General features: G+C 70.1%; 104 protein-coding genes and 4 tRNA genes (2 of these 108 only partly in view). 71 read left to right on the top strand and 37 right to left on the bottom strand.

The window, feature by feature from the left end; all coding sequences use genetic code 11:
* A protein-coding gene (locus tag FVQ89_RS01080; protein WP_147900089.1) for a YajQ family cyclic di-GMP-binding protein crosses the window boundary here: on the bottom strand, nt 1–155 show its 5' end (the start). 334 nt of this gene lie to the left of the window's left edge; only the first 155 of its 489 coding nucleotides appear in the window; its start codon is at nt 153–155; its stop codon lies off the left edge, out of view.
* A 22-nt stretch (nt 156–177) separates the two neighbouring features.
* Here FVQ89_RS01080 and FVQ89_RS01075 point away from each other — a divergent pair, with 22 nt between their 5' ends.
* Entirely contained in the window at nt 178–963 is a 786-nt protein-coding gene (locus FVQ89_RS01075) for a lytic transglycosylase domain-containing protein (protein ID WP_147900088.1), read from the top strand.
* Here the strand turns inward: FVQ89_RS01075 and FVQ89_RS01070 are convergent.
* The gene (locus tag FVQ89_RS01070) at nt 960–1,973 is read right to left on the bottom strand and encodes a LacI family DNA-binding transcriptional regulator (protein ID WP_147900087.1); all 1,014 of its coding nucleotides are present in this window, start codon (nt 1,971–1,973) and stop codon (nt 960–962) included. The genes FVQ89_RS01075 and FVQ89_RS01070 overlap by 4 nt on opposite strands.
* Nucleotides 1,974–2,114: 141 nt before the next feature.
* Between FVQ89_RS01070 and FVQ89_RS01065 the strand changes: the two genes are divergently transcribed.
* Both FVQ89_RS01065 and FVQ89_RS01060 read left to right on the top strand, forming a co-directional pair.
* A tRNA-Tyr gene (locus FVQ89_RS01065) sits at nt 2,115–2,196 on the top strand.
* Nucleotides 2,197–2,358: 162 nt separating this feature from the next.
* The gene (locus FVQ89_RS01060) at nt 2,359–2,976 is read left to right on the top strand and encodes a nucleotidyltransferase domain-containing protein (RefSeq protein WP_147900086.1); all 618 of its coding nucleotides are present in this window, start codon (nt 2,359–2,361) and stop codon (nt 2,974–2,976) included.
* Between the two features lie 43 nt (nt 2,977–3,019).
* On the opposite strand, the gene FVQ89_RS01055 is transcribed toward FVQ89_RS01060, so the two are convergent.
* From FVQ89_RS01055 to FVQ89_RS01040, 4 genes are read right to left on the bottom strand one after another with little or no spacing between them, the layout of a single operon-like run.
* On the bottom strand, nt 3,020–3,745 hold the full coding sequence (locus tag FVQ89_RS01055; protein ID WP_147900085.1) for a sulfate/molybdate ABC transporter ATP-binding protein: 726 nt from the start codon (nt 3,743–3,745) through the stop codon (nt 3,020–3,022).
* A complete protein-coding gene (locus FVQ89_RS01050; protein WP_147900084.1) occupies nt 3,742–4,560 on the bottom strand; it encodes an ABC transporter permease in 819 nt (272 codons plus the stop codon). The genes FVQ89_RS01055 and FVQ89_RS01050 overlap by 4 nt, the downstream gene beginning before the upstream one ends.
* Nucleotides 4,538–5,305, bottom strand: a complete 768-nt coding sequence (modA, locus tag FVQ89_RS01045) for a molybdate ABC transporter substrate-binding protein (RefSeq protein WP_255513331.1) — start codon at nt 5,303–5,305, stop codon at nt 4,538–4,540. The genes FVQ89_RS01050 and modA overlap by 23 nt, the downstream gene beginning before the upstream one ends.
* Nucleotides 5,302–5,715, bottom strand: coding sequence for a molybdopterin-binding protein (locus FVQ89_RS01040; protein ID WP_147900083.1), 414 nt, complete (start codon nt 5,713–5,715; stop codon nt 5,302–5,304). The genes modA and FVQ89_RS01040 overlap by 4 nt, the downstream gene beginning before the upstream one ends.
* A 73-nt stretch (nt 5,716–5,788) precedes the next feature.
* On the opposite strand from FVQ89_RS01040, the gene FVQ89_RS01035 reads away from it, so the two are divergent.
* From FVQ89_RS01035 to FVQ89_RS01020, 4 genes are read left to right on the top strand one after another with little or no spacing between them, the layout of a single operon-like run.
* Nucleotides 5,789–6,901 carry a ThiF family adenylyltransferase gene (locus FVQ89_RS01035; RefSeq protein WP_147900082.1) on the top strand — a complete coding sequence of 371 codons (1,113 nt, stop codon included), beginning with the start codon at nt 5,789–5,791 and terminating at the stop codon, nt 6,899–6,901.
* 5 nt (nt 6,902–6,906) lie between these two features.
* Nucleotides 6,907–8,091, top strand: a complete 1,185-nt coding sequence (gene glp / locus FVQ89_RS01030) for a gephyrin-like molybdotransferase Glp (RefSeq protein ID WP_147900081.1) — start codon at nt 6,907–6,909, stop codon at nt 8,089–8,091.
* Entirely contained in the window at nt 8,088–9,086 is a 999-nt protein-coding gene (gene moaCB, locus FVQ89_RS01025; RefSeq protein WP_147900080.1) for a bifunctional molybdenum cofactor biosynthesis protein MoaC/MoaB, read from the top strand. Before glp ends, moaCB begins: the two co-directional genes overlap by 4 nt.
* Nucleotides 9,079–9,498 carry a molybdenum cofactor biosynthesis protein MoaE gene (locus FVQ89_RS01020; RefSeq protein ID WP_147900079.1) on the top strand — a complete coding sequence of 140 codons (420 nt, stop codon included), beginning with the start codon at nt 9,079–9,081 and terminating at the stop codon, nt 9,496–9,498. The genes moaCB and FVQ89_RS01020 overlap by 8 nt, the downstream gene beginning before the upstream one ends.
* A 12-nt stretch (nt 9,499–9,510) precedes the next feature.
* Here the strand turns inward: FVQ89_RS01020 and FVQ89_RS01015 are convergent, their stop codons facing one another.
* A complete protein-coding gene (locus tag FVQ89_RS01015; protein WP_147900078.1) occupies nt 9,511–9,756 on the bottom strand; it encodes a MoaD/ThiS family protein in 246 nt (81 codons plus the stop codon).
* A complete protein-coding gene (gene moaA, locus FVQ89_RS01010; RefSeq protein WP_147900077.1) occupies nt 9,749–10,813 on the bottom strand; it encodes a GTP 3',8-cyclase MoaA in 1,065 nt (354 codons plus the stop codon). The genes FVQ89_RS01015 and moaA overlap by 8 nt, the downstream gene beginning before the upstream one ends.
* A gap of 71 nt (nt 10,814–10,884) precedes the next feature.
* Here moaA and FVQ89_RS01005 point away from each other — a divergent pair, with 71 nt between their 5' ends.
* Genes FVQ89_RS01005 through FVQ89_RS00995 form a run of 3 tightly spaced genes read left to right on the top strand, consistent with a single transcriptional unit; the run spans nt 10,885 to nt 12,475 of the window.
* Nucleotides 10,885–11,475: a molybdopterin-dependent oxidoreductase gene (locus FVQ89_RS01005; RefSeq protein ID WP_147900076.1), complete on the top strand. Its 591-nt coding sequence runs from the start codon at nt 10,885–10,887 to the stop codon at nt 11,473–11,475.
* A complete protein-coding gene (locus tag FVQ89_RS01000; protein WP_255513330.1) occupies nt 11,472–12,206 on the top strand; it encodes an FAD-binding oxidoreductase in 735 nt (244 codons plus the stop codon). Before FVQ89_RS01005 ends, FVQ89_RS01000 begins: the two co-directional genes overlap by 4 nt.
* Before the next feature lie 2 nt (nt 12,207–12,208).
* Nucleotides 12,209–12,475 carry a DUF6510 family protein gene (locus FVQ89_RS00995; RefSeq protein ID WP_255513499.1) on the top strand — a complete coding sequence of 89 codons (267 nt, stop codon included), beginning with the start codon at nt 12,209–12,211 and terminating at the stop codon, nt 12,473–12,475.
* Between the two features lie 34 nt (nt 12,476–12,509).
* Here FVQ89_RS00995 and FVQ89_RS00990 read toward each other — a convergent pair whose 3' ends face one another.
* The 4 genes from FVQ89_RS00990 to FVQ89_RS00975 form a co-directional block, all read right to left on the bottom strand.
* A complete protein-coding gene (locus FVQ89_RS00990; protein ID WP_147900074.1) occupies nt 12,510–18,482 on the bottom strand; it encodes a metallophosphoesterase in 5,973 nt (1,990 codons plus the stop codon).
* Nucleotides 18,483–18,635: 153 nt separating this feature from the next.
* Nucleotides 18,636–20,390: a beta-galactosidase family protein gene (locus tag FVQ89_RS00985; RefSeq protein WP_147900073.1), complete on the bottom strand. Its 1,755-nt coding sequence runs from the start codon at nt 20,388–20,390 to the stop codon at nt 18,636–18,638.
* Nucleotides 20,387–22,099: an amylo-alpha-1,6-glucosidase gene (locus FVQ89_RS00980; RefSeq protein ID WP_147900072.1), complete on the bottom strand. Its 1,713-nt coding sequence runs from the start codon at nt 22,097–22,099 to the stop codon at nt 20,387–20,389. Before FVQ89_RS00980 ends, FVQ89_RS00985 begins: the two co-directional genes overlap by 4 nt.
* Nucleotides 22,096–23,940, bottom strand: coding sequence for a hypothetical protein (locus FVQ89_RS00975; RefSeq protein ID WP_147900071.1), 1,845 nt, complete (start codon nt 23,938–23,940; stop codon nt 22,096–22,098). Before FVQ89_RS00975 ends, FVQ89_RS00980 begins: the two co-directional genes overlap by 4 nt.
* Nucleotides 23,941–24,140: 200 nt before the next feature.
* Here FVQ89_RS00975 and FVQ89_RS00970 point away from each other — a divergent pair, with 200 nt between their 5' ends.
* From FVQ89_RS00970 to FVQ89_RS00925, 10 genes are all read left to right on the top strand, one after another.
* Nucleotides 24,141–25,478: an ABC transporter substrate-binding protein gene (locus tag FVQ89_RS00970; protein ID WP_147900070.1), complete on the top strand. Its 1,338-nt coding sequence runs from the start codon at nt 24,141–24,143 to the stop codon at nt 25,476–25,478.
* Between the two features lie 65 nt (nt 25,479–25,543).
* Nucleotides 25,544–26,449 carry a carbohydrate ABC transporter permease gene (locus tag FVQ89_RS00965; protein WP_147900069.1) on the top strand — a complete coding sequence of 302 codons (906 nt, stop codon included), beginning with the start codon at nt 25,544–25,546 and terminating at the stop codon, nt 26,447–26,449.
* Entirely contained in the window at nt 26,446–27,327 is an 882-nt protein-coding gene (locus tag FVQ89_RS00960; RefSeq protein ID WP_147900068.1) for a carbohydrate ABC transporter permease, read from the top strand. The genes FVQ89_RS00965 and FVQ89_RS00960 overlap by 4 nt, the downstream gene beginning before the upstream one ends.
* A gap of 32 nt (nt 27,328–27,359) precedes the next feature.
* Nucleotides 27,360–28,409, top strand: a complete 1,050-nt coding sequence (locus FVQ89_RS00955; protein WP_147900067.1) for a LacI family DNA-binding transcriptional regulator — start codon at nt 27,360–27,362, stop codon at nt 28,407–28,409.
* Nucleotides 28,410–28,412: 3 nt separating this feature from the next.
* Nucleotides 28,413–29,264, top strand: a complete 852-nt coding sequence (locus FVQ89_RS00950) for a PHP domain-containing protein (RefSeq protein ID WP_147900066.1) — start codon at nt 28,413–28,415, stop codon at nt 29,262–29,264.
* A gap of 37 nt (nt 29,265–29,301) precedes the next feature.
* Nucleotides 29,302–31,032, top strand: a complete 1,731-nt coding sequence (locus FVQ89_RS00945) for a histidine kinase (RefSeq protein WP_147900065.1) — start codon at nt 29,302–29,304, stop codon at nt 31,030–31,032.
* A complete protein-coding gene (locus tag FVQ89_RS00940; protein WP_147900064.1) occupies nt 31,029–31,685 on the top strand; it encodes a DNA-binding response regulator in 657 nt (218 codons plus the stop codon). The genes FVQ89_RS00945 and FVQ89_RS00940 overlap by 4 nt, the downstream gene beginning before the upstream one ends.
* A gap of 131 nt (nt 31,686–31,816) precedes the next feature.
* Nucleotides 31,817–33,490, top strand: coding sequence for a right-handed parallel beta-helix repeat-containing protein (locus tag FVQ89_RS00935; protein WP_147900063.1), 1,674 nt, complete (start codon nt 31,817–31,819; stop codon nt 33,488–33,490).
* A gap of 39 nt (nt 33,491–33,529) precedes the next feature.
* A complete protein-coding gene (locus tag FVQ89_RS00930) occupies nt 33,530–34,327 on the top strand; it encodes an inositol monophosphatase family protein (protein WP_147900062.1) in 798 nt (265 codons plus the stop codon).
* A gap of 166 nt (nt 34,328–34,493) precedes the next feature.
* Complete coding sequence (locus FVQ89_RS00925) at nt 34,494–35,441, top strand: M23 family metallopeptidase (RefSeq protein ID WP_187264844.1); 948 nt, start codon at nt 34,494–34,496, stop codon at nt 35,439–35,441.
* Between the two features lie 28 nt (nt 35,442–35,469).
* Here FVQ89_RS00925 and FVQ89_RS00920 read toward each other — a convergent pair whose 3' ends face one another.
* Complete coding sequence (locus FVQ89_RS00920; protein WP_147900060.1) at nt 35,470–37,131, bottom strand: glycoside hydrolase family 13 protein; 1,662 nt, start codon at nt 37,129–37,131, stop codon at nt 35,470–35,472.
* Between the two features lie 116 nt (nt 37,132–37,247).
* Between FVQ89_RS00920 and FVQ89_RS00915 the strand changes: the two genes are divergently transcribed.
* Nucleotides 37,248–39,101, top strand: coding sequence for a glycoside hydrolase family 13 protein (locus FVQ89_RS00915; RefSeq protein ID WP_147900059.1), 1,854 nt, complete (start codon nt 37,248–37,250; stop codon nt 39,099–39,101).
* 44 nt (nt 39,102–39,145) lie between these two features.
* On the opposite strand, the gene FVQ89_RS00910 is transcribed toward FVQ89_RS00915, so the two are convergent.
* Both FVQ89_RS00910 and FVQ89_RS00905 read right to left on the bottom strand, forming a co-directional pair.
* The gene (locus tag FVQ89_RS00910) at nt 39,146–40,273 is read right to left on the bottom strand and encodes a Gfo/Idh/MocA family protein (RefSeq protein WP_147900058.1); all 1,128 of its coding nucleotides are present in this window, start codon (nt 40,271–40,273) and stop codon (nt 39,146–39,148) included.
* Complete coding sequence (locus tag FVQ89_RS00905; protein ID WP_147900057.1) at nt 40,270–41,094, bottom strand: sugar phosphate isomerase/epimerase; 825 nt, start codon at nt 41,092–41,094, stop codon at nt 40,270–40,272. Before FVQ89_RS00905 ends, FVQ89_RS00910 begins: the two co-directional genes overlap by 4 nt.
* A 116-nt stretch (nt 41,095–41,210) precedes the next feature.
* Between FVQ89_RS00905 and FVQ89_RS00900 the strand changes: the two genes are divergently transcribed.
* Entirely contained in the window at nt 41,211–41,810 is a 600-nt protein-coding gene (locus tag FVQ89_RS00900) for a TetR/AcrR family transcriptional regulator (protein WP_147900056.1), read from the top strand.
* 21 nt (nt 41,811–41,831) lie between these two features.
* On the opposite strand, the gene FVQ89_RS00895 is transcribed toward FVQ89_RS00900, so the two are convergent.
* A complete protein-coding gene (locus FVQ89_RS00895) occupies nt 41,832–43,103 on the bottom strand; it encodes an MFS transporter (protein WP_222706019.1) in 1,272 nt (423 codons plus the stop codon).
* A 210-nt stretch (nt 43,104–43,313) separates the two neighbouring features.
* Here FVQ89_RS00895 and FVQ89_RS00890 point away from each other — a divergent pair.
* The 11 genes from FVQ89_RS00890 to FVQ89_RS00845 all read left to right on the top strand — a co-directional run bounded on the left by FVQ89_RS00890 (nt 43,314) and on the right by FVQ89_RS00845 (nt 53,517).
* Nucleotides 43,314–43,385 (top strand) — tRNA-Thr (locus tag FVQ89_RS00890).
* A gap of 44 nt (nt 43,386–43,429) precedes the next feature.
* Nucleotides 43,430–43,503: transfer RNA gene (locus tag FVQ89_RS00885), tRNA-Met, on the top strand.
* Nucleotides 43,504–44,266: 763 nt separating this feature from the next.
* Nucleotides 44,267–46,810 carry a LuxR family transcriptional regulator gene (locus FVQ89_RS00880; protein ID WP_147900055.1) on the top strand — a complete coding sequence of 848 codons (2,544 nt, stop codon included), beginning with the start codon at nt 44,267–44,269 and terminating at the stop codon, nt 46,808–46,810.
* 186 nt (nt 46,811–46,996) lie between these two features.
* The gene (locus tag FVQ89_RS00875) at nt 46,997–47,677 is read left to right on the top strand and encodes a hypothetical protein (protein ID WP_147900054.1); all 681 of its coding nucleotides are present in this window, start codon (nt 46,997–46,999) and stop codon (nt 47,675–47,677) included.
* Between the two features lie 269 nt (nt 47,678–47,946).
* Entirely contained in the window at nt 47,947–49,599 is a 1,653-nt protein-coding gene (locus FVQ89_RS00870) for a hypothetical protein (protein WP_147900053.1), read from the top strand.
* Between the two features lie 24 nt (nt 49,600–49,623).
* Entirely contained in the window at nt 49,624–50,202 is a 579-nt protein-coding gene (locus FVQ89_RS00865; protein ID WP_147900052.1) for a hypothetical protein, read from the top strand.
* Entirely contained in the window at nt 50,199–50,882 is a 684-nt protein-coding gene (locus FVQ89_RS00860; RefSeq protein WP_147900051.1) for a hypothetical protein, read from the top strand. Before FVQ89_RS00865 ends, FVQ89_RS00860 begins: the two co-directional genes overlap by 4 nt.
* Nucleotides 50,879–51,484, top strand: coding sequence for a hypothetical protein (locus tag FVQ89_RS00855; RefSeq protein ID WP_147900050.1), 606 nt, complete (start codon nt 50,879–50,881; stop codon nt 51,482–51,484). The genes FVQ89_RS00860 and FVQ89_RS00855 overlap by 4 nt, the downstream gene beginning before the upstream one ends.
* Entirely contained in the window at nt 51,481–52,152 is a 672-nt protein-coding gene (locus tag FVQ89_RS14340; protein WP_187264843.1) for a hypothetical protein, read from the top strand. Before FVQ89_RS00855 ends, FVQ89_RS14340 begins: the two co-directional genes overlap by 4 nt.
* Before the next feature lie 8 nt (nt 52,153–52,160).
* The gene (locus tag FVQ89_RS00850; protein ID WP_187264842.1) at nt 52,161–52,787 is read left to right on the top strand and encodes a signal peptidase I; all 627 of its coding nucleotides are present in this window, start codon (nt 52,161–52,163) and stop codon (nt 52,785–52,787) included.
* A gap of 316 nt (nt 52,788–53,103) precedes the next feature.
* Nucleotides 53,104–53,517, top strand: coding sequence for a hypothetical protein (locus FVQ89_RS00845; protein WP_147900048.1), 414 nt, complete (start codon nt 53,104–53,106; stop codon nt 53,515–53,517).
* A 16-nt stretch (nt 53,518–53,533) separates the two neighbouring features.
* Here the strand turns inward: FVQ89_RS00845 and FVQ89_RS00840 are convergent, their stop codons facing one another.
* Nucleotides 53,534–54,157 (bottom strand): DUF2510 domain-containing protein, encoded by a 624-nt coding sequence (locus FVQ89_RS00840; protein WP_187264841.1) that lies wholly within the window; start codon nt 54,155–54,157, stop codon nt 53,534–53,536.
* A 398-nt stretch (nt 54,158–54,555) separates the two neighbouring features.
* On the opposite strand from FVQ89_RS00840, the gene FVQ89_RS00830 reads away from it, so the two are divergent.
* The 4 genes from FVQ89_RS00830 to FVQ89_RS00815 are packed head-to-tail and all read left to right on the top strand — an operon-like array spanning nt 54,556 to nt 57,396.
* Complete coding sequence (locus FVQ89_RS00830) at nt 54,556–55,002, top strand: MaoC family dehydratase N-terminal domain-containing protein (RefSeq protein ID WP_147900046.1); 447 nt, start codon at nt 54,556–54,558, stop codon at nt 55,000–55,002.
* A complete protein-coding gene (locus FVQ89_RS00825; protein ID WP_147901423.1) occupies nt 54,999–55,421 on the top strand; it encodes a MaoC/PaaZ C-terminal domain-containing protein in 423 nt (140 codons plus the stop codon). The genes FVQ89_RS00830 and FVQ89_RS00825 overlap by 4 nt, the downstream gene beginning before the upstream one ends.
* The gene (locus FVQ89_RS00820; RefSeq protein WP_147901422.1) at nt 55,418–56,512 is read left to right on the top strand and encodes a UDP-N-acetylmuramate dehydrogenase; all 1,095 of its coding nucleotides are present in this window, start codon (nt 55,418–55,420) and stop codon (nt 56,510–56,512) included. Before FVQ89_RS00825 ends, FVQ89_RS00820 begins: the two co-directional genes overlap by 4 nt.
* Nucleotides 56,509–57,396 carry a ribokinase gene (locus FVQ89_RS00815; RefSeq protein ID WP_147900045.1) on the top strand — a complete coding sequence of 296 codons (888 nt, stop codon included), beginning with the start codon at nt 56,509–56,511 and terminating at the stop codon, nt 57,394–57,396. Before FVQ89_RS00820 ends, FVQ89_RS00815 begins: the two co-directional genes overlap by 4 nt.
* 18 nt (nt 57,397–57,414) lie before the next feature.
* Here FVQ89_RS00815 and FVQ89_RS00810 read toward each other — a convergent pair whose 3' ends face one another.
* The 6 genes from FVQ89_RS00810 to FVQ89_RS00785 form a co-directional block, all read right to left on the bottom strand.
* Nucleotides 57,415–58,038, bottom strand: coding sequence for a response regulator transcription factor (locus tag FVQ89_RS00810; RefSeq protein WP_147900044.1), 624 nt, complete (start codon nt 58,036–58,038; stop codon nt 57,415–57,417).
* The gene (locus FVQ89_RS00805; RefSeq protein ID WP_147900043.1) at nt 58,035–59,177 is read right to left on the bottom strand and encodes a sensor histidine kinase; all 1,143 of its coding nucleotides are present in this window, start codon (nt 59,175–59,177) and stop codon (nt 58,035–58,037) included. The genes FVQ89_RS00810 and FVQ89_RS00805 overlap by 4 nt, the downstream gene beginning before the upstream one ends.
* Nucleotides 59,178–60,014, bottom strand: coding sequence for an ABC transporter permease (locus FVQ89_RS00800; RefSeq protein ID WP_147900042.1), 837 nt, complete (start codon nt 60,012–60,014; stop codon nt 59,178–59,180). It abuts the gene before it with no gap.
* Nucleotides 60,011–60,883: an ABC transporter ATP-binding protein gene (locus FVQ89_RS00795; RefSeq protein WP_147900041.1), complete on the bottom strand. Its 873-nt coding sequence runs from the start codon at nt 60,881–60,883 to the stop codon at nt 60,011–60,013. Before FVQ89_RS00795 ends, FVQ89_RS00800 begins: the two co-directional genes overlap by 4 nt.
* An 81-nt stretch (nt 60,884–60,964) precedes the next feature.
* On the bottom strand, nt 60,965–61,351 hold the full coding sequence (locus FVQ89_RS00790) for a hypothetical protein (protein ID WP_147900040.1): 387 nt from the start codon (nt 61,349–61,351) through the stop codon (nt 60,965–60,967).
* Nucleotides 61,348–63,048, bottom strand: a complete 1,701-nt coding sequence (locus FVQ89_RS00785; RefSeq protein ID WP_147900039.1) for a PspC domain-containing protein — start codon at nt 63,046–63,048, stop codon at nt 61,348–61,350. The genes FVQ89_RS00790 and FVQ89_RS00785 overlap by 4 nt, the downstream gene beginning before the upstream one ends.
* A 114-nt stretch (nt 63,049–63,162) precedes the next feature.
* Between FVQ89_RS00785 and FVQ89_RS00780 the strand changes: the two genes are divergently transcribed.
* Complete coding sequence (locus tag FVQ89_RS00780; RefSeq protein WP_147900038.1) at nt 63,163–64,386, top strand: sensor histidine kinase; 1,224 nt, start codon at nt 63,163–63,165, stop codon at nt 64,384–64,386.
* A complete protein-coding gene (locus FVQ89_RS00775; protein WP_147900037.1) occupies nt 64,383–65,036 on the top strand; it encodes a response regulator transcription factor in 654 nt (217 codons plus the stop codon). Before FVQ89_RS00780 ends, FVQ89_RS00775 begins: the two co-directional genes overlap by 4 nt.
* An 81-nt stretch (nt 65,037–65,117) precedes the next feature.
* Here FVQ89_RS00775 and FVQ89_RS00770 read toward each other — a convergent pair whose 3' ends face one another.
* Nucleotides 65,118–66,026 (bottom strand): endonuclease domain-containing protein, encoded by a 909-nt coding sequence (locus tag FVQ89_RS00770; protein ID WP_147900036.1) that lies wholly within the window; start codon nt 66,024–66,026, stop codon nt 65,118–65,120.
* 156 nt (nt 66,027–66,182) lie between these two features.
* A complete protein-coding gene (locus FVQ89_RS00765) occupies nt 66,183–66,830 on the bottom strand; it encodes a LysE/ArgO family amino acid transporter (protein WP_255513327.1) in 648 nt (215 codons plus the stop codon).
* Nucleotides 66,831–66,901: 71 nt separating this feature from the next.
* Here FVQ89_RS00765 and FVQ89_RS00760 point away from each other — a divergent pair, with 71 nt between their 5' ends.
* From FVQ89_RS00760 to nusG, 4 genes are all read left to right on the top strand, one after another.
* Nucleotides 66,902–67,798, top strand: a complete 897-nt coding sequence (locus FVQ89_RS00760; protein ID WP_147900035.1) for a LysR family transcriptional regulator ArgP — start codon at nt 66,902–66,904, stop codon at nt 67,796–67,798.
* A 98-nt stretch (nt 67,799–67,896) separates the two neighbouring features.
* Nucleotides 67,897–67,969: transfer RNA gene (locus FVQ89_RS00755), tRNA-Trp, on the top strand.
* Nucleotides 67,970–68,018: 49 nt separating this feature from the next.
* Nucleotides 68,019–68,297, top strand: coding sequence for a preprotein translocase subunit SecE (gene secE, locus FVQ89_RS00750; RefSeq protein WP_147900034.1), 279 nt, complete (start codon nt 68,019–68,021; stop codon nt 68,295–68,297).
* A gap of 34 nt (nt 68,298–68,331) precedes the next feature.
* A complete protein-coding gene (gene nusG / locus FVQ89_RS00745; RefSeq protein ID WP_147900033.1) occupies nt 68,332–69,273 on the top strand; it encodes a transcription termination/antitermination protein NusG in 942 nt (313 codons plus the stop codon).
* A gap of 85 nt (nt 69,274–69,358) precedes the next feature.
* Here nusG and FVQ89_RS00740 read toward each other — a convergent pair whose 3' ends face one another.
* Nucleotides 69,359–69,991, bottom strand: coding sequence for a LysE family translocator (locus FVQ89_RS00740; protein ID WP_147900032.1), 633 nt, complete (start codon nt 69,989–69,991; stop codon nt 69,359–69,361).
* Nucleotides 69,992–70,070: 79 nt separating this feature from the next.
* Between FVQ89_RS00740 and FVQ89_RS00735 the strand changes: the two genes are divergently transcribed.
* The 5 genes from FVQ89_RS00735 to FVQ89_RS00715 all read left to right on the top strand — a co-directional run bounded on the left by FVQ89_RS00735 (nt 70,071) and on the right by FVQ89_RS00715 (nt 73,180).
* On the top strand, nt 70,071–70,334 hold the full coding sequence (locus FVQ89_RS00735) for a hypothetical protein (protein ID WP_147900031.1): 264 nt from the start codon (nt 70,071–70,073) through the stop codon (nt 70,332–70,334).
* Nucleotides 70,331–70,714: a PIN domain-containing protein gene (locus FVQ89_RS00730; protein WP_147900030.1), complete on the top strand. Its 384-nt coding sequence runs from the start codon at nt 70,331–70,333 to the stop codon at nt 70,712–70,714. The genes FVQ89_RS00735 and FVQ89_RS00730 overlap by 4 nt, the downstream gene beginning before the upstream one ends.
* A 174-nt stretch (nt 70,715–70,888) precedes the next feature.
* Nucleotides 70,889–71,320 carry a 50S ribosomal protein L11 gene (gene rplK, locus FVQ89_RS00725; protein ID WP_147900029.1) on the top strand — a complete coding sequence of 144 codons (432 nt, stop codon included), beginning with the start codon at nt 70,889–70,891 and terminating at the stop codon, nt 71,318–71,320.
* Nucleotides 71,321–71,322: 2 nt separating this feature from the next.
* Complete coding sequence (gene rplA, locus FVQ89_RS00720; protein WP_147900028.1) at nt 71,323–72,012, top strand: 50S ribosomal protein L1; 690 nt, start codon at nt 71,323–71,325, stop codon at nt 72,010–72,012.
* A 157-nt stretch (nt 72,013–72,169) separates the two neighbouring features.
* Nucleotides 72,170–73,180 (top strand): sugar phosphate isomerase/epimerase, encoded by a 1,011-nt coding sequence (locus FVQ89_RS00715; RefSeq protein ID WP_147900027.1) that lies wholly within the window; start codon nt 72,170–72,172, stop codon nt 73,178–73,180.
* Between the two features lie 18 nt (nt 73,181–73,198).
* On the opposite strand, the gene FVQ89_RS00710 is transcribed toward FVQ89_RS00715, so the two are convergent.
* Entirely contained in the window at nt 73,199–74,638 is a 1,440-nt protein-coding gene (locus FVQ89_RS00710) for an FAD-binding oxidoreductase (protein ID WP_147900026.1), read from the bottom strand.
* A 47-nt stretch (nt 74,639–74,685) separates the two neighbouring features.
* Between FVQ89_RS00710 and FVQ89_RS00705 the strand changes: the two genes are divergently transcribed.
* Nucleotides 74,686–75,213 carry an N-acetyltransferase gene (locus tag FVQ89_RS00705; RefSeq protein ID WP_147900025.1) on the top strand — a complete coding sequence of 176 codons (528 nt, stop codon included), beginning with the start codon at nt 74,686–74,688 and terminating at the stop codon, nt 75,211–75,213.
* A 25-nt stretch (nt 75,214–75,238) separates the two neighbouring features.
* On the opposite strand, the gene FVQ89_RS00700 is transcribed toward FVQ89_RS00705, so the two are convergent.
* Entirely contained in the window at nt 75,239–76,204 is a 966-nt protein-coding gene (locus FVQ89_RS00700; protein WP_370454437.1) for an NADP-dependent oxidoreductase, read from the bottom strand.
* Nucleotides 76,205–76,294: 90 nt separating this feature from the next.
* Between FVQ89_RS00700 and FVQ89_RS00695 the strand changes: the two genes are divergently transcribed.
* Nucleotides 76,295–76,981 (top strand): Pr6Pr family membrane protein, encoded by a 687-nt coding sequence (locus FVQ89_RS00695; protein WP_147900024.1) that lies wholly within the window; start codon nt 76,295–76,297, stop codon nt 76,979–76,981.
* Here FVQ89_RS00695 and FVQ89_RS00690 read toward each other — a convergent pair.
* Nucleotides 76,978–77,526, bottom strand: a complete 549-nt coding sequence (locus tag FVQ89_RS00690; protein ID WP_255513497.1) for a YqaJ viral recombinase family protein — start codon at nt 77,524–77,526, stop codon at nt 76,978–76,980. The two genes, FVQ89_RS00695 and FVQ89_RS00690, sit on opposite strands and share 4 nt — an antisense overlap.
* 177 nt (nt 77,527–77,703) lie before the next feature.
* Here FVQ89_RS00690 and FVQ89_RS00685 point away from each other — a divergent pair, with 177 nt between their 5' ends.
* The 9 genes from FVQ89_RS00685 (at nt 77,704) to FVQ89_RS00645 (ending at nt 87,407) form a co-directional block, all read left to right on the top strand.
* Nucleotides 77,704–78,438, top strand: a complete 735-nt coding sequence (locus FVQ89_RS00685) for a response regulator transcription factor (RefSeq protein ID WP_147900022.1) — start codon at nt 77,704–77,706, stop codon at nt 78,436–78,438.
* Nucleotides 78,435–79,898 carry a cell wall metabolism sensor histidine kinase WalK gene (locus FVQ89_RS00680; RefSeq protein ID WP_147900021.1) on the top strand — a complete coding sequence of 488 codons (1,464 nt, stop codon included), beginning with the start codon at nt 78,435–78,437 and terminating at the stop codon, nt 79,896–79,898. The genes FVQ89_RS00685 and FVQ89_RS00680 overlap by 4 nt, the downstream gene beginning before the upstream one ends.
* Nucleotides 79,899–79,903: 5 nt before the next feature.
* On the top strand, nt 79,904–80,626 hold the full coding sequence (locus FVQ89_RS00675) for a hypothetical protein (RefSeq protein ID WP_147900020.1): 723 nt from the start codon (nt 79,904–79,906) through the stop codon (nt 80,624–80,626).
* A 217-nt stretch (nt 80,627–80,843) separates the two neighbouring features.
* Nucleotides 80,844–81,359, top strand: a complete 516-nt coding sequence (rplJ, locus tag FVQ89_RS00670; RefSeq protein WP_147900019.1) for a 50S ribosomal protein L10 — start codon at nt 80,844–80,846, stop codon at nt 81,357–81,359.
* Nucleotides 81,360–81,441: 82 nt separating this feature from the next.
* Nucleotides 81,442–81,834, top strand: coding sequence for a 50S ribosomal protein L7/L12 (rplL, locus tag FVQ89_RS00665; protein ID WP_147900018.1), 393 nt, complete (start codon nt 81,442–81,444; stop codon nt 81,832–81,834).
* Nucleotides 81,835–82,086: 252 nt separating this feature from the next.
* Nucleotides 82,087–83,442, top strand: a complete 1,356-nt coding sequence (locus FVQ89_RS00660; RefSeq protein WP_147900017.1) for an ABC transporter substrate-binding protein — start codon at nt 82,087–82,089, stop codon at nt 83,440–83,442.
* Between the two features lie 118 nt (nt 83,443–83,560).
* Nucleotides 83,561–84,529 (top strand): carbohydrate ABC transporter permease, encoded by a 969-nt coding sequence (locus FVQ89_RS00655; protein ID WP_147900016.1) that lies wholly within the window; start codon nt 83,561–83,563, stop codon nt 84,527–84,529.
* On the top strand, nt 84,526–85,512 hold the full coding sequence (locus FVQ89_RS00650; RefSeq protein ID WP_147900015.1) for a carbohydrate ABC transporter permease: 987 nt from the start codon (nt 84,526–84,528) through the stop codon (nt 85,510–85,512). Before FVQ89_RS00655 ends, FVQ89_RS00650 begins: the two co-directional genes overlap by 4 nt.
* A 47-nt stretch (nt 85,513–85,559) precedes the next feature.
* Entirely contained in the window at nt 85,560–87,407 is a 1,848-nt protein-coding gene (locus FVQ89_RS00645; protein ID WP_147901419.1) for an ABC transporter ATP-binding protein, read from the top strand.
* Between the two features lie 28 nt (nt 87,408–87,435).
* On the opposite strand, the gene FVQ89_RS00640 is transcribed toward FVQ89_RS00645, so the two are convergent.
* Complete coding sequence (locus tag FVQ89_RS00640; RefSeq protein WP_147900014.1) at nt 87,436–88,002, bottom strand: manganese efflux pump MntP family protein; 567 nt, start codon at nt 88,000–88,002, stop codon at nt 87,436–87,438.
* Nucleotides 88,003–88,273: 271 nt separating this feature from the next.
* On the opposite strand from FVQ89_RS00640, the gene FVQ89_RS00635 reads away from it, so the two are divergent.
* From FVQ89_RS00635 to FVQ89_RS00615, 5 genes are all read left to right on the top strand, one after another.
* Entirely contained in the window at nt 88,274–89,635 is a 1,362-nt protein-coding gene (locus FVQ89_RS00635) for a cystathionine beta-synthase (protein ID WP_147900013.1), read from the top strand.
* A 47-nt stretch (nt 89,636–89,682) separates the two neighbouring features.
* Nucleotides 89,683–90,864: a cystathionine gamma-synthase gene (locus FVQ89_RS00630; RefSeq protein WP_147900012.1), complete on the top strand. Its 1,182-nt coding sequence runs from the start codon at nt 89,683–89,685 to the stop codon at nt 90,862–90,864.
* Nucleotides 90,865–90,969: 105 nt separating this feature from the next.
* Nucleotides 90,970–92,262, top strand: a complete 1,293-nt coding sequence (locus FVQ89_RS00625; RefSeq protein WP_147900011.1) for an amino acid permease — start codon at nt 90,970–90,972, stop codon at nt 92,260–92,262.
* Nucleotides 92,249–92,932, top strand: coding sequence for a cyclase family protein (locus tag FVQ89_RS00620; RefSeq protein WP_147900010.1), 684 nt, complete (start codon nt 92,249–92,251; stop codon nt 92,930–92,932). Before FVQ89_RS00625 ends, FVQ89_RS00620 begins: the two co-directional genes overlap by 14 nt.
* Before the next feature lie 20 nt (nt 92,933–92,952).
* On the top strand, nt 92,953–94,161 hold the full coding sequence (locus tag FVQ89_RS00615; RefSeq protein ID WP_187264840.1) for a substrate-binding domain-containing protein: 1,209 nt from the start codon (nt 92,953–92,955) through the stop codon (nt 94,159–94,161).
* Nucleotides 94,162–94,176: 15 nt separating this feature from the next.
* On the opposite strand, the gene xylB is transcribed toward FVQ89_RS00615, so the two are convergent.
* Nucleotides 94,177–95,595 (bottom strand): xylulokinase, encoded by a 1,419-nt coding sequence (gene xylB / locus FVQ89_RS00610; RefSeq protein WP_147900008.1) that lies wholly within the window; start codon nt 95,593–95,595, stop codon nt 94,177–94,179.
* Between the two features lie 101 nt (nt 95,596–95,696).
* On the bottom strand, nt 95,697–96,890 hold the full coding sequence (gene xylA, locus FVQ89_RS00605) for a xylose isomerase (protein ID WP_147900007.1): 1,194 nt from the start codon (nt 96,888–96,890) through the stop codon (nt 95,697–95,699).
* A 135-nt stretch (nt 96,891–97,025) separates the two neighbouring features.
* On the opposite strand from xylA, the gene FVQ89_RS00600 reads away from it, so the two are divergent.
* Nucleotides 97,026–98,042 (top strand): LacI family DNA-binding transcriptional regulator, encoded by a 1,017-nt coding sequence (locus FVQ89_RS00600; protein ID WP_147900006.1) that lies wholly within the window; start codon nt 97,026–97,028, stop codon nt 98,040–98,042.
* 25 nt (nt 98,043–98,067) lie between these two features.
* Here the strand turns inward: FVQ89_RS00600 and FVQ89_RS00595 are convergent, their stop codons facing one another.
* From FVQ89_RS00595 to FVQ89_RS00580, 4 genes are read right to left on the bottom strand one after another with little or no spacing between them, the layout of a single operon-like run.
* Nucleotides 98,068–100,440 (bottom strand): glycoside hydrolase family 3 N-terminal domain-containing protein, encoded by a 2,373-nt coding sequence (locus FVQ89_RS00595; RefSeq protein ID WP_147900005.1) that lies wholly within the window; start codon nt 100,438–100,440, stop codon nt 98,068–98,070.
* Nucleotides 100,441–100,442: 2 nt separating this feature from the next.
* Nucleotides 100,443–101,294 carry a carbohydrate ABC transporter permease gene (locus tag FVQ89_RS00590; protein ID WP_147900004.1) on the bottom strand — a complete coding sequence of 284 codons (852 nt, stop codon included), beginning with the start codon at nt 101,292–101,294 and terminating at the stop codon, nt 100,443–100,445.
* A 1-nt stretch (nt 101,295) separates the two neighbouring features.
* Nucleotides 101,296–102,270: a carbohydrate ABC transporter permease gene (locus FVQ89_RS00585; RefSeq protein ID WP_147900003.1), complete on the bottom strand. Its 975-nt coding sequence runs from the start codon at nt 102,268–102,270 to the stop codon at nt 101,296–101,298.
* 2 nt (nt 102,271–102,272) lie between these two features.
* Nucleotides 102,273–103,586, bottom strand: a complete 1,314-nt coding sequence (locus FVQ89_RS00580; RefSeq protein ID WP_147900002.1) for an extracellular solute-binding protein — start codon at nt 103,584–103,586, stop codon at nt 102,273–102,275.
* Between the two features lie 145 nt (nt 103,587–103,731).
* Between FVQ89_RS00580 and FVQ89_RS00575 the strand changes: the two genes are divergently transcribed.
* Nucleotides 103,732–104,907: an ROK family transcriptional regulator gene (locus tag FVQ89_RS00575; protein WP_255513319.1), complete on the top strand. Its 1,176-nt coding sequence runs from the start codon at nt 103,732–103,734 to the stop codon at nt 104,905–104,907.
* Between the two features lie 25 nt (nt 104,908–104,932).
* On the opposite strand, the gene FVQ89_RS00570 is transcribed toward FVQ89_RS00575, so the two are convergent.
* Nucleotides 104,933–105,916 carry an acetylxylan esterase gene (locus FVQ89_RS00570; RefSeq protein WP_370454436.1) on the bottom strand — a complete coding sequence of 328 codons (984 nt, stop codon included), beginning with the start codon at nt 105,914–105,916 and terminating at the stop codon, nt 104,933–104,935.
* 267 nt (nt 105,917–106,183) lie between these two features.
* Between FVQ89_RS00570 and FVQ89_RS00565 the strand changes: the two genes are divergently transcribed.
* From FVQ89_RS00565 to FVQ89_RS00545, 5 genes are all read left to right on the top strand, one after another.
* The gene (locus FVQ89_RS00565; protein ID WP_147900001.1) at nt 106,184–107,623 is read left to right on the top strand and encodes a GH1 family beta-glucosidase; all 1,440 of its coding nucleotides are present in this window, start codon (nt 106,184–106,186) and stop codon (nt 107,621–107,623) included.
* Nucleotides 107,624–107,716: 93 nt separating this feature from the next.
* Nucleotides 107,717–108,946: a multidrug effflux MFS transporter gene (locus tag FVQ89_RS00560; protein WP_147900000.1), complete on the top strand. Its 1,230-nt coding sequence runs from the start codon at nt 107,717–107,719 to the stop codon at nt 108,944–108,946.
* Nucleotides 108,947–108,997: 51 nt separating this feature from the next.
* Entirely contained in the window at nt 108,998–109,621 is a 624-nt protein-coding gene (locus FVQ89_RS00555) for a phosphatase PAP2 family protein (RefSeq protein ID WP_147899999.1), read from the top strand.
* A gap of 94 nt (nt 109,622–109,715) precedes the next feature.
* Complete coding sequence (locus FVQ89_RS00550) at nt 109,716–110,990, top strand: saccharopine dehydrogenase family protein (RefSeq protein WP_147899998.1); 1,275 nt, start codon at nt 109,716–109,718, stop codon at nt 110,988–110,990.
* 7 nt (nt 110,991–110,997) lie between these two features.
* Nucleotides 110,998–111,552: the 5' portion of a GNAT family N-acetyltransferase gene (locus FVQ89_RS00545; RefSeq protein ID WP_222706018.1), read on the top strand. 42 nt of this gene lie beyond the right edge of the window; the window shows 555 of its 597 coding nt (coding positions 1–555); it begins with the start codon at nt 110,998–111,000; the stop codon falls past the right edge of the window.

Genomic DNA, 111,552 nt, shown 5'->3' with positions numbered 1-111,552 from the left:
GCCTTCATGAGGATCTTCTCGCCCGAGAACTCGATCGACGCGCCCACGTTCTTGAAGTCGTAGCGCTGCGCGATCTCCTTCTGGGCCTGGCTGAGGGCGTTCTGCACCTCCATCGTGTCGACCTTGCTGACGATGTCGAAAGAGGAATCTGCCATGTGGCCATGGTAGGTCTGACTGATGCGTGCCGTCCTGCGTCCTCTCGCGATCGTCGCCGCTGTGGTGGCGGGGCTCGCGGTCGTCGTGGTCGCGATCGCGGTCTTCCTTGCGCCGCGCGCGGGAGGGGGTGGCATCTTCTCCGAACCGGAGCCGCTGCCCAGCTGGGCGCCGCCGGCCGAGCCGCCGGTTGCGGCGGATCCGCGATCCGGTCCCGGGATCACAGGGCTCGCGGATGCCGAGTGGGTGGCCGAGGTGGCGGCGGTGACGGGCATCCCCGAGGTCGCGCTCGCCGCGTACGCGGGGGCCGCGATCGCGAAGGCCCGCGAGATGCCCGAGTGCGGGCTCGGGTGGGAGACCCTCGCCGGTATCGGTGCGACCGAATCCGACCACGGGCGGCATGACGGCTCGAGTCTCGACGAGGGCGGCACGGCCGTCCCGCCGATCTTCGGCGTCGCGCTCGACGGCGAGGGCGTAGCGCTCGTGCCCGACAGCGACGACGGCGAGATCGACGGCGACCCGGACGCGGATCGCGCCGTGGGTCCCATGCAGCTAATCCCGGAGGCGTGGCGCAACTGGCACGTCGATGGTGGCGGGGACGGCGTGGAGGATCCGCAGAACGTGTTCGACGCGGCGCTCTCAGCCGCGAACTATCTCTGCCGGGCGAGCACCGCGTTCGACACGGAGGACGGCTGGCGCGCGGGCATCCGCTCGTACAACGCGCCGGAGGTGTACCTCGGCACGGTCGCGCAGTACGCGATCCGCTACACGGAGGACGCCGCGGAAGCGTTGGCGTCGCCGTCGAGCTAACCGCGGGGCGCCGCGGTGCTCGATCGCACCACGAGCTCGTGCGGCAGCTCGGTGTTGAGGCTGCGGGACGTGCGCGGGTCGGGGTGCAACTCGTCCATGAGCACCTGCACCGCCATCCGCCCCTGGAGCGCCGGGAACTGCGCGATCGTCGTGAGGCCGAAGAACCCGGCCAGCTCGTGGTCGTCGATGCCGATCACCGAGACGTCGCCGGGCACGTCGAGTCCCAGGTCGCGCGCGGCGAGGATCGCGCCGATCGCCATCTCGTCGGATGCCGCGAAGATCGCCGTCGGTCGCGCGGTGGGGTCGGCGAGCAGCTGGGTCGCGGCGCGGTGTCCGCCGGGGATCGTGAAGTCGGCGGCGTGGAACCGGCTCTCCGCCGGGTCGAGGCCGGCGGCGCGCATCGCGGTCTCGTATCCGTGGCGGCGATGGGTGGGCAGGTGGAAGTCCATCTCGAGGGCGTCACCGCCGATGTGGGCGATGGCGGTGTGCCCGAGAGAGAGCAGGTGCTCGGTGGCGATGCGGCCGAGTTGCTCATCGTCGAGGCTGAGGGTGCGCACGCCGGCGAGCGGGCCGCCGACCCCGACGATGGGCTTGTCGAGGGCGATGAGCCGCTCCACCTCGGCGGGCGTGAGCTCGAGCGAGATCGCGATGACCGCATCGACCCGCTTGCGCAGCAGGAAGTGCTCGAACACGAGCCGACGTTCGTCGGCGCTGCCGCCGAGGTTGTACAGGGTGAGGTCGTAGCCCTGCTCGAGGAGCGCCGATTCCGCCCCCTCGATCACGGCGCTGTAGAACCAGCGATTGAGGAACGGGATCACGACGCCGACGTTGCGGGTGCGGCCGGTGGCGAGGCCGGATGCGCTCGATGAGACGACGTATCCGAGCTGCGTCGCGGCTGCCTGGACTCGCTCCCGGGTGGCCGCCGAGACGGCGCCTCGGCCGGACAGTGCCCGAGAGACGGTCGCCGCGGAAACACCCGCGAGCCGTGCCACCTCGTGGATGCCGGCCACGCGTCCTCCTGCGCTGGATGTTGCCCGCAGTCTACCGAGCGTGCTTCCGCGCGGAGCGGGCTGTGGTCTCGGGGACGCTCCGGACCTTGTATTCTTGTGTGGCGCATCCGGTCGGTGACTACACCGGCCGGGCGCGCACATGGCGAGTTACCCAAGCGGCCAAAGGGATCTGACTGTAAATCAGCCGGCGTAGCCTTCGGGGGTTCGAATCCCTCACTCGCCACACGCGGAAGCCCCCGGAATCGGACTGATTCACGGGGGCTTCGTCGTTTCGTGGGGCGCGGAGGTCTACGCCTCGACGAGCTCTGCGGCCGATCCCGTGGGATCGAATACCACGAATGTATCAATATTGACGCAACCGTCTCAAATTTGAGACAATACCGCCATGCTCCTCACCGCACCGGGCGCCGACCTCCTAGGGTCAACTGAGGCCGCGATCCTGCGCACACTGGCACGCCTCGCCGACCCGACCAGCGGGAGGCAGATTGCCAAGCTGTCTGGCGGCGCGAGCCCCTCGTCGACCCACCGGTACCTCCGTCGGCTCGGAGAGATCGGCCTCGTGACGGCGACCGAGACCTCACATGCCACGTTGTTCGGGCTGAACCGTCGCCACGTCTACTGGGGGCCCCTCGAAAGTCTGCTGGCCTCACGCGTCGCCTTCGAGAAGGAGATCGTCGACGTCGCTCGGGACGAGTTCGACGAATCTGTGCGGGTCGCGGTGTTCGGCTCGGTCGCGACATCGACCGCGGGCCCCGACAGCGACCTTGACGTGCTTCTGGTTCTTGATGACTCCGTTCGCATCGACGATCGGCTGCGCGGCGCGTCAGCCATCGCGGACCGGATCGAGGAGATCACGGGCAACGAGGGGCAAGTGATTGACGTCACCGAAACCGAGCTTCGTGATCTCGCCGCTCGCGGGTCGGCGTTGGTGCAGGAGTGGGAGGAGCACGCACGCCCCATCGATGGTCTCGGGCCGATTCCGGTGCTCCGGTCGCTGCCATGAATCCCAGGGACGCATCGCTCGCTGAGATGTCGATCGGAGAGGCCTACGCTCCTGCCCCCACGAGCCGCGCGACGTACGGCGTCGCCGGCGCGGCGCGGAGTTCGGCGAGCGTCGCCGCCTGCGTGACCCGTCCGCCTTCGAGCACGAGCGCGCGACCCGCGAGTGCCTCGGCGTCGGCGAGGTCGTGCGTCACCAGGACCGTCGGGCCGTCGAATCCCCGCAGGTGCTCGGCGAGCTCCGCGCGGGCGTCGGCGCGGGCCTCCACGTCGAGCGCCGACATCGGCTCGTCGAGCAGGAGCGCATCCGGCTCGGATGCGAGCGCACGCGCGAGCGCCACTCGCTGCGCCTGACCACCGGAGAGCTCCCGGGGACGGGCGTCCGCCAGCGCCTCGAGCGAGAAGCGCTCGATCCATTCCTGGGCGCGCATGCGCCCCCGCCGCCGGCTGCGCGAGCCGACCCAGGCCGCGAACGCCACATTGTCGCGCACCGAGAGGTGCGGGAACAGCTGCAGATCCTGGAACACCACACCCACCCGCCTCCGCGCCGGGTCGACATGTACTCGGGCCGCCGTATCGTCCAGCACCCGGCCTCCGAGCACCACGCGCCCGGGGGTGGGGGCGAGCAGACCCGAGAGCACGGCGATCGCGGTCGACTTCCCGGCCCCGTTCGGCCCCAGGAGGGCGACGGTCTCACCGCGCGCCACCTCAACGGCGAGCTCCAGTCGGAAGCCGGGCCGCTCGAGCGTCAGCCTCGCCTCGAGCCCGTTCATCGCGTGATCCCCGGCGCCCAGCGATCGCGCAGCACCAGCAGCACCAGCACGGAAACCGCGAGGAGCACGACGGCGAGGGCCATCGCATCCCCCGGCTCCGATTGCAAGGCCAGATAGCTCGCGATCGGCAGCGTGCGGGTGACGCCCGGCAGCGAGCCGGCGAAGGTGATCGTCGCGCCGAACTCGCCGAGCGCGCGAGTGAAGCAGAGGATCGCGCCCGCCGCGATCGCCGGGCCCACCGTCGGCACGGTCACGAGCGCGAAGGTCTGCATCCGGCTCGCTCCGAGCGTCGCCGCCGCCTGCTCGATGCGCCGATCGAGTCCGCGCAGCGCGCCCTCCACCGCGAACACGAGGAACGGCAGAGCCACGAAGGTCTGGGCGATGACGACCGCGGGGGTCGTGAACGGGAGGCCGACGCCGAGCGCCGCCAGTGCGGGCCCCAGCACGCCGCTCCGCCCGAAGAGCATGAGCAGGGCGATCCCGCCGATGACCGGTGGCAGCACGAGCGGGACGGTCACGGCCGTGCGCAGCAGGCGGCGCGGCAGGGTGCGCCAGGTGTCGGCGTGCGCGAGCACGACCGCGAGCGGCACGCCCAGCACCACGCACACGAGAGTCGAGATCGAGGCGGTGAGGAACGACAGTCCGAGGGCCTCGAGCACGGGGCCGCTCGCGAGGAGCCCCGGCAGCTCGGGCCACGGCACACGCACGAGGAGCGCAACAAGCGGCAGCACGAGCACGCCGACGCCGATCGCGGCGACCGCCACGAGCAGCGCGCTGGGACGCGGCCGCCGGTCAGGGCTCGCCGAAGCCAGCATCCGCCAGCACCTCCCGCCCCATTTCACCCGTCACGAACGCGATCCAAGCCGCCGCGCCGCGCGGGTTCGGGCCGCCGTCGACGGCGGTGATGAGGTAGCGGTTCCGCACCTCGTCCGCCCCGTCGATCGCGAGCTCCTCTACCTCGCCACCGGCGGCGCGACCGTCGGTCACGTAGACGAGTCCCGCATCCGCCTCATCGAGCGTCACCTTGGTGAGCACGGCCTTCACGTCCTGTTCGAGCGTGTCGGGCGCCGCCGCCACCCCCGCGAGGTCGAGCAACCTGACCGCCGCCGCCCCGCACGGCACCGCCGGATCGCACAGCGCCACCACGAGTTCGTCGCGCGCGAGATCGTCGATCCCGTTCACATCCCCCGGGTTGCCCACCGGCACCACGAGCTCGAGCGTGTTGCTCGCGAACGGAGTGGGATCGGCGGCGAGCCCCGCCTCGTCGACCGTCGACATGGTCGCCTCATCGGCGGATGCGAACACATCCGCGGGCGCACCCGCGACGATCTGCTGGGCGAGCCCCGAGCTGCCCCCATACGAGAGCATGATGTGCGACCCCGGATGGCTGCGCTCGAACTCCGCGGCGAGCGCGTCGAAGCTCTCGGTCAGGGACGCCGCGGCGAGCACCGTGATCGTGCCGAGCCCCTCCTGATCCGCATCCGGAGTCGCTCCGCCGCATGCGCTCAGGAGCGCGCTCGCCCCGATCGCCATCGCGGCGACGCGCAGCAACCGCTTCACGCTCCGCCGCCCGGCAGCTGCACGCTCACGCTCGTGGCCTTCACGACCGCGGAGGCGAGCATGCCCGGCTCGAGAGCCAGCTCGTCGGCCGCCTCCCGGGTCATGAGCGACACCACCCGGAACGGCCCCGCCTGGATGTCGACCTGCGCCATGACGCCGTCGCGCTGCACGCGCGTGATGAGCCCGGTGAAGCGGTTGCGCGACGACATCGCCGTGCCCGGGAACTCCGCACCCCGTCGCGCCTCCGCGGCCAGCTCCTCCGCGAGCTGGGCCAGCTCTATGCCGTCGATCGTCTGCCGACCCCCGGGAGGCGTCGTGATCGAGAGCCGCCCGGCCTCTGCCCACCGCCGCACCGTGTCGTCGCTCACCCCGAGAAGGCTCGCCGCCTCACGCACGCTGAACCCGCTCATCGCCGCATCCGCGTTCTCATGGCGCGATGCTAGCCGCATCTGCGGCCTTCTCGACAGGTGGAACAATCTGAGAATGGATCTGGCGACCTCGCCCCGCTACGCCCGCCAGCGCATCCTGCCCGGCTTCGGCACCGAGGGCCAACGGCGTCTCGCGGATGCCCGGGTGGTCGTGATCGGCGCGGGCGGGCTCGGCAGCGCCGTGCTGCCCGCGCTCGCAGCTGCCGGTGTCGGCACCCTCGTCGTGGTCGACCCCGACGTCGTCGACGAGACGAACCTGCACCGCCAGACCCTGCACGGTCCGGGCGACGTCGGTCGCGCGAAGGTCGAGTCCGCTGCCGAGCGTCTCGCCGAGATCGCGCCCGAGCTACGCGTCGTGCAGGTGGCACTGGTGTTCGACGCGCGATCAGCAGCGGAGATCGTGGCGGGTGCCGACGTGCTCGTGGATGCCTCCGACAACGCCGCCGCCCGCTTCGCCGCCGACGACGCGGCCACCGCCGCGGGCATCCCCCTCGTGTGGGGATCCGCGCTGCGCTTCTCGGGCCAGGCGGGGGTCGTGTGGGGCGCGCACGGCGTGGACTACCGCGACCTCTTCCCCGAGCCGACGGACGATCCGGACACCTGCGAGGTTGCGGGCGTGCTGCCCACGGTGTGCACCACCATCGGCGGTCTCATGGCCACCGAGGTGCTGAAGCTCCTGACCGGCGTCGGCACACCGCTCGTCGGATCGGTGATCGATGTCGATGCGCTGACCGGCGCGATGCGACGGCTCGACTTCGCCCGTGATCCGGATCGTGACACGAGCGGGCCGCCGACGCGCCCTGCCGCCCCGCAAGCTGCCCCGCAGGCCGCGACGCCCGCGCCAGACGCGGATGCGGGCATCGAGCCGGACGAGCTCGCCGCAGTGCTGCGATCCGACACCCCGCCCCTCCTGCTCGACGTGCGCGAACCGTGGGAGGTCGAGGCGGCAGCGCTGCCCGGCGCCACGGTGATCCCCCTCGGCGAGCTGCCGGCTCGGATCGCCGAACTCGACCCCGGGCTCCCCACGGTCGTGTACTGCCACCACGGGGTGCGCTCGGCTCGTGCGCTCGACCTGTTGCGGCAGGCGGGCTTCGCCGACGCGCGGCACCTGCGCGGGGGGATCGACTCCTGGAGCCGGGCGGTCGACCCGTCCGTGCCGCGATACTGAACTCCATGCAGCGGATCCCCGTCGAGGACTACGCGGCGCGGATCGCGGCGCTCGTGGAGCCGGTGCTGCGGCGCCCCAGCGAGACGGTCGCGCTCGATCACGCGCTCGACCGGGTTCTCGCAGCGGATGTGCGCACTCCGATCGATCTGCCGCCCTTCCGCAACTCGCAGATGGACGGCTACGCCGTCCGCGCCGCCGACCTCGCCGATGCGCCCGCGGAGCTCGCGGTCGCGGGCGCGGTACCTGCCGGAGTCGCCGCGCCGTCGCTGCCCGCCGGGGTCGCGATGAAGGTGATGACCGGTGCCCCGCTGCCCGACGGGGCCGACGCCGTCGTGCCGGTGGAGGCCGTGGAGCAGACGGACGGGCGCGTGCGGTTCGCTGCCTCCGTGCCGCTCGGGGCATATGTGCGGGAGGCGGGCAGCGACTTGCCGAGCGGTGGCCTGCTGCTCAGCGCGGGCGTCCTTCTCCAGGCGCGGCATCTCGGCGCGCTCGCGGCGGCCGGGGTGCGCGACGTGCCTGTGCGCGAACGCATCCGTGTGGCCGTCATCAGCACGGGACGCGAGCTCGTCGAGCCGGGGGAGTCGCTCGCCGACGGCCAGATCCCCGACGCGAACGGTGTCGCGCTCGCCGCGGCTGTGCGTGCGGACGGCGCACAGCTCGTGGCGGTCGAGCGGGTCGGCGATGACCCCCGCGCCCTGCAGGATGCGGTCGCGCGAGTCCGCGAGGCGGGCGCCGAGCTCGTGGTCACGAGTGGTGGCATCTCGATGGGTGACTACGAGCCGGTGCGTGCGCTGCTGGAGACCGTGGGCGGCACGGTCGGCACCGTCGAGATGCAGCCGGGCGGTCCGCAAGCGCACGGCGCGGTCGACGGGATGCCCGTGGTCGCCTTCCCCGGCAACCCCGTGAGCGCCCAGATCAGCTTCGCGCTCTTCCTCTCCCCGGCGCTGCGAGAGGCGGCGGCGCTTCCGCCGCGGGTCCGCGACACGGCACGACTGTCGGCGCCGATCTCGGTGCCCCCGGGTCGGCGCCGGTTCCTCCGCGCCCGCCGCACCGACGAGGGAGTCGAGCCGGTCGGCGGGGTCGGCTCGCACCTCGCGGCCGCGCTGGCGGCGGCCGACGTGCTCCTCGACATCCCCGCGACGGTCGGCGACCTGCCCGCGGGTGCGCGGGTGGATACCGTGGCCCTATGAGCGAGCTCACCCACCTCGACGACGACGGTCGCGCCCGCATGATCGACGTGGGGGCGAAGGCCGTCACGCGTCGCGTCGCCCGCGCCGCCGGCGAGATCGTCACCACACCCGAGGTGATCGGACTCATCCGCGGCGACGGACTGCCGAAGGCCGACGTTCTCGTCACCGCTCGGCTCGCGGGCATCGCCGGCGCGAAGCGCACGAGCGAACTCATCCCGCTCGCCCACCTGCTGCCGCTCGACCAGGTCACGGTCGACTTCGAGCTCGCCGATGATCGGGTGCTCATCGAGGCGTCGGCGACGGTGACCGCGCGCACGGGAGTCGAGATGGAGGCGCTGACGGCGGTCGCGATCGCCGGTCTCACGCTCCACGACATGATCAAGGCCGTCGATCCGGCGGCGGTGCTCGGCTGGATCCGGTTGCTCGAGAAGTCGGGCGGTCGGCACGGTCACTGGGAGCGGGAGGGTGGCTCGACGTCCCCGCATGCGGATGCACACGCCCACCCCCACGCCGCCGACGCACCTCCCCGCTCGGCCGCCGTGATCGTCGCATCCACCTCCGCTGCCGCCGGGACGCGCGCCGACACCACGGGCCCCGCGCTCGTCACATGGCTCGGCGGCCTCGGCTACCGCGTCGACGCGCCGCTCGTCGTGGCCGACGCCGAGATCGAGGGCGCATTGCGTACGGCCCTCGCCGACGCTCCCGACCTCGTGGTCACGACCGGCGGTACGGGCGTGCACCCCGACGACCGAACCCCCGAGGCGACCCGCGCCGTACTCGACCGCGAGCTGCCGGGCATCGCCGAGGCGATCCGTGCGGCGGGCCGGGCGACCGCTCCGGGCGCAGCTCTCAGCCGGGCGCTCGCGGGCATCGCGGGGAGCAGCATCGTCGTGAACCTGCCCGGATCACCCGGCGCCGTGCGTGATGGCATCGCCGCGCTGGAGCCGCTGCTCGCGCATCTGCACCACCAGCTCGCCGGAGGCGGCCATGACTGAGTCGCGTGTGTTCGCCCGGGTCAGCGACGATCCGCCGGATCGCGCGGCACTCGAGGCGTTCGTCACGACGGATGCCGATGGCGCGGTGGTCGTGTTCGAGGGTGTCGTGCGCAATCACGACCACGGCGCATCCGTGCGCGGTCTCGACTACCGTGCGCATCCGGATGCCGAGCGCTTCCTCGCCCAGACGTGCGCGGAGGTCTCGGCCGACACCGGCCTGCGGGTGGCCGCCTGGCATCGTGTCGGCGAGCTCGCCGTGGGCGATGTCGCCCTCGTCGCCGTCGTCGCCGCGCCCCACCGCGCCGAGGCCTTCGCGGCCTGCGGACGGCTCGTCGACCGCATCAAGGAGTCGACGCCGATCTGGAAGCGCCAGCACCTGGCCGAGGGCACGAGCGAATGGCTGGGCCTGTAGCGGCCCCGGCTGCTACCCGCCGGTGAACGGCGGCAGCACGTCGAGTCGCGCGCCGAGCGGCCGGCCGGTGTCGCGCACGACGATGCCGTCCGACAGCAGCGACCCTTTCTCGATGATGCGCGCCATCGCGGGGCCGTAGCGCTCGGCGACGAGCGTCGCGAGCGCGCCGACCGTTGCGGCATCCGTCTCCACCCGTTCGGTGTCGCGTCCGGCGGCCTCGGCCGCGGCGGCGAAGTAGCGCAGCTCGACCTCAGCCACCGATCGCCCCCATCGAGCGCTCCGGTCGCACGAACGAGGCGTCGTCGATGCCGTGCCCCGCGCGCTTGCCCCACATGGCAGCGCGCCACCGGTCGGCGATCTCGTGGTCGTCGGCACCTCCGCGCAGCATCCCGCGCAGGTCGGTCTCGTCGTCGCCGAACAGGCACGAGCGCACGGTCCCCTCCGCCGTGATGCGGGTGCGGTCGCACGCCTCGCAGAAGTCGCGCGTCACCGACGCGATCACCCCGACCGTCGCGGGCCCGCCATCCACGAGCCACTCCTCGGCGGGCGCGGACGGATCCTCGCGGCCGATCGGCTCGAGACGGAAGCGCTCCGAGAGCCGCAGCAGCAGCTCGTCGGCGGTGACCATGGTCGTCCGCGCCCATTCGCCATCGGCATCCAGTGGCATCTGCTCGATGAAGCGCAGCCGAAGCCCGCGCGCCACGGCGAACGCGAGCAGCTCGGATGCGTCGTCGAGGGTCTCGCGCATGAGCACGGCGTTAAGCTTCACCGGCCCGAGACCGGCGTCGAGCGCCGCATCGATCCCCGCGATGACGGCGGGCAGCCGATCGCGTCGGGTGAGGCTCGTGAAGTGGGCACGGTCGACGGTGTCGAGCGACACGTTCACCCGGCCGAGTCCGGCATCCCGGAGGGCGGTGGCGCGGCGGTCGAGGCCGATGCCGTTGGTCGTCATCGCGAGCGGGACCTCGGGAGCTGCCGCACGTGAGCGTGCCACGATCTCGACGAGATCACCCCGGGTGAGTGGCTCGCCCCCTGTGAAGCGCACCTCGCGGATGCCGAGCATCCGGGCCCCGATGCCCACGAGTCGCGCGATCTCGCCGGCGCCAAGCAGCTCGGGTCGGGGGATGACCGGCAGCCCCTCGGCAGGCATGCAGTAGGTGCAGCGCAGCGAGCAGCGCTCCGTGATCGACACCCTGAGGTCGCGCGCCACGCGGCCGAAGCGATCGATCAGCTCGTCGGTGCGGGGACGACCCTCGACGGACGGCGACGCAGCGGATCGGCGCATCTCCGGGAGCCCGAGCGCCACGCGCGTCATGCTCGCCAGCCTAGGGCGTGACAGCGGGGCGTCGCCGTCGATATCGTGAGCTTCGACGAGAGGGTGATGCCATGTCGTTCATCACGCGAGGATTCACCGGCCGTGGTCGCGAGCGGGACCCGCGGCTCCCTCCCGGGCAGACTCTCGTCGAGGACTGGCCGGTGCTCTCGGCGGGTCCGACGCCCGACATCGACACGGCGGACTGGGAGTTCGTGGTGGTCACCGAGAACGGGCGGCACACCTGGACGTGGGACGAGATGCAGGCGCTCGGCGTTGAGGACGTCACCGTCGACATCCACTGCGTCACGCACTGGTCGAAGCTCGAGATGCCCTGGCGGGGCGTGCCGCTCGACAAGGTGTTCGAGAACGTCGAGACGACCCACGACTACGTGATGGCGCATAGCTACGGCGGCTACACGACGAACGTTCCGCTCGACGAGCTGCTCGACGGGCAGGCGTGGATCGCGATCGAGGCGGACGGCGAGCCGCTGAGCCCCGAGCACGGCGGCCCCGCCCGGCTGCTCGTGCCGCATCTGTACTTCTGGAAGAGCGCCAAGTGGATCCGCGGCCTCGTCACGATGCCGAGCGACGACCCCGGATTCTGGGAGCAGAACGGCTACCACCTGCACGGCGACCCGTGGCAGGAGGAGCGCTACTGGTGACCCGACGCCCCACCGGATGGCATGCGGCGAAGGTGACGGCGTTGCACCCCGAGACGGCGTCGGCGCGGCGCATCGAGCTGGAGGTGCCGACCTGGCCGGGCAATGATCCGGGGGCCCACCTCGACATCCGCCTCACCGCCCCCGATGGCTACCAGGCGAGTCGTTCGTACTCGATCGCGTCGTCGGGCGAAGGGACCCGCGTCGTCCTCGCGGTCGACGAGGTGCCGAATGGCGAGGTCTCGCCCTTCCTCGTCGAGGATCTGCTCGTCGACGACATGCTCGAGGTGCACGGACCTCTCGGCTCGTACTTCATCTGGTCGCCCGACTCCGAGGAGCGGCCCGTGCAGCTGATCGCCGGTGGATCGGGGGTCGTGCCGCTCTTCGCGATGGCCGAGGCCCACGCTCTCGCGGGTGACGCCTCCGGGTTCCGGATGCTGTACTCCGTGCGCACTCCGGCCGACCGCTTCTTCGCATCCGACCTCGAGGGGTTCGCCGCGCACGGCAGCTTGCAGCTCGACTACGTCTACACCCGGCAGACGCCTGCGGGGTGGGCCGTGCCGCCCGGGCGCATCACCCGCGAGGTGCTCGAGGCGGCGGCGTGGCCCGCGGAGGTCCGGCCCATCGTCTACGTGTGCGGGCCGACGCCGTTCGTCGAGACCGTCGCCGGCTGGCTGACGGAGCTCGGGCACGACCCGCGTGCCGTTCTCACCGAGAGGTTCGGAGGGGGGTGACCATGCACCTCGACGGAAACGCTGTCGCCGGCGCCCTCGCGGATGCCTTCGGTCGCGACGTCACCTCGGCCGAGGCGTCGTGCGGAAGTTGCGGGGCGCGTCAGGCCGTGGCATCGGCGTCGGCCTACGTCTCGGCGATGGGCTGGGTGCTGCGATGCGTGCACTGCGACGCGGTGCTGGCGGTGCTCATCGAGACCGAGGGTCACGTGCGCATGTCGATGGCGGGGGTCTCGTCGCTCGACATGCCGGTCGCCGGCGGCGGAGCGTAGGCGGCCGGCCCGCTCGGGGCCGACCGCCAGGCGCTCAGCCCTCCTGCGTGCCGCGGCGGCGACGTGCGACGGCGATGCCGCCCACGATCAGCAGCAGGATCGCCACCACGGCGAGCCCGGTGACCTCCGCGCCGGTCGCGGCGATGACCCCGCCGGTGCCGTCTCCGCCGGTGCCGGTGCCCTCCCCGTCGTCGCCCGGGTCGGCCGGTGCGGCCGCGACCTGGAACGCGGCCCAGGTGGCGACCTGACCGTCGTCGTCGTACCCGACGAGGTGGTGCTCGCCTGCGGGGAGAGCCGTCGGGAAGACGAGGGAGATCGCGCCGCCGGGTGCGGACGCCTTCGCTCCGATCACCTGGGGTGCCGAGTAGACCACCCAGTTCAGCTCCACACCGGCGAGGTCCTCCGGCACGGTGGCGCTGATCGAGCGGTGGTCGCCGCCGACGCCACGGATGTCGAGCGTCTCGGTCTCCGGGTCGAGGACGTCCTCGAGTGACACGGGCACGACCGTGACGACGCGTTCGGCGTGCGCCTCGTTCCCGGCCTCGTCGGTCACCGAGTAGCGCAGCACGTGGCGCCCGACAGTGCCGAGCTCGTCGGCGCCGGTCACCTGGATCTTCGAGGTGACGTCGCCGTCGACCGCATCGCGTGCCGAGACCCCGGCGAGTGCGTCGAACGCGGAGCCGACGAAGATCACGGACGCGTCGGGCACCGTCAGCACGGGAGCTGCCGTGTCGGGGTCCTCGGGCTCCTCCGGCTCCTCGGCCTCACCGGTGGTGAAGTCCCACAGCTCGGAGGTCGTGGTGAACCCGTCCGAGTCGGTCGCGCTGACGTACCAACTGGACCGCACCTCCGGGGTGAGCTCTCCGGCCGGTGCCGACACGCGCGTGCCGGATTGCACGTCGTCGAACGACGCGATGACCTCGCCTCCGCGGGCGGACACCCCGACGTAGTCGGTCGACACCCAGCGCTCGGGTGCTTCCAGCGTCATCGGGAGCGTGAAGTTCTCGATCGCGTCGTCCTTCCAGTAGCTACCGGACCGCGTCGGCGAGAACGTGCGGTTGCTGAACGTCTGGTGCTCCGCGTCGAACGTGATGGTGCGCATCCAGCCGTCACCACCGTTCGGAGCCGACTGGTAGTCGGCCATCACCTCGATCACCTGACGGCCGTTGACCTGCTTGACGTTCAGCTCGACATCGACGTGGCCGCTCAGCACGGCATCGACGTTCGGGTTGGGTGCCACGATCCGGTCGAAGATCACCGGTCCGGGGTAGGTGTAGCCGCCGCCGTCCGCGAGGTACTGGTGCGTGACCACGATGACGTTGTCGTCCGGGTGCGAGCGGATGACGTCGTTCGCCCAGTCGATGTCCGCCTCGTCGAGCAGCCAGTCGAGGTACACGACGAGGTAGTCGGCTGCGGGGGTCGAGAGGACGTCGAAGTGCTGCACGTTGTCGTCGTATCCGCCGCCATACCAGGGCTTGTCGGCGTAGCGGTCCTCACCGAAGAAGCTCTTGTAGTTCGCGTATCCGCCGTCGGCGTCCACGTCGTGGTTGCCGGGGAGGATTCCGTAGGGGAATCCGGCGTCATCCCACAGCTTCTGCTGGGCGGAGGCGAACTCCCATTCCGACAGCAGGCGGTTGTTGACGATGTCGCCGGTGTGCACGCCGTATCCGATGCCGTCGGACTCGCGGTGATCGAGCACCCACTTCACCTGCTTCTCGTAGGTGGGCGAGCCGTCCTGGGCGTAGAACTGCGTGTCGCTGATCCACGCCCAGACCGCGGCGTCGTCGTCCTCGGCGATGACCGTGGCGGCCACGTCCTGCACGAGGAGCTGTGCGGTGCCGTCGCGCACGGCGTCGGCGATCGACACGTCGCCCGAGAGCGTCAGATCCGCGCCCGTGCCGGAGTCGACCAGCTGCCACGACTGCGTCCGGTGGTTCCACACCGAGAGGGCGGCGCGCTCGGTCGCGGGGACCGATCCCGACCACTCCGCGGTGAAGACCTCCGTGTCGAGGTCATCCGGCACCGCGATCTCGTACTGCTGGAACGGGTACGCCGCGTCTCCGGTGGTCGTCACCTCGTCGCCGTCCCGCACTGCGAGCGAGGCGGTGTCGTCCGCGTCCAGTTCGGATCCCGCGGAGAGGGAAGGCACCGCCGTGAGCGAAGAGCCCTGCGTGGCCCCGATGGCGCCGGAGGCGAAGTCGCCCCGGTAGCCCCAGCGCATCGATACGTCGAGCGAGTCGGAGCTCGGGTCGGCGACCGTGGCGCTCAGCACCGTGTCGGCGGGGCTCTGGTCGAGCGCGCCCGCCACAGGCGAGGGGCCCGTCGGCAGGAGTGGGTAGTTGCCCGTCGTGGTGAACGTCACCGTGCGTGTGGAGGCGTTCCCGAGCGAGTCGACCGCGGTGGCGGTGAAGGTGTGGGCGCCGTCACGCAGGTCATCGGCGGTCACGCGCTGCCCGTTCTCGACCGGCTCGCCGTCGATCGCGAAGGAGGTCTCGGCCACGTCGTGCGAGTCGGAGGCCGTGGCGTCGACCACGAACGACGACTTCGCGTAGTCCGCGCCCTCGAGCGGTGCGCCGAGCTGAATCGCCGGCCCGGAGTTGTCGAGGGTGACCGTCGCCGAATCCGTGCTGTATCCGTCGTCGCGCGACGCGACCACCGTGTGCAGGCCGTCGTCGAGCACGGTCGTGTCCCAGTCGTGCTGGTACACGTACTCCCACTCCTCCGGGATCGTGAAGGTGAAGTCGCGGTACTTGGTCGTGTTCGAGTAGCTGAGGCTCTCGGTGGCCGAATGGGCGGTATCCGTGAGCGCGCGACCGCCACCGAACTCGAGTCGCGAGTTGCGCGTCGAGAACACGTCGACAGGCGATCCGTCGACGCTGAGGTTCGCGCCGGCGCGGATGCGGATCACGTTGGTGCCCGACTGGAGCTCGTCCCAGGGGATCGTCACCCGCACCGTCTTCCATCCGTGGGCGGCCTCGGGAACCCCGAGCACGCGGTAGAGCCGACCGTTGACCCAGATGCTGTTCATCATCGCGTCGGGCTGGAATCCGTCGCCCTCGAAGGTGAAGACCGGGTCGACCACACGGTGTCGCCGCTCGAGGGTCAGCTCCTGACCGTCGACGGTGAGGCTCGGGGCCACGTCGGTGGTGACAGTGAGCTGCCGCACCCCGTTGACGAGGCTGCCGTCCGCGAGGTCGAGCTGCACGGGCTCGTGGTTGTCGACGAACACCGAGATGCTGGTGCTGCGCGACCCGTCGGCCGAGGTGGCGGTCAGCTCGTGCGTGCCGTACTCGGCCGTCGTGGTGTCCCAGGTGAAGGTCGAGCTGCCCGACTTCAGGTTCTCGGAGGGGATCTCCACGTCCCACGTCCAGCTGCGCACGTTCGTGCCGTTGTCGCCGATGTTGGCGATCGCCGTCGGCGACATGCGCGGATCCGTTCCGGTGGTGCCGTCGAAGTACTCCAGGCGGAGGTTCCGGATGTTGAAGTCGTCGTTGCGTCCGTCGGTCGCGGGGTCGTTCATCATGTCGGTACTGCCGGTGTAGAACTGGATCTTGTTCGCTCCGGGGTGGAGCGCGGCCGCGGGTACGAGGAACCGTCCCGTGGCGTAGTTGTTGTACGCCGTCGCGGGGACGATCTTCCAGTTGTCGTTGATCACGATCGTGTTCTTGGTGGTCGCCAGGTAGCCGTGCGCTTCGAAGGCGATGTAGGTGCGGGCGGTCGGTGCGACCTCCTGCTCCTCGCCGTCGACCGAGATGGTGACGGGCTGGTCCGCGCGTGCGTCGGTAGCGGTGATCGTGCGGGTGCCGGAGAGCGTGCTGCCGTTCGGGATCGAGAACGTGATCCCCGAGTCCTCCGGCTCCTCCGGCGCGGTCCCGGGGTCGGCCGGGATGGCCACGCCGTCCTCGGTTACGAACTTCCAGCCGCTGTCGTACTTCGTGATCGTGAAGGCGTCGAGGGTTCCGCCGACCGCGACGTCGGTCGTCGACTGGTCGTCCTTCGCCGCCACGATCGACTCGTAGCGCAGCGTGTTGCCGTCGACGGTGATGCCCTGGAAGGTCGAGGTGTGCGCTGCGGCGGTCACCTGGGTCGCGCCGTTCTGCGTCCACACGTTGTCGTCGGCGGGCTGGACCTCGTAGTACTTCGGCCCGGACATCGAGACGGCGTAGACGGGTCCGGTGGTCACGCCGGGGGTGGACGTCGCGTCGGAGTCGACGAACCCGCGGGCGTAGCTATGGTCGTGGCCCATGAGCACGAGGTCGATGTCGCGGCTCTGGAAGACCGGGAGCCACGCCGCACGGAGGTCGGCCTCGTCGCGGCCCACGGCGGTGGAGAACACCGGCTGGTGGAACACGGCGACCGCCCAGCGGTTCGGGTTCGTCTCGAGGATGTGGTCGAGCCACTCGGCCTGCATCTGCATCCACAGCTGCTTCGGGTCGGGGCAGTCGGTCGAGCACGGCGGGAGGTCGTCGGGCGTGTAGAGGTCGGCGGCTTCGTTGCGCGAGGCGTTGAGCGCGATGAATCGCACACCCTGGTAGTCGGTGTAGTACACCGTCTCGCGCAGCGACTCCGCGATCTGCTCCTCGTAGGCCGCCTTCTGGATCTCCGCCTCGCTCGCGGCCTCGGCGTCATCCGGGGTGGGCCCGTTCAGCGGGTACTCGAAGTTCGACTTCCACTTCGTGAGGAAGGTGTCGCCGACGTACTCGTGGTTGCCCGGCGCGGCGATGACGTTGCCGGTCTGGGTGCGGCCGTCCATCGCGTCGAACCACTCGGTCCACTCGCTGTCGTTGCGGGATGCGTCGATGAGGTCGCCCGCGTTGACGGTGCCGATCGCGTCGGGGTACTTCGCGTAGGCGGCGTCGACCACCGGCGCCCACTTCTCGGTCAGCTCGTTCTGCGCGTCGCCGAAGTAGATGAACGTGAACGGGTCGTCGGCGTCGCCCGCGGTGCGGAACTCGTAGGTGCTGCTCTGGCCGTCATCGGAGCCCACGTAGTACTCGTAGCGTGTGTCGGGCGTGAGGTCGGTCACGGTCGCGGAGTGCGTGCGGGTCGCGACGCCTCCGCTCGAGATCGGCGCGTTGGCGTAGGCGTCGACGACGCGCCAGTCGCCCTCCGATCCGGCCTCGCGGATGTGCACCTCGCCCGCAGTCGTCGCGGATCCGGTGCGCCAGGTGATCGACTGCGCCGTGGACGCGTCGGCCGCGGGGGTCAGCACGACCCGCTCGGGGGCCGGTGCCCATGACCCAACGCGAACGGTGGTGCTCACGGAACGGGTGCCGTCGGCCGAGGTCGCGGTGATGACGTGCTCGCCGGCATCCGCCTGGTCGGTGTTCCAGGAGTAGCTCGACTTCGCGACCACCCGGCTCTCGGGGATCTGGAACGTCCAGGTGTTGCTGAGCTTGGCGACCGAGCTGCTGTCGCCCATGTCCACGGCGACGTTGGTGCCGTAGGCCGGGTCGGTGATCGTGGTCCCGTCGGGGAACTTCACTCCCACGTTCCTCACGCGGAAGTCGTCGTTGGCGCCCGCGGCCGGGTCGTGGACCATCGTCGTGCTGCCGGTGCGCAGCTCGATCGTGTTGGTGCCCGCGACGAGTGCGCCCGCCGGGATGGACCAGGTCGCCGACGCCCAATCCCAGTAGCGGGTGAGCGGCGTGATGGTCTTCGAGCCGTTGATCACCCAGGTGTTGAGTGTGTTCGACTCCCACCCGTGCGCCTGGAAGACGAGGTTCGCGATCGGCGCGGCGACCGCGTCGCGCTCGACTCCGTCGATGCTGATCGTGAGCGGCGCACCCGAGCGGGAGTCGGTGGCCGTCAGGTCGACGGTGCCCACCAGGAGCTGGCCGTTGTCGACGGAGAGCGTGATTCCCGCGTCGGTGGTGGCGGCGAGCGCAGGCGGAGCCGAGACGCCCGCCACGAGGAGGAGGGCGAGCCCCGCGGCGGCCGCAGCCCGGGGACGGCGCCCGATGAAGGAGGGCAGCAGTGAACGTAGGCGCGCAGGGGCGGAAGGCATGGGGGTTCCTCGCAGGCAGGGGTGGTCGTGCCGTCGCGAGCGAATCTCAACGTCGGCCGACTGAGGCAAGCCGCCGCCGGTGACCCGTTGGGGGTGATCGTCTGGACGCCCCCGGACGCCCCGGTTAACTGTCGGTGCGCAGCGCGGGAACGCTCAGGTTTCGAGGGGGCCGAGGTCGGCGTCGGCCACGAAGCGCACGACGGGGACGGGGGCGCCGTCCAGCTCGAGGATGGTCAGCTCGTTCGTGCCTGCGTGCAGCACGGGCCCGGGCACGTAGAGCGTCCGCTGCGGAGGGCGCGACCAGTACCGGCCGAGGCAGAAGCCGTTCACCCAGGCGATGCCCTTGCCCCATCCGGTCGTGTCGAGGAAGCGGTCGGAGATCGCGTCCACCTCGAAGCGCGCATGGGCGAGAGTCAGACCTGCGATCGCGCCCCCCGCGGCCGCCGTGCCTTGCGCCGCGGAGCGGGCCACCCTGCCCAGGTCGGTCTCCGAGAGCGCCCGGGTCGACCAGCCTTCCACGGCGACGCCGTCGATGCGCACGCCTCCGATGAGGCCCTTGTCCTCGCCGATCCGGGGACCGTAGTTGACGCGGCCCATGCTCTCCACCACGAGAACGAGCTCGCGCTCGACGGGTGGCAGGGCCCACGTCGTCTGCGCCCACTCGCGTGAGAGCACGCCGACGCACTGCCCGTCGACGATGATCTGCACTCGATCGCGCACCTCGCCCACGGTGAGGATGCCCCCCTCGGGCAGGGTCAGTCGCGTCGAGTGCACGAGGATCGCGGCGTCGTGACGCAGCTCGCCGAAGCTCGGCAGGGCGCGCGTCGCGTACGCGGGCTGCGCATCCACTGCATCGAGGAACCGCAGGCGCCCGGTGAGCGGCACCTCGTCCACGGGCGCCGGATCGGCGTCCTCCGGCACCTCGTCGGGTACCTCGCCGTGCTTCGCGAGCACGGCCCGATACGCCCAGTACTTCTCCGTCGGCCGTCCCGCCTCGTCCAGGGGCGCGTCGTAGTCGTAGCTCGTGACGATCGGCTTGAAGACCCCGCGGTCGTTCGCTCCGCTCGTGAGGCCGAAGTTCGTGCCGCCGTGGAACATGTAGAGGTTCACGGACGCTCCGAGCGAGAGCAGCTCGTCGAGGTCGGCGGCCGAATCGGCGGCCGAGGTCGTGTGGTGGTAGTCGCCCCACGAGTCGAACCAGCCGTCCCAGTACTCGGACGACATAAGGGGTCCGGTGGTCTGGTGCGCCCGAAGGGTCGCCATCCGTTCCCGCGAGCGCGAGCCGAACGAGGCGGTCATGTGCAGCTCGGGGATCGACCCTTTCGCCAGGTCGCGGGGCTGGTCGACGGTCGTGAGGGGCACCTCGATGCCACCCGCCCGCATCCGGTCCATCAGGAACCGCAGGTAGTCGCCGTCGTCGCCGTAGGCGCCGTACTCGTTCTCGACCTGCATGAGGATTACCGGGCCACCCTGGTCGATCTGCAGCGGTCGCACGATCTCGTCGACCCGGTCGAGGTAGGTACCGACCGCATCGAGGTAGCGCTGCTCGCCACGCCGCACTCCGACCCCCGGATCGGTGAACAGCCAGGTCGGGAGTCCGCCGTTGTCGAACTCGGCGCAGATGTACGGACCCGGTCGCACGATGGCGTACATGCCTTCATCCGCGACCGTCCGCAGGAAGCGGGCGAGGTCGAGGCGGCCGGAGGTGTCCCAGCTGCCGGGTTCGGGGGAGTGCAGGTTCCACGCCACGTAGGTCTCGATCGTGTTGAGCCCCATGAGGCGCGCCTTGCGGATGCGGTCGGCCCAGTGATCCGGATGCACGCGGAAGTAGTGGATCGCGCCCGACAGCACGCGGAACGGCTCGCCATCGAGCAGGAAGTCGTGCTCGCCGATCTCGAAGTGGCTCATGCGACGCCGGTCCCCTGCACGGCGCGGGCGGCGGTGCTCGCCGTGTGCGGGTCGAGCAGCGCGAGATACACCGACGCGGTCCAGGTCATGCTCAGATCGCGGAGCCCTTCGCCGGTCACCGCGTCGAAATTCTCGGCCATCCCGCTCATCGCGCAGGTGTCGAGGAAGCGCTCGCCGAGTTCGGCTGCGAGCTCGGTTCGGCCGCCGCGGCGCAGCCCGTCGATGAGCAGCATCATGGTCGGCGCCCATACCGGCCCGCGCCAGTACCCGTCCGCCTCGTAGTACGGACTCGTCGTGGGCTCGGTCGCGATGCCCCGCTCGGTGAGGTAGTCGCCCGTCAGCAGCCGGTCGACCATGCTCGCGAACACCTCGGAGGGGAGGCGGTCGCCGAGCGTCAGCGGCATGAGGGTCAGCAGGCTGTCGGAGGCGATGTCGTCTCCCGTTCGGGTGCTCCGCGCCACGAATCGGTCGCCGCGCCAGAACGTGCGGATGAGCAGCTCGATCGTGTCGTCGGCGCGTCCCCTCCAGTGCTGCGCCCCCGCGGGGAGGCCGAGCCGCTCAGCCATCCGCGCGAGGGCATCCATCTGCGTTGCGAGGAAGGCGAGCAGGTCGGGGCTCTGCACGGGCACGCCGGTCGCGAACACCGTCGAGTTGTCCCACCCGGAGTCGTTGCCGTGGTTGTACGACGGGATCCCGTCGCCTCGGTAGTCGCGTGCCGCGAACCACCAGTCCGTCCAGCGCGAGATCGCCGGGTAGAGCTCGCTCAGCGCCTCGTCGCTCAGGCCGTCGCGGTCCATGAGATACGCCACGGCCCAGCCGTGCACCGGCGGCTTCACGAAGTTCGGCTGCGCGCCCGCGTCGTTCACGAAGTCCGGGATGCCTCCGCTCGGGTCCTGGTGGTCGAAGAGCGTGAGCAGCTGATCGGCGGCGGCCGCCGGGTCGTGCCACAGCGCGATCGCGTTGAAGCAGTGGTCCCACGCCCACACGTTGTTCATGTGGTTCTTCGACATGAGCATCGTCTCGCGGCGGAGCGCCCCGCCTGCGGGCACGAGCGCCGCCCAGGCGACGTAGGCGGCGAGGCGGGCTCCCGGCTCGCGCGCATCGTCGACACGCTCGGGCACGTGGACGGCGGCCCAGGCCGCGAACTCGGCGTCGCTCTCGCGGGCGAACACGTCGACGTTCGCCTCCTCGACGGGGGGTGGGGTGGTCGTGTACTCGTCGATCGTCAGGGCGACCGGAGAGGCCGACGCGTCGACGATCAGGCGCGCGGAGCTGTCCTTGAGCCCGTCCCACCCGGCCTCGAGCCGGACCGCGCCGGGCGCCCCGCTCGCGACGATGCGGTAGTTGCGTCGTGCTCCGCTCGCGACGAAGACCCACGAACCGGGGCGCTCCTCGAGCACGACGTCGTACTGCGACGACACCTGGAACTCGAGCGTCGCCTCGCCACCGCTCACCCGGATAGCGGCGCGTCCCTGGCCGGCGAGCGCCAGTTCGAGGCGCGCGCCGTCCGCGCCGAGCGTCAGCCGCCCGGGGGTCGACGCGATCGTCGGGGTGGCTGTGCCGCCGACCGTGAGCTGCACGAGTTCGCGTCGGGCGGCGTCGCCGTGGACGGTGCGCAGGTAGGCGCCGTCACCGAGACGCGAGACCGCGAGGTACGAGCCGCGACGGCTGAACGGGGTGCGCCGCAGGTCGATGTCGAGGGCGGTCATGCGGCGCCCTCGACGGCGAGGGTGATGCTCTCGCCGGCGGCGAGCCGCACGATGCCATCCGTGGCGCCGTCGACGACGCGCGCGCCGGGGGCGAGGCTCGAAACGTCCAGGCGGAAGGAGCGCGCCGTGTCGGCTAGGTTCTCGAGGGTGAACGACCCCGGCGCCGAGGTGTAGCGCAGCTGGTATGCCTGCTGCTCGAGCAGGACCGTACCGTGCTCGGCGAGCCGCGGGGCGACGAGCAGGTCGGCGTCGAGGCTCGCGCGCACCCCGAGGTACTCGGCCATCAGCACCCAGGTGAAGACGCACGGGTACTCGTAGTAGTGGGCGGCTCCGTGCCAGTTCGGGCCGTCTGTGTAGTACACGTGGTGCATGTCGTAGCGCTCGCCCATGACGTAGTCGTCGGTGGCGCCCTCGGCGGCCACGCGCTGCAGCTGATCGTCGAGCATCCGGCCGTCTCCGCGCGACGACCAGAAGGCCGCGTCCCAGCACCAGTAGCGTCCCGCGGCGCACAGGTCGTACGGGCCGCCGTCGCCGATCTCCGCGTCGGTGTAGTCGGCGATGCGCGCCGAGAGGAACGTCGGGAAGCGCTGGAACTCCGGCAGCTCGCGCTGCACGAGACGCTCGACGGCGTCGCGCTGGTCGTCGGTGGCTGCCCCCACGAGCACGGGGAGGATGTTGGCGAGCAGGTGGATGTGGTCGTGCACACGGCCCGAGCGGTCCACCCAGTCGACGTAGCGCTGCGCGTCGGGGTCCCACCATCCGTGCGGCAGGGGCTCCGCGAGGGACGCCGACATCTGCGCGGCGAGCGCCCGATAGCGCGCGGCGGTCTGGTCGCGGCCGATGAGCCGCTCGAGCTCGGCGAGGAGCTCGAAGGAGCGGATCGCGAGGGCCTGCGCCATCGTCTCGCGGCCGTCCTTGATCACCTGGTCCTCGTAGTAGACGTCGCCCCAGAGGCGCCCGTGGCCGTCGATGTGCAGCTCGATACCCGACGCGGCGCCCTCGATGTCGTCGATGTTGTCGCGCAACCAACCGAGGTCCCTCGTGCCGGCGACGTACAGCCAGATCGACTCGAGCACCTCGATGTTGCCGGTGACGAGGAACATGACGGCGTTCTCGGTGCCGTCGGCGCTGTTGCGGCGCACGTGGTACTCGCGGTCCCCGTCGGGCTGCACGGCGCACGGGTCACGCCAGAGCTGGGCGGGGTCTTCGCGCATCATGCGCAGCTGCAGTTCGATCATGCGTCGCACGACATCGCGATCGACGGCGGAGCCGGCGGCGAGGCGCCCCTTGATCTGGAACTCGTGATCCACGTCCGGGTAGGTGCCTTGGTACTTGTCGGCGAGGGTGCTGACGACGTAGCCCGACGAGTCGGCATAGTCGGCGGCAGTGGTCCGCTCGACGATCGAGGGCACCATCGTGTCCCAGTAGAAACCGGCGAGCGCGTCGGCGAGCGCGCCGCCCCCCGGGATGTCGAAGGCGAAGCGACCGCCGTCGAGGTCGGCGTGGGGGCGCCTCGCGTGCGCGGTGATCCGCGCCTCGGCGGAGGCGATGACCGTCCACCCCGCCGCCTCGACGCGCGCCGTGAGCACCCCATCGGTCTCGATGAGCCATGCCTGGTCGTCGGCTCCCGTGGGGAGGACCCAGCAGCGATCGGATCCGGTGAGGTCCGTGTGGGTCGGGTCGCTCGGCAGCACGAACCACTCGGCGGACCCGTCGAGCATCACGACGCGCCCCTCCGGGAACCGCAGCTCGAGTGGCTCGGTCCCACGCGCGCGTGCGTTCCATGCACCCTCCGCCGTGGGGCTCAGCTGCGCGGTGGTCTGGGGTGGCTGTGCCGACATGCGGGCGCTACTTCCTTGTACCTCGGGAACGGCTCTGCGTCCGTTCTCTCATGAATCACGTGGCGATCGGTGCTTGTCATCGCTCCGACCCCTCGGTTACAGTATGCAAACTTGCAATGACATTTTGCAAGCAAAGAGTAACCTGTATTCTGGGTCGGCCGACGGTCGGATCCGGAGAGATCAGAGAGGATCTGGGAACGATGACGTACCCTCACACAGCACGCAGCCGCGCGCGCCGGATCGGCGCGGTCGTCGCCGGCGCAGCGGTCTTCGCGGGAGCACTGACAGCCTGCAGCCCCGAATCATCCGACGACGGGCCCGTGACCATCACCGTCTGGACCTGGGACCAGCCCGGGCAGGGCCTCGAGGCCGCCATCCCGGCCTTCGAGGATGCCCACCCCGACATCACCGTCAAGGTCGAGAACGTCGGCAACCCGGCGATCTGGGACAAGATCACCACCGGCATGGCCGCCGGTGGCTCGGGTCTCGCCGACATCATGAACATCGGCGTCGACTACATGGGCAACTACATCGAGACCTTCCCCGACGGTTTCGCGAACCTCAGCGAGATGGGCGCGGACGACCTCGAGTCCGACTTCCCCGCCACCCTGTGGGGCAGTGCGCAGGACACCTCGGGCAACGTCTACGGCATCCCCTACGAGGTGAACACGAACGTGGTCTTCTACCGTGAGGACCTCTTCGAGGAGGCCGGCATCGACATGGACTCGATCGCCACCTGGGACCAGCTGCTCGATGCGGGCGTCACCCTCAAGGAGAAGACGGGCAGCTACCTGTTCGCCATGGACAAGGCCGCGTCGGAGTCCGACTCCGCGAACCTGTGGCAGATCCTCGCGCGCCTGCAGGGCACCTTCTTCTTCAACAAGGACGGCGACATCGCCCTGAGCGACACCGGCAGCGTCGCGGCTCTCGACTTCCTGAAGCGGGCCAACGACGCCGGCATCGTCGCCGACATCCCCGGAGGCTGGGACAACCTCATGACGCAGGTGAAGGGCGAGGCGAACGTCGCCCTGCTCGCATCCGCGTCGTGGATGGCGGGGGTCTTCCCCGACAACGCGCCCGACCTCGCGGGCAAGTGGGCCGTGCGTCGTCCGCCGGCCATGGTCGAGGGTGGCTACACCGCGGCCTCGGCAGGTGGCACGTTCCTCTCGATCGCCGAGTCGAGCGCGCACAAGGACGCCGCGTGGGAGTTCGTGAAGTTCTCGATGGCGACCCTCGAAGGTCAGGAGCTCGTCTACGAGGGTGCGGGTCTCTTCCCGAGCTACAGCCCGATGTGGAGCACCGACGCGTTCACCGCACCGAACGACTACTTCGACGGTGAGCTCGTGAACCAGCTGTTCGTCGAGGCGCTCAGCGAGGACACCCCGCCGGACTACTACACCTCCGACTACGCGAAGGCGCTCAAGGCGTACACCGACGCGCAGACCCAGGTGCTGCTGAGCGGCGCCGACCCGCAGGAGGCGCTCGACGCGGCAGCCGACCTGCTCGCGCAGCAGACCGGCCGCGACATCGCGAGCTGATCGCAACGACACGGATGCGGGCGCAGCGACGACTGCGCCCGCATCCGGGCGATGACGAGGAGATCATGAGCACCACCATCCGGCCCGCGGCCGTGCCCCGGCGACGACGCAGGATCTCGCGCTGGGCGACGCCGTTCGCGTTCCTCGCGCCCGTCCTGCTGCTGTTCCTGTCGTTCAAGGCGTACCCGGTCCTCTACGCGCTCTACCTGAGCTTCACCACCAATGAGGCGGGCCAGCAGCTCTTCGTGGGGTTCGACAACTACATCCGCCTCGCATCCGATCCGCTGTTCCGGATCGCCCTCGGCAACACCGTGCTGATCCTCGTGGTGCAGGTGCCGATCATGCTCGTCACCGCCGTGTTCCTTGCGGTCGCGTTCAACTCGCGGCTCCTGCGGGGACGCACCGTCTTCCGGGTCGCGTACTTCATCCCCATCGTCATGGGGCTCGTGGCGTACGGCATCCTCTTCTCCGCCCTGTTGAAGTACGACGACGGCCTCGTGAACTTCGCGCTCTCGAGCATCGGCCTGCCGAAGGTGCCGTGGCTCGCCGACCCGTTCTGGGCGAAGATGGCGATCGTGCTCGCGCTCAGCTGGCACTACGTCGGCAACAACGCGGTCATCTACCTTGCGCAGCTGCAGGCGATCCCGACGGAGCTCTACGAGGCGGCCGCGGTCGACGGCGCGAGCCGCTGGCAGCAGTTCCGCAACGTGACCCTCCCGGGCCTGCGTCCCGCGCTCGTGCTCACCATCGTGCTCTCGACGATCGGCACGCTCCAGCTGTTCGACGAGCCGTACGTGCTCACGAACGGCGGGCCCAACAACGCGACGCTGACGATCGGCATGTACCTGTACCAGAACGCCTTCCAGTACTTCGACTTCGGATACGCCTCGGCGATCGGCTACGCGCTGACCCTCATCGTCGCGCTCGTCTCCGTGATCCAGATGCTCATCCTGAGGAGGCGCGCATCATGACCGCGCAGCTGACGACCCCCCGCCGCGCGTCGGCCCGGCGCACCTCGCAGCACCGTCGTCGTGAGGCGACCCGCAGCGGGTTCCTCACCGTCTTCGTCGCGCTCGGCGCGCTCGTAATGATCGTCCCGTTCCTCTGGCTGATCGTGGCGACCACGTATCCGACGAGCGAGATCTTCACGGTGCCCCCGCACGTGTGGTTCGGCGACTACTTCTGGCAGAACCTGACGACCCTGTTCCAGAGCCGGGGATTCGGCGATGCGCTGCGCAACTCGCTCGTCGTCGCGACCGTCACGACGGTGATCGCGGTGTTCATCTGCTCGGCGGCCGGCTACGCGTTCGCCAAGTTCACCTTCCCCGGACGGAACGTGATCTTCGTCGTCATCATCGCCTCGCTCGCCCTGCCGTCGCAGGTCACGCTGGTGCCGCTCTTCCAGATGATGGTCGAGCTCGGCTGGCTCAACACCTACCCGTCCCTGATCCTGCCGAACCTGGCGGTGCCGTTCGGCATCTTCCTCATGCGGCAGTCGATGTCGTCGGTTCCCGACGAGCTCATCCAGGCGGCGCGCGTCGACGGCGCGGGAGAGTTCCGCACGTTCCTGCAGATCGTGCTGCCGACCGTGCGCCCGGCTCTCGCCGCGTGCTCGATCTTCCTGTTCCTCGGGCAATGGAACGACTTCGTCTATCCGCTCGTCGTGCTCCGCACCCAGGATGCATACACCGTGCCCGTCGCGCTCGCATCGCTGCAGGGGGTCAGCTCCACCGACTACGGCGCGCTCCTCACCGGCACGCTCGTCTCGATCACGCCGGTGCTCATCCTGTTCCTCTTCCTGCAGCGGCACTTCGTCGCAGGTCTGCTGGCCGGGTCGGTCAAGCAGTAGAGCGGGTAGGGTCTGCTTCGGAGAGACGCACGATGACGCAAGATCAGCCCGGCGATGAGGTGAAGCGCCGCACGCGCGCGCCTCAGGGATCGTCGAGCCTCGCGGAGATCGCGGAGATCGCGGAGGTCAGCGAGGCGACCGTGAGTCGCGTGCTCAACCGCAAGTACGGAGTCTCGGCGGCGACCCGGCAGGCGGTCGAGGACGCCCTGCGCAAGGTCGGTTACGAGCGGCCGATGAGCAACGAACTCGTCGTGCTGCTCACTCCCAACCTCACGAACCCGATCTTCGCGCGCCAGGCCGAGCGGATCGAGAATGTGCTGAGCCCGTACGGGCTGAAGACGATCATCTGCCCCGTCTACCCCGGAACGGTGCAGGAGCGCGACTACGTGACAGCGCTCATGGACTCGGGGGTCGCCGCGATCGTGTTCCTCTCCTCGAGCAACACGATCCGGAACGCCGACCACCGGGTCGTGCAGCTCATCGCCTCGCGCGGCATCCCCTACGTGAGCATCAACGGAGGGTTCCCCGACGCGGAGTCGCCGGTGGTGTCGACGGATGACTGGCGGGCGGCCGAGCTGGCGGTCGCGCACCTCTACGACCTCGGTCACCGCCGCATCGGACTGCTCGCCGGCCCCGTCGGGAACATCCCCGCCGACCGGCGTGTGGAGGGCTTCGTGGAGGCGCTCGAGGCGCGCGGTGTGGATGCCGAAGACCTCGTGGTGAGGAATCACTTCAACATCGAGGGCGGCCAGCAGGCGGCCGCGACGCTGCTCGCATCCGGCGTGACGGCGATGGTGGCCTCCAGCGACGAGATGGCTCTCGGGGCGTACCGGGCGGTCGAGCGGGCGGGCCTGACCGTTCCCGGTCACGTGTCGATCATCGGCTACGACGACTCACCGCTGCTCGACTACACGGCGCCGCCCCTAACCACCGTGCGCCAGCCGGTCGAGCGCATCGCCGAGCACGTCGGACGCCTGACCACCTCTCTCATCGCCAAGCGTGAAGTGGCCGATGCTGAGATCCTCGTCGAGCCCGAGATTCGCCTCCGCGGGTCCACCGCTCCCGTGCGCCCCTCCACCTGATCGATGAGCCGTCTTCCCGCCGACTCCCACGTGCACAGCGAGTGGTCGTGGGATGCCGGTTCGTTGCCGGACGCGGCGGGCACGATGGTGCGCACCTGCGAGCAGGCGATGCGCATCGGGCTCCCGGCGCTCGTGTTCACCGAGCATCTGGATCTCGAGGACACCTGGCGAGTGGACGACGGCGATCTGGGACCGTACGCGCAGAAGCACGTCGACCAGGACGGCTTCGTGCGGGTTCCGCCGTTCGACGTCGCGGGGTACCTCGACGCGATCGAGAGGTGCCGGAGCGCGTTCCCCGAGCTGCGAATCCTCACCGGGGTCGAGTACGGGCAACCGCACCTCTGGGATGAGCAGGCCGCGGAGCTGCTGTCGAGCGGCGTCATCGACCGCGTGAACGGCTCGCTGCACATGCTGCCCTTCGGCGACACGCGCACCGAGCCCACGACGCTCTACCGGCACCGCCAGGCGGACGAGGTGATGTGGGCGTATCTGGAGGAGATCCCGCGGATGGTCGCGGGATCCGACTCGTTCGCCGTCTTCACCCATATCGACTACGCCGTGCGATCGTGGCCCGCGGAACGGGTCGGCCCGTTCGATCCGCGCCGATTCGAGGAGGGCTTCCGCGGGGCGATGCGTGCGCTCGCGGCGTCCGGCCGTGCGCTCGAGATGAACACGCGGAGGCTGTGGCCCTGGATCCCGTCGTGGTGGGCCGAAGAGGGTGGCCGCGCGGTGACGTTCGGCAGCGACGCCCACCAACCGGAGCGGCTGGCGGCGAACTTCCCGGAGGCTGTGGCGATGGTGGAGTCGTTCGGCTTCGCCGAAGGCTCGCGTCCCGAGGACCCGTGGACGCGGTGAGCACTGACGCTGCGGCATAGGTCGGTACGCTCACAGGGTGACGTCGGCCCTCCCCTCTTGGCGCGCCATCTCAGCCGAGGCGATGGTGCCGGTCCTCATGGGTGCCGCGATCATCCTCTTCGGAATCGTCGAACTGGCGGAGGGAGCCGTGCGCACACCGGAGACGCATCCGGCTCTCGTGGCGGCCACACCGATCGCGGCGGCGGTCTCTGCGATCGCGGGCGTGGTCGCAGCTGTACGTCGACCTGCGAACCGCATGGGGTTCCTCCTGCTCGGGGGCGGATTCGCCCTCCTGCTGTCCGGCCTCGATCTCTTCAGCGCCCCCCTCCTGGTCGCGATCGGCGCACTCGGGGGCGCACTCGTTCTACCGGTGGTGATCCACGCGCTGCACGCGTTCCCCACCGGGTCCCTTCGTGGCGCGTGCAGCCCGATCACCGTCACCTGTGCGTGGATCACGGGCACGGTCCTGCAGGTACCGGTCTTCATCTTCGGCGCCTCCTCGCCGCTCGCGACGAGCCCCGATCCGGTCGCCTTCGCCGTCGCGACGACGGTGCAACAGCTTGCCTGGGTCGGTGTGATCGTCGCGACCGCCGTGCTGCTCTTCAACCGACTGCGCCTCGCCTCGGCGGTGCGCCGACGCGTCCTCGCTCCGCTCTATGTCTACGGAGTGGCGGCACTCGGCCTCGCGCTTCTCGTGGGTGTGATTCCGGATGCCGACCCGGTGTACGTGGAGGTCGTGCAGCTCATCCTCATCGCCGGGGTGCCGATCGAGTTCCTCGTCGCGCTCGCCCGTGGCGGATTCGAGAGCACGGGGCGGCTGGAAGCTCTGAGCTACCGGGTTGCGGCCTCGGACGATGCCCGACGTGACCTCGGAAGCGCGCTGCGTGCCGTGCTCGGGGACCCCAGCGCCGAGATCGTCTACTGGTCGGACGCTGCAGGCGGATATGTCGATGCATCCGGTGCGGCGCTGGTCGACGACCCGCGTCTGGCGCTCGCAGGTGCGGAGGTCGACGGCAGGCGGGTCGGGGCCGTACGGTACGACACGCGCATCGTGGGCGAGCACGAGCTGGCCATGTCGGCGGCGGGTGTGCTCGGGTTCGCCATCGAACGGGAGAGGTTGGCGGCCGATCTGCGTGCCAGTCGCGACGGCTTGCGCGCGTCACGGCGGCGCCTCGTCGGTGCGGCGGAGGACGAACGCCGTCGGATCGCCGCCGACCTGCACGACGGCCTCCAGTCCCGGCTCGTCATGATCGCGCTTGCCGCGAGCGAGGCGGAACGGACCGGGGATGCCGCCGCACTGCGGGGGCTCCGCAGCGGAGTCGACCAGGCGATCGCGGATCTTCGCGCGTTCGTGCACGCGGTGATGCCGGCCGCGCTCACCGAGCGCGGGGTGTCGAGCGCCATCCGCGAGCTCGTCGACGAGATCGCGATGCCGGTCGAGCTGGAACTCGAGCTCGGACCCGGCCGGCTCGCCCCCGAGGTCGAGTCGGCCGCCTACATGGTCGTCGCCGAGGGCATCAGCAACGTCATCAAGCATGCGGCCGCCTCGCGCATCCGGATCAGCGCGGAGGATCGTGGCGACGGCATCCGCGTCTGCGTCGATGACGACGGACTCGGTGGCGCCGCACTCGTCGTCGGCTCCGGGCTCGGACGCTTGCGCGACCGGGTCGAAGCGGTCGGGGGTCGGCTCGAGGTCGAGCCTCGAACGGGCGGGGGCACACGTCTCGTCGCCGACCTGCCGCGCGACGCGGGCGACGAACTCGGATGACGCGCGTCGTCATCGCCGAAGACGAGACCCTGCTGCTCGAGGGGTTGCAGCTCATCGTCGCGCGCGCGGGGTTCGAGGTGGTGGCCGCGGTCGCCGACGCCGACGCCCTCATCGACGCCACCCGAGCGAATGAGGTCGACCTCGTCATCACCGACATCCGCATGCCGCCGACGAAGACCGACGACGGCCTCCGCGCCCTCCGCCGGGTCCTCGCCGATCGTCCGGGAACCGCTGCCGTGGTGCTGTCTCAGCATGTCGCGCGGGAGTACGCGCTTGAACTGATGGGCCTTGCGGATGCCGGGGTGGGCTACCTCCTCAAGCACCGGATCGCCGACGTCGACGAGTTCATCGCGGCGCTGGAGCGCGTGGTCGCGGGGGAGACGGTCATGGACCACGACCTGGTCCAGTCCGTGATGAGCTCGGGTCGAGCCGTGCGTCGCCTGGAGGTGCTCACCGAGCGGCAGCACGAGGTGCTCGCGCTCATGGCCGAAGGGCGCAGCAACGTCGCGATCGCCGAGCTGCTGCACATCACCGAGAAGGCCGTCGTGCGTCACGTCTCGAACCTCTACGACGCGCTGGATCTCGCGGTCGCCGCCGACAGCCACCGGCGCGTTCAGGCCGTGATCGAGTTCCTCGGCGCTCCCGCCGGGTAGTCCCACCGCGCGCACATCGGACGGTCCGAGAGGGGACCCAGGTCCATTGCCCGCCGCCCGTCGAACGGATTGCCTGGGATGGGCGCGTCTTGTCTCGGCGCGCCGCGATTCGATTCTGAGGAGACCTCCCGGTGGCCCCTTCCCGTTCCCGACACTTCGCGCTGTCCGCGCTCTCTGCACTGGCCCTCGCGGCGCCTCTCGCGCTGATCGCAGGTGCGCCCGCATCGGCTGCAGGCCCGACGCTCGTCGTCAACGCCTCGACCACCTCGGCCGTCCCGCAGCCCGGTGAGCTCGGGTGGGCCATCGAGCAGGCGAACGCAGTGACCGGGGCTGCCACGATTGACATTCAGGTGGACGACATCCTCCTCGGTGCCGACCTTCCCACGATCACCGACGGCGTCGAGATCCGCGGCAACGGGGTCACGATCGACGGAGACGGATGGTTCCGCACCGGGTTCTTCTTCCAAGACGCGGGCGGTGCGCTGCGCGACGCCACCCTCACCGGGATCAGCGGGTCGCCGCTCGCGGTGTCACTCGCCGCCGGACAGTCCTTCGCGCTCGAGAACGTCGATGCCGCCACCCCCAGCGCTCCCGCGGTGTCGCTCTACGTCGTACCCGGGTCGGAGGTGCTGGTCGACGGCGGACGGTTCCACGACTCGAGCGTGGGCATTTCGGTCAGTGGTGACGGAGGGTCTGTCGAGATCGAGGACGCATCGATCTCTGACTCGACCTCAGCCGGGCTCTCCATCGACAACACCTTCGGTGCGCTCTCGGTCGTCGTGAGAGACACCACGATCGAGGGTTCGGGTGCCCACGCAGTGTCTGGCTCGCTGTACGACACGTCATCGCTTGAGCTCGTGGATTCGCGGGTATCGGATGCCGACGGATGGGGACTGCGCCTCGATGCCTTCTCCGGCAGCACCGTCTCGGTGATTCGGACAACGCTCGCGGATAACTCGTACGGGGGCATCAGCGGCTTCGGCAACGCCTTCGAGCTCGTCGACTCGGCGATCTCCGGGGGCACCATCGCGGGGATCGAGATGGATTCCGTCGCGCTCACCCTCACGCGGAGTACCGTGTCGGGGATCGAAGGCCCCGGCGTGCAGACGCAGGTCGCGGAGCGACTCGAGGTCGTGAACTCGACCCTCTCGGGCAACAGCGGCAGCGGCATCAATGCGTTCGTCGGCACCACCGCCCGGGTGTCGGTGGAGCACTCGACGGTCACGGCGAACGATGGGGTGGGGATCCTCGTCGACGGAGACGCTGGTGGCGACGACGAGCTGCGGATCTCGCACAGCATCGTGGCGGGCAACGCACTCGGCGGCGGCGGCGCAGCCGATATCTACGTGTCGGACACCGACACAGCGGTCGCCTGGAGTGTGATCGGCAGCTCCCGCATCATCGGTGCCGCGATCGACGGCGATCCGGCGTCGTGGGGAGTTGCCGACCCGGGTCTCGAGCCGCTCGCCGACAACGGCGGGCCGACGCTCACGCACGCTCTGGCAGACGGGTCTCCCGCGATCGACGCCGGCGACCCCGCGATCGTGTCCGCTCCGAGCACCGACCAGCGCGGTGGGCTCTACCTCCGGGTCTACGACGGCGTGATCGATATCGGAGCGGTCGAGATGCAACCGACTCCCGTCACGCCTGCGGAACCGGCGGACCCCTCCGACGGCGGCGACGCTGCGCCCGCCGAGCTGGCGGACACCGGCGCCGACCCCGTGCTCGTCGCGGGCGTCATCACGGCGCTGCTCCTCGTGGGTGCGGTGCTGGTGAGCGTTCGCCGCCGCCCGCGCCGATCGTAGAGCCGCCGCCGCTCATCCGGCCGTGGGAGGCTGGAGGGTATGAGCCGCGAACTCCTCACCCTCGCCCGTGCGATCGCCGTCGAGGCGGGGGAGCTCGCGGCGGCGCGACGCCGCGAGGGGGTCGAGGTCGCGGCGACGAAGTCGAGCATCGTCGACGTGGTCACGGCCGCCGACCGCGAGGTGGAGGAACTGGTGCGTGCGCGCATCGCGGGAGCACGCCCGAACGACGCGATCCTCGGCGAAGAGGGCGGCTCCACCGGCGGATCGAGCGGCATCACCTGGGTGGTCGATCCGATCGACGGCACCGTCAACTACCTCTACGGCATCCCGCACTACGCCGTGAGCGTCGCCGTCGTGGAGGGAGATCCCGATCCGCTCAGCTGGACCGCGCTCGCGGGCGCGGTCTTCAACCCGGCGACCGGCGAGCTCTTCACCGCCTCCCGGGGCGGCGGCGCGTTCCTGGTCGATCGGCCGCTGCGGGTCGCGGATCCGGTGCCGCTGGAGCAGGCGCTCGTCGCCACCGGCTTCGCCTACGACTCGGCCATGCGGGCCCGCCAGGGTGCCGTGGTCGCGGGTCTCGTCCCGCGGGTGCGCGACATCCGCCGTGCGGGCACAGCCTCGCTCGACATCGCCTCCGTCGCCGCGGGGCGCCTGAACGCCTACTACGAGCGCACGCTCAACCCGTGGGATCACGGCGCGGGCGCCCTGATCGCCGAGGAGGCGGGAGCCGTGGTGAAGGGCCTCGGTGTCGACCGCCCGAGCCGCGAGTTCTTCCTCGCGGGGCACCCGGATGTGGTCGGCCCGCTCGAGGAGCTTCTGGTCGAGCTGGGGGCGTGACCCATCGTGGGGTGTGGTCGCCCCCCTCACGGTTCGATACGATTGGATGGAATCCGCGTCCATCCGGCGTGCTGCCGGAACCGATCCGCCCGTCGTGGGGTCGTCAGGAGGAGCCAGTGAGCGATCTCTCACACGCTGCCTCCCTGCCCACCCGGCATCCGGACTCGTGAGCGCGAGCGACCTCGATTCGCTTCCCCCGGCGACCACTCGACGCGAGCTCCGTGAACGTGAGCGCGCCGCCGCGGCGCAGGCGCAGGCACAGGCACAGGCACACCCGGCTCCGCCGAGCGCGCCGCCGCTCGTGCCCCCGTTGCCGGCCGAGCTCCCACCGACTCCCGCCGCGCTCGCTCCTCCGGTGAGCGAACCCCGGCCCCGAAGCCGCGCCGCGCAGCACCGGCGGCGACCCCTCGGGGCGCGCCTGCTCTCGGCGGGGGCGCTGTTCGTCGTCGGCGCCTTCCTCGTGGGTGTGTCGCTCCCCGCGAACGTGCTCGCGGATTCCGTCGTAGCGGCGGCCGCCGATGCGCCGCTCGCAGCGAAGACGACGGTGCCGGGCCAGGAGGTCGAGGTGGCGGAGGACGTCCTCACCGACGCGTCCGAGGTCACGCGCGACAGCTTCGACGTGAAGTCGTGGGCTCAGCAGCTGCAGGAGGAGTACGGCAGCCAGGGCAACTACCTCTACAGCGTCACGAACGGAGGATCGGTTCGTTGGCCGTTCCCCTACTTCGTGCCGATCTCGTCAGGATTCGGCTATCGTCCCGCGCCGTGCAGCGGATGCTCCACGGAGCACAACGCGATCGACCTGACGCCAGGAGCGGGGGCGCCGATCTTCGCCATCGCCTCCGGTGTCGTGATCCGCCGTGAGCCGCACGGTGGCAGCTGGGGCAACAACCTCACCATCGAGCACCAGATCGACGGCCACGTCGTGACGTCGAGCTACGCGCACATGCAGTGGGACTCGTCGCCGATCGAGCTGGGCCAGAAGGTCGAGGTCGGTGACTTCCTTGGGCTCGTCGGGGCGACCGGCCAGGCCACCGGCGCGCACCTTCACCTCGAGATCAAGGTCGACGGCGAGTACGTTGACCCCTACATCTGGCTCAAGGCGCACGCCGGCTGAGTCGCCCGTGCGGCGCTCAGGCCCGGGTTCAGGCGTCCAGCAGCCAGACCGTCGTGTCGGCAGGCAGCTCGCCCTCCGACACGGGTCCACTCGCGACGATGACGCGCCCAACAGGCATCGGCACCGGGGCGGACCCGGTGTTGGCCACCACGGTCACCTCGCCGTTGCGGAAAGCGAGCACCGCCTCGTCGGATGACGGCAGCCAGCTGAGTTCGCCGTCGCCGAGGGCGTGCTCGCGGCGGGCGGTGAGGGCGCTGCGGTAGAGCTCGAGGGTCGAGCCCGGAACACCGGCCTGTGCGTCGCGGGCGTAGTCGGCCCAGCCGTCGGGCTGCGGTAGCCAGCTGCTTCCCGTGGGGCTGAAGCCCGTCGCCGGTGCGCTCGCCTCCCACGGGATCGGCACGCGGCACCCGTCGCGTCCGTACATCTTCCCCGCCGTCCGGAAGAAGCTCGGGTCCTGCCGAGCAGAGTCGGGCAGATCGATGACCTCCGGCAGGCCGAGCTCCTCGCCCTGGTACAGGTACGAGGATCCGGGCAGGGCGAGCATGAACGAGGTCGCGGCGCGCGCCCGTCGCAGACCGAGCACTGCGTCCGGGTGCAGCGTCGACGCGGGCCCGAGGCCCTGCCCCTGGGGCGGCGGCGGGGTGAGGGCGAGGCGGGTCGCGTGCCGGATCACATCGTGGTTCGACAGCACCCAGGTGCTCGGCGCACCGACCGATCCGAACGCGGCGAGCGACTCGTCGACCACGCTGCGCAGCCGGTCGGCCGCCCACGGGGTCTCGAGGTAGCTGAAGTTGAAAGTCTGGTGCATCTCGTCGGGGCGCACCCACTTCGCGAGCTTCGTGAGCGGCTCCACCCACGCCTCACCGGCGAGGATGCGGTCGGGTCCGTACGCGGCGAGCACCTCGTGCCAGTCGCGGTAGATCGGATGCACGCCCTCTTGGGCCCAGTACGGCACGTCGGCTTCGTCGCCGCCCATGCTGCCGCTGTCCTCCGGCGGCGTGTAGTCGGGCAGGCCGGCCGCCTTCGCGAGCCCGTGGGCCACGTCGACGCGGAATCCGTCCACTCCGCGGTCGAGCCAGAACCGCAGGACCCCGCGGAAGAGTTCCTGCACCTCGTTGTTGGTCCAGTCGAAGTCGGGCTGGGAGCTGTCGAAGATATGGAGGTACCACTGGCCGGGCGTACCGTCGGCCTCGGTGACGCGGGTCCAGGCGCGTCCGCCGAAGACCGACTCCCAGTTGTTCGGCGGCAGCTCGCCGTTCTCGCCCAGGCCGTCGCGGAAGATGTAGCGGGCGCGCTGGGTGGAGCCGGGAGGGGCCGCGAGGGCTGCCCGGAACCAGGCGTGCGCGATCGAGGAGTGGTTGGGTACGAGGTCGACGATGACCCGCATCCCGAGATCGTGCGCATTCGCGAGCATCGCGTCGAAGTCCGCGAGTGTGCCGAACAGCGGGTCGACGTCGCAGTAGTCGGCCACGTCGTACCCGGCGTCCGCCTGCGGCGAGGTGAAGAAGGGCGAGAGCCACACGGCGTCGACGCCGAGTTCGGCGAGAGCGGGGAGGCGTCGCGTGATCCCAGGCAGGTCGCCGACCCCGTCGCCGCTCGCGTCAGCGAAGGAGCGCGGGTAGATCTGGTAGATGACGGCAGAGCGCCACCAGTCGTCGCGTGCCATCGCGCCTCGGGTCGTGGTGTTCATGGTGCTCCATCCTGCGATCGGGGGCGGTCCCCCCTTCGTAAGCGTTTGCATGGTCGGATGTCAATTCGCGTCCGCCGTGTCATCGGGCGGAAACGGGCGAGCGCTAGGGTGCCCGCATGACGCGCGCTCCGGGTCCCTCGTCTCCGGCAGGCCTGCCGCACCACGACGGCTCGCCCCTCTACGTCTCCACCGAGGAGCCCGTCCTGGGCGAACCGGTGCGGGTGCGCCTGCGGGTGCCGCGCGGCTTCGCGGAGCTGCGGGTGGTGCGGGTGCGCTCCAACCCGGACCGCGAGCCGCGCTACTCCGACGCCCGGGTCGTGCACTCGACCGACGCGGACGTGTGGTGGGAGGCGGAGGTCGTGGTCGAGAACCCGGTGCACGGGTACCGCTGGCTCATGGAGGATGTCGACGCGAACACGTGGTGGCTCACCTCCAAGGGGCTGTCGACGATCGAGACGCGTGACATCGACGACTTCCGGCTGGTGACTTTCCCGCCTCCGCCGGCCTGGGCGCGCGAGATGGTGATGTACCAGGTGTTCCCCGATCGCTTCGCGCGGTCGGCGGCGGCTGACGACCGTGAGCCGCCGGAGTGGGCGGAGCCGGCCGTGTGGGGCGACCCGGTAATCCACCAGGGCCCGGGAACGGGAACCCAGTTCTACGGCGGCGACCTCGATGGGGTGCGCGAGCATCTCGATCACCTCGTCGATCTGGGCGTCAACCTGCTGTACCTCACGCCCGTCTTCCCGGCGCGGTCGAACCACCGCTATGACGCGCTGTCGTTCGACCACGTCGATCCGCTCCTGGGCGGTGACGAGGCTCTCGTGCGCCTCGTCGAGGCGGCGCATGAGCGCGGTATCCGGGTGATCGGCGACCTCACCACGAACCATTCGGGCGACGCCCACGAGTGGTTTCGTGCCGCGTTCGGCAACCCGGAGGCCGAGGAGAGCGGCTTCTACCTCTGGCTGGACGAGGGGCAGTCGGAGTACGTGTCGTGGCTCGGCTTCTCGAGCCTGCCGAAGTTCAACTGGAACTCCTCCGAGCTTCGGGCGCGCTTCATCGAGGGTGAGCGCTCGGTCGTGGCCCGGTATCTGCAGCCGCCGTTCTCGTTCGACGGGTGGCGCATCGACGTGGCCAACATGACGGGGCGCTTCCGGGACGAGGATCTGAACGAGGCGGTGCGCACCACGATCCGCCGCACGATGATCGAGGTCAATGCCGACACTCTGCTCGTCGGCGAGTCGACGAACGATGCCTCGGGAGGCGACTTCACGGGCGATGCCTGGCACGGCGCGATGACCTACGCCAACTTCACCCGCCCGCTGTGGAACTGGCTCTCGGTACCCGGCTCGCCGGCCGGTGGCGGGCTCGGCATGACGCTCGCCCGCACGACCGACTATTCCGGGTTGGACTTCTACGCGGCGCATCGTGAGTTCGCGGCGGCCTTCCCGTGGCGCACCCGGCTGCACACGATGAACGCGCTCGACACCCACGACACTCCGCGGTTCCTCACCTCGGCACGACCGGGCGTGCTGCCGGTCGCGGCGGGTCTCGCGCTCACCTTGCCCGGGATCCCCGTGATCTGGGCGGGGGATGAGTTCGGTCTCACGGCGGCGGACGGCGAGGAGGCGCGCACGCCGATCCCGTGGGATCGGGTGGACGACTCAGCGGAGACGATCGACCTGTTCCGGCGGCTCGTCGCGCTGCGTCGCGCGCATCCCGCGCTCACGGCGGGAGGGATCCGGTGGCTGCACGCGTCGGAGGAGGCGGTGGCCTTCGTGCGCGAGTCGCGGGAGGAGTGCGTGCTCGTGGTGGCTGCTCGCGATGCGTGCGAGGTGGACCTCGCGGGCGAGCTTCCGGATGACGCGGAACTCATCGAAGGATTCGCGTCGGCGGATGCGGGCGTCGTCCGCGTGTCGGGGCCTGCGTTCCTCGCCTGGCGTCTGCCCGGGGTGGTGCTGCCCTCGTTCTGAGGCAGCTCCACCCCGGTGCGTCGGCCGGCGCTATCTGCGCGTCGTCAGAGCGTCGCCGCGAACGGGTCGAAGCCTCCGGGAAGGAGCGGCACCGGCGCGACGGTGCTCCCGACGGAGACGAACTCGCCCCGCGCCGCCGACTCTTCCGCTGACAGCATGACGTCGAGCACGTGGTACCCGAGCTCGCCGCTCGCGACGTGCGGGCGCCCCTCGGCGATGGACCGCACCATGTCGAGAGCCCCCAGCCCGCGGCCGGTCTCGATGCCGTCCTCCGGCAGCTCGATCCATTCCTGGTCGAGCGGTCCGCCGTCGCCCGCCGCGGTGAGGGGCCTCGCCAGGGCGATGCGGCCGGTGAAGCGGTTCGGATCCGGGATGACGAGGGTGCCCTCGGTGCCGTGGATCTCGACCACGCCCATCCGCGCGAGCGGGGAGTCGAAGCTCAGCATGCTCTGCGCCTGCTGCCCGCCCTCGAAGGCGAGCAGCAGCGACATGGTCGACGGCACCTCGACCGGGAACGTCGTTCCTGCGATCGGCCCCACCTTGACCGTCCGCTCTTCCTGTCCGCGCAGGCCCAGCGCCGCCACGCGGTCCACCGGCCCGAAGAGGCCGACGAGCGCGCTCAGATAGTACGGGCCCATGTCGAGGAGCGGCCCGGCCCCCTTCGCGAACAGGAATGCCGGGTTCGGGTGGAAGAGCTCCGGTCCCTGCCACTGCATCGCGGTCTGTGCGAAGAGCGGGGTGCCGATGTCGCCGCGCGCGATGATGCGCCTGGCGGTCTGGAATCCGGGTCCGAGCAGCGTGTCGGGGGCGACGCCGACGCGCAGGCCCGCCGCCTCGGCATCGCGCAGGAGCGCCGCCGTGCTGTCCCGGTCGAGCCCCAGGGGCTTCTCGGTCCACACGTGCTTCCCCGCCGCGATGGCGCGCGACGAGATCTCGGCGTGGGCGGCGGGGATGGTCAGGTTCACCACGAGCTGCACCGCGGGGTCGGCGAGCACGTCGTCGGCGCTGCCGGAGCGCGGCACGCCATGCTTCTCGGCCTGCGCCTTCGCGCGCTCCGTGTCGAGGTCGCCGACGATCACCACGTCGATGTCGGGGAACGACCCCAGGTTCTCGAGATAGGTGTCGCTGATGACACCTGCGCCGACGATGCCGACGCCCGCCGGCCCGGTCACGCGACGAACCCCCCGTCGCGGAGGAACGCGAGGCTCGCGGCGATGTCGTCGAAGACGTCGCCGGGGGCGTGGTCGTACTCGATCACGGCGTACTGCACGGCGGATGCGGCGGTCAGCGCTGCGGCGAGCGGCACGTCGCCGGTGCCTGCGTGCCGCTGGTCGAGGCTCTCCGAGCCGAACGGCTCTGCACCGGGGGCCCAGGGGTTGCTCGCGGGCACGACGCCGTCCTTCACGTGGGCGGCGATCATGCGCGAGCCGAGTCGCTCTACGAGTGCGGGAACGTCCTGATCGCCCGCAAGGGCCCAGAACAGATCGAGTTCGATCTGGACGCGGTCGTCGAGGTCGGCCACGAAGGTCTCGAAGGCCGTGCGGCCGTCGAACTCGGCCACGAACTCCTGGGCGTGGTTGTGGTAACCGACCGCGATGCCGTAGCCCGCGGCGAGCTCCGCGATGCGGTTGAGGCGCTCCGCGGATGCGGCGACGTCGTCGGCGGTGAGCCAGCGCTCGGGGGCGAGGTAGGGGTCGAAAACCGTCGTCATGCCGATGGCGGCCGCCGCGTCGAGCACGACCTCGGGCGCGGGGGTGGGGATCGCGCCGTCGGGTGTCCACAACTCGTCGGAGAGAAGCGGAGCGTGACCGGTGGGGGCGGCGAGTCCGCTCGCATCGAGCGCGGCGCGGATCTCGGCGGGGCGCCGTACGAAGTCGAACGCTTCGACATGACGCAGCCCCAACGCGGCGAGCCGATCGAGTGAGCCGTGCATGTCGGCGGTGAATTCTGCCGCCAATGTGTAGAGCTGGATAGAGGCGAGAGGGCGGGTCACGCGTGCCTGCTTTCGTACATCGTCTTTGATTCGGAACGCATCGAGCGGATGCGTCGCAGCGACCATACCAGACTTACCTCCGGTTGGATGTTTTTGGTGACGGGTACTGTGAGGGCATGACGAGCGGTGACCCGGCCGTGATCGGTCGGCGTGGTTCCTATGCCAAGGGGGTCGCGCGGCGGCAGGAGATCCTCGATCGCGCGATCGAGGTGTTCCGGGAGCGAGGTGCCGACGGCACGTCGCTGCGCCGGATCGCGGAGGCGATCGGCGTATCCCACGCGGCGCTTCTGCACTACTTCGAGTCGCGCGAGCAGCTGTTGGTCGCGGTGTACGACCACGCGGAGCGCGTGCGCGATCGTGAACCGGCGCCGGAGAATACCGGCGCCGTCGAACTCATGGTCGCCGCTGCGACGCGCAATGTGACGGTGCCGGGATTCGTGGAGCTGTACTCGATGCTCGTCGCCGCCGCGCTCGAGGCGGACAGCGAGCATGGGCGCGCGTATTTCACGGCCCGATTCGAGCGGGTCCGCGGCGAGTTCGCGGAGCGCCTGCGCGCACAGCAGGCGGAGGGAACGGTCCGGGCCGATGTCGACCCAGACCAGATCGCCGCGATCATCGTGGCCGCATCCGACGGTCTGCAGATCCAGTGGCTTCTCGATCCGTCCGTCGAACTCGAGCGCACGCTGGCGTCCCTCGCCGTCCTGCTCCGTCCGTGACGCGAGCGTCGGCGCGGCTCGTCATCTCACCCCCTTGATCGGGATGATCACGATGGCGCCGAGCAGCGCGACTCCTCCTGCGGCGAGGAGCATCGCGAGGTAGTTCGTGTTGTCGTCGACTCCGAGGCCCAGGAACACGAGTGCGAGAGGTGCGGCGATCGACTGCGGCAAGGCGTTGGCGATGTTGAGCACGCCGAGGTCCTTCCCGGGGCGCTCGGGATCGGGGAGCACGTCGACGATCAGCGCCTGGTCGACGGCGATGTACATGCCCCACGCGAACCCGAGCACGACCTCGGCCGCGTAGAAGTGCCCCACGTCGTTCGCGAAGCCGAGCATGACGAGCCCGACGCCGAAGAGGGCGGTCGACCCTCCGACGAATACCTTGCGCCGTCGGACGCGATCGGAGAGCCATCCGGATACCGACGAGCTCGCGAGCAACGCGAGCGTATAGAGGAGCACACCGAAGGCGACCGCCTCCGTGGCCGCGGCGAGCTCAAGCCCCAGGTGCTGCTGCATATAGAGCAGCCGGAAGGTCGTGAACATGTAGCTGCCCAGGATGATGAGGAAACGCGACCACCACGCGAGCCCGTAGTCGCGGTGCACGAGGGGATTGGTCCAGAACGAGCGGAGCAGCAGACCGATCCGCATGGGCTCGGGCGCGTGGCCGGGTGCCTCGTCGCGAAGCACGATCGCGTAGACCGCCACGAGCGCGATCGCGAGCACGCCCGGCGCGATGAACAGGACGGGCAGATCGTCGACGAGGAGCACGGCGAGGTAGGTGCCGGCGAGAATCGCCACGTTCTGGGCGACGGCGATCACGCTCGCCCCACGACCGCGTTGAAGGGCGGGCACCTCGTCGGCGAAGCTCGCGACGAGGGCTGCGAGTGTGGCGTTCGCGGCGACCTGGCACAGCAGCCAGGCGAACGTCAGGGCCAGTTGATCCTGCGCGAGCGCGACCCACACGAGTCCGAGGGTGAAGACCGCGACGCCGCCGAGGAGCCATGGTCGGCGGCGCCCCCATCGCGTCCGCGTGCGGTCGGACAGCGCGCCGGCGAGCGGATTGGCGACGAGCGCACCGAGCGCTCCGAGGGGCAGCACGGCCCCGATCACCGCCGCCGGATCGTCGGGCGAGAGCTCCTGTGCCTTGAGTTGCAGGCTCACCATGACGGGCGAGAGCAGGGCGGCGAATAGCCCGAACTGCGCGAGGAACAGTCCGACGAAGTAGCGGATGGGTGCGGTGGGTGGTTCCGCGGTTGCGACGGGATCGCGGGTGGGGTCTGCAGACATCGACATGCACGCCTCCTTGCGTGAAAAGTGACCACTGGTGGGTTTCATGCATCGTAATGAGGCGAGCGCGTGACGGCAAGCCGAATGGGTACAAATGTGCGCCGATCGTCGCGGCGATGCCATGTGCAGGAGGAGAGGTCGCGAGACGGGCCCCACGTGCGGAGCGCGTGCCTCGGGATGGTAGGCTCGTTCGGTGCTGCGGCGCGTCCGCAGCCTGCCCCGATAGCTCAGTGGTAGAGCACTTCCATGGTAAGGAAGGGGTCGTCAGTTCAATCCTGACTCGGGGCTCTGTTCGCCGGAGCGGGGCTCCACCCCCGTCTCGGCGGACTCCCGGCGGGGTAGCTCAGGTGGTTAGAGCACACGGCTCATAATCGTGGTGTCGCGGGTTCGAGTCCCGCCCTCGCTACAACTCCGACGACGTCCGCTCCTGCGGGGCACCTGTCGTCCTGACGCATGACGCCCGACGTTCCATCGCGGCTCGCTTACGTGTTCGCCGAAAACACGGCAATTGGGCCTTCCGCGCACGCAATTCGAGCGGATCCGGGCTTGCGTGTGCGCTCCGAGCGCTGAACTGAACACGCATCCGCTCGTCGGCGCCACCACCACCTACGTGCGTCGTCGACGGATGCGGCACCCGGCGGCCGGTGTATCGGGAACCGCCGAGTCCGCGGGGTGCCGGTCGCAAGACCGATGCGGGTCCGGAGCAGCAGTGGGTGCTCCGGACCCGTTCCCGCACCCGCTGCGTGTCGTCGATTCGCGCCTCAGTGTCGTGCCCTCTGCACGCAATCGCGACCGCGTTGCACGGCAATCCACGTCCCCACGCACGGCAGTGCGCCCGATCTCGCGTCTCAGTGCGCCGCATCGAGCGCAGGATGCTCCCGGGCGTCCGCGAGCGCCCGAAGGGGGAGTGCATCGTGATGACGAGACGACCCGCGGGCCCCGCCCGCGCGATCGCCTATTGGGCCGCCGTCGACGACGACGGCGACCCGCTTCGGAGGCTGGGCCGTCGCACCCGCGAGGCCGTGCGCAGAATGGCGCACGCTCGGGTCGGTGAGCCGCGATCCCTACGCCGAACGGGGGCCTTCCGTGCCGACCGGCGTGCGGAGTAGCGTGACGGGAATCCGCCCGTGAGGAAGAGGCCGCCGGTGATTGTCGGACGGGAAAGCAGCTTGGCAATCGCCGAGGGACTCGTCGGTCGTGGTGCGAGCATCGACGTGGTCGGTGGGCGGTTCAGCGGACGCAGCGCCTTCATGTCTGGGCTGCAGCGGCGCCTCGTCGCCGCCGGATGGAAAGTCGTCCAGGTCAGGGGCATCGCCTCCCTCCGGCAGCACCCCCTCGCGGCGATGCATCTCGCCGATATCGGTGGCGCGACCGACGGCCGTGGGTCGTCACTCATCGCATCGACCACCGACGCCCTTCGCGAGGCGACGCGCGAGCCGCGCTCCGTGCTGTTCCTCGACGACTGGGATGACCTCGACGAGTCGTCGTGGGGCGTCGCAGAGGCGGTGCGGCGCACGACGGGACTCCCGATCGTGCTGAGCCGACTCCTCGGGCTGCGCGCCCGGCACACGCCGAGCGGCCTGCCCGCGTCGACGCTCGAGCCCTCCTACGTGATCGAGATGGCGCCGCTTCGCTTCGAGGACCTCGAGCAGGTGGTGGCCGCGCACATCGGCAGCGCCGTCGAGGTCGGCACCATGAGCCGCATCTTCGCCAAGTCGGGCGGGATCATCGGGCTCGCCATCGCCCTCGTGGACGCGGCCGTGCGCGAGGGGCGGATGGTGCAGACGCCCTTCGGCTGGTCCGCCGTACGCGATCTCTGGAGTCCGGGTCTGCGCGGCGTGGTCGAGGGGCACCTGGAGAACCTCGGAGACGACGCACGTGATGCGCTCGAAATCATCGCGCTCGTGGGGCTCGCCGACGTCGAGACGGTCCGCAAGCTCATCAGCTGGGAGACCCTCGAGCTGCTGGAAGAGCGGGCGATGGTGCGGCTCAGCCCCTCGGGAACCCGCCAGCTCGTCTCGGTCGTGCCACCGCTTCTCGTGGAGTTCTTCCGGCACCAGCCGCTCGCGGCGCGGCGCATCCGTCTCACCGAGCTGATCCTCGCGCGACTCGGATCCGACAGCCCTGTCACCTTCGTCGTCGCGGATCTCGAGCCGCCGTTGACCGACATGGCCGAGCGCGATGCCCTGTTCGTGCGGCTGCTGCGGGAACGCGCCCGGACCCGTCGTATCGTCGCGCGCGCCGAATGGAAGGAGAACCCGAAGCCCCGAGCAGCCGCCGCCTACCTGACGGCCCTTCTGCAATCCGGCGAGGGGCGCGACGAGGTCGAGGAGGTTCTCGCGGGCACGGACCTGCGGGCGGGGGATGCCGCCGGCCGCGCCGAGCTTGTGGCCCTGCGCGCCGAGTGGCGTGCGTATGCGGCCGGCGACCTCGACGGCGCACTCGCGGAGCTGGCGGAGGCGAGCGCGGAGCTCAAGGAGTGGAGCAGCGCGCTGGATGCGACCGCGATGCGTCTCGAGGTGATGCTGCGCGGAGTGCCCGACGACTTCGCCGCGCGCCTCGAGGTCGACGAGGTGCTGCCCGCAGCCTCCGCGGTGCCTCTGCGAGAGGCCCAGTTGCTCGTGCTCGTCACGCTCGGCCGTTTCGCGGATGCTCGCCGCGTCTTCGAGTCGATCGGCGAGGAGTACACGGCGAGCGCCGCGTCCCGCGCCAATCAGCTCTTCGGGTGGGTGCTTCTCGGCGAGGGTCGCGCCGAGGAGGCCCTCCGGTGGGCGGAGCGCGGATTCGACGAATCGCACGGACTTCTCGACCCGGACGGCGTGCTCGGCCACGGCCTCGTGCTCGCGCTCGGTCATACCTTCTCGGGCGATTACGAGCGCGCGCAACGGGTGTTGGACACCCTGTTCGCGGTCGGCCACATCTCCCCTCTGCTCATGCACACGCAACTGGCGCTGCTCGCAATCGGATCGGTGATCGCGTACCGGGAGGGCAACATCGCGATCGCCGAGCGCTTCCTCGCCGAGCTCGACGACCTCCCCGTGAACCTCGGGCCTCTGCCCGGTCAGGCCGCCGCGTGGCCGCGTGCTCAGCACTCGGCGTTCCACGGCAGCCCACGCCGCGCGGCCTCCGAGCTCTGGACCGCGGGCGAGAGGTTCTGGGCGAGTGGGTATCGGTTCTCGTCGCTGCTCCTGCTGCTCACGAGCGCCGAGATCGAGGTGAGTTCCGAGCAGTTGGAGCTCATCCGCGAGCGGGTGGGGCAGGTCGATGGCGAGTTCCTCCGGTCGATGGCGATCTTCCTCGAGGCGCGGGAGTCCGGCGACCCGGCGGAGCTCATCGCGGCGTCTGGTCGCCTGGCCGGCGCCGGGCGCCCCGGACTCGCGTTGAACGCGCTGACGCGTGCGGAGGAGATCGCGCTCGAGGCTGAGGACGCGGATGCGGGTGCCGCTGTTCAGGCGGCGCAGAGCGCGCTGTTCGAGCGACTCGGGTCGCGCACGATCGACACGACGAGGTTCTTGGCAGCGGCGGTGACGTTGACCGACCGCGAACGCGAGATCGCCGAGCTCGTGGGGCGCGGATTCAGCAACCCTGACATCGCCACGCGGCTCGTTCTGTCGGTGCGCACGGTCGAGAGCCACTTGCATCGGATCCTCCGCAAGAGCAACCTCGCGAACCGGTCCGAGCTCATCGACTACATGAGCAACGCCGACCAATAGGCCTTGCGTGCTCCCAGATCTGGGTTAAGTGCATGCGCTTCTGCACGTAATTCGCGCCGCGATGCACTTAAGAGTGCGTGAACCGCGTCTGCGTGTGACGCGATCTGTGAGGGGATCACTGCGGCGCATTCCTCGTCGGTGCCGACGCGCCCTAATGCACCGGACCCCAACTGAAAGGACCTTCGCGTGACCGCGATCGACACCCCCTCAACCCCGAAGCGCACCGGCCGTAAGCGTGCAGTCCTGGCTGCGGGCGCCCTGCTCGGAGTCGGCGGCCTTCTCACGGCTGCTACCTGGATGGACTACGGTCTGCTCAACCTGAACGGTTCGGGCGGATTCGGTGGCTCGGAGACGGCCTTCGACCTCGCTTTCTCCAGCGGCCAGGAGAACACCATCGCCGATGTCGCCAACTGGAGCGATGCCAACCCGACCGCGGAGGACATCGTCCCGCTCGCCGGCGCCGACGCCCTCGTGCCGGGTGGCGCGCCGGTCTACGTCCGCATTCCGGTGAAGAACGCCTCGGAGAAGCTTGACGCCGACGCCGCCTGGATCACGCTCGAGAACGCCACCGCCGCCGATAGCGACCCGGCGCAGAAGGCCAAGAACGACGCCTATGCGAAGCTCATCCGGTTCTCGGTCGCCGAGACCGACGACGCGCTCGCGGCGGGTGGTCTCAGCTACGGCAGCGACCTGAGCTTCAGCGGAACGAAGACCTCGAAGCACAACCTGACCCCGCTCGCCGCGGGTGAGGGCAACGTCATCGTCGTCAAGGTGTGGCTCGACGCCGGTGCGACCCAGGCCGACGCGGACGCCGCGAACGGCGGCGGCGTCTCCGTGCAGGCCCGCATCGACGGCCAGACCGTCTAGTCACTCGAGTCGGCGGCTCGTGTGCCAAACACGGGCCGCCGACCTCTCCGCCGTGTCACACGGCAATCCACCCGCAGGGAGCCTTACGTGTCTCGCCAAACGGGTGCAGTGCGCGCCCGTTGACACGCAAATCACGCGTCTGAACACGTAGCTCGCCGCAAACGCGTCTGCAGTGCCGGATCGCCCCGGCAGTCTGGAATCGCCCCCACCGTCGGACCTGGCGCCGCCCCCGCGGCCCGTCCGTACCTCGTCGACAGATCGGATCCGTCATGGTCTCCTTGCGCACCCGCAACCTGCGAATCGCGGCAGGCATCGTCGCCGTCGCCGGGGTCGTCGCGATCGCGGCCGTCCCCTCCGCGATCGCCGGTTTCCGTGACACGACCTACATCGTCGGCACCTACGCGACGGACACCCCGCCGCTCATGCCGGTTCGGCAGGATCAGTCCGGCGCATCGGTCCTCTACCTCTCGTCGACCGGCGAGCTCTACCTCGGCGGCAAGCGCACGTGGGGCGACGGCGCCGGCAACCAGTCGGTCGCGGCCGATTCGAAGCCCACGAAGGTCTCCTTCCCCGCGGGCACCGTGATCGTCGATGCCATGGGTACCACCAACGACTTCTCCACGATCACGTGGACCAACTGCACCGCCTTCGCGGCGCTCGACTCCCAGGGGCGCGTGTGGACGTGGGGTTCGGTGCTCCCCTGCCATGCCGCCGGTTCCCACTACATCGGCAGAGGCGCGCTCACGGGGAACGCGCCCTACTCGCCGGGCATCGTGCAGACCGAGGCCGGAGCCTCGCTGCCCCGGATCATCGACCTCGAGATCATCGAGAACCAATTCCTCGCGCTCGACGAGCAGGGCCGAATGTGGGCGTGGGGCCACGAGTACCAGAACCTGCCCCTGTCCACCGTCGCGAAGTACCCGACGGTCGCGAATACGGTGGCCGTGTTGCCCGGCGCGGGTGTGTGCACCGGAGCCAACGACGGCGGCACCGTGACCTGGCACAGCATCTGGGGCGGCACCAATGGTGCGGCCGCTGTCGCCACGAACGGGCTCATCTACACCTGGGGATACGACAACGCCGGCGTCAACGCCATTCAGGTCGAGCAGCGCTGCCCGTTGCTCAACGAGCCCGCGAACCGCGCACTTTTCGACGCGTATCCGCAGCTCTACCGTGACGCGCAGGGACGAACCTACGACGAGTCGGTGCTTCTCACCGAGACAGATCGAACGGCGCGCTACCAGTCGATCGTGACGCACATGAAGGGCCGCGACCTCGCCGTATGCGCGAAGCCGGTCGCCAAGCCCGAGCTCGTCGACACCTCGGGATGCCCGGTCCGCCAGTTCGGCTTCTCCGCCCGGGCTCCCCGGATGCTCCTCGCGGACCACGACCTCTACACGTGGCGGGTCGCGACGGAGACCGTTTCGGGCGCCCCTCTCCTCGGCCGGACCTCCACGAGCACCGATTACCGGGTCGCGGGAAGCGGATACCGGCCGGCGGTTGCCCTCCGCGGTGTCGACCATGTGGTCGCCGGCATCGGCAGTTTGAAGGCACTCATGCTCGACGGCACGGTCATGGCATGGGGTCGCAACCCCTACTGCGAGGCGGTGAGCGCCCCCACCGGTGTCGCGGACTGCTCCAAGACCGGCGCGACGGACGTGCTCCTTCCGCAGAAGGTCAACAACGTCCCGACCGACATCGTGCGGCTCTATGCCGGCGTCTGCTCCACGTGGGCTGAGAGCGCCAACGGCAAGGTCTGGGCATGGGGCGCGGGTCGGGTCATCGGGCACGACTTCGTCACCTGCTACGACTACGCCGCCGTCGCGGTCACCCGCATCACCGACTTCCGCACTCGGACACCCGACAACATCTTCGGCACGCCGGTCACGACTCCGACGAGCAGAACCCTTCGCGTTCGCTGATTCGGACCCGAGGAAGGACGACACATGACTATCACCACGGGCATCCGCGGTCGCCTCGCCGCGGCGAGCGGCGTCCTCGTCACGCTCGGCTGGGGCGTCGCGGGAGCGGCAATGGTCGGCGTCATCGTCGGCAACGCCGACTTCCATCCCGCATCGGTGCCGTTCGACATCCGCGTGACTGGCGCCGAGGCCGACCGTCTCTCCGCCGACGCCGTGTGGGCGCAGGGCAACCCCGTCGGCGTCGACGTGGAGGTCGCGGATGGCGACGCCGGGCTCGCGCCCGGTTCCCGCCGCACGTACGCGATCGGCGTCCAGAACGCGAGCAGCGAGGCATCCGCCGCCATCACGATGACGATCGTCGACCCCGATTCGGCCGACATCGATCTCTTCGATGCCATCGAGTTCACCGTCGAATGCGATGGACGCACACTGCTCGACGGTGTCGCGGGCAGCGACCTCGCGGGCAGCGTGCCCCTCGGTGTGCTCGCCGCCTCAGAGCACGCTGAGCTCACGGTCACGCTCGCTCTGCCGCAATCGGTCGACAACCGCTACAACGGCGCGTACACGCGCGTCTCCATCGAGATGCGGGGGGAGAACCGATGAGCAGGCACCGCTCATCCGCGCCCCGGACCATCTTCCGCATCCCTCGGGCCGTTCCGTCACTCGTGCTCCTCGTGGGTGGTGGCGTCCTTCTGGCGTCCTCTGCCGGACTCACGAGCGCTGCATTCGTCGAGACGATACGAGTGCAGGGCACGCAGTCCGGACACATCGACGTGGCCCAGGGCCCGGCCGCGTCCGACGACTACTCTGACCCGTCCGCGCCGAAGGTGTTCACGAACGTGCCCGAACGACGCACGTTGCGCGCGCTGGTCAACGAGCCGACCGTCGAGCCGTCGCTCGATGGCGCCGCGATTCTCTACCTCGACCTTCAGGCACGACCGGGCTCGGCAACGGCCGACGCATGGCTGACCCTTGAGAACCCGGGTGTGCCCTCTGTCGTATGGGACTCCCTTCGGGTCAGTGTCTACGCCGACGCGAGGCAGGTGATGGCCGGGGGCATCCCGATCAGCCCCGTTGAGATCGCGGATCTCAATGGTGGGCGTGGTGCCCACCTCGGACGACTCCCGGAGGACGGGAAGCCCATCTATCTGACGATACTTCTCTGGTTCGCACACGACGCACCCCCGGAGGCGTACCGACAGGGCGCGTTCAATATCCGCGCCGCGGTCTCGGGCGAGACGATCACCGGCGAGCGGTTCACCGTGGAGGGCGACTTCTCATGAACGCGTCGAGCCGAATCACCTTCACCGTCGCTCTCGTGGCGATCCTCGGGCTCGGAGCCGCGCCTGCGCGGGCACTCGCCCCGGCCGTCGAGGTGTCCTCGACCCGCGCCCAGCTCGCGAGTCCGGTTCCCGGACACGCTCGCGAGTGGGCGTTCACCGTGACCAACACGAGTGGAAGCGCCGCTCGCGTGGCGTTCGAGGTCAGCGACGCGACGGGGGCGCTGCTGGCGGGCCCGCACCCCGCTGAGGTGACGTTCACCATCGACGGTGTGCCCATCGTTCGCGGCGGTCACGACATCGCCGATTCGGGATCGACGAGCCTCGGAATCCTCGCTCCCGGAGAGACGGTGCGTGTGACCGGCAGGCTTGCGCTCCCGCTCGAGGCGGACGATCGCTACCGCGACGCCACAGCATCCGTCGAGTGGCGCGTGAGCGCCCAGACCGCGGATCCGGCTGGCACGGCATCCAGTGACGGACTCGCCGCATCGGGAGTCGCCCTGGGGGCCGCCGCCGTCGGGGTACCGCTGGTCGCGGCCGGTCTTCTGCTCTGGTTCCTGGCGGCACGTCGCCGTCGCGACGGCGAGACAGAGGAGCGAGCATGAACGCCTCCGACGTCCCCACCCGTGACCACATCCGTCGCGAGCGCCGCAGCCGCCGACGCCGCCAGCGGATCGCGGCCGTATCCAGCGCTCTCGGTGCTGTCGCGATCCTCGCGTCAGCAGGCGGAGTCCTCACCACATCCGCGGCTCTCATCGACTCCGGCACCCTGCGCATGCAGCTGCATTCGGAGTTCTCCGTCGGCGTGATCGAAACGGACGGCCACACGGTCATCCGACCCGACACGCGCATCGACGGATCCTTTCCCACCGCCCGCCTCATTCCCGGAGGAACATCCGACATGACCATTACGGTCTTCAACAACTCACCCAAGATTCCCGCCGCTCTCGAGATCGTCCCGACGATCACGAGCGACGTGCCCGAGCTGCTGCGTGTCTCCGCGCGCTGGACCGATGCAGACGGCAGCGACGTGCTGTTCGGCGATCCCGACCACCCCGACCGCGGTATCCCAATCGCGGACCTCGCGACCACCGAGGTAGCGCTCGATCCTCGCGGCTCGGCGGGCCTGGCCGACGGAGCCGAATGGGCGGGTCCGGCGGCCTCCCGGGGAACCCTCACGCTCACCCTGCACATGCTCGACAATGCCGCGTCGCGGACTCACCGATCCGGGACGACAACGACGGATCTCGTGATCACGGCGGTGGCCCGATGACGCACGTGATGCCCCGTGAGATGCGACGCGGACTCGTCGCACGATCCGTGCGCCCTCGCCGAGCGGCATCGGCGGTCCGCGCCCCGCGCCGTGCCGACGCCGACCACACTCCGCGGCAGGGTACGGGTGGGTGGGCGAGCGTCGTCTCGATCCTCCGTTCCGCGGTGCTGTGGATCGCCGCGGCGATCGGCGCGGCCTGCCTCGTGCTGTTCCTCGCGGCGACCCTCTTCGGCATCCGTCCGCAGATCGTCATCTCGGGCTCCATGGAGCCTCAGATTCCCACCGGCGCGCTCGTGCTCACGACCGACGTCGCCGCGGGCGAACTGCAGGTCGGCGACGTGGTCACGGTGCCCCAGCCCGGCGGGGGCGGCCTCGTGACCCACCGGATCGTCGACATGGAGCCGGTGGACGGCGCGATGCGGCTGACCCTTCGCGGCGATGCCAACGCCTCCGCAGACCCCGATCCCTACGATGTGGCGCACGCGGGCCGCGTCATCGGAGTGGTGCCGGGCCTCGGGCTCCTGGCGATGATGCTCCGCACACCGTTCGGCATCGCAGGCATCGTGATCTTCGGCGTGGCAGTGCTGCTCGCGTTCTCGGTCGACATCCGTCGCCGTGGACGCCGGCGACGCTGACGTGTCGGCCTCCGTGCACTGAAACCGGCCCAAAATCGGGTGCAGTGCGACCCCCGAACACTCAAGTTCGGGGGTCTCTGCACGTAAGCGGGTCGAAATCCGGCTGAGGTGTGCCGCCGAACGACTGAAATGGATCTCGGATACGGACGGGGGTCCGGATCCATTCCCCTCCCGCCGCCCGGCCTGCATCCGCCGGGCGGCGGCCCATCGCCGCGACGTCGGGTGTCGCGGCGATCCGGGTGTGGCGGGCTGCAGCTGCCCGCCACACCCACTCGGAACACCGGGCCGCTAGGAGCGTGCCGACAGGAGACAGACGATGGCCACCCTCGAGCAGCACCTCACCTTCGACGGGGACTGCGAGACCGCCATCGAGACCTACGTCGCCGCATTCGACGCCAACATCCTCACGCTGCTCCGCTATCGCGACGCTCAAGCCCTCCACCCCGCGCGTCTCGCCGACCACATCGCCCGCGCCGAGCTCGAAGTGTTCGGTGCGCGACTGGTGCTCGGCGACTCGCCGGGAGCCCACCCCCGAGGTGCTGAGGCGACGACGGGCATCGTCCTCCTGCTGCCCGAGCCGGCCAGGCGTCAGGCGGTCGCGGTGCTCGCAGAAGAGCATGGGCGGGTCCTGGTGGCGGAGCCGCGGACCGACCACACCGCCACGCTCGAGGTGATCGACGCGTTCGGCGTCCTCTGGCACCTCGGCGTCCGCGGGCTGCAGGCCGCCTGACCGATCGCGCCCGTGGTCAGCTGAAGGGCAGCTCGGCGAAGACGCCCACCATCGCGGTGGAGGCCCAGATCATCGATCCGATGAACTGCAGGATCGTGAGGCCGACGTTGACCCACAGCGGTGCCCCCGAGGTGCGGCTCACGCGCCGCAGCACGACATGTCGCCCGATGAGATAGACGAGCACCCAGGGGATGAATGCGAACGCCCAATGGAAGGGGCGCACGACGCCGACCGAGATCAGGTGGCGGTAGTCCGCGCGTGCGCTGAGCACCGTCGCGACGTAGCCCACCGCCTGCAACGCGTACGCGACGATCATGTAGGTCACGAAGATCGACATCGAATTGCCGATCCCTGTGGGATATCCGGTCACCGGATCCGGGAAGAAGCCGGCCATGTATCCCTGGACGTCGAACAGGAAGAAGGCGGGCGTCGTCGCAACGAGCATCGCGAGCGACACCACCCAGATGGCCACCGTGTCGATGCGCGTGCCCTCAGGCAACGGCACGGGCTCGGCCGCCGGGGCCGCGCCGGTGGGCAGGGAGACGTGCTCCGTCCACGCGCGGCCATCCCACCAGCGGTGCCCACCGGATCCGTCCGGGTACCACCCCGGTGCCGCCGCAGATGTCGTGTTCTCGCTCATGCGCAACCTCCCGCCCCAGGATATGCGCACAGCCGAGGGACGCTCGAAATGTCGGTGGCTCATGGTTCCATGAACAGGAATCGGCGACACGCCGAACCACAACATGTAGGGGAATGACAATCGTGGAATTCCCGTTATATAGTGAGTACCCACCGGGGCTCGCCCCGGAAAACCACCTGTACAGACTTCAAGGGAGAGTGCCATGAACGACGTCGACACCGTCGGTGGCTACGCGGTTCCGGTCGACCCGATGGACGACCTGTACTGCGAGTCCTGCCAGTAAGGCAGAACCCACCAGACCCCCCGGAACCCCGGTGCCCCTGCGGCGCCGGGGTTCCTTGTTGTTCGGGGTTCCCCCGCCCGCCCCTCCCACCACCGGGCCTCGGTAGGCTCGTCGGGTGAGCGTCAACCCCGAACTCCAGGGCCGGAGCTTCCCGCCGACGGCCCCCTACCTCGTGGGCCGCGAGAAGGTGCGCGAGTTCGCGCGCGCCGTGTTCGCGACGAGCCCCCTCCACCACGACCCGGACGCGGCGGAAGCTGCCGGCTATCCGGACGTCGTCGCACCGCCGACCTTCGCCGTCGTCGTGCAGGAGCACGCCCTCGCACAGCTGCTGGCCGACCCGGATGCGGGCATCGACTTCAGCCGCGTGGTCCACGGTGATCAGCGATTCTCTTTCACGCGTCCGATCGTCGCGGGCGACGAGCTGACCGCCGTCTTGACCGTCACGAGCGTGAAGACCCTCGGCGGGCACTCGATGGTGACCGCCGATGCGCTCGTCGCAGATGCGGGCGGCGAGCACGTGGTGACCGCCACCTCCACCCTCGTCGTGCGAGGTGACGAATGACCGCCCCGCAGCTCTCCGCGCTCACCGTCGGCGATGTCGTCGCCGAGGCCGAGTTCCTCCTCACGCGCGACTCGCTTGTGCGGTACGCCGGCGCATCCGGCGACTTCAACCCCATCCACTACCGCGACGACGTCGCCGCGCAGGTGGGCCTGCCGGGCGTGCTCGCGCACGGCATGCTCACCATGGGCCTCGCCGTGCAGCCCGTCGTCGACTTGCTGGGCGACGCCGGTCGCGTGCTCGACTACCAGGTGCGGTTCACGCGTCCGGTGATCGTGGATCCGACCGACGGGGCGACCGTCGCGGTCGTCGCGAAGGTGGGGCGCCTCGACGAGGCAGGAGCTCGCATCGACCTGACCGTCACCTTCCAGGGCGACACCGTGCTCGGCAAGGCCCAGGTGGTCGTGCGCCTGGACGGCTGACCGTGCCCGACCTCGCCGCGCACACCACGCTCCGCGTCGGCGGACCCGCCGAGAAGATCCTCGAGCCCGCCACCCGAGAGCTGTTGGTTGAGGCCACGCGCGACGCGTGGGCGAGCGGCGACGAGGTGCTCGTGCTCGGCGGCGGCTCGAACGTCGTGATCGCCGACGAAGGATTCGATGGCACCGTGATCCGGGTCGTCACGCGCGGCATCGACGTGTCCATCGACGCGGATGGCCACCACGCGCGCGTGCGTGCGGCCGCGGGAGAGAACTGGGACGCCTTCGTCGCAGCCACGGTCGACGCCGGTCTCTCGGGGATCGAGGCGCTGAGCGGCATCCCCGGCACGGTCGGCGCCGCTCCCGTGCAGAACATCGGCGCCTACGGGCAGGAGCTCGGCGAGCGCCTCGTGGGCATCGACTTCCTCGACTACCTCACGGGCGACGTGGTCCGTCTCGACGCGCGCGAGCTCGGCCTCGGCTACCGCACGAGCGAGCTGAAGCGCGGTCGTGCGGGCGTCGTGCTAGCGGTCGAGGTGGACCTCGATGCCGGCGGATGGTCGGGCCCCGTCGCATACGCACAGCTGGCGTCCGCGCTCGGGGTCGAGCTCGGCGAACGGGTCCCCGTCGCCGACGCGCGCCGGGCCGTGCTCGCATTGCGCGCCTCGAAGGGGATGGTGCTGAATCCCGACGACCCCGACTCGGTGAGCGCCGGGTCGTTCTTCACCAATCCGATCGTCTCGGAGTCGTTCGCCCGCGCGCTGCCCGCCGAAGCGCCACGGTATCCGGTGGAGCCCGCCGAAGACGACCGCGTGATCGCGCCCGGCGAGGCCGTCCCTCCGCTCCCGTCGGCCGAGTACCAGGTGAAGCTGTCGGCGGCGTGGCTCATCGAGCGCGCGGGGATCACCCGTGGATTCGCCCTACCGGGGTCGGGCGCCGCGATCTCGTCGAAGCACACGCTCGCGATCGTGAACCGAGGCGGGGCGACCGCGCACGACGTCATGCAGCTCGCGGGCTATGTGCAGACCCGCGTACTCGCCGAGTTCGGCGTGCGGCTGCATCCGGAGCCCGTGCTGGTGGGAATCGAACTGTGAGTCGGGTCGTCGTGCTCGGCAGCGCGAACATGGACCTGGTCGTGCGCCAGCCACGCCTCCCGCGACTGGGCGAGACGATGTTCGGCAGCTCGTTCCGCACGGTGCCCGGGGGCAAGGGCCTCAACCAGGCCATCGCCGCGGCGCGGGCCGGGGCGGAGGTCGCGTTCCTCGGGGCCGTCGGCGCCGACGCATTTGGCCGCGAGCTCCGCGCGACGCTCGATGCCGACGGCATCGACGTGTCGGGAATCGCGACCGTCGACGCGCCGACCGGCACCGCGCATATCTCGGTGGTCGACGGAGGCGAGAACGCGATCGTCGTCGTGCCCGACGCGAACGGGGTGCGGCTGGCGCTCGACGAGGCCGCCCTCTCCATCATCCGTGCGGCCGCATATCTCATGGTGCAGTTCGAGCGGCCGATGCCGCTCGTCGCGGAAGCCGTCGCCGTCGCCCGCGCCGCGGGGGTGACGACCGTCGTCACGCCCGCACCCGCGCAGCCGCTTCCGGAGGGCTTCCTCGACGACGTGGACATCCTCGTGCCGAACGCGCAGGAGGCGCGAGAGCTCGCTGGGGTCGACGACGAGGCCGAGGCGGCGCGCGCCCTCAGCACGCGCGCGGGGCTCGTCGTCGTCACCCGGGGATCGCAGGGAGCGCTCGTCGCTCGTGGCGGAGAGGTCGTCGCCGAGGTTCCCGCGCACGCCGTGACCCCCGTCGACACGACCGGCGCGGGCGACACCTTCACGGGCGTGCTCGTCGCGCGGCTCGCGGCTGGCTCCACCGAGCCCGACGCACTGCGCGCCGCATCGGTGGCCGCCGCGATCGCGACGACCCGCGAGGGAGCCTCCCCGTCGATGCCGAGCTGGGGCGAGGTCTCGCCTTTGCTCTGAAGGCTGCGCCGCCGCAGTTCAGAGCAGCCGTAGCTCCATCGCCCGCGTGACCGCGCGGGTGCGGTCGCTCACCTCGAGCTTCGCGAACGCGTGCAGCAGGTGGGTCTTCACCGTCGCCTCGCCGAGGTGGATGCGCTCGCCGATCTCGCGGTTCGAGAGTCCCGCCGCAACCAGCTGCAGCACCTCCCGCTCGCGCGCGCTCAACACGACGGCGGGCTGCTCGGGCGCCCGGGTGCGGGCGACCAGCATCCGGCTCACGCTCGGCGCGAGTGCCACCTCGCCCGCCGCGACCGCGCGGACCCCGGCGAGCAGTTCCTCCTCCGGGGCGGCCTTCAGCAGGTATCCGCTCGCGCCGGCCGCGATCGCCGCGAGGATCGCGTCGTCCGATTCGTAGGTCGTGAGGATCAGCACCCGCACCCCAGGATGCGCGGCGAGGATGCGCGCGGTCGCCTCGTCGCCGTCGATGCCCGGCATCCGGAGATCCATGACCACGATGTCGGGGTGGGTCGACGGAACGAGCGCGAGTGCTTCCTCGCCTCCCGCGGCGGTCCCCACGATCTCGATGTCGGGGGCCGCATCGAGCAGGGCCACGATTCCCGCTCGCACCACGGGGTGGTCATCCACCACGAGCAGCCGGATCATCCGGCTGCCCCGATCCGGATCGTCGCGGTGAGCGCCGTCCGGCCAGCCGCACTCGAGTGCTCGAGGGTCCCGTCGGCGAGCGCCAGCCGCTCGCGCAGACCCGACAGCCCGAATCCGGGCACCCAGTCGTCGGGGAAGCCGCGCCCGTCGTCCGAGACGACGAGGGTCGCCGCATCCGCCCGGGTGCGCACCTCCACGTGTGCGTGCGACGCGCCCGAGTGCTTGCGGATGTTCGCGAGGGCCTCCTGGGCGCACCGCAGCAGCACGACCTCCGCGTCGCGTTCGAGGGGTGTGCCGATGGCTGCGTCCACCTCGACCCGGATCTGCGTCTCGCGCTCGAAGCGCGCGGCGAGCCGCGAGAGGGCCTCCGAGAGCCCGCCCTGCGTGAGCTCGACGGGGGCCGACGCGGCGACCAGGGCGCGGGTCTCGGCGAGCGCGTCCCGAGCGCCCGTCTCGATGAGCTCGAGTGTGTCGTCGTCGAGGGCGCCGCTCGCGTGCGACCGCCGCGCGCGCTGGGCGAGCAGCACGAGACCCGTGAGCGACTGGGCGACCGTGTCGTGGACCTCGCGGGCGAGCCGTGCGCGCTCGGAGGTGATCCCCGCGTCCCTGTGAAGCGCCGCGAGCTCGCTCTGGGCGGCGGTCAGCTCGTCGAGCAGTCGCGCCTTCTCGTCGCCGAGGGCCGCGATCCGGGTGATCCAGAGCCCCATGATCACGGCGAAACCGAAGCTCAACGTCTGGGTCAGCGCTGTTTGCGCGAGCGCCGTGCCATCCGTTCCGAGGCTCACGACGAATCCCGCGCCCGCCGCGAGTGCGACTCCGCCGCTGCCGATGATCGCCTGGCGGATTCCGCACGACGCGGTCCAGACGATCGGATACGCGATGGCCTGGGTGATCGCCAGAACCGGTTCCACGGCAGTGAGGGCGCCCGCGTAGAGCGCCGTCGCCGCGATGAGGGTGATCGCCGCCGCATTGCCCTCGCGCACTCGCGTGCGGGTCAGCAGGAAGACGAGGGCGTACCCCGCCCCGACTCCCGCGGCGACGGTGATCGCGGTGGGCGGCGCAGCGAGAAGCACCAGCAGGAGCACCGGGCCGACGGTCGCTCCGCCGAGCACGGCGAACCACCACCGCGATGTCACCATTCAGCCATCCTTGCGGATCCAGCGGAACGTGGCGCGGGTCGCGATGAGCCCTACGACGAGCCAGATGCCGCACGCGATCGCGATGCCGGCGAGGTTCCACTCGCCGCCCTGCTCGAGCGCGGAATAGCTCTCGGGCAGGAACACCGCGCGCATGCCGTGGGCGAGCCACGCGAGCGGGAAGAGGTTCGCGACGTTCTGCAGCCACTCGGGGAGCGCCGAGAACTGGATGTAGACACCCGAGATGAACTGCAGCACGAGCACGATGGGGATGATGACGGCGGATGCGCTCTTGCCCGAGCGCGGCACCCCCGAGAGTCCGATGCCGAGGATCGAACAGGTCGTCACCCCGAGCAGGAACACCCACGCGAAGGTGAGCCACCGCTCCGGCTCGGTGGGCAGCGGCACGCCGAATACGACGAGTGCGACCGTGATGAGGAGTGCCGCCTGGAGGACGGCCGTCACGAGCACCTGACCGATCTTGCCGATGAAGTAGCTGACCGGTGAGAGGGGAGACCCCGCGAGCCGCTTGAGCGTGCCGTCGCCCTTCTCCACGGCGATGTCGATCGCCATGTTCTGCAGGCCCGAGAGCAGCACGCCGGCCGCCAGCATCGCGGGGAGGTAGTACTGCGCCGCCGTGACCGGGTCGCCGTCCGGTGTCTGCCCGAAGTCGCTGTCGCTGAACGCGACCGAGAAGATCGTGAGCATCAGCAGCGGGAACAGGAAGGTGAAGAACACCGTGTCGCCCTGCCGGAAGTAGGAGCGGATCTCGTACCCGGCGCGGGAGATGCCGAGCCGCAGGGTGCGGTCGGGGGCGGGTCGGGTGATGGTGGCGCTCATCGCGCGCTCCCTTCGTTCATGGGGATCGCGTCGGTCTCGCCGACGAGGTCCAGGTAGATGTCTTCGAGGCTCGGACGGATGACCTCGAGGCGCTCCGGCTCTCCCGCGGCGGCGAGCCGTGCGACGAGGGCGCCGGGTTCGCGTGTGCGCTCCTCGTGGAGCACGCCGTCTCGGATCCAGCGCACGATCGGCACTCGCGCATCCGCGCCGCCGAGCTCGTCGATCGGGCCCATCGCGACGAGCTCGCCATGGGCGATGATGCCGCCGCGATCGGCGAGCTGCTGCGCCTCGTCGAGGTAGTGGGTGGTGAGCAGGATGCTCGTGCCCTCGTCGCGCAGCGCGCGGATGAGACCCCAGAACTGGCGGCGCGCCTCCGGGTCGAAGCCCGTCGTCGGCTCGTCGAGGAACAGCAGTTCGGGCCGCCCGATGATGCCGAGCGCGACATCGACGCGGCGCTTCTGACCACCCGAGAGCTTCGAGATCCGGGTGCCCGCCTTCTCGGTGAGGCCGACGGCCGCGATCACCTCGTCGACATCCCGCGGATCCGGGTAGTAACCCGCGAAGTGCCGCAGCTGCTCGCGCACCGTCGCGGTGCCGGACTCGCCGGTCGACTGCAGGACGATCCCGAGTCGCGCCTTCCAGGCGAGGCCGCCGTGTTGCGGGTCGGCGCCGAGCACGCTGACCTCACCACCCGTGCGGTCGCGGTATCCCTCGAGGATCTCGATGGTCGTGGACTTGCCGGCGCCGTTGGGCCCGAGCAGGGCGAAGGTCTCTCCGCGCCGGATGTCGAAGTCGATGCCGCGCACCGCCTCCAGGCCCTTGTAGGTCTTGCGGAGGCCGCGTACCTCGACAACGTTCTCGCTGATCATGAGTCCACCCTCGCCCCCGGCGGTGCCGCGCGCCACTGCCGGTCGGTGGGGCGGGCATCCACCGAACGGTGGACGCGCGGATCAGTTCGGGACGCGGTTCGAGGGCTGCAGCCGGCGAAGCACCGCGGCGAGGGCGATGAGCGTGATGATCCCGCCGACGACGATGACTGCGATCACGCTCCAGCCGAGCGGGTCGAGACCGACGAGGGCGTCGAGCGTGGCGGCCCGACGGTCGCGTGAGGTCGCGATCCAGAGCGTCGTCGCGCCCACGGCGACGAGCACGAGGCCCCAGAGCAGCGCACCCACCCGGATCCGCGGGCGCAACGCGGGTGCGTCGGCGGTGGGCGAGGCGGCGGATGAGGCGGATGCCTCGTGCTCCGGGCCCGAGGTGAGGGGGCCGTCGATCGGGGTGGTGGTCGCGTCGGTTCCGTCGCTCTCCGACGCGCGGGTCTCACGGTGGTGGGTCACGGGGTCACTCCTTCGGTGGCGGTGCCGGACGTGATCGATTCGGGGTCGAGGAATCGGACCTCGCCGTCGCTGTTCGATTGCCTCAGCTGGTCGGGCAGGGGGTCGAGGGTGGCGAAGCCATCCGGATCGTCGCTGAGATCCACGGCCAGCGTGGTCCAGGGGCCGCCCCACAGGCGCAGCACGAGATCCGGCTCCCCCTCACCGACCTGGAGGTCGAGTCTGTCGTTCACTCCGTAGCTCGCGGTGCGGTAGTCCCCGCCGGAGGATTGGCCGACCCATACGCGGCCGTTCGAGTCCGCCGCGGAGTACTCGATCCGCACCACGGCATCCGGACTCACGGTCACGTGTACGGTACCCGCGTACTGCCACAGGTCGACCGTCGTTCCCGTCTCGTTGCCGGTCATGTACAGCTCGGTGTTGCCGGCCAGCTGCCAGTAGTTGCCGTCGTGATTGGTGTCGACCGCGAAGTACGACCCGAGCGGCAGGCCGGCCCGGTCGGTGGGGATGACGAGAGCGACCAGCAAGCCGAATACGGACAGCAGGGAGAAGAATCCGAGGGCGCCGCTGCGGCGACGCGCCAGGGCGACGATCACGGTGCCCGCGCCCAGCACGAGGACGAGCACGGATGCGCCGATCGCCCACTCGGCCCCGCGGGTGCCGGCGGAGGTCGACGCACCAAGGGCGGCGGCCGCGGAGGCGAGCAGGCCGATCCCCAGCACGAGGAACACGACCCCGGCGCTCGCGCGGGGTCGGGTGAGTCGCCGGATGCGCGCTCGTTCACGTGCGGCCTCCGCGGCCTCAACGGCGCGCGCGTGCGCCTCGGCCTGGCGACGTTCGCGATCGGTGCGGCGCTGATCGGCCGCCCACACCGCCCGCTGGCGTTGCCACTCGTCTTGGCTGCGCTTCCACGCCGCGAGCTCGTCCGCGTCGGCATCCGCGGGGGGCGCGGGCGGTTCGCCCGGCTCTGCGAGGGATTCGGTGGCGGGTTGGGCGACGGGGGTGGCGTCGGTCGCGACCGCGGCGGGTGCGGTCGCGACCGCGACCGACGCGGTTTCGGAGTCGACGACTGCGGCGGCTTCGGAGCGCGCTGTGTCGCCGGCGGGGAGGGTGGGGATCGTGTCGGGACGGTCGTCTGTCGTCGCAGGGGTCGTGCCCACGTCGTGTGAGGCGCGCCGCGCCAGCCAGACGACGAGGAGCACGGCACCGACGAGCAGGACGCCCGTCCAGACGGTGCGTCCGATCGCGCCACCCCATCCGAGGTCCGACCAGTAGAGGGCACCGGTGTACCAGAAGCCCTGCGTGACCGGGAGGAACGACACCAGGAAGACGGCGGCGATGCCCGGGATCGCCCGCGTGACCCGGCCGTGGCCGAGCTCTTGGGCGTGGATGGTGCCTCCCGCGTCGGGCAGCAGCAGCCAGGCGATCGCGTAGACGAGCGCAATCGGCGCGCCGACGACCCCCAGCACGATCGCGACTCCCCGCACGATGAGCGGGTCGATCCCGATCGCATCGGCGAGCCCCGCGCACACGCCGCCGAGCCATCCCGAACGCCGGGAGAGGCCGAGGCTGCGGATCCAGGTGAAGAAGCCCGCCTCCGAGGGAGCAGGGTTCGGGGGAGTCGCGGTGGTGGTCGCGCCGGGGGTGCCGGATGCGTCGGCGCCGTCAGCTGCGTCATGCGGTGTGGTGGTCGATGCCATGACTCGATCGTCGCGTTGCCGCGGGTCCTCCCTCTATGGGGTGAACCCCTGATCGTCCCCTGATCCGGGGGATGGGGGCCTTCGCGCCGGCGCCGCCCGTGCTTGGATCGTCGCATGACCGCGACCCACGCTCGCCCCCCGCTCCTGCGGCCGCGCGACGTCGTGCTCGCGGGGGTGGCGGCTGCGCTCGCGAACCATCTGCGGATCCCGCTTCCGCTCATCCGCGCCGTGCTGGCGGGCGGCACGGTCGTCGCGATCCTGCTGGGGCTCGCGCAAGCCCTCCGGCTGTCGGGCCCGAACGGGGCGTTCGCGTGGTCGGCGTTCGCGCTCCTCTACCTCTTTCTCTGGGCGCTCGTGCCGCGGCAACCGGCCACGCCTGACGCCCCCGCCACCCGGACCGTTCCGGTGGCCGTCGTGCTCCTCGGGGGTGCGACGCTCCTCATCGGCCTTCTGCCGGTCACGTGGGGCTTCGGCACCCCGCTCCCGTTTGGCGCGGTCGAAGCTGCGGTGCTCGCCTCGGGTGCGGTCGTGTGGGGAGCGGCGGCGGATGTCCGCGATCCGCGGTGGGCGTCGTCCGTGCCGGTCGTGCGCGCGGTTGCGGCCGGCTTGCTGCTGCTCCTCGCGGTCATCTTGATGGGTGCCGCATTCATCGCCGGGCGGCCGCCGGTTGCGGTCTTCGCGGTCGTGCTCGCCCTGCTCGGCGGCGCTGCCCTCGTGGTGCCCTTGGTCGCGACCCGGTGGGCGGCCCGCAGTGCCGAACGCGCCGCGCATGCCCGCGACGAGCAACGCGCAGAGATCGCGGCGCACCTGCACGACTCGGTGCTGCAGACGCTCGCGATCATCCAGAACCGCGCGGGGGCCGGATCCGAGGTCGCCCGCATCGCGAGAGCGCAGGAGCGTGAGCTGCGCGACTGGCTCTTCGCAGGCACGGATCCGTTCGGCGCCGACCTTGCGACCGAGCTGCGCACGTTCGCGCGTGAGCTGGAGCTCGAGCACGCGGCGCGAATCGAGGTGGTCACCGTGGGCGACGTCGGGGCGATCGAGTCGGCGGCGCTCGCGGGGGCCGCGCGCGAGGCGCTCGTGAACGCGGCCCGGCACGCCGGGGGAGACGTCACGGTGTACGCGGAGGCGACGCCCGAGCAGGTGGAGGTGTTCGTGCGCGACCGCGGCGAGGGGTTCGAGGTCGATGCCGTGCCGGCGGGGCGCCTGGGCATCCGCGAGTCGATCCGGGGGCGGATGACGCGCGCCGGTGGGTCCGCGGTGGTCTCCTCGGGGTCGGACGGTACCGAGGTGCAGTTGCGGCTCCCGCGGCCGGTCGTGGGGGGCGGTGCGTCGTGATCCGGGTGCTCATCGTCGACGACCACTCGATCTTCCGCACCGGTCTTCGCACCGATCTCGGTGGCGAGCTCGATGTCGTGGGTGAGGCGGGCGATGTGGACGCCGCGGTCGCGGCGATCGCCGAGCTGCGCCCCGAGGTGGTGCTGCTCGATGTGCACTTGCCGGGCGGAGGCGGCGGCGGGGGTGCGGAGGTCGTTCGGCGATCGGCTGCGCTGTTGGGCGAGGTGAGGTTCCTGGCTCTGTCGGTGTCGGACTCCGCCGAGGACGTCGTGGGGGTCATCCGCGCGGGTGCTCGCGGGTACATCACCAAGGCGAGCTCGGGGGCCGATGTCGCGGCCGCGGTCGCTACGGTCGCCGCGGGAGATGCCGTCTTCTCGCCCCGTCTCGCCGGGTTCGTCCTCGACGCCTTCGGGACCGCCGCGGGTGCGCCCGCGGTTGCTGTGGCGGATGACGAGCTCGATCGGCTCTCGGCGCGCGAGCAGGAGGTGATGCGCTTGATTGCCCGCGGCTACGCGTACAAGGAGGTCGCGTCGCACCTCTATATCTCGATCAAGACAGTCGAGACCCACGTCTCGGCGGTGCTCCGGAAGCTGCAGCTCTCGTCTCGCCACGAGCTGACCGCGTGGGCGCTGGAGCGCCGCCTCCTCTGACCCGGTCGAGGGCTCCGCCCTCTCCCAGGAGGGGTCGCAAACCGCTCGAATCGCGGCGTGTCTCGCGCACTTTGCGTCCCCTCATCGCGAGGTGCGGGCGCGCGGCCCGAGGATGCGACGCGCCCTCGCCACGAGCAGCTCCGGCTCACGGAGGTCGTCCGCGTTGACGAACGCGATCCTCCATCCGAGGGACTCCAGCTCGGCGACCCGCGTCATGTCATCCCGCCACTGGTGCGCATCGCGGTGATGGTCGCCCTGGTACTCGAAGCCGACCATCTCCACCGGGAACGCGATGTCGATCCGCCGACCGCGAGATCCGGGCACGGCGACCTTCAGGTTCGTCCGGAAGCCGCGGACCCCCGCGCGGACGAACAGCAACCGTAGCTCTGTCTCGGCGGGGCTTTCGGATCCCGGGTCCAGCAGGGAGAACGCCTCGTGCAAGAGCGCCCGTGTGCGCGGGGCGGGATGCCGTTCCAATACGGCACGAAGACGCGCGGCGCTGCTGATGCCATTCGACCTCCCGACGAGGTGGTCACCGGCAATGACGAGTTCATCGAGCGTGAGCTGCGCACCGCTCTCGCACCATGAGCGCTCCGGGGAGCTGATCCGCAACCCCTCGTGCGGGATCACCTCGCCGGCTGCGGGGACCACGACGAACTTGTGTCCGGCAACGCCGCGTGATCGCGGTCCGCGGCGGGGGTTGGGCACGGCTACGTGCAGGGTCGGGTCGTCGCGGATGCGCATCGGCAGGGGAAGGTCGTGCAGAAGTGCCGCGGTGACGGCGCAGAAGAATTCGTCGTCGGCCATCCGGGTCGCATAACTCTGGCATCGCTCGAGCAGCGTGAGTGCGGGAAACCGTTCGCGCACGCCGTGGAAGGGACGCGCGAGGTCGCCGCCGCGGAGTCGACCGTATCCGACGCCGTCCGCTTGGGCTGCGGAGGTGGTGAACGAGCGGTCGAGCGAATCGGGGAGGGGCGTGGGGTTCCGCATGCGTCGACGCTCGCGCGTTCGCGATCCGCGCGAGGCGGGCTCCGGCCGACCCGTGGATGAATCCCGACAGTCCGCCCCTGTGGCCGACTCGACGCGCCCTCGGGAGGGGACGCAAAGTGCGCGAGACACGCCGCGATTCGAGCGGTTTGCGACCCCTCAGGGGGAAAGAGGGGGGAGGAGGGGGAGGAGGACGAGGGCGGCGAGGGTGAGCATCACCGCGCCGATCAGGGTGTCGAGGATGCGCCATGCGCGGGGGCGCGCGAAGACCGGGGCGAGAGCGCGGGCGCCGAAGCCGAGCAGCGTGAACCAGATCCCGCTCGCGAGCACCATTCCCGCGCCGAACAGCCAGCGCGCATCGCCGTGGCTGTTGGCGAGCGATCCGAGGATCGCGATGTCGAGATACACGTGCGGGTTGAGCCACGTGACGGCGAGCGTGGTCCCCACCGCCGCCGCGAGGGTGCGCCCCGATCCGCCACCGTCGCCCGTCACCACGAGCGACTGCCCCTGCGGGGCGAACGCGCGCCGCAGCGCCATGCTCCCGTACACGGTGAGGAACAGCGCCCCGCCGATCCGCACCGCTGGCAGCACCCACGGCACCTGCTCGATCACCGCCCCCGTCCCGGCGATCGCGGCCCCGATGAGCACGGCGTCCGACAGCGCGCAGATCGCGACGATCACGAGCACGTGCTCGCGCCGGATGCCCTGGCGCAGCACGAACACGTTCTGCGCCCCGATGGCGACGATCATCGAGAAGCCGATGCCGAGCCCGGCGAGGGCCGCGGCGAGGGCGGCGGATGCGGTCACACTTCGACGCTAAGCACACCGCACGCATCAATCCAGCTCAACATTCTTATGAACCATTAGCATCACTTCAGATGAATCTGGATCGCGACCAGCTCGCCACCCTGCGCGCCGTCATCGACGCGGGCACCTTCGACGCTGCGGCCAGCGCCCTCGGCATCACCCCCTCGGCGGTGAGCCAGCGCATCAAGGCGCTCGAGCGCCGGATCGGCCGCGTCCTCGTGGCGCGCAGCAAGCCCGTCGTCGCGACGGAGGCGGGGGAGGTGCTCGTGCGCCTCGCACGCGAGACCGCGCTGCTTGAGCAGGATGCGTCGGCCGAGCTCCGCCTCGACGATCACGCCACCGCCTTCGCCACGGTCCCTCTCGCGGTCAACGCCGACTCCCTCGCCGACTGGTTCCTCCCCGCCGTGGCTCCCGTGCTCGTCGAGCGCCGGATCGTCGTCGACATCCACCGGGAGGACCAGGACCGCACCGCCCGCCTCCTCGCCTCCGGGCGGGTGATGGCGGCCGTGACCTCGCAGCGGGAGCCGGTCGCCGGCTGCATCTCCACCCCGCTCGGGTCGATGGTCTATCGCGCCGCGGCGACCCCCGAGTTCGTCCGGCGCTGGTTTCCCGACGGGGCGGATGCCGCATCCCTCGCGCTGGCACCGCTCGTCGACTTCGATCACGATGACGAACTGCAGACCCGCTTCCTGCGCACCGCGTCGCGGCGCGCGCTCGACCCGCCCCGGCACTTCATCTCAGGATCGGGCGACTTCCTCCAGGCGATCAGTCTCGGGCTGGGGTGGGGGATGCTCCTCACCTCGCAGTTGGATCGAGCGGCGCCCGGCAGCTTCGTCGAGCTCGATCCTCACGGCCCCGGGGTGTCGGTTCCGCTGTACTGGCAGCAGTGGGATCTGCGTTCGCCGCTGCTCGACGCGGTGGCGGATGCCGTGATCTCGACCGCTCGCGTCGCCCTCGGCGGCCGCTGACAGCGCGGCAGCACGGATGCCGTACACTTGACCGGGTTGCCTGCTCAGCCAAGCTTCGTCATGCCCGCAGGGCGGCGGAGGTGGTAGGCAGGCGACATAGGGCGGTGGCTCAATTGGTAGAGCAGCGGTCTCCAAAACCGCAGGTTGCAGGTTCGAGTCCTGTCCGCCCTGCAAGTCCGGCGCACGCCGTGCGCAGGATCGCAGGCCGAAAGGGTTGAGAGTGGCACGCAAGGTGATCGACGAGCCCAGCGAGGAAATCGTCGCCGATGCCAAGCGCGAGCGCGCGGAGCGACGGAATCCGTTCTCTCGCATCGCTCTCTTCATCCGCCAGGTCATCGCCGAGCTGAGGAAGGTCGTCACGCCGACCCGCCGTGAGCTGTTCAGCTTCACCGGCGTCGTGCTCGTGTTCGTGCTCATCATGATGGGCCTCGTCTACGGTCTCGACTTCCTGTTCGGCCTCCTCGTGAGCTGGGCGTTCGGCGACGGAAGCATCCGTTAGCCGAGCGGCCGCCCCGACAAGGAAAGAAATCACTGTGAGCAACGAAGAGCGCGACATCGATCTCGCGACGGCCGCCGAGCAGTCCTCGGAAGACGACGAGGCCCAGGAGGGCAACGTCCTCGCCGACGAGGAGCAGGCGGTCGAGTCCGCCGAGCACCGTGCGGTGCACCTGGTCGACGACGACGACGTCGAGGGGGGTCTGCAGGACGCCCTCGACGCGTTGGAGGCGGCTGCCGATCCGGAGGCCGATGCGGTCGTCGACGAGGCGCTCGAGGTCGACTCCGCGGATGAGGCCGATGCCGCTGCGGAAGCGACGACGGATGAGGAGGGCGACGACGAGGACGAGGAGTCCGAGGTCGACCCGTATGAGGAGTTCCGGATGGAGCTCCGCATTAAGCCGGGCAAGTGGTACGTCATCCACTCGTACGCCGGGTTCGAGAAGCGCGTGAAGCAGAACATCGAGTCCCGCCGCACCTCGATGGCCATGGAGGACTACGTCTTCGAGGTCCAGGTGCCCATGGAGGACGTCGTCGAGATCAAGAACGGCCAGCGCAAGCTCGTGAACCGTGTGCGCATCCCGGGCTACGTGCTCGTGCGCATGGATCTGAACGAGGACTCGTGGTCGGTCGTGCGTCACACGCCGGGTGTCACGGGCTTCGTCGGCAACTCGCACAACCCGACGCCGCTCCGCTTCGAGGAGGCCTTCAACATGCTGAAGAGCCTCGTGCAGGTCGTGGAGGCCCCGGCGAAGGGTCAGGCCGCGAGCAAGGGCGGCAAGGCTGCCCCGCGCGTCATCCCGGCCGAGATCGACTTCGAGGTCGGCGAGACCATCACGATCAAGGAGGGCTCGTTCGCGGGCCTTCCCGGCACGATCTCCGAGATCAAGCCGGAGTCGGGCAAGCTCACCGTGCTCGTCTCGCTCTTCGAGCGCGAGACGCCGGTCGAGCTCAGCTTCGATCAGGTCACCAAGCTCTGACGTCGCGCGGTTCCGCCGCGCATACGAAGGCCGGGCCCGCGGGTCCGGCCTTCGGCGTCTCCGGTGGGCTGTCGCGTGTCGCGGTCTAGTGCTTGTTGCCGGTGGCCAGCAGCACGCCGCCGAGGCCGATCATCATGACTCCGCCGGTGGCGCGCAGCCGTGCGATGCGGCCGGGGGAGGTCGCGAACCAGGCGCGTGCGCTTCCGGCGGCGAGCGCCCAGCACGAGTCGCAGATGAGGGCGAGCACCACGAACACGATGCCCAGCTCCGCGAGCTGAAGCGGGATGGCGCCTGCCGAGTAGTCGACGAACTGAGGCAGCACGGCCACGAAGAAGGCGATCGTCTTCGGGTTGGTGACCCCGACGACGAAGCCTTCGCCGAGCAGTCGCCAGGCGCTCCGGGGGCGACCGGCGTCCTGTTCGACGACCTCCTTGCGGTGCCGGATCGCCTGCACGCCGAGGTAGACGAGGTAGGCGGCGCCCACGATCTTGATGGCGGTGAAGATCACCACCGACTGGGCGACGAGCGCGCCGACACCGAGGGCGACGAGCGTCAGGAGCGGCAGCATCCCGAGTGCGTTCCCGACGACGCTGAGGACGCCGGCGATCCGGCCGTAGGCGATCGAGCGCCCGATCACGAAGAGGATGCTCGGCCCCGGCATGAGGATCAGCAGGATGGCCGCGATCGTGAACGCGCCGAGGGATGCTGCCGGGACCATGAGCAGATCGTAGTGCGCCCGTCCGATGCTGCAGCCGCCGCAAGGTGTACCACCTGTCTCACAGTGGTACACTCGCCGCATGCCCACGCAGCGACCTCGCTACCAGATCACCGAGACGGACGAGGTGGCGCACGCGTTGGAGGCGGCCGAGCGGCGGTGGCCAGGGGAGCCGAGATCGCGCCTCATCGTGCGTCTCGTGACCTGGAACGGCGACGAGGTCGCCGAGGTGAACGATGCGGATGCCGAACGTCGACGCGACGCGGTCCGGTTGCTCGCCGGCTCGTTCCGCGGCCTCTTCCCCGAGGGCCATCGCCAGGGGCTCCGCGACGAGTGGCCGGCGTGATCGTCCTCGACGCCAGCGTGATGATCGCGCTGCTCGACGGCGCGGATGCGCACGCTGCCGCCGCCCGGGAGTTCTTCGCCTCGCACGCGTCCACGCGGCTGACAGCCCATCGACTGACGGTCGCCGAGACCCTGGTTCAGGCCGCCCGCGCCGACCGCGGGCAGGAGGTTGCGACGGCGCTGACGTCGATGGGGGTCGAGCACCTCGACACCCTCGACGACCCGCTCGCCCTCGCCGAGGTGCGCGCGGCATCCGGGCTCCGCATGCCGGACTGCTGCGTGCTGCTCTCAGCGGTGCGCGAGCGCGCTTCGCTCGCGACGTTCGACGACCGTCTCGCCGAGGCCGCGCTCGCGGTCGGCGTGCCCGTCGTGCGTGTCTGACGGCGCGCCCCGCGCGCCCCGCGCCCCTCCTGGCCCGCCCTCGCGCCCGGGCGCGCTTTCGCGTATCATGTTCAGGTTGCCCTGGCGTCTTCGTGCGCCCGCGACCGTCCACCGCATCCGGCCGGATGGCGGGAGAGTGAGGCGAGAGCCTCGTTCGACAGAGAGAAAGAGAACATGGCACCGAAGAAGAAGGTGACCGGCCTGATCAAGCTCCAGATCAACGCCGGCGCCGCCAACCCGGCCCCGCCCATCGGCCCGGCCCTGGGTCAGCACGGCGTGAACATCATGGAGTTCTGCAAGGCGTACAACGCCGCGACCGAGAACCAGCGCGGCAACGTCATCCCGGTCGAGATCACCGTGTACGAGGACCGCTCGTTCACGTTCATCCTGAAGACCCCGCCCGCCGCCGAGCTCATCAAGAAGGCTGCCGGCGTGCAGAAGGGCTCCGCCACCCCGCACACGGTCAAGGTCGCGAAGATCACCCGCGAGCAGGTCCGCGCCATCGCTGAGCAGAAGCAGTCCGACCTCAACGCGAACGACATCGACGCTGCGGAGAAGATCATCGCCGGCACCGCCCGGTCGATGGGGATCACGGTGGAGGCGTAATCATGGCTCAGAAGTCCAAGGCATACCGCGCCGCCGTCGAGAAGATCGGCACCGACAAGTTCTACGGTCCCGACGAGGCTGTCGCCGTCGTCAAGGAGACCGGCTCGAAGAAGTTCGACTCCACCGTCGAGGTCGCGCTGAAGCTCGGCGTCGACCCGCGCAAGGCGGACCAGATGGTGCGCGGCACCGTCATCCTCCCGCACGGCACCGGTAAGACGGCGCGCGTGCTCGTCTTCGCGACCGGCCCCGCCGCCGAGGCGGCCATCGCCGCGGGCGCGGACGAGGTCGGCGGCGCCGAGCTCATCGAGAAGGTCGCGGGCGGCTACACCGACTTCGACTCGGCCGTCTCGACCCCGGAGCTCATGGGCCAGGTGGGTCGCCTCGGTAAGGTCCTCGGACCCCGCGGCCTCATGCCGAACCCCAAGACCGGCACCGTGACGCCGGATGTGGCGAAGGCCGTGTCCGACATCAAGGGCGGCAAGATCGAGTTCCGCGTCGACAAGCACGCCAACGTGCACTTCGTCATCGGCAAGGCCGGCTTCAGCGCCGACCAGCTGCGCGAGAACTTCACCGCCGCGCTCGACGAGATCCAGCGTGCGAAGCCGTCCAGCTCGAAGGGCCGCTACATCCAGAAGGGGTCGCTCTCGACCACCTTCGGCCCGGGCGTCCCGCTCGACGTCTCGGCGCTCTAACAACATTCGCAGCGGCATCCGCTGCACCCGAAGGGCCGGTCGCTCCTGTGCGACCGGCCCTTCGTCGTTCCCGGCCTCGCACGAGGTCGCGCTCCTTTCATCGGATGAATAGGCTCGAGTCGACGCCGACGAGCCCGCGATCGAAGGAGATCCCCGCATGAGCACCCACCCCGTCACCCTCTTCACCGGTCAGTGGGCAGACCTCACGCTCGACGAGGTCGCGGGTCACGCGGCGTCGTGGGGGTATGACGGACTGGAGATCGCCTGCTCCGGAGAGCACCTCGACGTGAAGCGCATCGTGGAGGACGACGCGTACCTCGCCGAGCGCCGCGCGATCCTCGATCGGCACGGACTCCAGGTGTGGGCGATCTCGCACCACCTCGCCGGGCAGGCCGTCTGCGACGACCCCATCGACTTCCGGCACCAGGCGATCCTCTCGAGCCGGGTGTGGGGTGACGGTGATGCCGAAGGTGTGCGGCAGCGCGCCGCGGAGGAGCTGAAGCTCACCGCGCGTGCGGCCAGGCGACTCGGCGTCGACACGGTCGTCGGGTTCACGGGATCGAAGATCTGGCCGTACGTGGCGATGTTCCCGCCCGTGCCGGCCCCCGTGATCGACGACGGGTACCAGGACTTCGCGGACCGGTGGAACCCGATCCTCGACGTGTTCGACGGCGAGGGCGTACGGTTCGCGCACGAGGTGCACCCGTCCGAGATCGCCTACGACTACTGGTCGAGTGTGCGCTCGCTGGAGGTGATCGAGCATCGGGAGGCGTTCGGGTTCAACTGGGACCCGAGCCACATGATGTGGCAGAACATCGACCCGGTCGCCTTCATCACCGACTTCGCGGATCGGATCTATCACGTCGACTGCAAGGACACCCGCCTGCGGCGCCCGAACGGCCGGTACGGGGTGCTCGGCTCGCACCTGCCGTGGGGTGATCCGCGGCGTGGGTGGGATTTCGTCTCGACCGGTCACGGGGACGTGCCGTGGGAGGACTCGTTCCGTGCGTTGCGTTCGATCGGCTACGAGGGTCCGATCTCGGTCGAGTGGGAAGACGCCGGCATGGACCGCCTGCACGGTGCCGCCGAGGCGGTGGGGTTCGTCCGCTCCCTGCTCTGGGCCACCCCGGAAGCGTCCTTCGACGCCGCCTTCAGCAACCAGTCGTGAGGTAGCCCGCAGCCGGGGTCAGGAGTCGAAGCCCAGCCCCAGCGCGTCGAGGGTGCGCAGCAGGGCGTTGCGACGGCCCTCGCGGTGGTCGGCGCGATCCAGGGACCATCGCGTCGCTTGAATGCCGATCGATGCCGCCGGCTCGGGCGGGAACGGCACGGGGCGGCGGCGCACCATCTCGAGTTCGGTGCGCTCGGTCGGGTGCCCGTCGAGAAGGTCGAGCATGGTGTCCGCCGCGAAGCGGGTCGCCCCGACGCCGAGCCCGGTGTAGCCCGCGGCGTACGCGAGCCGGCCGCCGCGGGCCGTGCCGAAGAAGGCGCAGAACCGCGTGCTCGTGTCGATCGCGCCCGCCCAGCGGTGGGTGAAGCGCAGGCCCTCGAGCTGCGGGTAGAGCGTCAGGAAGTGCGAGGCGAGCCGCGCGAAGCTCTCCGGGCGGTCCTCGTGGTGGGCGCGCACGCGTCCGCCGTAGTGGTAGACGGCGTCGTAGCCGCCGAACAGGATGCGGTCGTCGGCGGTGCGCCGCGAGTAGTGGAACTGGTTGGCGAGGTCGCCGATCCCCTGGCGCCGCTCCCATCCGATCGAGCGCAGCTGGGTCGCGTCGAGCGGCTCGGTCATGAGCACGTAGTCGTAGACCGGCACCGTGAGGAGCCGGGTGCGCTTCAGAAGCGAGGGGAAGACGCTCGTGCCGAGGGCCACCCGTGCGGCCTGCACGCGGCCCCGATCCGTGGCGATCTCGAGGCTGCTCGCACCGCCCGCTTCGATCCGGCGCACGGGCGATTCCTCGAAGATCTCCACTCCGAGCTCCGCCGCGGCGCGGGCGAGCTCGCGTGCGAGTCGGCCCGGGTGGACCAACGCGACGTCGCGGGTGCGCCACGTGGCGCCGAGGTAGCTCGGCGAGTGAATCTCGGCCTGGGTCTCGGCCGCATCGAGACGGACGACCGTGCCGTCGCCGACTCCGGGAGGATCGCCCTCCAGCCACGCGAGCTGGTGCGGCTCGAGGGCGACGTCGAGCTCGCCCGTGCGCTCCCACTCCACATCGAGCCCGAGCGAGCGGATCGTCTCCTCGATGCCGTCCAGGTTCTCGCGCCCCAGCCGCTCGAGCGTGGCGTACTCCTCGGGCCAGCGTCGGCGGCCGTTCTCTTCGCCGTGCGTGATGCTGGCATCGACGAAGCCGCCGTTGCGGGTGGACTGCGCCCATCCGATCCGCTTCGCCTCGATGAGGACGACCCGCCGACCAGGGTCGCGCTGCTTCGCCCGAAGCGCCGTCCACAAACCCGTGAAGCCGCCGCCTACCACCGCGAGGTCGGCCGTGTACGAGCCCTCCAGCTGCGGATGCGTGGGCCTCGGCCCCAGCTCGTCGTTCCAGAACACCGACTGCCGGGCTCCGGCGAGAGATCGCTCGACGGCTGCGCCGTCCGGAGGGTAGCGCTCGAAGACGGTCTCGTTGTGCGGGCTCATCACCGCCATTCAAGTCGCCCCCGGTACCCCGGCGCTAGGGTGATCCGGTGTCGACCGTACGTGACGCCCTCCCCGCGGATGTCGCGGCCCTCGCCCGCCTCGCGGCGGTCACCTTCCCCCTCGCGTGCCCCCCGCACACGACGGACGAGTCGAAGGCCGCATTCATCGCGACCCACTTGAGCGAGACCTCCTTCGCCGGTTACGTTGCCGATCCCGCGCGAGACGTGCTCGTCGCCGACCAGGACGGCGAACTCGCCGGATACGTGATGCTCGTCGCGGGCGACCCGGCGGATGCCGACGTGGCAGCCGCCGTGCGCATCCGCCCGACCGTCGAGCTCAGCAAGTGCTACGTGCATCCGGACAGCCACGGCGGGGGCGTCGCGAGCGAGCTGATGGGGGCCGCCCTCGAGCGCGCATCCGCTCGCTCCGCCTCCGGGATCTGGCTGGGCGTCAATCAGCTGAACGCGCGCGCCCAGCGCTTCTACGGCAAGCACGGCTTCACCCGGGTCGGGGTGAAGCGCTTCCTCGTGGGCGAGAGCTACGAGGACGACTTCGTGTACGAGCGAGCGCTGTAGAACGTCCGGGATCCGTCGGGGGCGATCAGCCCTCGGCGACCGTCAGCACGATCTTGCCGCGGGTGCGTCCCGTCTCGATGAGCCGGTGCGCCTCGGGCGCCTCGGCGAGCGGCAAGACGGTGTCGACGTACACACGCACATCGCGCGACTCGATCAGGCGCGTCACGATCGCGAGCGTCGCGGCGTCAGGTGCCACCCGGAACCCGGTCGCGCGTGCGCCGAGCTCGGCGGCCTCCGCGGCCATCGTCGGGAACGAGCCGGTCGGCCCGTTCACATAGATGCCCCCCGGCCGCACCAGCCTCAGCGACCGCGAACCGGTCTCGGCGCTCGTGTTGCCGATCAAGTCGATCACCGCGTCGACCTCCCCGACCGCGTCCTCGAAGGGGCCTGCGGTGTAGTCGACGACCTCGGCGGCCCCGAGCTCGTGCAGGAAGTCCGTGTTGCGGGCGGATGCGGTCGCCACCACGTGCGCCCCGAAGTACGCCGCGAGCTGCACCGCGAAGTGTCCCACGCCGCCCGCGCCGGCGTGGATCAGCATCCGCTGCCCCTCATGCGCCTTCGCCGTCTCGACGACCATGCCCCACGCGGTGAGGGCCGCGAGCGGCACGCCGGCGGCCTCCACGTGCGACAGCGACGGCGGTTTCTTCGCCACGCTGAGCGCCGTGACGGTGAGGTACTCGGCGTACGCGCCGCTCATCCGCGGCACCATGCCCATCCCGTAGACCTCGGTCCCGGGTTGCAGCGGATGCGACTCGTAGGGCGCCTCGACCACGATCCCGGAGAAGTCGTTGCCGAGCACGACCGGGGTGTGCTCCACTCCCGACCACGCCCCGCGGCCCGCCCGCGTTTTCGCGTCGATCGGGTTGACCCCCGCCGCGACCACCTTCACGAGCAGCTCCGCGTTCACCCGGACCGGCGTCTCCACCTCCGTCAGGGCGAGGACCTCGGGTCCGCCCGGCTCCGTGAAGGTCACGGCCCGCATCGTCGTCATTTCACCGGCCTTTCCGCCTCGGGATTCATTCAACGGGCGACATGAGTCACGGGTGTTACGCCCGTGTCACCGTGCTGATAACTTCACGGGATGCGCGCGCTGTTCGTCTGGGTGCGCACGGGGGGAGCTCTCGCGGCAGCCGTTGCCGTGATCGCTCAGCTCGTGCACGCGATCGAGTACTGGACCGAGACGGGCGTGCGCGACCTCTCCGTCTCGATCACCAACTACTTCTCGTACTTCACGGTGCAGTCGAACATCGCGGCCTCCGTCGTGCTCGCGGTCGGTGCCATCCGCCTCGCACGGGCGACGCCCGAGTACGTCGACTCCCGTGCGTTCGCCGTCGCGCGCGTCTGCGTCACGAGCTACATCCTCACCACCGGCATCGTCTACAACGTGCTGCTGCGCCCGCTCGACACGGCGCATCCGGTCACCCTGCGATGGGCCGACGAGATCATGCATGTCGTGGTGCCGCTCATCCTGTTGGCCGACATCGTGCTCGCCCCGGGTCGAAGGCGGGTCGGATGGTCGGCGGTCGGCATCGTGATCGTCTATCCGATCGCGTGGGCGGTCTACACCCTCGTGCGTGCGCCCTTCACCTACAGCGACGCGCAGCATCGCAACGGGTGGTATCCGTATCCGTTCCTCGACCCGACCACGGGAACGGGGTCGCTCGTCTCGGTGCTGACCTACATCGTCGCGATCGCGGCCCTCATCGTGCTGGTCTCGGTGGCGGTGCTCTCGCTCATCCGTCGCCATTCGGCCGGGCGCGCGGGCTAGCGGCGCATCGCCGCCAGCAGCTGGTCGGCGAGGTGCACGAGACGGTGGATCTCGTTGTCGTCGCGATCCACCCAGCGGGTCTCGGGCACGCCGCTCACCGGCACGAAGTCGTCGTGCTGCTCCCAGACGACGAGCGTGCGCTCGGCCCCCAGCACGTACTGCTGCCACCAGATCTGCCGGAGGTAGTGCCGTGGAATCGATCGCCACGCGCTGCGGGTGGTCTTGATCTCGCACAACTCGAGGACCCCGTCGCGTTCGCGGAGGCCGTCGGGTGTGGCGAGGTGCTCGCGCACGCCGTCCGCGTGGAAGAGCGCGGTGTTCCCGCGCATCCCCGCGTGGTGCCGAGCCACCCAACGCCCGATCTCGGGCTCGCGCTCGCGGCCGTGGCGGGTGAACGCGTTTCCGCTGAAGCCGGTGCCGAGCAGCTTCTCGATCGCGACCTGTCGCACGGCCTTCTCGCCCGTCAGTCGGGCGACATCCGTCGCGGTGACCCCGCGGGCGCGCGCCCGCATCCAGGCGACCCGGTCGGTGCCGTCCGTCACCATGCGCTGCGCGTACGGCACCGGTGCCGGATCGAACAGCGCGAGGGTGGGTTGCACCGGGCCATCGTCGCACGGACCTGCGACCCGGAGGCGGTCCCGCGCCGCGCGGCTGACCCGGGCCATGGAGGATGTGAAGCCCCGTCATAGGAATCTCCCAGGAGCGTGCGCAGAATCGGGAGGGTGACCGATAGCGCCGCCTCCACCGCACTCACCCGACCCGACGGAACACCCGTCCGTGCGCTCGTCGTCGACGACGAAGCGTCACTCGGCGAGCTCATCCAGATGGCGCTGCGTTATGAGGGGTGGCAGGTCGAGACGGCTACCGACGGCGCTACGGCCCTCTCGAAGGCGCGCACGTTCCATCCCGATGTGATCGTGCTCGACATCATGATGCCCGGCCTCGACGGCCTCGAGGTGCTGCGCCGCCTTCGGGCGTCGGGCGACGACGTGGCGGTCCTCTTCCTCACCGCGAAGGATGCCGTGAGCGATCGCGTCGTCGGTCTCACGGCGGGTGGAGACGACTACGTCACGAAACCGTTCAGCCTCGAGGAGGTCGTGGCGCGCCTGCGCTCCCTGCTGCGTCGCACCGGCCGCGCCGTCAACGGATACACCGATCCCGTGCTGCGCGTGGGCGACCTGACGCTCGACGAGGAGAGCTACGAGGTGGCTCGCGCCGGGCGACCGATCGAGCTCACCGCGAAGGAGTTCGAGCTGCTGCGCTACCTCATGCGCAACCCGCGCCGTGTGGTCAGCAAGATGCAGATCCTCGACCGGGTGTGGAGCTACGACTTCGAAGGACGCTCGAGCATCGTCGAGATCTATATCTCTTACCTGCGCAAGAAGATCGAATCCGACGGTGCACCGATGATCCACACCGTGCGCGGCGTCGGATACCTGATCAAGCCCGCGACATGAGCGAGACCGCTCTGCCGACCCGGGCGCCCTGGTCGATCCGCCGCCGACTCGTCGTCGGGGTGGTCGCGCTCGTCGCGGTCGTGAGCGTGCTCATCGGAACGGTGAGCGTGCTCGCGCTCCGGCAGAGCCTCTTGCAGCGACTCGATGCGCAGGTGCAGGAGGTCATGCATGCCGTCACCTCGGGCCCGGGCGCGGGCCAGCTGCCGGGAGGCCCCGAGGCGCTCGGCGGAGGGCTCGTGATCGCGATCTCCGCAGACGGGGAGCTGCAGGGTGTCGTCGTCCGCGGGCCCGGCGATGCCGAAGAGCTCACGGATGCCCAGCTCGAGGAGGTGCTCGCAGCCCCGAGCACGGGCATCTCGACCGTCGAGCTCTCGGATCTCGGCAGCTACCGGGTCCAGGTGCGCACCGCCCAGACCGGCGAAGTGGTGGCCGTGGGCCTGTCGATGTCCGAGGTCGACACGACCACGCGGACGCTTCTCGTGATCTTCGGGCTCGTGACGCTCGCCGCACTCGGAGCTGCCGCGCTCGTCGCGATCGGTGTGGTCCGGGTCGCACTGCGGCCCCTCGGACGCGTGACCGAGACGGCGACGCGGGTCAGCGGCCTGCAACTCGCGTCCGGCGATGTCGCCATCACCGAGCGGGTGCCGGACGCGGAGGCCGACCCGCGCACCGAGGTGGGGCAGGTGGGCGCCGCACTCAACAAGCTGCTGCACCACGTGGAGAGCGCGCTCGTCTCACGCCAGGAGTCGGAGGAGAAGGTGCGACGCTTCGTCGCCGATGCGAGCCACGAGCTGCGCACCCCGCTCGCCTCGATCCGTGGATACGCCGAGCTCACGCGACGCATCGATGACGACCTCCCGGAGGATGCCATCCGCTCCCTCGACCGCATCGAGTCGGAGTCGATCCGGATGACCGGACTCGTGGAGGATCTCCTCGAACTCGCCCGGCTCGACGAGGGGCAGGGCCTCGTGCTCGGCGAGGTCGATCTCGTGCGGATCGTGACGGATGCCGTCGGCGACGCGTACGTCTCGGCGCCCGATCACGACTGGGAGGTCGACGCCCCCGAACCGCCGCTCACGGTGGAAGGGGATTCCGCTCGCCTGCATCAGGTGGTGGTGAACCTCCTCGCGAACGCGCAGCGCCACACCCCCGAGGGCACGAGCGTGCGGGTGAGTCTCGCGGACCGCGGCGAGATCGTCGAGATGACGGTCGCCGACGACGGACCCGGAATCGACCCGGAGCTGCAGCCGCGGCTCTTCGAGCGCTTCGCCCGCGGTGACACCTCGCGCTCGCGCGCAACCGGGAGCACGGGCCTCGGACTCGCGATCGTCGCGGCGGTCGTCGAGGCGCACCGCGGCACCATCGAGGTGCAATCCACGCCCGGTGACACCCGGTTCGTCGTACGGCTGCCCAAGCGCCGTGGCGCAGAGGCCGAGGAGGCGCCCGGGCTGGCAGACTGACGCCCATGCGTTCCGCCCCCCGCGCATTCGCCGTCGTCATGCTCGCCGGAGCCCTCGTGCTCCCTGCCGCGGGTGCCGCGACGGCGTCCGAGGGGTCGGTGCCGGCCGAGGTTCGCGCCTATGTGAAGGGCGGCGGACTGGCCGACCGCCTCGAGGACATCTACGGCGAAGGGGCGGACGGCGAGGGCATCCCGTTCGACGACACCACGACGCCCGGGCCCATCTCGCGCGTCTTCCACTGGACCGATGAGCGCGTGGCGGGCGACCTCTCGGGTCCCGCGACACGGCTCGTGAACGAGTGGGCGGTTCCCGTCTCACTCGGTGAAGAGCCCGTGGGGGTCGCGATCGTCTGGATCAACACCGAGACGGATGTGGCGGAGCTCGCCGAGTTCGAGCCGGATGCGGATGCGGCCGTCGCGCTCGCGGACGTACCCGAGGAGTCGAGGCTCGTGCGCGACCTCGGAGCCGGGGCGTGGTTCGCGCTCGAGGACGACGTGCTCACCCCGCTCGTGGCGGGCAGCTCGGGTGTGACGGGGCCGACGCCGGTCGACGAGGTCGCGCTCATCTCCCCGGACGCCGAAGCGCCACCCGAGCCCGAGGATCCGACTGCCGCGTTCATCGTCGCGATCGGCGCCGTGGTCGTGTTGCTCGCGATCGTCGTGGTGTCGCTGCTGCTCCCGGGGCGTACCCGCAGAACGCCGGATGCGGACCGCACCGACGCCCTGTGATACCCTTCTGAAGCCGAAGACCGCCGGTCGTCGTCTGCTCGCATGCGAGCGGGTGACCGAAATCCTCGCATGAGGAGCCCGCGCAGGCGTGTGAAGTGACCCGGTTCCGGGACTGCTCCGTGCGCATGCGCCGGAGCTTTTTTCATGCGGGGGCGGGTCCGCCCCTCGGGGTGGCTGGGGTCATCGGCGCGTACATCCACTTTCGAGAAGGAGCGCCATGGCGAACAAGGAAACCACGGTCGCCGAGCTGTCGGAGCTTTTCCGCAGCTCGAACGCGGTCGTGCTCACCGAGTACCGCGGCCTCACCGTCGCCCAGCTCAAGGAGCTGCGGTCGGCGATCCGTGAGAACGCGAATTACGCCGTGGTGAAGAACACGCTGACCAAGATCGCAGCGAAGGAGGCCGGGGTCACCGGCCTCGACGAGCACCTCGTCGGCCCTTCCGCGATCGCATTCGTGCACGGCGACACCGTCGCCGTCGCGAAGGCTCTGCGTGACTTCACCAAGGCCAACCCTCTGCTCGTGGTCAAGGGCGGGTACTTCGACGGTGCCCCTCTGACCGCCGCCGAGGTGGGCAAGCTCGCTGACCTCGAGTCCCGGGAGGTGCTGCTGGCGAAGCTGGCCGGTGCCTTCAAGGCCTCGCTGTTCGGAGCTGCCTACCTGTTCAACGCGCCGCTCGCCCAGACCGCCCGTGTGGTCGACGCGCTGCGTCAGAAGCAGGAATCCGCGAGCTAACGCTCGCACCCAGACACCCCCGGCGCATCCGTGCCGGAGTGACGATCCCGGGGCGCGAGCCCCACAGCTAAGGAGATAAGAAATGGCCAAGCTCAGCACCGACGAGCTGCTCGAGGCGTTCAAGGAGCTGTCGCTCATCGAGCTGTCCGAGTTCGTGAAGAAGTTCGAGGAGACCTTCGAGGTCACCGCCGCCGCTCCGGTCGCCGTCGCGGCCGCGCCGGCCGCCGGTGGTGCCGGTGGCGCCGCCGAGGAGGTCGAGGAGAAGGACTCGTTCGACGTCGTCCTCGAGGCCGCCGGCGACAAGAAGATCCAGGTCATCAAGGAGGTCCGCGCGCTCACGAGCCTCGGCCTCGGCGAGGCCAAGGCGCTCGTCGACGGTGCCCCCAGCACCGTCCTCGAGGGTGCCAACAAGGAGACCGCCGACAAGGCGAAGGCGCAGCTCGAAGAGGCCGGCGCCACGGTCGTTCTCAAGTAACGACACCTCGCATCACGCTCGAAGGGCGTCGCTCCCCACGCCGGGGGCGGCGCCCTTCCGCGTTCCCGAATCGTGATCAGCGGGCGCGTTTCGACTGTTGCCTCCTCGTCGGGACTCGCATAGCGTGAGGATTGGAAGCGGTTCCCATCGTTGCGCCATTTCCTAGCTGTCGGGGCGTGGGAGCGCTGCCACCTTGCACCATCCGCACCCCCGGACCGCCACCCGCGGGTAGGGGCTCAATGAGGAGGAACTATGCGTTCACGGGTGAACCGGCGTGTTCTCGCCGGAGTCGCAGCGGTCGGAATCGGAGCCCTCGCGCTCGCCGGCTGCACGGGCGACATCTCTGAAGAAGGGTCGGGCGATGTCGATTGCGCGCCCTACGAGGTCTATGGAACCGACGAGGGCAAGACCGTCACGATTGGCGGCACGATCCTCGACCTCGAGGCCGACCGCCTCGATCAGTCGTGGAGCGATTTCGAGAGCTGCACGGGAATCGACATCAAGTACCAGGGCTCGAGTGAGTTCGAGGCGCAGATCGCGGTGCTCGCCGAGGGTGGCAACGCGCCCGACATCGGCATCGTCCCGCAGCCCGGCCTCCTCGCCCGGCTTGCCGCCGGCGGCTGGCTCATCCCGGCGTCGCAGGGCGTCGAGGACAACGTCGACAAGTGGTGGTCCGCGGACTGGAAGCAGTACGGCACTTACGACGGAACCTTCTACTCCGCGCCGCTCATGGCCTCCATCAAGGGCTACGTGTGGTACTCGCCGAGCGACTTCTCCGACAACGGCTACGAGGTGCCGACGACGCTCGATGAACTCATGACGCTTTCGAAGAAGATCGCAGCCGACAGCGGGCACAAGCCCTGGTGTGTCGGCCTCGAGTCGGGTGAGGCCACCGGCTGGCCGGGCACCGACTGGATCGAGGACTTCGTGCTGCGCCAGTCCGGTCCCGACGTCTACGACCAGTGGGTGACCCACGAGATCCCGTTCAACGACCCGCAGATCGTCGAGGCGTTCGACGCGGTCGGCGACTACCTCAAGAACGAGGACATGGTCAACGGCGGCATCGGCGATGTCTCCACCCAGATTAGCGAGGCCTTCCAGACGGCAGGCCTGCCGATCCTCGACGGCGAGTGCTCGCTGCACCACCAGGCCTCGTTCTACGAGACGTTCTGGAACCCGGACGGCGGCGACGCCAACACCGTGGCTCCCGACGGCACCGTGTGGGCCTTCCTGCTGCCGCCCGTCAATGCCGACGATCCGCAGGCTGTCACAGGCGGTGGCGAGTTCCCGGTCGCGTTCCGTGACGCCCCCGAGGTCGAGACGGTGCGCACCTTCCTCTCGAGCGACACCTGGGCCAACAACCGCGTCAGCCTCGGCGGCGTGATCTCGGCAAACAAGGGAGTCGACCCGAACAACGCCTCGAGCGAGCTGCTGAAGCAGTCGATCGAGATCCTCCAGGGCGACACGACGTTCCGCTTCGACGGGTCGGACCTCATGCCCGGTGCCGTCGGCGCCGACTCCTTCTGGAAGGGCATCGTCGCCTGGGTGAGCGGACAGTCCACGCAGGACACCGTGGACGCGATCGAGTCCAGCTGGCCTTCCAGCTGATCCCCGACACCCACCGGATCGGGGGCGGGGCTGGTCACGGCCCCGCCCCCGCTCTAGTCTCGAAGCAGGGCCCGACCCTGCACCACCTCTTCGACGGCGAAGAAAGGCGCGTGATGCGATGACCACCGCGGATCTCCTCGGAAAGATCCTCCAAGTCGCGATAGGGCTGGCGGTCTTCGCCGCCATCGTCGGACTGCTGATCTTCTTCATCGATCGAGCCCCCAAGAAGGGGCGCGATTACTGGCAGCTCGTCGGCTTCCTGGCGCCGGCGCTCATCCTTCTCGCCGTCGGGCTCATCTACCCGGCGGTGCGCACCACCTCGCTCGCGTTCCTCGACAAGAGCGGCAACTTCTCGCTCGAGAACTTCGTCTGGACCTTCACCCAGCCGGCCGCGATCCGCACCCTCATCAACACGGTCATCTGGGTGCTGCTGGTTCCGACCATCTCGACGGTGCTCGGACTCGCCTACGCGATCTTCATCGACAAGTCGCGGGGCGAGCGGTACTTCAAGGCGCTGGTGTTCATGCCGATGGCGATCTCGTTCGTCGGCGCCGGCATCATCTGGAAGTTCGTCTACGAGTACAAGTCGTCGGGGAGGGAGCAGATCGGACTCCTCAACGCCATCGTCGTCGCCGCGGGAGGTGATCCGGTGCAGTGGCTGCAGACGGATCCGATCAACACCTTCCTGCTGATCGTCGTGATGATCTGGATCCAGACCGGGTTCGCCATGGTCGTCCTCTCGGCGGCCATCAAGGGCATCCCCACCGAGCAGGTGGAGGCCGCGCAGCTAGATGGCACCAACGCCTGGCAGAGGTTCATGAACGTGACCGTGCCCGGCATCCGCACCTCGCTCGTGGTCGTCTTGACGACGATCTCGATCGCGACGCTCAAGGTCTTCGACATCGTCCGCACCATGACCGCCGGAAACTTCAACACCTCGGTCATCGCGAACGAGATGTACACGCAGGCGTTCCGGGCGTCCGAGATCGGACGCGGATCGGCGCTCGCGGTGATCCTGTTCATCCTCGTGCTGCCGATCGTCATCTACAACATCAACGTCCTTCGGAAGCAGAGGGAGATCCGATGAGTTCCGTCGCCCCCGCAGACCTGCCCATCAAGGATGGGGAGGGAGAGATCGAGGTCGCCGTCGAAGGCCAGACGGGCAAGACCGGTCGCGTCAAGCGTCGACTGACGTCGCGCGGCGCGACGATCGCCGCTCTCGTGATCGCCGTGCTCTGGACGATCCCCACCTTCGGCATCTTCGTCTCGTCATTCCGGCCCGCGGAGCTCATCCAGGACACCGGATGGTGGACGGTCTTCCAGAACCCCGGGTTCACCTTCGACAACTACGCGGACGTGCTGCTCTCGCCGTCGCAGTCGTCCCCGCAGCTCGGGTCGTACTTCGTCAACTCGCTCGCGATCGCGATCCCGGCCACGATCTTCCCGCTCGTCTTCGCGTCGATGGCCGCGTACGCCTTCGCGTGGGTGAAGTTCAAGGGTGCGAACACGCTGTTCATCCTCGTGTTCGCGCTGCAGATCGTGCCGCTGCAGATGGCGCTCGTGCCGCTGCTCCAGACCTTCTCGGTGGTGCTCCGCCCCGGCCAGGAGTGGATCCACGACATCATCCCGATCATCCCGGTGCAGAACTACCTGCCGATCTGGATCGCGCACACGATCTTCGCCCTTCCGTTGGCGATCTTCCTGCTGCACAACTTCATCTCGGAGATCCCCACGGACGTCATCGAGGCGGCCCGAGTCGATGGCGCGAGCCACAGCCAGATCTTCTTCCGTATCGTGCTGCCGCTCGCCGTCCCCGCGCTCGCGTCGTTCGCGATCTTCCAGTTCCTGTGGGTGTGGAACGATCTGCTCGTCGCCCTCATCTTCTCGGGCGGCACGCAGGACGCGGCACCACTCACCCAGAGGCTGGCCGAGCTGGTCGGATCGCGAGGGCAGGAGTGGCACCGCCTCACCGCGGGCGCGTTCGTGTCGCTCGTCGTGCCGCTCATCGTGTTCTTCGCGCTGCAGCGGTACTTCGTGCGCGGCCTGCTGGCGGGTTCGACGAAGGGGTAGGCCCGCCAGCCCGCGTCATCCGCAGTGCCTAGGCTCGTGTCGTGAGCATGGGTGGCGGGCCTCGGGGCATGGGGCGGATCGGCAACCGCGACGCCGAGGTGCAGCGGGCCGAGAACGCCACCGCGCCCCGCATCCCGAACCTCTACCGGCGTATCGGCGAGCTGTTCGGGCCGTTCCGTGCGCAGCTGCTGCTCACCATCGTGCTCGTGCTCGCATCGGCGGGGCTCGGGGTGCTGCCGCCGCTGCTCACCCAGCGCGCGTTCGACGACGGGCTCTTCCCGCCATCCGGAACGCCCGACGTGCCCGTGCTCATGTGGCTCGTCGGCGCGATGGTGGCGCTGTGGGTCTTGTCGGCCGCGCTCGGCGTGTGGCAGACGTACCTCACGGCTCGCGTCGGCAACTCGGTGATGGGGGCGTTGCGGGTGCGGCTCTTCGGGCACCTGCAGGCGATGGAGCTCGGGTTCTTCACGCGCACGAAGACGGGCGTCATCCAATCGCGGCTGCAGAACGACGTGGGCGGCGTCGCGAGCGTGCTCAACAACACGGTGTCGAGCGTCGTCGGGAACACGGTGACGGTCATCGCGGCGCTCGTGGCGATGCTGCTGCTCAGCTGGCAGCTGACGGTCGTCGCGGTGCTGCTGCTGCCGGTGCTCGTGCTCGCGCAGCGCCGCGTGGGTCAGGTGCGGGCGCGGATCGCGACGCAGACGCAGGAGTCGCTGTCGGAGATGACCGCGATCACCCAGGAGACGCTGTCGGTCTCGGGCATCCTCCTCGCGAAGACCTTCAACCGCCAGCCGACGGAGGTGGCGCGCTACTCGGCCGAGAACGATCGACAGGTCGTCCTGCAGGTGAGGCAGCAGATGAGCGGTCAGTGGTTCTTCGCGATCGTCGGGGTGTTCATGTCGGTGGTGCCCGCGGTCGTCTACCTCGTGGCGGCGTGGCTGATCCTGCGGGATGTGCCGGTCACGGCCGGCACGATCGTCGCCTTCACGACCGTGCAGGCGCGGCTCATGTTCCCCCTCATGGGGCTGCTGCGTGTCGCCCTCGACCTGCAGACCTCGCGTGCGCTCTTCGCGCGCATCTTCGAGTACCTCGACCTCGTGCCGAGCATCACGGATGCGGCCGACGCGCGCGATGTCGATCCGGATCGGGTCGGCGAGGTGGAGTTCCGCGATGTGACCTTCCGGTATCCGGACGCCCCCGCGGACGCGCCCGGCACCCTGCAGGACGTCTCGTTCCGCATCGAGCGGGGGCAGTACGTGGCGTTCGTCGGCCCGTCGGGGGCGGGGAAGACGACGGTGTCGTACCTGGTGCCCCGGCTCTACGAGGCGAGCGAGGGTTCGGTGCGGTTCGCGGGCGCGGATGTGCGAGAGCTGCGGCATCCGTCGCTCATCGACCACATCGGCGTCGTCAGCCAGGAGACCTACCTCTTCCATGCGACCATCGCCGAGAACCTCCGCTACGCGAAGCCGGATGCGACGGATGCGGAGCTCGAGGCGGCCGCCCGCTCCGCGAACATCCACGACACGATCGTGTCGTTCCCGGACGGATACGACACCGTCGTGGGGGAGCGCGGCTACCGGCTCTCGGGGGGCGAGAAGCAACGCGTGGCGATCGCGCGGGTGCTGCTGAAGGATCCGCCGGTGCTGATCCTCGACGAGGCGACGAGCGCGCTCGACACCGTGTCGGAGCGGATCGTGCAGGCGGCCCTCGACGAGGCGTCGCGGGGCCGCACGACGATCGCGATCGCCCACCGGTTGTCGACCGTGGTGGATGCCGACGTCATCCATGTGGTCCGGGCCGGACGGATCGTGGAGTCCGGCACGCACGCCGAACTGCTCGGCCGCGACGGAGAGTACGCGACGCTGTTCGCGCAGCAGCTAACGGGCGCGTAGACCAGGGCGGTTCGGTCGGGCGGTTCGGTCAGCCGAGGAGGTGCTCGATGAGCACCTGGATGCCGATCCCGATGAGCACGAGACCGCCGACGACCTCGGCGGGCCGGCGGAATCGCACGCCCACGCGGTGCCCGATCAGCACGGCGGCGAACGAGATCGCGAACGTCGTGACTCCGATGACGGTGATGGCCCACCAGATCGACACGTCGAGGAAGGCGAGGGAGACACCGACGGCGAGCGCGTCGATGCTCGTCGCGAGGGCGAGCACAACGATCTCGCGCACGGTCAGGCGACCGCGGGAGTTCGCGCGCTCCTCGTGATCCGGATGCACGGCCTCCCAGATCATCTTCCCGCCGACGATCACGAGCAGCCCGAAGACGATCCAGTGATCGAACGGCGAGATCAGCTCTGCGAAGGCGCCCCCCAAGAACCAGCCGATGAGGGGCATCAGCGCCTGCGAGATCCCGAACGCCCCGGCCAGGAGCAGCCCGCTCGCGACGACGCGCGTGCGCAGCTGCAGACCCTTGCCGAGCGCGACGGCGAAGGCATCCGCAGACACTCCGACGGCGAGCAGGAGCAGGGTCAGGAACGACATACGGTCTCTTTCGGGTCGAGCAGGGCCGGGGAACACCCTCCCAAGCCGGATCGCCGCCAGGCAAGGCGAGCGCTCGGATTGACAGCATTTCGGGCCCCCGAACCCGGGTGCGGTGGCTGACGCGGTGAGCGCGGGCGCAGTCTCTGCGACGCGGCGGGAGCAACGTCCCCCGCCGGGTGCGTGCTGCGCCGCCCGGCCGGGCGTTTGCCCCCGCCGTCTGCCCCATCCGGCCCCCGGTAACACACGCAGACCCGCGGGTAGGCTCGTCCCCATGAAATACGCCGAGACGGTGCTCGATCTGGTGGGCGACACACCGCTCGTGAAGCTCAACCGCGTGACCGACGGCATCCAGGCGACGGTGCTCGTGAAGGTCGAGTACGTGAACCCGGGCGGCAGCTCGAAGGACCGCATCGCTCAGCGGATCATCGACGCGGCCGAACGCGAGGGCAAGCTGAAGCCCGGTGGCACGATCGTCGAGCCAACCTCCGGCAACACCGGCATCGGCCTCGCGCTCGTCGCGCAGCAGCGCGGCTACCGGTGCGTCTTCGTCTGCCCCGACAAGGTGTCGGAAGACAAGATCAACACCCTCAAGGCGTATGGCGCCGAGGTCGTCGTCTGCCCGACCTCCGTCGCGCCCGAGAGCCCCGAGTCGTACTACTCCGTCTCCGACCGGCTCTCGAAGGAGATCCCCGGCGCCTTCAAGCCCGACCAGTACTCCAACCCGAACGGCCCGCTCAGCCACTACGAGACCACGGGTCCCGAGATCTGGCGCGACACCGACGGCAAGGTCACCCACTACGTGGCGGGGGTCGGTACCGGCGGCACCATCTCGGGCGCCGGCAAGTACCTCAAAGAGCAGAACCCCGCGATCCGCGTCATCGGCGCCGACCCGGAGGGCTCGGTGTACTCGGGCGGATCCGGGCGCCCCTACCTCGTCGAGGGCGTGGGCGAGGACTTCTGGCCGACCGCGTACGACCCGAGCCTCGTCGACGAGATCATCGCGTCGAGCGATGCCGAGTCGTTCGAGATGACCCGCCGCCTCGCGCGCGAGGAGGGGCTGCTCGTCGGCGGCTCCTCGGGGCTTGCCGTGGCATCCGGGTTGAAGGCTGCGCGCGCCCTCGGACCCGACGACGTCATGGTGATCCTGCTGCCGGACGGAGGCCGTGGATACCTCGGCAAGATCTTCAACGACCGGTGGATGCGCGCGCACGGATTCCTCCCCGCCGAGGAGGAGCGCACCGTCGCCGATCTCGTCGCCACGAAGTCGCCCGAGCTCCAGGGCCTCGCGCACGTGCGGAGGGATGCCACGGTCCGCGACGCGATCGATGCGCTGCGCCGGCTCGACGTCTCGCAGCTGCTCGTGCTCGCGGCCGAGCCGCCCGTCGTGATGGGCGAGGTCGTCGGGGCGATCGACGAGCGCGTGCTCATCGACGCCATTGCCTCGGGCCGCGCAGCGATGACCGACGCGGTCGACGCGCTCGTCGTGCCCGCGTTCCCCCTCATCGGTATCACCGACTCCATCGCGGCCGCGCGCGACGCCCTCACGAGCGCGGATGCGCTGCTCGTCACCGACCTCGGCAAGCCCGTCGCCGTGGTCACCCGGCACGATCTGCTCGCCGTACTCGCCGAGTAGTCAGCTCGCCGCCGACCCGCCCACCCGATCCATCCCAGGAAGCACCCATGAGTCTCGACCAGCCCTTCGACACCGTCGACTTCGCTACCCGCGCCATCCGCGCCGGGCAGGCGTTCGACCCGACCACCGGTTCCGTCATCCCGCCCGTGTACCTCTCGACGACCTTCGTGCAGGACGGCATCGGCGGATTCCGCAACGGCTACGAGTACGCGCGCGGCGGCAACCCGACGCGCACCTCGCTCGAGGAGCAGCTCGCAGCGCTCGAGGGCGGCGATCGCGCGTTCAGCTTCGCCTCCGGCCTCGCCGCGGAAGACGCCCTGCTGCGCTCGCTGCTGCAGCCGGGCGACCACGTGCTCATGGGCAACGACGTGTACGGAGGCACGCACCGGCTCGTGAACCGCATCCACGTGCCGTGGGGCATCGGCCTCGACACCGTGGAGATGGGCGACCTCGACGCGGTCCGCGCGGCCCTCACCCCGGCCACGCGCGTCGTGTGGCTCGAGACACCGTCGAACCCGCTCATGAAGATCACCGACATCGCAGCGGTCGCCGCAATCGCGCACGCGGCCGGTGCTCTCGTCGTAGTCGACAACACCTTCGCGACGCCCTACCTGCAGCAGCCGCTCGCGCTCGGCGCGGATGTCGTGGTGCACTCGACCACCAAGTACCTCGGCGGGCACTCGGACGTACTCGGCGGCGCGGTGGTCCTCGACGAGGGCATCGACGTGCGGGGCGAGGATCTGGCCGAGCGCGTCGCGTTCCAGCAGTTCGGGGCCGGGGCCGTGTCCGGCCCGATGGACGCGTGGCTCACGACCCGCGGCATCAAGACCCTGCACGTGCGGATGGATCGGCACTCCGCGAACGCGCAGGCGATCGCCGAGCGGCTGGTCGGGCATCCGAAGCTCGCTCGGGTCTACTACCCCGGGCTGCCGGATCACCCGGGGCACGAGCTCGCCGCGCGCCAGATGCGCTCATTCGGCGGGATGCTCTCGCTCGAACTCCACGACGGTGCCGCCGCGCGACGCTTCGCGGAGTCGACCACGCTCTTCCAGCTCGCGGAGTCGCTCGGCGGGGTGGAGTCGCTCGTGTGCTACCCCTCCGAGATGACCCACGCATCCGTGCGGGGCACGGCGCTCGAGGTGTCGCCCGCGATCGTGCGGCTCTCGGTCGGGATCGAGGGCGTCGACGACCTCGTCGGCGACGTGCTCGGAACTCTCGACCGCATCTGACGCGTCCCGCCTCCGGGCGATCGTGTCGGGCGCCGCGGCGGAAAAGCGACACACGATGGCGGAAAATCGCTGGAACGTGTAGTTCTGCCAATCCACCATGGAGACATGACGAACCAGACCGCCGAACGCGCGGGGACCGAGCCCGTGCACGGCACCGGCCGGGTCGGATTGCCCACGGCATCCGCGATGTACATCGCGGCGGTCCTCGGCACCGGGATCCTCGGGCTACCGGGGCTCGGCGTCGAAGCGGCCGGGCCCGCATCGATCCTCGCGGTCTTCGTGGTCCTCGTGCTCTCGATTCCCCTTGCCGCAACCTTCGCCGCGCTCGCCGGACGCTATCCCGACGGCGGCGGTGTCGCCACCTTCGTCCGGCTCGCGCTCGGAGAGACCGCGGCCCGGGCCGTCGGCTACTGGTTCCTCTTCGGGGTGGCATTCGGGGCGCCGGTCGTCGCATCGCTCGGAGGTGGCTACCTCACCGCGGTGCTCGGCCTCGACGCGGGATGGTCGGGCGTGATCGCGATCGGGTTCCTCGTCACCGCGCTCGTGCTGTCGCTCTTCGGCCTCAAGGTGTCGGGCGGCGTGCAACTCGCTCTCTCGGCACTGCTCGTCGTGCTGGTCGTGATCGTCGTCGCCTCCGCCGCGCCCGCCGTCGATCCCGCCAACTTCACCCCGTTCCTCCCGAACGGCTGGTCGGGAGTCGGGCTGGCGATCAGCCTCTTCGTCTGGGCCTTCGCCGGGGGCGAGGCGATCACGCACATCGCCCACGAGTTCCGCAATCCGCGGCGCACGATCCTCGGCGCGACGATCATCGCCCTCGCTGTCGTGGGCGCTGCCTACCTCGCGCTGCAGGTCGTGACGGCCGGGGCACTCGGTGGCGCGGGCACGAGTGGCGATGCGCCGCTGCTTGATCTCGTGGCCGTCGGTCTCCCGGCGATCGGGCCCGCGCTCGTCGCGGGGGTCGCGACCATCGTCGTGCTCGGCGTTCTCAACGCGTACATGCCCGCGTTCGCGAACCTGGCCGCCTCGCTCGCACGCGACCGCGACCTGCCGCGGTGGTTCGCCCCCGGGGCCGCGGGAGGCGCAGTTCCGCGTCGAGCCATCGCGCTTGTCTCGGTCATCACGCTCGGCTACTCGGCCGTCTTCATCGGCGCGGGGCTCGATCTCGAGGTGTTCATCCTCATCCACACGAGCTCCATGGTCGCGCTGTACTTCGCGGGCATGATCGCCGCCACCCGCCTCCTCGAGCGCTGGAGCGCGGGGTGGTGGATGGCGGTCGTGTCCGTGGTGCTGACCGTGGGGCTGCTCATCCTCGCGGGCGCGAACCTGCTCATCCCGGCACTGCTCACCGTCGTCGCCGTCCTGGTGACCGTCATCCGGAGGATCCGTGAACGCTCCTGACCCGCGTCGCATCGTCGACCTCAGCCACCCCATCCGTGCCGGACTCGTGACCTACCCGGGGCTTCCCGCGCCCGTGATCGCGCCGCACCTCACCCGTGCCGACTCGCGCGCGCACTACGAGGAGGGCACCGAGTTCGCGATGGACCTCATCACGCTCATCGGCAACACGGGCACCTACCTCGACAGCCCGTACCACCGCTTCGCCGATGGGCCTGACCTCGCAGGTCTCGACCTCGCGAGCCTCGTCGACCTCCCCGCCGAGGTGATCGACGCGCGCGGGCTCGGCACGCGCGGAGTGCCCGCGGCGGCGTTTGAGGGCCGGCAGCTGCGCGGCGCTGCAGTGCTCATCCTCACCGGATGGGATCAGCACTTCGGCACACCCGGGTATGGAGTGGACGCGCCGTTCCTCGCCCCGGATGGGGTGGCGTACCTGATCGAGCAGGGGGCGGCCCTCGTGGGAATCGACTCGCTCAACATCGATGAGGTGGTGCCGGGTGGCCCGCGGCCGGCGCACACCGGGCTGCTCGCGGCCGGGATCCACGTGGTCGAGCACCTGACGCGCCTCGGCGAGCTGCCGCGGTCGGGTGCGCGCTTCACCGCTGCTCCTCCCGCGATCGAGGGCTTCGGGACCTTCCCCGTGCGGGCGTTCGCGACGGTCGCCCGCGCCTGACGCGCGTCTATGCTCGCCGTGTGAGGCGGGCGATCGGTGCGGGCGCGGCGGCGGCGGTGATCGCCGGGACTCTGATCGCATGCACTCCGCAGCCGTCCGGGCCGCCGGTCGCGGTGCTGTTCCCCGGATCCGCCGACGACGCGTGGGGCGCGAGCGCTGCGGTGCTCGAGCAGGAGCTCGCCGCGGACGGCCACGCCGTCGAGGTGCGGTTCGCCGGCGACGACATCCCCGGACAGCTGGGGCAGCTGCGCGAGGCGCTCGCGGGCGAGCCCGCTGCTGTCGTCATCGCCCCCGTGGACGCCACCGCGATCGCGGCTGTGCTGACGCCCGATCTCGTGGGGGAGGCGGCGATCATCGCCTACGACGACCTCGTGCTCGACTCGGGAGAAGTGGACTACTACGCAACGTTCGATCACCGCGGCGCGGGTCGGATGCGGGGCGAGGCGTTCGTCGCGGCACTCGGGCTGGACGAGCTGGCTGGTGCGGGGGCTGGCTCTGGCTCGGGCGCAGAGTCGGCCGTCGCGGTGGAATTGCTCGCCGGGTCCGGTGACGATCGCGTCGCGCAGGAGGAGTTCGAGGGGGCGCTCGAGGTGCTGCAGCCGTACCTCGACAGCGGCGTGCTGGCCGTGCCATCCGGGCGGATCGGGTTCGAGCAGGCGGCAGTTCTGCGCGCGAGTCCGACCACGGCAGCGAAGCGGGTGACCGAGCTTCTGGACGACGGGGTCGCGCTCGCGGGTGTTCTTGCGCCGACCGACGAGATGGCTCGCGCCGTGGGCGAGGTGGTCTCGGGGGCCGGGCTCGTGGTGGCTCGGCCCGGCGGTGGCGCGGAGTGGACGGCGAGCCCCGTGCCGTCCGCGCCGTCGACGGACGGGCCGTCTCCGGTCCCCGGCGAGCCACCGCCACCGGATGAGACAGCGCAGCCCGATGCGGGGGACGCGGGAGCGGCGGATGCCGGAGACATGTCTCCGACCATCGTCGTGACCGGCGGCGGGGCGACCCTCGACGGTGCGCGGGCCGTGGCCGCGGGCACCCTCACGGCGACCGTCTACGAAGACCCGAGAGAGCTTGCGCGCACGGTGGCCAGCATGGTCCGTGAGGTCGTCGACGGTTCGGAACCGACCGTCACTCGAGGGGCGACGACCGACAACGGGATGCGCGAGGTGCCCACGCGGTTGCTCGAGCCGATGCTCATCGCCACGCGGGAGGACGCCTCAGCGCTACTCGGGTGACTTGAGTGCGGGTGCTCAGGCGACGGCGCGCGCCGCGTACTGCTCGCGGATGAGCGGCACCGTGGCGGCATCCGGGCTGGCCAGGGTGGACGGCGTCCACTCCGGGCGCTCGCCGGTTACCGCCCATGCCGCCTGAACGGTCGCGCCGAGTGCGACGTACTCGCCCGGCTCCGGTACCTCGACGGGCGCATCGAAAACTTCGGCCGCGATCCGCGAGACCGCGGGGTTCGCCGCCGCACCGCCCACGAGCAGCACCCGTCGGGCCTCGACGCCGAGGCGCCGGACCGCGTCGAGACCGTCGGCGAGGCCGCACAGCATCCCCTCGATCGCGGCGCGGGCGAGGTTCTCGCGCGTCGTCGCGGCGAGAGTCATGCCGAACAGGGTCGCGGTCGCATCGGGGAGGTTCGGGGTGCGCTCGCCCTCGAAGTAGGGCTGCAGCACGAGCCCGCCGGATCCGGGCTGCGCGTCGAGCGCGAGCTCGCCGAGGCCGGCGTGGTCGACTCCGAGCAGCACGGCGATGCGGTCGAGCACGCGTGCCGCGTTGAGGGTCGCGACGAGCGGGAGGAATGCTCCCGATGCATCCGCGAATCCGGCGACGGTGCCGGTGTGATCCGTGGTCGGCTGCCCGGTCACCGCGAAGACGGTGCCGCTGGTGCCGATCGACACGATCACGTCGCCGGGGCGTGCGCCGAGCCCGAGCGCGGCTGCCGCGTTGTCTCCCGCACCGGGGCCGACAATGATGCCGGCCGGGATCCCGGGCTGAGCGACGGTCTCGCCGATGCTCTCGCCCGGTCCGGCCAATCGCGGAACGATCGGGTCGTGGCCGAGGGCGGCGATGAGGATCTCGCGCTCGTAGTCGCCGGTCGTGGGGTTCCAGTAGCTCGTGCCAGATGCGTCGGAGCGGTCGGTGGTGAGGGCCGCGAGGTCGGGGCCGAGGGGGCTCTCGTCGGCAGGGCCGTAGCCGCGTAGCCGCCAGCTGAGCCAGTCGTGGGGGAGGGCGACGGCGGCGACGCGTGCCGCGTTCTCGGGTTCCGCGTCGCGCAGCCAGCGGAGCTTGGTTGCCGTGAACGAGGCGACCGGTACGGATCCGGTGCGGGCGGCGAGGCCTTCGGCGCCGAACTCGGCGATCAGGTCGCGGGCGGCGGCCGCGGAACGGGTGTCGTTCCAGAGGAGGGCGTCGCGGATGACGCGACCGTCGGCGTCGAGCACCACCATGCCATGCTGCTGGCCCCCGACGGAGATCGCGGCGACGTCGTCGAGGCCACCCGCATCCGCGATGGCGGCGAGCAGCGCCTCCCACCATGCGGCGGGCGGTACCTCGGTGCCGTCCGGATGCGAGGCGCGTCCGCTGCGGACGATCGCCCCGGTCTGGGCGTCGCGGACGACCACCTTGCAGCTCTGCGTCGACGAGTCGACTCCCGCCACGAGCATCATGCGCCCCTCATCTCCGTTCGTTTATTGAGGGGACGCAAAGTGCTCGAAACACGCCGTGTCTCGAGCACTTTGCGACCCCTCGGGTGGGTGGGGTGGGTGGGTCAGCGGGCACCGAGCAGGTGCTCGGTGGCGAGCTGCTGCAGACGGACGAAACCGAAGCCCTTCGCGCCCAGGTACGAATCCGGGTCGAAGTCCTCCCAGGCCGAACGGTCTGCGACGAGATCGGCCACGGTCTCACCCGAGCCCAGGGTCGGCACCGACAGCTCGGGCACGCGAGCGGCCTCGAGCGCCTCCTGCACCTCCGGGTCGGCGCGGAACGCCGCGGCGCGCTCCTTGAGCAGCAGGTAGGTGCGCATGTTCGCCGCCGCCGAATCCCAGACGCCCGTCTCGTCTTCGGTGCGCGAGGGCTTGTAGTCGAAGTGCCGCGGGCCCTCGTAGGCGGGGCCGCCGTTCGCGCCGCCGTTCTCGAGCAGGTCGACGAGGGCGAACGCGTTGTGCAGGTCACCGTGACCGAAGACGAGGTCCTGGTCGTACTTGATGCCGCGCTGGCCGTTCAGGTCGATGTGGAAAAGCTTGCCGTGGAACAGCGCCTGGGCGATGCCGGCGGCGAAGTTGAGACCGGCCATCTGCTCGTGCCCGACCTCGGGGTTGAGGCCGACGAGCTCCGGGTGCTCGAGCTCGTTGATGAAGGCGAGCGCGTGACCGACGGTCGGCAGCAGGATGTCGCCCCGGGGCTCGTTCGGCTTCGGCTCGATCGCGAAGCGGATGTCGTATCCCTTGTCGAGCACGTACTGCCCGAGGAAGTCGACGGCCTCCTTGTAGCGGGACAGCGCCGCGCGCACGTCCTTCGCCGAGTCGTACTCGGCGCCTTCGCGCCCGCCCCACATGACGAACGTCTTCGCACCGAGTTCGGCCGCGAGGTCGAGCTGGCGCAGCACCTTGCGCAGGGCGTAGCGGCGAACCGCACGGTCGTTGGAGGTGAAGCCACCGTCTTTGAAGACCGGCGGGGAGAACAGGTTGGTGGTGGCCATCGGGATGATGAGGCCGGTCGCCTCGAGCGCGCCCTTCAGGCGGTCGATCTGCTTCTGACGCTCAGCATCGGTCGAACCGAACGCGAAGAGGTCGTCGTCGTGGAAGGTGAGGCCGTAGGCCCCGAGTTCGGCGAGCTTCTCGACGGCATGCACCACGTCGAGAGGCTTGCGGGTGGGGCCACCGAACGGGTCGGTGCCGTTGTAACCGATCGTCCAGAGTCCGAAGCTGAACTTGTCGTCACGGGTGGGGGTGGGCGCGGTCATATCGGCTCCTGAGCTCCTCGTCGAGAAATGTTGCGAGTTCAAACATATACCATGAGAATCGACACCACCACCCCCGTGAGGGGTTCCGATAGTTTCGCGAAATCGCCGTAGACTGACGCGGTTGAAAGGGGACCGATGCCTCGCACCGCATCCGCCGATCGCGTCCGCCTCGTCGAGGTCGCGGAGGCGGCGGGCGTCTCGCTCGCAACCGTCTCGAAGGTCCTCAACGGGCGCCCCGACGTCTCCCCGACGACCCGGGCACGGGTGGAGGGGCTCCTCGCCGAGCAGGGGTACCTCCGGCGAAAGGCTGCGCCCCCGGCCACCGGCCTCGTCGAGCTCGTGTTCCACGAACTCGAGGCGGCGTGGTCGATGGAGATCATCCGCGGAGTCGAGAACGTCGCGGCATCCCACGGGATGAGCGTCGTGCTCACCGAGAGCGGCAGTCGCCACTCGCCCGGCCCGGACTGGATCGAGGGCGTGCTGCGTCGACGTCCCGTCGGCGTGGTTCTGGTCTTCTCCGACCTGCTCGCCGAGTACCGCGACGTGCTGCGCGCTCGTGCGATCCCGTTCGTGATCATCGACCCCGCGGGCGACCCCACACCCGATGTGCCCTCGGTGGGGTCGGCCAACTGGTCCGGCGGCCTCATGGCCACCCGCCACCTCATCGAACTCGGGCACACGCGCATCGCGGCGATCACCGGCCCCGACGACATGATGTGCTCGCACGCCCGCATCGACGGCTTCCGCTCGGCGATGACGTCGGCGGGTCTCACCATCTCACCTGACTGGATCCGCTTCGGTGACTTTCACACGGCAGGCGGATACGAGCACGGCCGGGCGCTGCTCACGGGCGATGACCGACCCACCGCGATCTTCGCCGGATCCGACCTCCAGGCGCTCGGCGTGCTCGAGGCGGTGCGCGAATTGGGGCTCCGTGTCCCGGAGGACCTCTCGATCGTCGGCTACGACGACATCCCGCTGGCGAAGTGGGTGAGCCCGCGCCTCACGACCATCCGGCAACCCCTTCGCCGGATGGCGGAGGAGGCGACGCAGCTCGTGCTGCGGATGGCGGAGGCACCCCTCGAGACGGTGCCGCGCATGGACCTCGCCACGAACCTCGTGGTGCGCGAGAGCACGGCTCCCGCCGCCTGAGCGGCACGGACGGCAGCGTCAGGGCTCAGCCGCGCTCGACGCGGACCTCCGCGTGCAGGGGGCGGGTGTGGTCGACCACGCGCGTCGTGCCCGTGAGCTCCACCGGGTGCGCGTGCACGATGTCGCCGGACGAGCGCCCGACCCCGAGCACCAGCGCGCCGGGCTCGACGATGCGCCGCCCGTCGACACCCGTGAACGAGGCGAGCTCGGACGGCACACGGAAGCGCACGGTCGCTGCCGACCCCGGATCGAGGTCCACACGCGCGTAGGAGATGAGCCGCTGCACGGGCCGCACGACGGTCGCGACCGGGTCGTGCAGGTACAGCTGCACGACGTCGGATCCCGCGCGATCGCCGCTGTTGCGGATCGTGACGTGAACGTCGACGGTGTCCGAGAACGACGGGGCGGACACCTCGTGCCCGCTCCATTCGAAGCTCGTGTACGACAGGCCGTGGCCGAACGGATACGCGGGGCTCGGGTCGATGTTCGACACCGTGCTCCTCCGGGCGAGCGGTGCCGCGAGGTAGGTCGACGGCTGGGCTCCGACGGTCGCGGGCACGCTCACGGGCAGGCGGCCTCCGGGGTTCACCCGCCCGCTCAACGCACCCGCGACCACCCGGGTCCCCTCCTCGCCGAGGAAGAAGGCTTCGAGGATCGCCCCCGCCGTGGTCGGTGCGTCGCCGAGCGCGTACGGTCGGCCGGCGAGCAGCGTCACGACGGCGGGCGTTCCGGATGCGAGCACCGCATCGAGCAGATCCTGCTGGGCGCCGGGGAGCGCGAGCGACTCCACATCGCATCCCTCGCCCGAGGTGCCGCGGCCGAAGAGGCCGGCGCGGTCGCCCAGGGCGACGATCACGACATCCGCGTCGCGGGCGATCGCGACTGCCGAGGGGATCTCGTCGGTCTCGCCGCCGTCGATCGTCGTCCCGCGCACGTAGTCGATCTCGGCGTCCGGGAACTCGGCCCGCAGCGAGGCGAGCAGGGTGGGCAGGTCGATCCCGATCGGGATCTCCGGATGCTTGACGCCCACGTGCGCGGGGAACGAGTAGCACCCGAGCACCGCGTACGGGTCGTCGGCGGTCGGCCCGACCACGGCGATCCGCCGCGGCGCATCGAGCGGCAGGATGCCGTCGTTGCGGAGCAGCACGAGGGCGCGCTCCGCGACGCGGGCCGCGAGGGCGCGGCTCTCCGCGGTGTCGAGGTCGATGCGACCGCGGAGCTCGCCCGCGTCACCCCGCAGGCCCTTGAGGGCGGACGGGACGGCCGACCAGTCGGCATCCAGCAGTCCCAGCTGGAGCTTCTGATGCAGCACGCGGCGTAGCGCACGGTCGATGAACGCCTCGTCGAGGCGCCCTTCGCGCACCTCCCGCGCGAGCGGCTCGCCGTATCCGCGGAGCGTCGGCAGTTCGACGTCGATGCCCGCGGTGAGCGCCACGCGTGCCGCCGCGCCCCAGTCGTCCTGGGCGGCGACGCCGTGCAGCGCCGCGAGGAACCCGACCGCGAAGTAGTCCGCCACCACGGTGCCGTCGAATCCCCAGGTCTCGCGCAGGAGGTCGGTGAGGAGGCTCGCGTCCGCCGCCGTCGGGATGCCGTCGATGTCGGTGTAGGCGTTCATGACCGAGCGCACGCCGCTCTCGCGCAGCGCCATCTCGAAGGGTGGCAGGAGCACGTCCGCGAGCTCCCGCGGGCCGACCGAGACGGGCGCCAGGTTGCGGCCCGCCTTCGATGCCGAGTAGCCGACGAAGTGCTTGAGCGTCGCGACGACGCCCGCCTGTTCGAGGCCCTGCACGTAGGCGGTGGCGATGGTGCCGACGAGGTACGGGTCTTCGCCGATCGTCTCCTCCACGCGTCCCCAGCGGGCGTCGCGCACCACGTCGAGCACGGGCGCGAGTCCCTGGTGAACCCCGACGGAGCGCATGTCGCGTCCGATCCGGCCGGCCATCTCGCGCACGAGGTCCGGGTCGAAGCTCGCACCCCAGGCGAGCGGCACGGGGTACGCGGTCGCACCCCACGTCGCGAACCCGGCGAGGCACTCCTCGTGCGCGATCGCGGGGATGCCGAACCGGCTGGAGGCCACGATCCGCTCCTGCGTGCGCTGCAGCGAGAGAGCGCCGAGCGCCGGATCGACCGGGGCAGTACCGAACGGTCGGGTGAGCTGTCCGAGCCCCGCGGGGAGCAGCTCGTCGAGGTCGATCTCCTGGCTCATCTCGTTCTGGTTCGGCGCGACCTCGCCCCCGGAGGCGTCGGCACCGACCCAGACCCCGTAGAGCTGGGCGAGCTTCTCGTCGAGGGTCATCGCGGCGACGAGCGCCTCCACCCGTTCGTGAGGGCTGCGGCCCGCGTCGTTCCAGGGCAACGACGCGGAGGACTCAGGAGAGACGGGAACGCGGATCGACATCGTCAGCCCTTCACCGCCCCGGTCAGGCCGCTCACGATGCGGCGCTGCGCGAGGGTGAAGAACACGAGCGCCGGGATCATCGAGATCGTCGTGAACGCCATGACCTTGGCGGTGTCGGACGAGTACTGCGTCGCGAACGCCTGGGTGCCGAGCGGCAGAGTGGCGCTCGACGGGTCGCCGAGGATCAGCAGCGGCAGCAGGTACGCGTTCCAGCTGGCGACGAACGCGAGGACACCGACCGTCACGAGCCCGGGGCCCGCGAGCGGCAGCACGATCCGCCAGAAGAAGCCGAAGCGACCCGCTCCATCGATCGTTGCGGCATCCTCGAGCTCCACCGGGATCGCCCGAAGGAACGGCACGAGGATGATGATCGTCGTCGGCAGCGCGAAGGCCACCTGCGGGATGATGATGCCGCCCAGCTCGCCGAGCAGTCCGAGCCCCTTGATCATCGTGAACAGGGGCACCACCGCGACCGTGAGCGGGAAGAGCAGCCCCGCGGTGAAGAGCGTGAACAGCGCGTCGCGTCCCCGGAAGCTGTACCGGGCGATCACGAAGGCCGCCATGACGCCCAGGAGGATCACACCCGCGGTGGTGACGAACGCGGTGATGGTCGAGTTCGTCAACTGCACCCAGAAGTTCGACGACACGAGCACCGACACGTAGTTGTCGATGACCCACGGGTCGGGCCAGGCGCTCGGGTCGGCGTTGATCTGGCCGGTGGTGCGGAATCCGCCGAGGATCAGGTAGACGACCGGCGCGATCGTCACAGCGACGCAGACGAGCGCCACGAAGTAGACGAACGGCGAGCCCCAGTCGATCCGTCGTGGCGCCGGAGTTCGGCTGATGGTGGTCATGTCAGGCCCCCCGGGTGACGGATCCGGCGAAGTCGCGCCGCAGCACGAATCGCTGGTAGACGAGTGCGAAGACGAGCGAGATGAGGAAGAGGATCACCGCGACGGCCGATCCGAACCCGAGCTGTGAGCGCTGGAAGCCGTACTGCATCATGTAGGTCGCCATGGTGACGGTCGCGTTGACGGGGCCGCCGCCGGTGAGCACCCACACCATGTCGAACAGCTGGAGCGATCCGATCATCGACAGGAACGCCCAGATGCGGATGGTGGGGCCGAGCAGCGGAAGGGTGATGTAGCGCTGGATGCTCCACCAGCTCGCGCCGTCGATCGCGGCCGCTTCGAACAACTCGTCTGGCACACCCTGGAGGCCCGCGAGCATGAGGAGGATCGCGAAGCCGAGATACTTCCAGCTGAGCACGAAGAAGAGGGTCCAGAACACGACGTTCTGGTCGGCGAGCCAGAGCTGGGTGACTCCACCGAGTCCGACCGATTCGAGCAGGGCGTCGAGCGGACCGCTCGGCTGCAGGATGAGCTTGAACGCGAGCGCGGCGACGACTTCGCTCAGCACGTAGGGCACGAAGATCAGCGTGCGTACGAGCGCGCGCCCCTTGAGGGGGCGGTTGAGCAGCAGCGCGATACCGATCGCGACGGGCCCCTGGATGAGCAGCGACAGTGCGACGATCGCCAGGTTGTTGCCGATGGCCTTGAGGAACGTGGGGTCGCTGAGCGCACGGACGTAGTTGTCGATGCCGATGAAGCGATCGAGCGGACCAAGACCGTTCCAGTTGAAGAAGGAGTAGACCGCCGCGAGACCGACGGGCACGATCACGAAGGTCACGTAGACGATGAGCGCCGGGGCCGCGAAGCCCCAGATCATGGCGACGGACTTCCAGTTGACGCGCCTCTGTCGCGGGCGGGGGCGGGCCGGGTCCGCGAGGGTGGTCGCGGACCCGGCCGTCATGGTGGTGCTGAACGACATCGCTACAGGGTCGCCGCCGCGTCCTGCATGGCCTTCACGATGTCTTCGGGCGTGCCCTGGCCGCCGAAGAGAGCGACGATGCCGTCGTTCATGGCACCGCCGACCGTCGGACCGTAGGCCGTGTCGAGCCACAGCTGCACGTAGCTGGCCGACTGGAGTCCCTCGAGGACCTGCTGAAGGTTCGGGTCGGTGATGCTGGATGCCGCGGCGGGCAGCACCGGGATGCCGGCGCCGATCTCGCCGAAGCGGCTCTGCACGTCCTCCGACTCGATGTACTCGAGCAGTTCGACGCATTCGTCAGGTGCCCACTGCGCGCATGCGAAGCCGTCGCCGCCGCCGAGGGCGGCCGTCGGGTCACCCGCGGTGCCGTCGATGCCCGGGAAGTTGAACCAGCCGAGGAACTCCGGCGGGGTTGCGTCGTCCTGGCCGGCGTCGTCCTTCAGGATGCCGCCCATGACACCGGGGTTCCAGTGACCCATGAGCTCCATCGCCGCCTTGCCGGTGGCGAGCATGCCCGCCGAGGAGCCCGCACCCTGCTGGGCGGAGGTGGCGAGGAAGCCGTCCTGGAACGGCTCGGAGTCGATGAACTCCTGGAGGAGCTCACCTGCCTCGACGAAGCACGGGTCGTCGAAGACGAGCTGCGACTGCGCCTCCTTGAGGGTGTCGGGCGAGCACGACTTCAGGGCGAAGTTGTACCAGTAGTGCGCTGCCGGCCACTTGTCGCCCGCGCCGACCGCGATGGGGGTGATCCCCGCGGCCTTCAGCTTGTCGATGGCGGTGTAGAGCTCGTCGAGAGTGGTGGGAGGGGCGTCGATGCCCGCCTCGGCGAACAGGTCGGTGTTGTACCAGAAGCCTTCGATGCCGTATTGGAACGGGAGGCCGTAGGTCTTTCCGTCCACCTGCCAGCCGGACACGACGGGACCGACCGCTTCGATCGTGTCCGCGGCGGCGTCGGAGATGTCCTTCACGTAGCCGGCGGCGACCTGGTCCTTGATCTCACCGCCACCCCACGCCTGGAAGAGGTCGACGCCGCCGCCGGAGCGGAGGGCGTTGGGGATGAGCGTGCGCTGCAGTTCTTCGTTCTGGTACCCCTCGACCTTCACGGTGACGCCGGGGTGGTCGGCCTCGAACTCTGACGCGACATCCGCCCAGAGGCTCTTCAGCGGGTCGGAGGTGGAGTTGTGCCACCACGTGATGGTGACGTCTCCGCCGGAGCTCTCGCCTCCGCCGCTCTGACAGGCGGTGAGACCGCCGATGGCCAGGGCGCTCGCGGCGGCGAGGGCTCCGACCCGTGTGATCCGGGCTCTGTTCATCATCGAACACCTCTCAAAAGTTTCGACTTCTGCGTCGAAAGTGATTGGGATGGCCCGATCATACGCAGGGCGCAGAAATGGGGTCAAGCGCAACAAATAACGGTCAGGCGGCGGTTCCGCGGATCGGACTAGCGCTATCGTGTGCGAGGTGGATGCACTGGGGGACACCGTCGACTCCGTCCGGCGGCGCAATCTCTCGACCGTCCTCGAACTCGTGCATCGCGGCGGAGACCCGTCGCGGGCCGATCTCACGGCGCGCACCGGGCTCAACCGCTCCACGATCGGGGCGCTCGTCGCCGAACTCGTGGAACTCGGGCTCGTGGTCGAGACCGACCCCTCCGCCACGAATCGAGTCGGACGCCCGTCGCGGCGGGTGCTCGCCGACCCGCGGCCGGCCGTGATCGCGGTGAACCCCGAGATCGACGCCGTGACCGTCGGCGTCGTCGGGCTGGGCGCCGACGTGACCCACCGCATCCGTCACGAGCTCGACCACGTGGCGTCGCCCGAGGAGGCGGCGCGCATCGTCGGCGACCTCGTCGACCGGCTCCGTGCAGGTCCCGCGGCCGATCGCCGCATCCTGGGCGTGGGGCTCGCTGTGCCGGGACTCGTGCGCGCGGCGGACGGTGTGGTGCGCTGGGCGCCGCACCTCGGATGGCGTGACAGCCCGTTCGCCCGGCTCGTGGAGAACATCGTCGGGCTTCCCACCGTCGCCGACAACGACGCGACGCTCGGTGCGCTCGCCGAGCGGCTGTTCGGGGTCGGACGCGGGGTCGACCACCTCGTGTACCTCAACGGCGGCGCGAGCGGCATCGGCGGTGGCGTCGTCATCGACGGCAGGCCCTATCGCGGTGCGTGGGGATACGCGGGTGAGTTCGGGCACAACCGCCCGCGCCTCGACGATCCGGCGCACCGGGCGACCGTCGGCGGCACGCTCGAAGAGGAGGTGAGCCGTGCGCGACTGCTCGAGCTCCTCGGCAGGCGCACGCTCGACGAGCCGGAGTTCCAGGCCGCCGTGCTCGCCTCCGACGACCCGGCGCTCCATGCGGAGCTGGCTCGTCAGCAGATCGTGCTCGGCGGCGCGCTCGGCAACGCGATCAACGTCCTCGGCCCCGAACTCGTCGTGCTCGGCGGCTTCCTCGCGACGCTCCATGCCTGGGATGCGGAAGCGCTCGATGCCGCCGTCGCCGCGCGCACCCTGCCGATCGCCTGGGAGGGCACCCGGATTCAGGCCGCGGGACTCGCCCGCGACCGGCTGCTGATCGGCGCCGCCGAACTCGCCTTCGGCCCCGTACTTCGCGATCCGGCGAGCGTCGCAGGGCGCTAGCGACCCGGCGAACCCGACGTGCCGCTCAGGCGCCCGGCATCCCGAATCGCTCGTCGAGCCACTCCACCTGGCGCTGCCAGTGGTGCATCGCGCCGCCCTCGTGTCCGTTGTAGGTGTAGACGGTGAGCTCGCGATCCTCGGAGGCGAGCGCGTGGTACGCCGCGAACACGCCCGACGGCAGCACGACCTCGTCCATGAGTCCCACCGAGAAGAGCGCGGGCGCGGTGATCCGCCGCGCGAGGATCGCTCCGTCGATGTGCGAGAGGGTGTGCAGCACCGCGTCGTAAGCGTCGCGATGCACCGAGAGGAACCGCGTTATCTCGGTGAACGGGGCCGACGGTGTGCGCACGATCGCGCGCGGGAAATCGCAGAGGAAGGGGACGTCGGGCATCACCGCGCGCACTCCCGTCGCGAGGGCCGCCGCCGCGATCGCGACGCCGCCGCCCTGGCTCGTGCCGGTCACCGCGATGCGCTCGGCATCCAATCCGGGGATCTCGGAGACGGTATCGATGAGTCGCACCGCATCCGTGAAGAGCCGCCGGTAGTAGTAGGTCTCGGGGTTGAGGATGCCGCGGGTCATGAACCCGGGGGCGGAAGGGTCCGAGCCGTGCGGGTCGGGGGTCTCGCCGATGCTCCACCCGCCGCCCTGACCACGCGTGTCCATCAGGATGTGTGCGTAGCCGGCGGACGCCCACGCGAGCTTCTCGCCCGGGAGGCCGCGCCCGCCGCCGTATCCGACGAACTCCACGACCACCGGATGCGGACCTGCATCGCGCGGGCGCGTGAGCCACGCACGGACCGGCTCTCCACCGAAGCCGCTGAAGGTGAGGTCGACGAGCTCGAGCGCTCGCACGGGCCGTTCCACCGGAACCAGCCGCGGGGCTGCGCCAGCCGCTCGCGCCTCGCTGAGGGTGCGCTCCCAGAATCCGTCGAGGTCGGCGGGTTCGGCAAGCTGCGGTCGGTATGCGTGGAGCTCATCGAGGTCGAGGTCGGTGAAGGTCACGGCCATGCAGGGTCTCCGTTCGGGGCTGACGCATTGAAAAACATAGCGGGCGGAGAGTTCGGGAGAAGGACGCCGGGATCGGGGCGTGGCAACGAGGGGGACGGATGCGAGGATTAGTTTCATGATTTGACAAAATGGTTGCGACTGGCGATCCTGATCTCGCTCACATGAGCGATGTCCGCGCGCGCGGCTACGACGGGGTAGCGATGTCCCTCACCGTCGACGACGGGCCGGTGCAGGATGGGATGTGCACGAGAAGAAGGTGGAGATCGCATGGTGACCACGGGTTCCCCCGACTACCGCGACGGCGGGCTGGAGTTCGGTCCCGATTTCGTGATCGGCTCGGCGACCGCGTCCTACCAGATCGAAGGCGCGGCACGTGAAGACGGCCGCGGACCGTCGATCTGGGACACCTTCAGCCACACCCCGGGCCGTGTGTGGAACGGCGACACGGGCGACGTCGCCGATGATCACTACCACCGGTGGGAGTCCGACCTCGACCTGATGGCCGACCTCGGCCTGCAGAGCTACCGCTTCTCGATCGCATGGCCGCGCATCCAGGCCACCGGATCCGGAGCGGCCAACCCGCGCGGGATCGAGTTCTACAGCCGACTCGTCGACGGCCTCCTCGCCCGTGGCATCCGGCCCATCGCGACGCTCTACCACTGGGATCTGCCGCAGGCTCTCGAAGACCGCGGCGGCTGGACCGACCGTGACACCGCCTACCGTTTCGCCGAGTACGCGTCACGCGTGACCGAGGCTCTCGGCGATCGCGTGCACACCTGGACCACGCTCAACGAGCCGTGGTGCTCGGCCTACCTCGGCTACGGATCCGGTGCCCACGCCCCCGGCCGCACCGACGGCGCAGCGGCGCTCACGGCGGTGCACCACCTGAACCTCGCGCACGGCCTCGCCGTGCAAGAGGTGCGGCGGGCCGCGAGCAACGACCCCGACCTCTCGGTCACGCACAACTTCCATGTCATCCGCGGTGACGACGACACCTCACCCGAGGCGAAGCGTCGCATCGATGCGCTCGCCAACCGGGCCTTCATCCATCCGATGCTCCGGGGCGAATACCCCGCCGACCTCCTGGAGGACACGGCCGGAGTCACCGACTGGTCGTTCGTGCGCGACGGCGACCTCGCCGAGATCAACCAGCCGCTCGACGTGCTCGGCGTCAACTACTACTCGACCGTCACCGTGCGGATGTGGGACGGCGCGAGCCCGCGTGAGAACAACGACGGGCACAAGGACGTCGGCGGGTCTCCGTGGCCCGGCAGCACCGATGTGGAGTTCCTGCCGCAGGCGGGTCCGTACACCGAGATGGGCTGGAACATCGCGCCCGACGGCCTGGAGGAGCTCCTCCTGTCGCTGCGCGACCAGTTCCCTGACCAGCCGCTCATGATCACCGAGAACGGCGCCGCGTTCCCCGACAAGGTCCGGATGACCGAGTCGGGTCCGCGCGTCCACGACGCGGATCGCATCGACTACCTGAACCGTCACTTCACGGCCGCCCACCGGGCTCTCGCGCAGGGTGTCAACCTGCGCGGCTATCAGGTGTGGTCGCTCATGGACAACTTCGAGTGGGGCTACGGGTACTCGAAGCGGTTCGGCATCATCCGGGTCGACTACGAAACCCAGGAGCGCATCCTGAAGGACTCGGCCTACTGGCTTCAGGAACTCATCGCGACGCGTCGCACACCGGAGCTCTGACCACCGCCGTCTCGCGCCATCGCCTCCCGGCGCGGTCGGTGAAACGTCACATAGACTGAGCCTCCTTCCCCACCTTCTTTCCTCAGGAGCACTGTGTCTGTCGTCGTGCATCCGGGCGACGCGCTCACGCGCTCACAGCGCCTCAGCTACGTGCTCGTACTGGGTGCGCTCACAGCGCTCGGGCCCTTCACGATCGACCTCTACCTCCCTGCCCTGCCGATGCTCGAGCAGGAGCTCGACGTGTCGACGTCGGCGGTGCAGCTGACCCTCACGGCGACGATGGTCGGTTTCGCGGTGGGTCAGCTGCTGGTCGGCCCCCTGTCGGATCAGATCGGGCGCCGGATGCCGCTGATCGCCTCGACGATCCTCCACGTCGTCGCGTGCCTCGGCGCCGTGGTCGCGCCGGACCTCTTCTGGCTCGCCGTCGCGCGCATCCTGCAGGGCGTCGGTGCGGCGGCCGGCGGTGTCGTCGCGATGGCGATGGTGCGCGATCTTTTCGGCGGATATCCGCTCGTACGGATGCTGAGCCGACTCGCGCTCGTCAGCGGTCTTGCACCGGTTCTCGCGCCCGTCATCGGCTCCCAGCTGCTCCTGTTCGTCGACTGGCGCGGGCTCTTCGCCTTCCTCGCGGTGTACGGGCTGCTCGTGATCGTGGCGACGACGCTCTGGGTGCGAGAGACGCTCCCGCCCGAGGCGCGATCGGCGCGCGGGCATTCGACGGTGGGGCAGCGCTACGGAGCGCTCGTGCGCGACCGCATCTATGTCGGCGCCGTGATCATCGCGGGAGCGAACTTCTCGGCACTCTTCGCGTACCTCTCGAGCTCGTCGTTCCTGTTCCAGGAGGTCTACGCGCTGAGCCCGCAGGAATACGGCTTCCTCTTCGGCATCAACTCGATCGGCGTCGTCGCCGGAGTGCAGATCTCGAGCCGCCTGCAGAAGATCGTCGGACCGCAGTGGATCGTCGCGGGCGCTACGGTGCTGCAGCTCGTGTCAGCCGTCGCGATCATCACCCTCGACCTCTCGGGGGCGGGGTTCTTCGGCATCGTCGTGCCGTTGTGGTTCTTCATCCTCGGCTGCGGGTTCAACTTCCCCGCGATCACCGCGCTTGCGCTCGTGCGGCACGGTCACGAGGCGGGTACGGCGGCGTCGCTGCTCGGGGCCGCCAACTTCGGCGTCGCCGGCATCGTCTCGCCGATCGTCGGGCTCTTCTCCATCGCGAACGCCGTGCCGATGGCGAGCGTCATGGCCATCTCGGTCTCGATCGCGATCGCAGTGCTGTGGCTCGTCGTGCGTCCTCGGCGAGTGCCCGCGCTCGAGGCCTGAACGGGGGCGGACCTCGCGCGTGCCTGCGCGTCCAGCGGATAGCGTGGACGGATGGAGCACGCCGCACCCCGCACGCGTCGACCGCTCCTGCTGGCCGGGGGCATCGCGATCCTGCTCACGATCGGGCTCGGCCTCCTCGTCGCGCTGCGGTCGAGCACGCCGTCCCTCATCGACGAGGAGTGGATGGAGGAGGTGCTCGAGAATCGCGGGTATCTGGCTGAGCTGATCTCGCGCATCTTCGATGTGCTGGGCGGTGGCTGGTTCGCAGTGATCGTGGTGCCGATCGGCGTCTCGGTCGCGTTCGTGTTCGCCCGTCGTCCGAGGTCGGCGCTCGTGTTCCTCGTCGCCTCCGCGTCGGCGGCGGCGCTTGCGCAGCTCATGAAGGTGGTGTTCGGTCGGGCCCGGCCGCAGGAGATCCTCGTGCCCCTCGACAACGGGGCGTTCCCATCCGGTCACGTGACGAACGCCGCCGTCATCGCGACCTGTCTCGGGCTGCTGCTGTGGCGCACCTGGGTGTGGGTGCTCGGTTCGGTCTACGTCGTCGCGATGGCCGTCAGCCGCACCTACCTCGGCGCCCACTGGCTCACCGACACGATCGGCGGCGCGCTCCTCGGAGCGGGAGTAGCCCTGATCACCTGGACCCTCCTCACTCCCCTCTCTCGTTCCGACCCATAGACATGTCTATGACGCGTCGGACACCGCCGCGCGGGTGTCTTTCGCGTGCCAGACATGTCTACGGCGGGGTAGCGAGACGAGCTAGCCTCGGGGCATGAGAATCCTCCTCGTGGGAGCGGGCGGTGTCGGCGACGCGATCGCCAAGATCGCCGCCCGTCGCGACTTCTTCGAGACCCTCGTGGTGAGCGACTACGACATCGCCCGCGCGGAGCGCACCATCGCCTGGATCGAGGCGAAGCACGGACGCCAGGGCGCACGCTTCGTTGCGAGCCGGATCGACGCATCCGACCCGGAGTCGGTCGCCGCCGTCGCGCGCGAACACGGCGCCACCCACGTCATGAACGCGGTCGAGCCGAAGTTCGTGCCGACGATCTTCGCGGGCGCGCTCGCGGCGGGCGCCGACTACCTCGACATGGCGATGAGCCTCTCGGAGCCCCACCCCGAGAACCCCTACAGCGAAACCGGCGTCAAGCTCGGCGACGACCAGTTCGCGCAGTCGCCCGACTGGGAGCGCGCGGGCCGACTCGCGCTCGTCGGCATGGGCGTCGAGCCGGGGCTCTCCGACGTGTTCGCCCGCTACGCATCCGACGTCCTCTTCTCGGAGATCGACGAGCTCGGCACGCGAGACGGCGCGAACCTGGTCGTGCGTGACGAGACCGGGGCCGAGATCTTCGCGCCGTCCTTCTCGATCTGGACGACGATCGAGGAATGCCTCAACCCGCCGGTCGTGTGGGAGCGCGACCGCGGCTGGTACACGACCGAGCCGTTCTCGGAGCCGGAGGTGTTCGACTTCCCCGAGGGCATCGGCCCCGTCGAGTGCGTGAACGTCGAGCACGAAGAGGTGCTGCTCATGCCCCGCGTGCTCGACGCCAAGCGGGTGACCTTCAAGTACGGTCTCGGAGACGAGTTCATCGGTGTTCTGAAGACGCTCAACCTGCTCGGGCTCGACAAGACGACACCCCTCCGCGTGCGCAGCGCCGCAGGCCCCGTCGAAGTCGCCCCACGTGACGTGGTCGCGGCCGCGCTGCCCGATCCCGCGACGATCGGACCGCGGATGACGGGCAAGACCTGCGCCGGCGTGTGGGTCACCGGCACTGGCCCCGACGGCGCGCACCGCGAGGTGTACCTGTACCACGTGAGCGACAACGAGTGGACGATGGCCGAGTACGAGAGCCAGTGCGTCGTCTGGCAGACGGCGCTCAACCCGGTCATCGCGATGGAGCTGCTCGCGCGCGGCGACTGGTCGGGGGTCGGGGTGCACGGACCCGAGGCGTTCCCCGCGGAGCCGTTCCTCGAGCTGATGGCCGCGCCCGAATCCGAGGGCGGGTACGGGCAGCCGTGGGGGCTCGACGACCGCACGCCGGTCTGAGCGCCACGTGAACACCGGATTGCGTCCGTATCAGCCAGGTGATCTGGGGCGCCTGCGCGAGATCTGCGTGCTCACCGGCGCGTCAGGCGGCGACGCCACGGGACGCTGGTCGACCGATGACCTGCTGCCGGATCTGTTCCTTGAGCCGTACGTCACGTACGCCCCCGAGTGGGCGTGGGTGGTCGATGAGGGCGATGGTCCGGTCGGATACGTCGTCGCGGTGCCGGGCACGCGGCGGTTCGTCGACTGGTGGCGCAGGCGCTGGACGCCCTGGTTCGCCGAACGCTATCCGGTGCCGAGCGAGCCCTTCTCGGAGGAGGAGCGCCTCGTGCTCCGCGGCTACGAGCCGGAGGTTCTGCTCGTACCCGAAGTGGACGACTATCCGGCGCACCTCCACATCGACCTGCTGCCGTCGGCGCAGGGACGCGGCCTGGGGCGCGCCCTCATCGAGAATCTGCTGATCACCTCTCTCGCCAAGGCGGGCGTTCCCGGCGTGCACCTCACGATGGACCCGACGAACCTCGCGGCGCGCTCGTTCTACGAGGCAGTCGGATTCGACGAG

Origin of the sequence: Homoserinibacter sp. GY 40078 (assembly GCF_008017545.1) — a bacterium.
Taxonomy (GTDB): Bacteria; Actinomycetota; Actinomycetes; order Actinomycetales; family Microbacteriaceae; genus Homoserinibacter.
This window is presented reverse-complemented; position numbering and strand designations above follow the sequence as displayed.

What these genes read in the sequence shown, in the direction of transcription:
- FVQ89_RS00710 (WP_147900026.1), bottom strand. Translation starts at nt 74,638, where the DNA reads ATGAGCCCGCACAACGAGACCGTCTTCGAGCGCTACCCTCCGGACGGC.
- FVQ89_RS01020 (WP_147900079.1), top strand. Translation starts at nt 9,079, where the DNA reads ATGACTGAGTCGCGTGTGTTCGCCCGGGTCAGCGACGATCCGCCGGAT.
- FVQ89_RS00580 (WP_147900002.1), bottom strand. Translation starts at nt 103,586, where the DNA reads ATGATGAACAGAGCCCGGATCACACGGGTCGGAGCCCTCGCCGCCGCG.
- glp (WP_147900081.1), top strand. Translation starts at nt 6,907, where the DNA reads ATGCAGCGGATCCCCGTCGAGGACTACGCGGCGCGGATCGCGGCGCTC.
- moaA (WP_147900077.1), bottom strand. Translation starts at nt 10,813, where the DNA reads ATGACGCGCGTGGCGCTCGGGCTCCCGGAGATGCGCCGATCCGCTGCG.
- FVQ89_RS00715 (WP_147900027.1), top strand. Translation starts at nt 72,170, where the DNA reads ATGAGCACCCACCCCGTCACCCTCTTCACCGGTCAGTGGGCAGACCTC.
- FVQ89_RS00810 (WP_147900044.1), bottom strand. Translation starts at nt 58,038, where the DNA reads ATGATCCGGCTGCTCGTGGTGGATGACCACCCCGTGGTGCGAGCGGGA.
- FVQ89_RS14340 (WP_187264843.1), top strand. Translation starts at nt 51,481, where the DNA reads ATGAACGCCTCCGACGTCCCCACCCGTGACCACATCCGTCGCGAGCGC.
- FVQ89_RS01060 (WP_147900086.1), top strand. Translation starts at nt 2,359, where the DNA reads ATGCTCCTCACCGCACCGGGCGCCGACCTCCTAGGGTCAACTGAGGCC.
- FVQ89_RS00585 (WP_147900003.1), bottom strand. Translation starts at nt 102,270, where the DNA reads ATGTCGTTCAGCACCACCATGACGGCCGGGTCCGCGACCACCCTCGCG.
- FVQ89_RS00845 (WP_147900048.1), top strand. Translation starts at nt 53,104, where the DNA reads ATGGCCACCCTCGAGCAGCACCTCACCTTCGACGGGGACTGCGAGACC.
- FVQ89_RS00735 (WP_147900031.1), top strand. Translation starts at nt 70,071, where the DNA reads ATGCCCACGCAGCGACCTCGCTACCAGATCACCGAGACGGACGAGGTG.
- FVQ89_RS00990 (WP_147900074.1), bottom strand. Translation starts at nt 18,482, where the DNA reads ATGCCTTCCGCCCCTGCGCGCCTACGTTCACTGCTGCCCTCCTTCATC.
- FVQ89_RS00965 (WP_147900069.1), top strand. Translation starts at nt 25,544, where the DNA reads ATGAGCACCACCATCCGGCCCGCGGCCGTGCCCCGGCGACGACGCAGG.
- FVQ89_RS01050 (WP_147900084.1), bottom strand. Translation starts at nt 4,560, where the DNA reads ATGCTGGCTTCGGCGAGCCCTGACCGGCGGCCGCGTCCCAGCGCGCTG.
- FVQ89_RS00850 (WP_187264842.1), top strand. Translation starts at nt 52,161, where the DNA reads ATGCCCCGTGAGATGCGACGCGGACTCGTCGCACGATCCGTGCGCCCT.
- FVQ89_RS00645 (WP_147901419.1), top strand. Translation starts at nt 85,560, where the DNA reads ATGGGTGGCGGGCCTCGGGGCATGGGGCGGATCGGCAACCGCGACGCC.
- FVQ89_RS00940 (WP_147900064.1), top strand. Translation starts at nt 31,029, where the DNA reads ATGACGCGCGTCGTCATCGCCGAAGACGAGACCCTGCTGCTCGAGGGG.
- FVQ89_RS00625 (WP_147900011.1), top strand. Translation starts at nt 90,970, where the DNA reads ATGACGAACCAGACCGCCGAACGCGCGGGGACCGAGCCCGTGCACGGC.
- FVQ89_RS00960 (WP_147900068.1), top strand. Translation starts at nt 26,446, where the DNA reads ATGACCGCGCAGCTGACGACCCCCCGCCGCGCGTCGGCCCGGCGCACC.
- FVQ89_RS00660 (WP_147900017.1), top strand. Translation starts at nt 82,087, where the DNA reads ATGCGTTCACGGGTGAACCGGCGTGTTCTCGCCGGAGTCGCAGCGGTC.
- FVQ89_RS00780 (WP_147900038.1), top strand. Translation starts at nt 63,163, where the DNA reads ATGACCGCGACCCACGCTCGCCCCCCGCTCCTGCGGCCGCGCGACGTC.
- FVQ89_RS01005 (WP_147900076.1), top strand. Translation starts at nt 10,885, where the DNA reads ATGTCGTTCATCACGCGAGGATTCACCGGCCGTGGTCGCGAGCGGGAC.
- FVQ89_RS00895 (WP_222706019.1), bottom strand. Translation starts at nt 43,103, where the DNA reads ATGTCGATGTCTGCAGACCCCACCCGCGATCCCGTCGCAACCGCGGAA.
- FVQ89_RS00570 (WP_370454436.1), bottom strand. Translation starts at nt 105,916, where the DNA reads ATGGCCGTGACCTTCACCGACCTCGACCTCGATGAGCTCCACGCATAC.
- FVQ89_RS00825 (WP_147901423.1), top strand. Translation starts at nt 54,999, where the DNA reads ATGACCGCCCCGCAGCTCTCCGCGCTCACCGTCGGCGATGTCGTCGCC.
- FVQ89_RS00975 (WP_147900071.1), bottom strand. Translation starts at nt 23,940, where the DNA reads ATGTCGGCACAGCCACCCCAGACCACCGCGCAGCTGAGCCCCACGGCG.
- FVQ89_RS00550 (WP_147899998.1), top strand. Translation starts at nt 109,716, where the DNA reads ATGAGAATCCTCCTCGTGGGAGCGGGCGGTGTCGGCGACGCGATCGCC.
- FVQ89_RS00805 (WP_147900043.1), bottom strand. Translation starts at nt 59,177, where the DNA reads ATGGTGACATCGCGGTGGTGGTTCGCCGTGCTCGGCGGAGCGACCGTC.
- FVQ89_RS00920 (WP_147900060.1), bottom strand. Translation starts at nt 37,131, where the DNA reads ATGAACACCACGACCCGAGGCGCGATGGCACGCGACGACTGGTGGCGC.
- rplA (WP_147900028.1), top strand. Translation starts at nt 71,323, where the DNA reads ATGGCTCAGAAGTCCAAGGCATACCGCGCCGCCGTCGAGAAGATCGGC.
- FVQ89_RS01055 (WP_147900085.1), bottom strand. Translation starts at nt 3,745, where the DNA reads ATGAACGGGCTCGAGGCGAGGCTGACGCTCGAGCGGCCCGGCTTCCGA.
- FVQ89_RS00860 (WP_147900051.1), top strand. Translation starts at nt 50,199, where the DNA reads ATGAGCAGGCACCGCTCATCCGCGCCCCGGACCATCTTCCGCATCCCT.
- FVQ89_RS00995 (WP_255513499.1), top strand. Translation starts at nt 12,209, where the DNA reads ATGCACCTCGACGGAAACGCTGTCGCCGGCGCCCTCGCGGATGCCTTC.
- FVQ89_RS00640 (WP_147900014.1), bottom strand. Translation starts at nt 88,002, where the DNA reads ATGTCGTTCCTGACCCTGCTCCTGCTCGCCGTCGGAGTGTCTGCGGAT.
- FVQ89_RS00795 (WP_147900041.1), bottom strand. Translation starts at nt 60,883, where the DNA reads ATGATCAGCGAGAACGTTGTCGAGGTACGCGGCCTCCGCAAGACCTAC.
- FVQ89_RS00980 (WP_147900072.1), bottom strand. Translation starts at nt 22,099, where the DNA reads ATGACCGCCCTCGACATCGACCTGCGGCGCACCCCGTTCAGCCGTCGC.
- FVQ89_RS01035 (WP_147900082.1), top strand. Translation starts at nt 5,789, where the DNA reads ATGGATCTGGCGACCTCGCCCCGCTACGCCCGCCAGCGCATCCTGCCC.
- FVQ89_RS00955 (WP_147900067.1), top strand. Translation starts at nt 27,360, where the DNA reads ATGACGCAAGATCAGCCCGGCGATGAGGTGAAGCGCCGCACGCGCGCG.
- FVQ89_RS00950 (WP_147900066.1), top strand. Translation starts at nt 28,413, where the DNA reads ATGAGCCGTCTTCCCGCCGACTCCCACGTGCACAGCGAGTGGTCGTGG.
- xylA (WP_147900007.1), bottom strand. Translation starts at nt 96,890, where the DNA reads ATGACCGCGCCCACCCCCACCCGTGACGACAAGTTCAGCTTCGGACTC.
- FVQ89_RS00680 (WP_147900021.1), top strand. Translation starts at nt 78,435, where the DNA reads ATGAGCGAGACCGCTCTGCCGACCCGGGCGCCCTGGTCGATCCGCCGC.
- FVQ89_RS00915 (WP_147900059.1), top strand. Translation starts at nt 37,248, where the DNA reads ATGACGCGCGCTCCGGGTCCCTCGTCTCCGGCAGGCCTGCCGCACCAC.
- FVQ89_RS01075 (WP_147900088.1), top strand. Translation starts at nt 178, where the DNA reads ATGCGTGCCGTCCTGCGTCCTCTCGCGATCGTCGCCGCTGTGGTGGCG.
- FVQ89_RS00900 (WP_147900056.1), top strand. Translation starts at nt 41,211, where the DNA reads ATGACGAGCGGTGACCCGGCCGTGATCGGTCGGCGTGGTTCCTATGCC.
- FVQ89_RS00635 (WP_147900013.1), top strand. Translation starts at nt 88,274, where the DNA reads ATGAAATACGCCGAGACGGTGCTCGATCTGGTGGGCGACACACCGCTC.
- FVQ89_RS00870 (WP_147900053.1), top strand. Translation starts at nt 47,947, where the DNA reads ATGGTCTCCTTGCGCACCCGCAACCTGCGAATCGCGGCAGGCATCGTC.
- FVQ89_RS00770 (WP_147900036.1), bottom strand. Translation starts at nt 66,026, where the DNA reads ATGCGGAACCCCACGCCCCTCCCCGATTCGCTCGACCGCTCGTTCACC.
- FVQ89_RS00650 (WP_147900015.1), top strand. Translation starts at nt 84,526, where the DNA reads ATGAGTTCCGTCGCCCCCGCAGACCTGCCCATCAAGGATGGGGAGGGA.
- FVQ89_RS00690 (WP_255513497.1), bottom strand. Translation starts at nt 77,526, where the DNA reads ATGGTGACGGACGGCACCGACCGGGTCGCCTGGATGCGGGCGCGCGCC.
- FVQ89_RS00565 (WP_147900001.1), top strand. Translation starts at nt 106,184, where the DNA reads ATGGTGACCACGGGTTCCCCCGACTACCGCGACGGCGGGCTGGAGTTC.
- rplL (WP_147900018.1), top strand. Translation starts at nt 81,442, where the DNA reads ATGGCCAAGCTCAGCACCGACGAGCTGCTCGAGGCGTTCAAGGAGCTG.
- FVQ89_RS00590 (WP_147900004.1), bottom strand. Translation starts at nt 101,294, where the DNA reads ATGACCACCATCAGCCGAACTCCGGCGCCACGACGGATCGACTGGGGC.
- FVQ89_RS00740 (WP_147900032.1), bottom strand. Translation starts at nt 69,991, where the DNA reads ATGGTCCCGGCAGCATCCCTCGGCGCGTTCACGATCGCGGCCATCCTG.
- FVQ89_RS00695 (WP_147900024.1), top strand. Translation starts at nt 76,295, where the DNA reads ATGCGCGCGCTGTTCGTCTGGGTGCGCACGGGGGGAGCTCTCGCGGCA.
- FVQ89_RS01040 (WP_147900083.1), bottom strand. Translation starts at nt 5,715, where the DNA reads ATGAGCGGGTTCAGCGTGCGTGAGGCGGCGAGCCTTCTCGGGGTGAGC.
- FVQ89_RS00785 (WP_147900039.1), bottom strand. Translation starts at nt 63,048, where the DNA reads ATGGCATCGACCACCACACCGCATGACGCAGCTGACGGCGCCGACGCA.
- FVQ89_RS00675 (WP_147900020.1), top strand. Translation starts at nt 79,904, where the DNA reads ATGCGTTCCGCCCCCCGCGCATTCGCCGTCGTCATGCTCGCCGGAGCC.
- rplJ (WP_147900019.1), top strand. Translation starts at nt 80,844, where the DNA reads ATGGCGAACAAGGAAACCACGGTCGCCGAGCTGTCGGAGCTTTTCCGC.
- FVQ89_RS00760 (WP_147900035.1), top strand. Translation starts at nt 66,902, where the DNA reads ATGAATCTGGATCGCGACCAGCTCGCCACCCTGCGCGCCGTCATCGAC.
- xylB (WP_147900008.1), bottom strand. Translation starts at nt 95,595, where the DNA reads ATGATGCTCGTGGCGGGAGTCGACTCGTCGACGCAGAGCTGCAAGGTG.
- moaCB (WP_147900080.1), top strand. Translation starts at nt 8,088, where the DNA reads ATGAGCGAGCTCACCCACCTCGACGACGACGGTCGCGCCCGCATGATC.
- FVQ89_RS00930 (WP_147900062.1), top strand. Translation starts at nt 33,530, where the DNA reads ATGAGCCGCGAACTCCTCACCCTCGCCCGTGCGATCGCCGTCGAGGCG.
- FVQ89_RS00555 (WP_147899999.1), top strand. Translation starts at nt 108,998, where the DNA reads ATGGAGCACGCCGCACCCCGCACGCGTCGACCGCTCCTGCTGGCCGGG.
- FVQ89_RS00985 (WP_147900073.1), bottom strand. Translation starts at nt 20,390, where the DNA reads ATGAGCCACTTCGAGATCGGCGAGCACGACTTCCTGCTCGATGGCGAG.
- FVQ89_RS00595 (WP_147900005.1), bottom strand. Translation starts at nt 100,440, where the DNA reads ATGTCGATCCGCGTTCCCGTCTCTCCTGAGTCCTCCGCGTCGTTGCCC.
- FVQ89_RS00655 (WP_147900016.1), top strand. Translation starts at nt 83,561, where the DNA reads ATGACCACCGCGGATCTCCTCGGAAAGATCCTCCAAGTCGCGATAGGG.
- FVQ89_RS00840 (WP_187264841.1), bottom strand. Translation starts at nt 54,157, where the DNA reads ATGAGCGAGAACACGACATCTGCGGCGGCACCGGGGTGGTACCCGGAC.
- FVQ89_RS00800 (WP_147900042.1), bottom strand. Translation starts at nt 60,014, where the DNA reads ATGAGCGCCACCATCACCCGACCCGCCCCCGACCGCACCCTGCGGCTC.
- FVQ89_RS00600 (WP_147900006.1), top strand. Translation starts at nt 97,026, where the DNA reads ATGCCTCGCACCGCATCCGCCGATCGCGTCCGCCTCGTCGAGGTCGCG.
- FVQ89_RS00700 (WP_370454437.1), bottom strand. Translation starts at nt 76,204, where the DNA reads ATGACGACGATGCGGGCCGTGACCTTCACGGAGCCGGGCGGACCCGAG.
- rplK (WP_147900029.1), top strand. Translation starts at nt 70,889, where the DNA reads ATGGCACCGAAGAAGAAGGTGACCGGCCTGATCAAGCTCCAGATCAAC.
- FVQ89_RS00630 (WP_147900012.1), top strand. Translation starts at nt 89,683, where the DNA reads ATGAGTCTCGACCAGCCCTTCGACACCGTCGACTTCGCTACCCGCGCC.
- FVQ89_RS00865 (WP_147900052.1), top strand. Translation starts at nt 49,624, where the DNA reads ATGACTATCACCACGGGCATCCGCGGTCGCCTCGCCGCGGCGAGCGGC.
- FVQ89_RS00855 (WP_147900050.1), top strand. Translation starts at nt 50,879, where the DNA reads ATGAACGCGTCGAGCCGAATCACCTTCACCGTCGCTCTCGTGGCGATC.
- FVQ89_RS00970 (WP_147900070.1), top strand. Translation starts at nt 24,141, where the DNA reads ATGACGTACCCTCACACAGCACGCAGCCGCGCGCGCCGGATCGGCGCG.